The 113,186-nt window shown below is 70.3% G+C and carries 99 protein-coding genes and 2 pseudogenes (2 of these 101 running past the window's edge); 48 read left to right on the plus strand and 53 right to left on the minus strand.

The window, feature by feature from the left end:
* The 5 genes in view from ACZ5VQ_RS25240 to ACZ5VQ_RS25260 are tightly spaced (at most 56 nt apart) and all read left to right on the plus strand, a layout consistent with a single transcriptional unit that may run on beyond the window.
* Positions 1–926: the 3' portion of a carbohydrate ABC transporter permease gene (locus ACZ5VQ_RS25240; protein ID WP_469106843.1), read on the plus strand. 70 nt of this gene lie to the left of the window's left edge; only the last 926 of its 996 coding nucleotides appear in the window; the start codon falls outside the window, past its left edge; the stop codon is at positions 924–926.
* A 56-nt stretch (positions 927–982) separates the two neighbouring features.
* A complete protein-coding gene (locus ACZ5VQ_RS25245; protein ID WP_469106955.1) occupies positions 983–1,807 on the plus strand; it encodes a carbohydrate ABC transporter permease in 825 nt (274 codons plus the stop codon).
* A 49-nt stretch (positions 1,808–1,856) separates the two neighbouring features.
* Positions 1,857–3,374, plus strand: a complete 1,518-nt coding sequence (locus ACZ5VQ_RS25250; protein WP_469106844.1) for a glycosyl hydrolase family 28 protein — start codon at positions 1,857–1,859, stop codon at positions 3,372–3,374.
* Positions 3,371–6,724: an alginate lyase family protein gene (locus tag ACZ5VQ_RS25255; protein ID WP_469106845.1), complete on the plus strand. Its 3,354-nt coding sequence runs from the start codon at positions 3,371–3,373 to the stop codon at positions 6,722–6,724. Before ACZ5VQ_RS25250 ends, ACZ5VQ_RS25255 begins: the two co-directional genes overlap by 4 nt.
* Positions 6,725–6,752: 28 nt before the next feature.
* Complete coding sequence (locus tag ACZ5VQ_RS25260; protein WP_469106846.1) at positions 6,753–8,000, plus strand: alginate lyase family protein; 1,248 nt, start codon at positions 6,753–6,755, stop codon at positions 7,998–8,000.
* Between the two features lie 73 nt (positions 8,001–8,073).
* Here ACZ5VQ_RS25260 and ACZ5VQ_RS25265 read toward each other — a convergent pair whose 3' ends face one another.
* On the minus strand, positions 8,074–12,636 hold the full coding sequence (locus ACZ5VQ_RS25265; protein ID WP_469106847.1) for a Tat pathway signal protein: 4,563 nt from the start codon (positions 12,634–12,636) through the stop codon (positions 8,074–8,076).
* 265 nt (positions 12,637–12,901) lie between these two features.
* On the opposite strand from ACZ5VQ_RS25265, the gene ACZ5VQ_RS25270 reads away from it, so the two are divergent.
* On the plus strand, positions 12,902–14,389 hold the full coding sequence (locus ACZ5VQ_RS25270) for an alginate lyase family protein (protein WP_469106848.1): 1,488 nt from the start codon (positions 12,902–12,904) through the stop codon (positions 14,387–14,389).
* On the opposite strand, the gene ACZ5VQ_RS25275 is transcribed toward ACZ5VQ_RS25270, so the two are convergent.
* From ACZ5VQ_RS25275 to ACZ5VQ_RS25285, 3 genes are all read right to left on the minus strand, one after another.
* Positions 14,346–14,675 carry a UTRA domain-containing protein gene (locus ACZ5VQ_RS25275; protein WP_469106849.1) on the minus strand — a complete coding sequence of 110 codons (330 nt, stop codon included), beginning with the start codon at positions 14,673–14,675 and terminating at the stop codon, positions 14,346–14,348. The genes ACZ5VQ_RS25270 and ACZ5VQ_RS25275 overlap by 44 nt on opposite strands.
* A gap of 150 nt (positions 14,676–14,825) precedes the next feature.
* Complete coding sequence (locus tag ACZ5VQ_RS25280; protein ID WP_469106850.1) at positions 14,826–15,425, minus strand: TetR family transcriptional regulator; 600 nt, start codon at positions 15,423–15,425, stop codon at positions 14,826–14,828.
* Between the two features lie 386 nt (positions 15,426–15,811).
* The gene (locus tag ACZ5VQ_RS25285; protein ID WP_469106851.1) at positions 15,812–16,498 is read right to left on the minus strand and encodes a TetR/AcrR family transcriptional regulator; all 687 of its coding nucleotides are present in this window, start codon (positions 16,496–16,498) and stop codon (positions 15,812–15,814) included.
* Positions 16,499–16,683: 185 nt separating this feature from the next.
* Here ACZ5VQ_RS25285 and ACZ5VQ_RS25290 point away from each other — a divergent pair, with 185 nt between their 5' ends.
* Both ACZ5VQ_RS25290 and ACZ5VQ_RS25295 read left to right on the plus strand, forming a co-directional pair.
* The gene (locus tag ACZ5VQ_RS25290) at positions 16,684–17,355 is read left to right on the plus strand and encodes an SDR family NAD(P)-dependent oxidoreductase (protein WP_469106852.1); all 672 of its coding nucleotides are present in this window, start codon (positions 16,684–16,686) and stop codon (positions 17,353–17,355) included.
* The gene (locus ACZ5VQ_RS25295) at positions 17,352–17,849 is read left to right on the plus strand and encodes a PNPOx family protein (protein ID WP_469106853.1); all 498 of its coding nucleotides are present in this window, start codon (positions 17,352–17,354) and stop codon (positions 17,847–17,849) included. Before ACZ5VQ_RS25290 ends, ACZ5VQ_RS25295 begins: the two co-directional genes overlap by 4 nt.
* A 239-nt stretch (positions 17,850–18,088) precedes the next feature.
* On the opposite strand, the gene ACZ5VQ_RS25300 is transcribed toward ACZ5VQ_RS25295, so the two are convergent.
* The 8 genes from ACZ5VQ_RS25300 to ACZ5VQ_RS25335 all read right to left on the minus strand — a co-directional run bounded on the left by ACZ5VQ_RS25300 (position 18,089) and on the right by ACZ5VQ_RS25335 (position 27,964).
* On the minus strand, positions 18,089–19,087 hold the full coding sequence (locus ACZ5VQ_RS25300; RefSeq protein ID WP_469106854.1) for a sugar phosphate isomerase/epimerase family protein: 999 nt from the start codon (positions 19,085–19,087) through the stop codon (positions 18,089–18,091).
* A gap of 34 nt (positions 19,088–19,121) precedes the next feature.
* A complete protein-coding gene (locus tag ACZ5VQ_RS25305) occupies positions 19,122–20,318 on the minus strand; it encodes a Gfo/Idh/MocA family protein (RefSeq protein ID WP_469106855.1) in 1,197 nt (398 codons plus the stop codon).
* 408 nt (positions 20,319–20,726) lie between these two features.
* A complete protein-coding gene (locus ACZ5VQ_RS25310; protein ID WP_469106856.1) occupies positions 20,727–22,223 on the minus strand; it encodes a CoA-acylating methylmalonate-semialdehyde dehydrogenase in 1,497 nt (498 codons plus the stop codon).
* A 30-nt stretch (positions 22,224–22,253) separates the two neighbouring features.
* On the minus strand, positions 22,254–24,131 hold the full coding sequence (gene iolD / locus ACZ5VQ_RS25315) for a 3D-(3,5/4)-trihydroxycyclohexane-1,2-dione acylhydrolase (decyclizing) (RefSeq protein WP_469106857.1): 1,878 nt from the start codon (positions 24,129–24,131) through the stop codon (positions 22,254–22,256).
* Complete coding sequence (iolB, locus tag ACZ5VQ_RS25320) at positions 24,128–25,009, minus strand: 5-deoxy-glucuronate isomerase (RefSeq protein WP_469106858.1); 882 nt, start codon at positions 25,007–25,009, stop codon at positions 24,128–24,130. The genes iolD and iolB overlap by 4 nt, the downstream gene beginning before the upstream one ends.
* Positions 25,006–25,878, minus strand: coding sequence for a Cgl0159 family (beta/alpha)8-fold protein (locus ACZ5VQ_RS25325; RefSeq protein ID WP_469106859.1), 873 nt, complete (start codon positions 25,876–25,878; stop codon positions 25,006–25,008). Before ACZ5VQ_RS25325 ends, iolB begins: the two co-directional genes overlap by 4 nt.
* Positions 25,868–26,845 carry a 5-dehydro-2-deoxygluconokinase gene (iolC, locus tag ACZ5VQ_RS25330; protein ID WP_469106860.1) on the minus strand — a complete coding sequence of 326 codons (978 nt, stop codon included), beginning with the start codon at positions 26,843–26,845 and terminating at the stop codon, positions 25,868–25,870. The genes ACZ5VQ_RS25325 and iolC overlap by 11 nt, the downstream gene beginning before the upstream one ends.
* A 261-nt stretch (positions 26,846–27,106) precedes the next feature.
* Positions 27,107–27,964, minus strand: a complete 858-nt coding sequence (locus tag ACZ5VQ_RS25335) for a sugar phosphate isomerase/epimerase family protein (RefSeq protein WP_469106861.1) — start codon at positions 27,962–27,964, stop codon at positions 27,107–27,109.
* Between the two features lie 466 nt (positions 27,965–28,430).
* Between ACZ5VQ_RS25335 and ACZ5VQ_RS25340 the strand changes: the two genes are divergently transcribed.
* From ACZ5VQ_RS25340 to ACZ5VQ_RS25355, 4 genes are all read left to right on the plus strand, one after another.
* Positions 28,431–29,468, plus strand: a complete 1,038-nt coding sequence (locus ACZ5VQ_RS25340) for a LacI family DNA-binding transcriptional regulator (RefSeq protein ID WP_469106862.1) — start codon at positions 28,431–28,433, stop codon at positions 29,466–29,468.
* Positions 29,469–30,059: 591 nt separating this feature from the next.
* Positions 30,060–31,154, plus strand: coding sequence for a sugar ABC transporter substrate-binding protein (locus tag ACZ5VQ_RS25345; RefSeq protein WP_469106863.1), 1,095 nt, complete (start codon positions 30,060–30,062; stop codon positions 31,152–31,154).
* 99 nt (positions 31,155–31,253) lie between these two features.
* The gene (locus ACZ5VQ_RS25350) at positions 31,254–32,318 is read left to right on the plus strand and encodes an ABC transporter permease (RefSeq protein WP_469106864.1); all 1,065 of its coding nucleotides are present in this window, start codon (positions 31,254–31,256) and stop codon (positions 32,316–32,318) included.
* 3 nt (positions 32,319–32,321) lie between these two features.
* Positions 32,322–33,113 (plus strand): ATP-binding cassette domain-containing protein, encoded by a 792-nt coding sequence (locus ACZ5VQ_RS25355; protein WP_469106865.1) that lies wholly within the window; start codon positions 32,322–32,324, stop codon positions 33,111–33,113.
* Between the two features lie 364 nt (positions 33,114–33,477).
* Here the strand turns inward: ACZ5VQ_RS25355 and ACZ5VQ_RS25360 are convergent, their stop codons facing one another.
* Positions 33,478–33,714 (minus strand): hypothetical protein, encoded by a 237-nt coding sequence (locus tag ACZ5VQ_RS25360; protein ID WP_469106866.1) that lies wholly within the window; start codon positions 33,712–33,714, stop codon positions 33,478–33,480.
* A 333-nt stretch (positions 33,715–34,047) separates the two neighbouring features.
* Positions 34,048–34,281 carry an SDR family NAD(P)-dependent oxidoreductase gene (locus ACZ5VQ_RS25365; RefSeq protein ID WP_469106867.1) on the minus strand — a complete coding sequence of 78 codons (234 nt, stop codon included), beginning with the start codon at positions 34,279–34,281 and terminating at the stop codon, positions 34,048–34,050.
* On the opposite strand from ACZ5VQ_RS25365, the pseudogene ACZ5VQ_RS25370 reads away from it, so the two are divergent.
* A pseudogene (locus ACZ5VQ_RS25370) lies at positions 34,265–34,649 on the plus strand (MmyB family transcriptional regulator); the annotation flags it as partial. The gene ACZ5VQ_RS25365 and the pseudogene ACZ5VQ_RS25370 sit on opposite strands and share 17 nt — an antisense overlap.
* Before the next feature lie 13 nt (positions 34,650–34,662).
* On the opposite strand, the gene ACZ5VQ_RS25375 reads toward ACZ5VQ_RS25370, so the two are convergent.
* Together ACZ5VQ_RS25375 and ACZ5VQ_RS25380 are read right to left on the minus strand one after the other, a co-directional pair.
* On the minus strand, positions 34,663–35,679 hold the full coding sequence (locus ACZ5VQ_RS25375) for a Gfo/Idh/MocA family protein (protein ID WP_469106868.1): 1,017 nt from the start codon (positions 35,677–35,679) through the stop codon (positions 34,663–34,665).
* 58 nt (positions 35,680–35,737) lie between these two features.
* Positions 35,738–37,270 (minus strand): sugar porter family MFS transporter, encoded by a 1,533-nt coding sequence (locus ACZ5VQ_RS25380; RefSeq protein WP_469106956.1) that lies wholly within the window; start codon positions 37,268–37,270, stop codon positions 35,738–35,740.
* Between the two features lie 362 nt (positions 37,271–37,632).
* Between ACZ5VQ_RS25380 and ACZ5VQ_RS25385 the strand changes: the two genes are divergently transcribed.
* The gene (locus ACZ5VQ_RS25385) at positions 37,633–38,004 is read left to right on the plus strand and encodes a hypothetical protein (protein WP_469106869.1); all 372 of its coding nucleotides are present in this window, start codon (positions 37,633–37,635) and stop codon (positions 38,002–38,004) included.
* Between the two features lie 82 nt (positions 38,005–38,086).
* On the opposite strand, the gene ACZ5VQ_RS25390 is transcribed toward ACZ5VQ_RS25385, so the two are convergent.
* From ACZ5VQ_RS25390 to ACZ5VQ_RS25410, 5 genes and pseudogenes are all read right to left on the minus strand, one after another.
* Complete coding sequence (locus tag ACZ5VQ_RS25390; protein WP_469106870.1) at positions 38,087–38,311, minus strand: hypothetical protein; 225 nt, start codon at positions 38,309–38,311, stop codon at positions 38,087–38,089.
* Between the two features lie 591 nt (positions 38,312–38,902).
* Positions 38,903–39,754, minus strand: a pseudogene (locus ACZ5VQ_RS25395) (cell division protein FtsK); the annotation flags it as partial.
* Positions 39,755–40,072 carry a hypothetical protein gene (locus tag ACZ5VQ_RS25400; RefSeq protein WP_469106871.1) on the minus strand — a complete coding sequence of 106 codons (318 nt, stop codon included), beginning with the start codon at positions 40,070–40,072 and terminating at the stop codon, positions 39,755–39,757.
* A 127-nt stretch (positions 40,073–40,199) separates the two neighbouring features.
* On the minus strand, positions 40,200–40,736 hold the full coding sequence (locus tag ACZ5VQ_RS25405; protein ID WP_469106872.1) for a hypothetical protein: 537 nt from the start codon (positions 40,734–40,736) through the stop codon (positions 40,200–40,202).
* Positions 40,737–40,777: 41 nt separating this feature from the next.
* On the minus strand, positions 40,778–41,167 hold the full coding sequence (locus ACZ5VQ_RS25410; RefSeq protein WP_469106873.1) for a hypothetical protein: 390 nt from the start codon (positions 41,165–41,167) through the stop codon (positions 40,778–40,780).
* Positions 41,168–41,363: 196 nt separating this feature from the next.
* Between ACZ5VQ_RS25410 and ACZ5VQ_RS25415 the strand changes: the two genes are divergently transcribed.
* A complete protein-coding gene (locus ACZ5VQ_RS25415; RefSeq protein ID WP_469106874.1) occupies positions 41,364–41,654 on the plus strand; it encodes a type II toxin-antitoxin system Phd/YefM family antitoxin in 291 nt (96 codons plus the stop codon).
* 148 nt (positions 41,655–41,802) lie between these two features.
* Here the strand turns inward: ACZ5VQ_RS25415 and ACZ5VQ_RS25420 are convergent, their stop codons facing one another.
* The gene (locus ACZ5VQ_RS25420; protein ID WP_469106875.1) at positions 41,803–42,879 is read right to left on the minus strand and encodes an ABC transporter permease; all 1,077 of its coding nucleotides are present in this window, start codon (positions 42,877–42,879) and stop codon (positions 41,803–41,805) included.
* A gap of 155 nt (positions 42,880–43,034) precedes the next feature.
* On the opposite strand from ACZ5VQ_RS25420, the gene ACZ5VQ_RS25425 reads away from it, so the two are divergent.
* The 8 genes from ACZ5VQ_RS25425 (at position 43,035) to ACZ5VQ_RS25460 (ending at position 50,412) form a co-directional block, all read left to right on the plus strand.
* On the plus strand, positions 43,035–43,667 hold the full coding sequence (locus ACZ5VQ_RS25425) for a TetR/AcrR family transcriptional regulator (protein ID WP_469106876.1): 633 nt from the start codon (positions 43,035–43,037) through the stop codon (positions 43,665–43,667).
* A gap of 291 nt (positions 43,668–43,958) precedes the next feature.
* The gene (locus tag ACZ5VQ_RS25430; protein WP_468662587.1) at positions 43,959–44,261 is read left to right on the plus strand and encodes an urease subunit gamma; all 303 of its coding nucleotides are present in this window, start codon (positions 43,959–43,961) and stop codon (positions 44,259–44,261) included.
* A 16-nt stretch (positions 44,262–44,277) separates the two neighbouring features.
* Positions 44,278–44,589, plus strand: coding sequence for an urease subunit beta (locus ACZ5VQ_RS25435; protein ID WP_143642976.1), 312 nt, complete (start codon positions 44,278–44,280; stop codon positions 44,587–44,589).
* On the plus strand, positions 44,582–46,303 hold the full coding sequence (locus ACZ5VQ_RS25440) for an urease subunit alpha (protein WP_469106877.1): 1,722 nt from the start codon (positions 44,582–44,584) through the stop codon (positions 46,301–46,303). The genes ACZ5VQ_RS25435 and ACZ5VQ_RS25440 overlap by 8 nt, the downstream gene beginning before the upstream one ends.
* A gap of 84 nt (positions 46,304–46,387) precedes the next feature.
* Entirely contained in the window at positions 46,388–47,062 is a 675-nt protein-coding gene (locus ACZ5VQ_RS25445; RefSeq protein ID WP_469106878.1) for an urease accessory protein UreF, read from the plus strand.
* Between the two features lie 170 nt (positions 47,063–47,232).
* Positions 47,233–47,910, plus strand: coding sequence for an urease accessory protein UreG (ureG, locus tag ACZ5VQ_RS25450; RefSeq protein ID WP_200399758.1), 678 nt, complete (start codon positions 47,233–47,235; stop codon positions 47,908–47,910).
* Positions 47,907–48,680: an urease accessory protein UreD gene (locus ACZ5VQ_RS25455; protein WP_469106879.1), complete on the plus strand. Its 774-nt coding sequence runs from the start codon at positions 47,907–47,909 to the stop codon at positions 48,678–48,680. The genes ureG and ACZ5VQ_RS25455 overlap by 4 nt, the downstream gene beginning before the upstream one ends.
* 145 nt (positions 48,681–48,825) lie before the next feature.
* Entirely contained in the window at positions 48,826–50,412 is a 1,587-nt protein-coding gene (locus ACZ5VQ_RS25460; RefSeq protein ID WP_469106880.1) for an alpha/beta hydrolase, read from the plus strand.
* Between the two features lie 80 nt (positions 50,413–50,492).
* Here ACZ5VQ_RS25460 and ACZ5VQ_RS25465 read toward each other — a convergent pair whose 3' ends face one another.
* From ACZ5VQ_RS25465 to ACZ5VQ_RS25475, 3 genes are all read right to left on the minus strand, one after another.
* Positions 50,493–51,518, minus strand: a complete 1,026-nt coding sequence (locus ACZ5VQ_RS25465; RefSeq protein WP_469106881.1) for an NAD-dependent epimerase/dehydratase family protein — start codon at positions 51,516–51,518, stop codon at positions 50,493–50,495.
* A gap of 90 nt (positions 51,519–51,608) precedes the next feature.
* Positions 51,609–52,337 (minus strand): lysophospholipid acyltransferase family protein, encoded by a 729-nt coding sequence (locus ACZ5VQ_RS25470; protein ID WP_469106882.1) that lies wholly within the window; start codon positions 52,335–52,337, stop codon positions 51,609–51,611.
* A 155-nt stretch (positions 52,338–52,492) separates the two neighbouring features.
* A complete protein-coding gene (locus ACZ5VQ_RS25475) occupies positions 52,493–53,701 on the minus strand; it encodes a CdaR family transcriptional regulator (protein WP_469106883.1) in 1,209 nt (402 codons plus the stop codon).
* Between the two features lie 279 nt (positions 53,702–53,980).
* Between ACZ5VQ_RS25475 and ACZ5VQ_RS25480 the strand changes: the two genes are divergently transcribed.
* The 4 genes from ACZ5VQ_RS25480 to ACZ5VQ_RS25495 are packed head-to-tail and all read left to right on the plus strand — an operon-like array spanning position 53,981 to position 57,791.
* Positions 53,981–54,913 carry a substrate-binding periplasmic protein gene (locus ACZ5VQ_RS25480; RefSeq protein WP_469106884.1) on the plus strand — a complete coding sequence of 311 codons (933 nt, stop codon included), beginning with the start codon at positions 53,981–53,983 and terminating at the stop codon, positions 54,911–54,913.
* Between the two features lie 12 nt (positions 54,914–54,925).
* Positions 54,926–55,696, plus strand: coding sequence for an amino acid ABC transporter permease (locus tag ACZ5VQ_RS25485; RefSeq protein WP_469106885.1), 771 nt, complete (start codon positions 54,926–54,928; stop codon positions 55,694–55,696).
* On the plus strand, positions 55,693–56,487 hold the full coding sequence (locus ACZ5VQ_RS25490; protein WP_469106886.1) for an amino acid ABC transporter ATP-binding protein: 795 nt from the start codon (positions 55,693–55,695) through the stop codon (positions 56,485–56,487). The genes ACZ5VQ_RS25485 and ACZ5VQ_RS25490 overlap by 4 nt, the downstream gene beginning before the upstream one ends.
* Complete coding sequence (locus tag ACZ5VQ_RS25495) at positions 56,484–57,791, plus strand: NAD(P)/FAD-dependent oxidoreductase (protein WP_469106887.1); 1,308 nt, start codon at positions 56,484–56,486, stop codon at positions 57,789–57,791. Before ACZ5VQ_RS25490 ends, ACZ5VQ_RS25495 begins: the two co-directional genes overlap by 4 nt.
* Before the next feature lie 143 nt (positions 57,792–57,934).
* Here ACZ5VQ_RS25495 and rocD read toward each other — a convergent pair whose 3' ends face one another.
* From rocD to ACZ5VQ_RS25510, 3 genes are all read right to left on the minus strand, one after another.
* Positions 57,935–59,167: an ornithine--oxo-acid transaminase gene (gene rocD / locus ACZ5VQ_RS25500; RefSeq protein WP_469106888.1), complete on the minus strand. Its 1,233-nt coding sequence runs from the start codon at positions 59,165–59,167 to the stop codon at positions 57,935–57,937.
* A complete protein-coding gene (gene ddaH, locus ACZ5VQ_RS25505; RefSeq protein WP_469106889.1) occupies positions 59,164–59,985 on the minus strand; it encodes a dimethylargininase in 822 nt (273 codons plus the stop codon). The genes rocD and ddaH overlap by 4 nt, the downstream gene beginning before the upstream one ends.
* Positions 59,986–60,175: 190 nt before the next feature.
* Positions 60,176–60,670: an Lrp/AsnC family transcriptional regulator gene (locus tag ACZ5VQ_RS25510; RefSeq protein ID WP_469106890.1), complete on the minus strand. Its 495-nt coding sequence runs from the start codon at positions 60,668–60,670 to the stop codon at positions 60,176–60,178.
* A gap of 77 nt (positions 60,671–60,747) precedes the next feature.
* On the opposite strand from ACZ5VQ_RS25510, the gene ACZ5VQ_RS25515 reads away from it, so the two are divergent.
* The 4 genes from ACZ5VQ_RS25515 (at position 60,748) to ACZ5VQ_RS25530 (ending at position 64,944) form a co-directional block, all read left to right on the plus strand.
* Positions 60,748–61,503: a LytR/AlgR family response regulator transcription factor gene (locus tag ACZ5VQ_RS25515; RefSeq protein WP_200399765.1), complete on the plus strand. Its 756-nt coding sequence runs from the start codon at positions 60,748–60,750 to the stop codon at positions 61,501–61,503.
* 10 nt (positions 61,504–61,513) lie between these two features.
* A complete protein-coding gene (locus ACZ5VQ_RS25520) occupies positions 61,514–61,870 on the plus strand; it encodes a hypothetical protein (protein WP_055617080.1) in 357 nt (118 codons plus the stop codon).
* Between the two features lie 135 nt (positions 61,871–62,005).
* Positions 62,006–63,733, plus strand: coding sequence for a sodium/solute symporter (locus ACZ5VQ_RS25525; RefSeq protein ID WP_469106891.1), 1,728 nt, complete (start codon positions 62,006–62,008; stop codon positions 63,731–63,733).
* On the plus strand, positions 63,730–64,944 hold the full coding sequence (locus ACZ5VQ_RS25530; protein WP_469106892.1) for a sensor histidine kinase: 1,215 nt from the start codon (positions 63,730–63,732) through the stop codon (positions 64,942–64,944). Before ACZ5VQ_RS25525 ends, ACZ5VQ_RS25530 begins: the two co-directional genes overlap by 4 nt.
* Before the next feature lie 55 nt (positions 64,945–64,999).
* Here ACZ5VQ_RS25530 and ACZ5VQ_RS25535 read toward each other — a convergent pair whose 3' ends face one another.
* The 7 genes from ACZ5VQ_RS25535 to ACZ5VQ_RS25565 form a co-directional block, all read right to left on the minus strand.
* Positions 65,000–65,158, minus strand: coding sequence for a hypothetical protein (locus ACZ5VQ_RS25535; RefSeq protein WP_469106893.1), 159 nt, complete (start codon positions 65,156–65,158; stop codon positions 65,000–65,002).
* A 13-nt stretch (positions 65,159–65,171) separates the two neighbouring features.
* Entirely contained in the window at positions 65,172–67,124 is a 1,953-nt protein-coding gene (locus ACZ5VQ_RS25540) for a serine/threonine-protein kinase (RefSeq protein WP_469106894.1), read from the minus strand.
* A 33-nt stretch (positions 67,125–67,157) separates the two neighbouring features.
* Positions 67,158–68,591, minus strand: coding sequence for a DUF6777 domain-containing protein (locus ACZ5VQ_RS25545; protein ID WP_469106895.1), 1,434 nt, complete (start codon positions 68,589–68,591; stop codon positions 67,158–67,160).
* Between the two features lie 138 nt (positions 68,592–68,729).
* Positions 68,730–69,680, minus strand: coding sequence for a cytochrome c oxidase assembly protein (locus ACZ5VQ_RS25550; RefSeq protein ID WP_469106896.1), 951 nt, complete (start codon positions 69,678–69,680; stop codon positions 68,730–68,732).
* 173 nt (positions 69,681–69,853) lie between these two features.
* On the minus strand, positions 69,854–70,879 hold the full coding sequence (locus ACZ5VQ_RS25555) for a 6-phosphofructokinase (RefSeq protein WP_362068081.1): 1,026 nt from the start codon (positions 70,877–70,879) through the stop codon (positions 69,854–69,856).
* A 165-nt stretch (positions 70,880–71,044) separates the two neighbouring features.
* A complete protein-coding gene (locus ACZ5VQ_RS25560) occupies positions 71,045–71,773 on the minus strand; it encodes a type 1 glutamine amidotransferase (protein ID WP_200399773.1) in 729 nt (242 codons plus the stop codon).
* 19 nt (positions 71,774–71,792) lie between these two features.
* The gene (locus ACZ5VQ_RS25565) at positions 71,793–73,031 is read right to left on the minus strand and encodes a MurT ligase domain-containing protein (RefSeq protein WP_055617072.1); all 1,239 of its coding nucleotides are present in this window, start codon (positions 73,029–73,031) and stop codon (positions 71,793–71,795) included.
* Between the two features lie 143 nt (positions 73,032–73,174).
* Between ACZ5VQ_RS25565 and def the strand changes: the two genes are divergently transcribed.
* Complete coding sequence (gene def / locus ACZ5VQ_RS25570; protein ID WP_269650823.1) at positions 73,175–73,714, plus strand: peptide deformylase; 540 nt, start codon at positions 73,175–73,177, stop codon at positions 73,712–73,714.
* 172 nt (positions 73,715–73,886) lie between these two features.
* Here def and ACZ5VQ_RS25575 read toward each other — a convergent pair whose 3' ends face one another.
* Positions 73,887–74,531 carry a TetR/AcrR family transcriptional regulator gene (locus ACZ5VQ_RS25575; RefSeq protein ID WP_143642952.1) on the minus strand — a complete coding sequence of 215 codons (645 nt, stop codon included), beginning with the start codon at positions 74,529–74,531 and terminating at the stop codon, positions 73,887–73,889.
* 169 nt (positions 74,532–74,700) lie between these two features.
* On the opposite strand from ACZ5VQ_RS25575, the gene ACZ5VQ_RS25580 reads away from it, so the two are divergent.
* Entirely contained in the window at positions 74,701–75,930 is a 1,230-nt protein-coding gene (locus ACZ5VQ_RS25580; protein ID WP_469106897.1) for an acyl-CoA dehydrogenase family protein, read from the plus strand.
* 2 nt (positions 75,931–75,932) lie between these two features.
* Here the strand turns inward: ACZ5VQ_RS25580 and ACZ5VQ_RS25585 are convergent, their stop codons facing one another.
* Genes ACZ5VQ_RS25585 through ACZ5VQ_RS25595 form a run of 3 tightly spaced genes read right to left on the minus strand, consistent with a single transcriptional unit; the run spans position 75,933 to position 78,743 of the window.
* On the minus strand, positions 75,933–76,466 hold the full coding sequence (locus ACZ5VQ_RS25585; RefSeq protein WP_361056622.1) for a cupin domain-containing protein: 534 nt from the start codon (positions 76,464–76,466) through the stop codon (positions 75,933–75,935).
* Entirely contained in the window at positions 76,463–77,671 is a 1,209-nt protein-coding gene (locus ACZ5VQ_RS25590; protein WP_469106957.1) for a cytochrome P450, read from the minus strand. Before ACZ5VQ_RS25590 ends, ACZ5VQ_RS25585 begins: the two co-directional genes overlap by 4 nt.
* Positions 77,672–77,678: 7 nt before the next feature.
* The gene (locus tag ACZ5VQ_RS25595; RefSeq protein WP_469106898.1) at positions 77,679–78,743 is read right to left on the minus strand and encodes a type III polyketide synthase; all 1,065 of its coding nucleotides are present in this window, start codon (positions 78,741–78,743) and stop codon (positions 77,679–77,681) included.
* Positions 78,744–78,923: 180 nt separating this feature from the next.
* Between ACZ5VQ_RS25595 and ACZ5VQ_RS25600 the strand changes: the two genes are divergently transcribed.
* A complete protein-coding gene (locus ACZ5VQ_RS25600) occupies positions 78,924–79,616 on the plus strand; it encodes a transcriptional regulator (protein WP_469106899.1) in 693 nt (230 codons plus the stop codon).
* A gap of 9 nt (positions 79,617–79,625) precedes the next feature.
* Here ACZ5VQ_RS25600 and ACZ5VQ_RS25605 read toward each other — a convergent pair whose 3' ends face one another.
* The 5 genes from ACZ5VQ_RS25605 to ACZ5VQ_RS25625 form a co-directional block, all read right to left on the minus strand.
* Positions 79,626–79,865, minus strand: coding sequence for a DUF6213 family protein (locus tag ACZ5VQ_RS25605; protein WP_055617065.1), 240 nt, complete (start codon positions 79,863–79,865; stop codon positions 79,626–79,628).
* A 25-nt stretch (positions 79,866–79,890) separates the two neighbouring features.
* A complete protein-coding gene (locus ACZ5VQ_RS25610) occupies positions 79,891–81,276 on the minus strand; it encodes an NADP-dependent succinic semialdehyde dehydrogenase (RefSeq protein WP_469106900.1) in 1,386 nt (461 codons plus the stop codon).
* Positions 81,277–81,469: 193 nt separating this feature from the next.
* Positions 81,470–81,940, minus strand: a complete 471-nt coding sequence (locus ACZ5VQ_RS25615; protein WP_469106901.1) for an NUDIX hydrolase — start codon at positions 81,938–81,940, stop codon at positions 81,470–81,472.
* A complete protein-coding gene (locus ACZ5VQ_RS25620) occupies positions 81,937–83,484 on the minus strand; it encodes an ATP-dependent DNA ligase (RefSeq protein WP_469106902.1) in 1,548 nt (515 codons plus the stop codon). Before ACZ5VQ_RS25620 ends, ACZ5VQ_RS25615 begins: the two co-directional genes overlap by 4 nt.
* Before the next feature lie 306 nt (positions 83,485–83,790).
* A complete protein-coding gene (locus ACZ5VQ_RS25625) occupies positions 83,791–84,726 on the minus strand; it encodes an NAD(P)/FAD-dependent oxidoreductase (RefSeq protein WP_469106903.1) in 936 nt (311 codons plus the stop codon).
* A 77-nt stretch (positions 84,727–84,803) separates the two neighbouring features.
* On the opposite strand from ACZ5VQ_RS25625, the gene ACZ5VQ_RS25630 reads away from it, so the two are divergent.
* The 11 genes from ACZ5VQ_RS25630 to ACZ5VQ_RS25680 all read left to right on the plus strand — a co-directional run bounded on the left by ACZ5VQ_RS25630 (position 84,804) and on the right by ACZ5VQ_RS25680 (position 95,484).
* Positions 84,804–85,457: a helix-turn-helix domain-containing protein gene (locus ACZ5VQ_RS25630; protein WP_469106904.1), complete on the plus strand. Its 654-nt coding sequence runs from the start codon at positions 84,804–84,806 to the stop codon at positions 85,455–85,457.
* A gap of 93 nt (positions 85,458–85,550) precedes the next feature.
* Complete coding sequence (locus ACZ5VQ_RS25635) at positions 85,551–86,531, plus strand: NADPH:quinone oxidoreductase family protein (protein WP_469106905.1); 981 nt, start codon at positions 85,551–85,553, stop codon at positions 86,529–86,531.
* Complete coding sequence (locus ACZ5VQ_RS25640) at positions 86,528–87,736, plus strand: acyl-CoA dehydrogenase family protein (RefSeq protein ID WP_469106906.1); 1,209 nt, start codon at positions 86,528–86,530, stop codon at positions 87,734–87,736. The genes ACZ5VQ_RS25635 and ACZ5VQ_RS25640 overlap by 4 nt, the downstream gene beginning before the upstream one ends.
* A complete protein-coding gene (locus ACZ5VQ_RS25645; protein WP_469106907.1) occupies positions 87,733–88,833 on the plus strand; it encodes an acyl-CoA dehydrogenase family protein in 1,101 nt (366 codons plus the stop codon). Before ACZ5VQ_RS25640 ends, ACZ5VQ_RS25645 begins: the two co-directional genes overlap by 4 nt.
* A gap of 149 nt (positions 88,834–88,982) precedes the next feature.
* A complete protein-coding gene (locus ACZ5VQ_RS25650) occupies positions 88,983–90,566 on the plus strand; it encodes an ABC transporter substrate-binding protein (RefSeq protein WP_469106908.1) in 1,584 nt (527 codons plus the stop codon).
* Positions 90,567–90,586: 20 nt separating this feature from the next.
* The gene (locus tag ACZ5VQ_RS25655; protein WP_469106958.1) at positions 90,587–91,552 is read left to right on the plus strand and encodes an ABC transporter permease; all 966 of its coding nucleotides are present in this window, start codon (positions 90,587–90,589) and stop codon (positions 91,550–91,552) included.
* Positions 91,545–92,471 (plus strand): ABC transporter permease, encoded by a 927-nt coding sequence (locus ACZ5VQ_RS25660; protein ID WP_469106909.1) that lies wholly within the window; start codon positions 91,545–91,547, stop codon positions 92,469–92,471. The genes ACZ5VQ_RS25655 and ACZ5VQ_RS25660 overlap by 8 nt, the downstream gene beginning before the upstream one ends.
* Before the next feature lie 17 nt (positions 92,472–92,488).
* Complete coding sequence (locus tag ACZ5VQ_RS25665) at positions 92,489–93,439, plus strand: ABC transporter ATP-binding protein (protein WP_469106910.1); 951 nt, start codon at positions 92,489–92,491, stop codon at positions 93,437–93,439.
* A 35-nt stretch (positions 93,440–93,474) separates the two neighbouring features.
* Positions 93,475–94,125, plus strand: a complete 651-nt coding sequence (locus tag ACZ5VQ_RS25670) for an ABC transporter ATP-binding protein (protein WP_469106911.1) — start codon at positions 93,475–93,477, stop codon at positions 94,123–94,125.
* 134 nt (positions 94,126–94,259) lie between these two features.
* Positions 94,260–95,120: a phosphatidylinositol-specific phospholipase C/glycerophosphodiester phosphodiesterase family protein gene (locus ACZ5VQ_RS25675; protein ID WP_469106912.1), complete on the plus strand. Its 861-nt coding sequence runs from the start codon at positions 94,260–94,262 to the stop codon at positions 95,118–95,120.
* Between the two features lie 169 nt (positions 95,121–95,289).
* Positions 95,290–95,484 carry a hypothetical protein gene (locus ACZ5VQ_RS25680; protein ID WP_055611237.1) on the plus strand — a complete coding sequence of 65 codons (195 nt, stop codon included), beginning with the start codon at positions 95,290–95,292 and terminating at the stop codon, positions 95,482–95,484.
* Between the two features lie 27 nt (positions 95,485–95,511).
* Here the strand turns inward: ACZ5VQ_RS25680 and ACZ5VQ_RS25685 are convergent, their stop codons facing one another.
* Both ACZ5VQ_RS25685 and ACZ5VQ_RS25690 read right to left on the minus strand, forming a co-directional pair.
* Positions 95,512–96,756, minus strand: coding sequence for a phosphodiester glycosidase family protein (locus tag ACZ5VQ_RS25685; RefSeq protein WP_469106913.1), 1,245 nt, complete (start codon positions 96,754–96,756; stop codon positions 95,512–95,514).
* Between the two features lie 82 nt (positions 96,757–96,838).
* Positions 96,839–97,195 (minus strand): DUF779 domain-containing protein, encoded by a 357-nt coding sequence (locus ACZ5VQ_RS25690; protein ID WP_362069436.1) that lies wholly within the window; start codon positions 97,193–97,195, stop codon positions 96,839–96,841.
* A 240-nt stretch (positions 97,196–97,435) separates the two neighbouring features.
* Between ACZ5VQ_RS25690 and ACZ5VQ_RS25695 the strand changes: the two genes are divergently transcribed.
* On the plus strand, positions 97,436–98,929 hold the full coding sequence (locus ACZ5VQ_RS25695; RefSeq protein ID WP_469106914.1) for a glycoside hydrolase family 3 N-terminal domain-containing protein: 1,494 nt from the start codon (positions 97,436–97,438) through the stop codon (positions 98,927–98,929).
* Positions 98,930–99,054: 125 nt separating this feature from the next.
* Here ACZ5VQ_RS25695 and ACZ5VQ_RS25700 read toward each other — a convergent pair whose 3' ends face one another.
* A complete protein-coding gene (locus tag ACZ5VQ_RS25700; RefSeq protein WP_469106915.1) occupies positions 99,055–100,260 on the minus strand; it encodes a glycoside hydrolase 5 family protein in 1,206 nt (401 codons plus the stop codon).
* 180 nt (positions 100,261–100,440) lie between these two features.
* Between ACZ5VQ_RS25700 and ACZ5VQ_RS25705 the strand changes: the two genes are divergently transcribed.
* Together ACZ5VQ_RS25705 and ACZ5VQ_RS25710 are read left to right on the plus strand one after the other, a co-directional pair.
* Positions 100,441–101,562 (plus strand): BadF/BadG/BcrA/BcrD ATPase family protein, encoded by a 1,122-nt coding sequence (locus tag ACZ5VQ_RS25705; protein WP_469106916.1) that lies wholly within the window; start codon positions 100,441–100,443, stop codon positions 101,560–101,562.
* Between the two features lie 188 nt (positions 101,563–101,750).
* Complete coding sequence (locus ACZ5VQ_RS25710; protein WP_469106959.1) at positions 101,751–103,955, plus strand: glycoside hydrolase family 3 N-terminal domain-containing protein; 2,205 nt, start codon at positions 101,751–101,753, stop codon at positions 103,953–103,955.
* Positions 103,956–103,985: 30 nt separating this feature from the next.
* Here ACZ5VQ_RS25710 and ACZ5VQ_RS25715 read toward each other — a convergent pair whose 3' ends face one another.
* From ACZ5VQ_RS25715 to ACZ5VQ_RS25740, 6 genes are all read right to left on the minus strand, one after another.
* Positions 103,986–104,897, minus strand: a complete 912-nt coding sequence (locus ACZ5VQ_RS25715; protein WP_469106917.1) for a carbohydrate ABC transporter permease — start codon at positions 104,895–104,897, stop codon at positions 103,986–103,988.
* A complete protein-coding gene (locus tag ACZ5VQ_RS25720) occupies positions 104,894–105,916 on the minus strand; it encodes a carbohydrate ABC transporter permease (protein ID WP_469106960.1) in 1,023 nt (340 codons plus the stop codon). Before ACZ5VQ_RS25720 ends, ACZ5VQ_RS25715 begins: the two co-directional genes overlap by 4 nt.
* Positions 105,916–107,286 (minus strand): extracellular solute-binding protein, encoded by a 1,371-nt coding sequence (locus tag ACZ5VQ_RS25725; protein WP_469106918.1) that lies wholly within the window; start codon positions 107,284–107,286, stop codon positions 105,916–105,918. The genes ACZ5VQ_RS25720 and ACZ5VQ_RS25725 overlap by 1 nt, the downstream gene beginning before the upstream one ends.
* A 185-nt stretch (positions 107,287–107,471) precedes the next feature.
* The gene (locus tag ACZ5VQ_RS25730) at positions 107,472–108,158 is read right to left on the minus strand and encodes a peptidyl-prolyl cis-trans isomerase (protein ID WP_469106919.1); all 687 of its coding nucleotides are present in this window, start codon (positions 108,156–108,158) and stop codon (positions 107,472–107,474) included.
* A complete protein-coding gene (locus ACZ5VQ_RS25735; protein ID WP_469106920.1) occupies positions 108,155–112,471 on the minus strand; it encodes a glycoside hydrolase family 38 N-terminal domain-containing protein in 4,317 nt (1,438 codons plus the stop codon). Before ACZ5VQ_RS25735 ends, ACZ5VQ_RS25730 begins: the two co-directional genes overlap by 4 nt.
* A gap of 139 nt (positions 112,472–112,610) precedes the next feature.
* Positions 112,611–113,186, minus strand: partial view of a MurR/RpiR family transcriptional regulator gene (locus ACZ5VQ_RS25740; protein ID WP_469106961.1) — the 3' portion only. 309 nt of this gene lie beyond the right edge of the window; the window shows 576 of its 885 coding nt (coding positions 310–885); the start codon falls outside the window, past its right edge; it ends in the stop codon at positions 112,611–112,613.

Here is a 113,186-nt window from a genome sequence, read left to right on the forward strand (position 1 = left end):
CGGCGCCGAGGCGGACTTCCGCCACCGCGCGCAGGCACCGGGCGTTCTATCTGTTCGTCTCGCCCTGGGTCCTCGGGTTCCTGCTCCTGACCGCCGTCCCCATGGTCTACGCGCTGTGGCTGAGCTTCACCAACTTCGACGGCATCTCGCCCAACTGGCACATGATCGGCTTGGCCAACTACCGCGAGCTGTTCGCCGATCAGATGGTGCGCGACTCGCTGTGGCCCACCCTCGTCTTCGTCGTGGTATCGGTGCCCATGTCGATCGCCGCGGGGCTCGCGCTCGCGGTCCTCGTCAACCGCCCGCTCAAGGCCCGCGGGCTGTTCCGGACGCTTCTGTATCTCCCCGCCGTGGTGCCCCCGGTGGGCACGGGGCTCATCTTCAAGCAGCTCTTCGACACGAACTCCGGCGCCGCCAACGGCGTTCTCGGCCTGTTCGACATCACGGCAGTCGGCTGGCTCGCCGACCCCTATGCCCGCTACGTGATCCTGATGACCGTCCTGTGGGCGTCCGGAAACGTCATGATCATCTCGCTGGCGGGGCTCCAGGACGTCCCGCGCGAACTCCACGAGGCGGCCCGCGTCGACGGGGCGAGCGCCTGGCGGACCTTCCGCAGCATCACCGTGCCGTTGCTTTCGCCGGTCCTGCTCTTCCAGGCCGTGACCGGAGTCATCGCAGCGGTGCAGACCATCATCCCGCTGCTGCTCTCCTCGATGCCCCCTCCGGGGGGTGTCACCGCAATCCCCAAGTCCAACTACATGTACATGATGAACGTATTCGCGCAGTACTTCGCGTACGGCCGCTTCGGCTACGCCTCGGCGCTGCTGTGGGCCCTGTTCGCGCTGATCCTCATCGCGACCGGGTTCATCTTCAAGGCCACCAAAGGTGCGGTGTTCTACAACGTCGACCCGGAGGCGAAGAAGTGACTCTCCCCGTTTCTCAGCAGCCGGCTTCCCGGCAGTCGTCCTCCTCGCAGTCGGCGGTGCGGGTCCGCATCCCCCGGCTCGTCCTGTACACCGTCCTCGTCGCGGTCACCGGACTGCTCCTCGGTCCCTTCGGCTGGCTGGCCATCACCGCGCTCAAGTCACCGGACGAACTGGCCGCGTCCCCCGTGCACTGGCTGCCGGACGACGTCAAGTGGGGCAATTTCTCCGAGGCGTTCAACCTCATCGACTTTCTCGGCTACGCCCGCAACTCCCTCATCATCGCCACGATCTACGCCACCCTGATCACCCTCAGCTCGGCCTGGGTCGGCTTCGGATTCGCCCGCCTCACCGCACCCGGCAAGAAGCAGCTGTTCGGGGTGATGCTCGGCACGATGATGCTGCCGCAGATCATCACCCTCTTCCCGACCTATCTGATCTTCGCGAAGCTCGGCATGGTCGACACGTACTGGCCGTGGGTCCTGTGGGGCCTGGCCGGCGCCCCGTATCTGATCTTCCTGTTCCGGCAGTTCTTCGCCGGCATGCCGCGTGAGCTGGAGGAGGCGGCGATCGTCGACGGCTGCGGATACGTCAGCATCTTCTGGCGGATCTTCATGCCGCAGTCCTGGCCGGTGCTCACCGCGAGCTTCGTGATCGCCTTCACCTGGAGCTGGGGCGACTTCCTCGCCCCGACGCTGCTCCTGTCCACCGACCGCACGACGCTCGCCGTCGCCGTCAGCAGCATGTACAACACCCCGGCCGGTCAGCCGCTCAACAACCTCATGGCGGCGGGTGCCGTGATGTACGTCGTCCCCATCCTGCTGGTCTTCCTGGTCGCCCAGCGCGGCTTCGTCGCAGGCATGTCCACCACCGGCCTCAAGTGACCCTCCGCACCGCTTCTTTCCCGCTCTTTCTTGTACAAGGAGTTATGGCATGAGCATGCCTATATCGCGGCGTACGACCCTCCAGGCCGCCGGTGCCACCGCCCTGACCGGCTACCTGACAGGCACTACGGCCACAGCCGCCCAGGCCGACACCGCCGACGCCGCCCCCAAACTCGTGACGTACCCCATCCCTGACGGCGTCCCGGTCAAGACCGACAGCTACACCGTCAAGGTCCGTACCTTCGGCGGCAGATGGCAGAAGCTGGGCACCTACCTGGCCACCCTCAACCTCATCGACACCGCCACCGGCGCGGGGCTGATCCAGAACTCCTCCCTCGCCTTCTTCGACTTCGCGGGCACCGTCGAGGTCGAGGTCACCTACGTCAAGGGCGGCGTGAAGAAGGCCCGGATACGACCTGACTCGTACGGCATCGACTTCGAGCGGCGCGCGGACACGCTGCGGTTCAAGCTCACCGAGCCGCGCAACATCGTCGTTCAGGTCAACGACGAGGTCTTCGACGCGCTGCACCTGTTCGCCCGGCCGATCGACACCGACCGCCCGGCCGCCGACGACCCGGACGTCATCTACTTCGGCCCCGGCCTGCACACCACCGACGACGGTCTGGTGACCGTCCCCTCCGGCAAGACTGTCTACCTGGACGGCGGAGCGGTCCTGAAGTCCCGGGTGTTCTTCAAGGACGTGGAGAACGCCGGCCTCGCCGGACGCGGAGTCATCTGGGCCGCCCCGGGCGGCGGCACCACCGTCGAGGGCTCCAAGAACATCTCCATCGGTTCTGTCACGATGCTCAACCCCGACGGCTACGCCGCCACGATCGGCGAGTCGTCCGACGTGTCCATCACCGGCATGTGCGCCTTCAGCTCCAAGGGCTGGGGCGACGGCATCGACGTTTTCTCCAGCAGCGACGTCACCATCGACGGCGTCTTCATGCGCAACGCCGACGACTGCATCGCCATCTACACCCACCGCTGGGAGTACTACGGCGACACCCGCAACATCACCGTCAAGAACTCCACCCTCTGGGCGGACGTCGCCCACCCCATCAACGTGGGCACCCACGGCAACACCGACGCGCCCGAGGTCCTGGAGAACCTGACCTTCCAGAACATCGACATCTGCGACCACCGTGAACCGCAGATGGGCTATCAGGGCTGCATCGCCCTCAACGCTGGCGACAGCAATCTGATCAAGAACGTGAAGGTCGACGGTGTCCGCGTCGAGGACTTCCGCCGGGGCCAGCTCATCCACATGCGGGTCATGTTCAACAAGTCGTACAACACCTCGGTCGGACGCGGCATCGAGGACGTCTACGTCAAGGACCTCTCCTACACGGGCAAGCCTCTCGAAACCGTGCTGCTCCTCGGCTACGACGCCGACCACGGCATCAAGAACGTGACCTTCGAGAACCTCGTCGTCAACGGCACCGTGATCGCCGACTCGATGAAGAAGCCGAGCTGGTTCGTCACCACGGACTACGTGCCGATGTTCGCCAACGAGCACGTGACCAACCTGAAGTTCCTCACCACGGCCGAGGGGTCCGCCCAGTGACCGATCCGTCCCACGGGCCCAGCCGGCGCGGCTTTCTCGGGGTGACGTCGCTGCTGTTCGCCGCGGGCGCGACCGGACTGGTCGCGCCGGCGCTGGCCCGGGCCCAGAGCGCCGTGGTGACCGGGGACTTTGCCTTCGCCCACCCCGGTCTGCTGCACAGCGCCGCCGACCTCGCCCGTATGAAGGCGGCGGTCGCCGCGCAGGAATCCCCTGTGTACGACGGCTACCTGGCGCTCGCGGCCCACGACCGGTCGAAGTCCACGTACGCGATTCAGAACACCGGCCAGATCACCTCCTGGGGCCGAGGCCCCGCCAACTACCAGGGCCAGGCCGTCGCCGACTCGGCCGCCGCCTACCAGAACGCGCTGATGTGGTGCGTGACCGGCGACCGCGCCCACGCCGACAAGGCCCGCGACATCCTCAACGCCTGGTCGGCCTCGCTCACCGCCATCACCGGCGCGGACGGTCAACTCGGTTCAGGACTGCAGGGGTTCAAGTTCGTCAACGCGGCCGAGCTGCTGCGGCACACCGGTTACGACGGCTGGACGGCTCAGGACATCGCGCGCTGCGAGCGCTCCTTCCTCACCGTCTGGTATCCGTCCGTCTCCGGCTACATGCTCTACGCCAACGGCAACTGGGATCTGACGGCGATTCAGACCATCCTGGCCATCGGGGTGTTCTGCGAGGACCGCACCCTCTTCGAGAACGCGCTGCGCTTCGCCGCGTCCGGCGCGGGCGACGGCAGCGTGCCGCACCGCATCGTCACCGACGCGGGCCAGGGCCAGGAGAGCGGCCGCGACCAGGGCCACGAACAGCTCGCCGCCGGCCTACTCGCGGATTCGGCGCAGGTCGCCTGGAACCAGGGCGTCGACCTCTACGGCTACCTGGACAACCGGATCCTCGCCAACTTCGAGTACGCCGCCCGCTACAACCTCGGCGGCGACGTCCCCTTCGTCCCCGACCTCGACCGCACGGGCAAGTACATCAAGACGTCCGTGTCGGCCATCTCGCGCGGCGGTATACCGCCGATCTACGAAATGGCATACGCGCACTACGCCGGAGTCCGCGGCCTCGACGCCCCGTACACCAAGCAGGTCCTCTTCCGCGGCGACGGAGGGACCCAGGCCGTGGAGGGCGGCAACGACGACCTGCCGTCCTGGGGCACCCTGGCCTACGCCGGGGCGCAGGCCTCGCCCGGGGCTCCGACGGCGCCCGCCGGGCTGTTCGCCACCGGCGACGACAACGCTGTCACCGTCTCCTGGCTGCCGTCCGCCTGGGCGAGCACGTACACGGTACGACGGTCCACCAGCCCCGAGGGGCCGTACGAGATCATCGAGTCAGACGTGAAGTCACCCACGTACACGGACCGTTCGGTGCGCGCGGGACGCACGTACTACTACACGGTCTCGGCCGCCGGCTCGGACTCGGAGAGCGCGAGTTCGGCGGAGATCGGCGCCACAGCCGGCCTGCTGGGGGCCTGGGACGCACAGGACGTGGGTGACGTACGACGCAACGGAGCCACCCTCTGTGACGGCGAGCGGTTCCTCCTGGAGGCGGGAGGCGCCGACATCGGCGGCACGGCGGATGCCTTCCGGTTCGCGTGGCTGCCGCTGCGCGGGGACGGTGTCATCACGGCACGGGTCGTGTGGCCGCTCAGCTCCCAGTACTCCAAGGTGGGCGTGATGCTGCGCGGCTCCCTGACGGCGGACGCGGCCCACACGTCCATGCTGATCCAGGGACTGCCGCTGCACACCTGGAGCGGCGTGTGGACGACTCGGTCCGCGCCGGGCGGAAAGACGACCGGCACCGGCAGTACCCCCGTGCCGCCGTCCCAGCAGCAGGCGATCACGACGAACGCCTCGTTCCCCATTTCTGATCTCGGCACCCTGCCCGAGTCGGCAACTCCGCTTGAGGCCCCGTACGTCGAGGGCGCCGGCGACGGCTACCGGCTGCGCAAGCCCTACTGGGTGCGGGTGACCCGCAAGGGCCGCCGCTGCACCGGGGCGATCTCGCCCGACGGCACCAACTGGACCGAAGTCGGCTCCAGTGAGGTCGAGTTGGGGCGCACGGTGTACGCGGGCCTGGCGTTCGCCTCGTGCCTGGGCGTCAACGCCACGTACGCCGAGACAGGGACCGCCGCGTTCGACAACGTCAGCCTGGTCGCGTTCTCCGGGACGGTCTGGGGCGTACCGCGCCCCGCCCGCACCGCGACCGACCTGCGGGCCTTGGCCGGAGCGAATGCCGTCGAGCTGGCCTGGACCGACCCCGACCTCTCCGCCCGGTACACGGTGCTGCGGGCCGCGGACGCCGACGGCCCGTACCAGACGATCGCCACGGAAGTGGGCCCGGTCGCCTTCGGCGCCCGCATCCGGTACGCCGACGCCACGGGAACGCCGGGCAGGAGGTACCACTACGCCGTCGCCAAGACCAACTCGACGGGGCGGGGCCCGCGTTCGGCGCCCGCCGACGCGATGATGCCGGCCTCCGCCGCCGCACCGGAACTCGTCTCCCCGTCCCTCGCCTTCGCCAACAGGGGAGTTCCCTTCCAGCACCTGATCCGGGGCACGCACGAGCCGGTGCGCTTCTCCGCGTCGGGCCTGCCCAAGGGGCTGCACGTCGACCGACGCACCGGGCTGATCTCCGGAACTCCCGGTGAGACGGGCAGGTTCACCGCAACCGTCAGAGCCGCCAACGCCACCGGAACGGCTACCGGTTCGCTCGCCCTCATCGTGACGACGGCCCCGCCCGAGCCCTGGGCGTACGGCGATCTCGGCGACTTCGTGCTGGACGAGCGCGAGTTGGGGACGTACGGCGTGGTCTCCGTGCGGACCCGCGGCAGCACGTCGTATGACAACGGGACGTTCACCGTGCGCGGTGCCGGCACAGATCTCAACGCCAACGGCCAAGGAATGACAGGGCAGTTCGCATGGCGTCCGGTGACCGGCGACTGCGAGTTCACCGCACGGCTCGTCTCCCGCACCGGCGCCGCGGCCGACCGGGTCGGCCTGCTCATGGCCAAGTCCCTGTCGCCGTTCGACCAGGCGGCCGGAGCGATCGTCACGTCCGGCACCACCGCGCAGCTCATGCTGCGCACCAAGGTCGCGGGCGCGTCCGCCTTCACCGGCAACGCGGCCGTCCAACTCCCCATCCTGCTGCGGATGAAGCGCGCTGGGACCGCCTTCGCCGCAGCCGTCTCCACCGATGACGGCGCCACCTGGACGACCCTCGCCTCCGGCGAGATCTCCGGCTTCGGTGACGCCCCCTACTACGTGGGTTTCGTGGTCTGTTCTCGCGACCCCCTGACCCGCTGCACCTCGCAGTTCGACGAGGTGAGCATCACCCCCACCTAGATCCTCCACTCGATTGGAGTGCACCATCATGAGCCGCACCAACCCCCACACCAGCTCTCTGGACGGAGAGCTGAGCCGCCGCGGTCTGCTGAAGGCCGCCGGCGGTGTCACCGCCGCTCTCGCCGTCGGCGCCTCGGCCGTAGCCGTCAACGGCGGCACGGCGAACGCCGCTCCCGCGACGTTCATCCACCCAGGCGCCCTGCACGCCTACGGCGAACTCAACCGCGCCAAGGTGCGGGTCGCCGCGGGCAACGACCCGTGGCTGTCCGGCTGGAACCGCCTGACCGCCAATGGCCACTCGGCCAGCACCTGGAACCCCAACCCGCAGACCACGATCATCCGCGGTGGGACCGGCGAGAACTACGGCATCCTGTACAACGACATCCACGCCGCCTACCAGAACGCCCTGCGCTGGAAGATCGCGGGGACGACCGCGAACGGCGACGCGGCGGTCCGGATCCTCAACGCCTGGTCGGCCAGGTTCACCACGCTCACCGGCAACGCCGACCGCTTCCTGGCGTCCGGGATCTACGGCTACCAGTTCGCGAACGCCGCCGAACTCATGCGTGACTACAGCGGCTTCGACCTCGCGCGGTTCAGGACGATGATGCTCAACGTCTTCTACCCGCTCAACAACCAGTTCCTCAACGGGCACAACGACGCCTGCATCACGAACTACTGGGCGAACTGGGACCTGTGCAACATGAACTCGATCCTCGCCATCGCCATCCTGTGCGACGACGGGGCCAAGTACGACCAGGCCGTGAACTACTTCAAGAACGGCGCGGGCAACGGCTCCATCAACCACGCCATCCCGTTCGTGTACGACAGCGAGGGTCTCGCCCAGTGGCAGGAGTCGGGCCGCGACCAGGGGCACACCATGATGGGCATGGGCCAGATGGGTGCCTTCTGCGAGATGGCCTGGAACCAGGGCGAGGACCTGTACGGCTACGGCAGCAACCGGTTCATGAAGGCCGCCCAGTACGTCGCCAAGTACAACCTCGGGCAGAGCGTGCCCTTCACCACCTACACCTGGGGCACGGGCCAGAACTGCGCCCAGCAGTCGCACACCGCGATCTCCGACGCGAGCCGCGGCCAGCTCCGTCCGGTGTGGGACATCCTGTACTACCACTACGCGAAGCGCCGCGGCCTGTCCGTCCCGTACATCCAGGCGATGGCCGAGAAGGTCCGCCCCGAGGGCGGGGGAGGTGACTACGGCTCCACGAGCGGCGGCTTCGACCAGCTCGGCTTCGGCACCCTGATGTACGCCAAGTAGGAGCTCAGCAGGCCGAGATCAGCAGGACGAAAGACGAGGGGCCGGGCCGCGGTGGCCCGGCCCCTCACTCATGTCACGCTTCGTCGGGACCGTAGTACAGGAACTCGATCTCGGACACGTTGCAGCGTCCGTCGTGGTTGTCGTACACGCGGATCAGCGGATACGAGGCCGTCTTGGTGAGCTTCACCTCGTACCACTGCTCGGCGCTCACCCCGCTGACGGTGTGCAGGTCCGTCCAGGTCGTGCCGCCGTCGGCGGAGCCGCGGAAGACCGTGCCGTTGGCCCGGCTCGCGTATCCGGTGCGGGGGCGGAAGCGAATCTTGTCGATGGTGACGGGGCCGGCGTCGCCCGCGTCGACGTCGATCCAGCTCTCCGAGGCGAGAGTGTCCGGGTACGTCGCCGTGTTGCCGTCGAAGGCCTTCCAACCGTTGGAGGCCTTGGTGCCGGTGCCGGGCCACTCGATGGTCGAGGCGGCCACCATGGCGGCCGTGACCTGGAACTTCACCAAGAGCGCGTCCCGCGACTCCAGCAGGTCGTAGGCGGCGTAGACCTCGTCGATCAGCGCGTCCTGGTCCGCGCCCGACTCGGCACCCGCCTTCTCGATGCGGTCGAGCTCGGCGGTGAAGGCCGCGTAGCTCTTCTTGGTCCAGTCGGAGGCGTCGGTCTTCCTGGCGCGGGCGAGCAGTTGCGCGAGGGTCTGGGCGACGGCGACGGCCGCGTCCTCGCTGACAGCGCTGCCGCCGCTCGCCAGGGAGGCGGCCACCTTGAACCAGCGCTTGCCGTGCCGCAGTTCCTTCTCCGTCCAGCCGCGCAGCCGGGTGTCGGTGAGGACCTTGTCCCAACCCGACGCGCTCTTCAGGGGGTTGGTGGCGGCCGTGTCGGCGTCCGCGGTCCGGAAGAGGGTGAATCCGGTCGCGTCCTCGGGCTTGTTCCAGGCGACGACGGCCGTGTCCTCCTCGCGTTTCGCCACGTAGGGCAGCAGTACGCCGGAGGCGGTGTCGCGCACCCTCACCGTGGCGAGGACGGCGTCGCCGGAGGCGGCGACACCTGCGTGCACGGCGTACGGCAGCGGCATGAGCATGGAGCCCGTGTACGTCCAGGACATGCCGTCGGGGGAGGCGAAGGCCAGGACCTGATGGGTCTCGTAGTCGCGGATCAGCCGCAGGTAGGGGTAGTCGGCGACGGTGAATCCGGCGATGCCCGCGGCACGCGGGGAACGCACCTCGTCCTGCCAGTCGTGGCGGCTGTCGCGGTCGCGGTTGCTCAGGACGAGCTTGCCGTCGTCATCGGCACCGAAGTAGAGGTAACGGGTGTTGGCGTCGATCCTGTCGCGCAGCATCAGCCCTGTCACCGCTCCCCTGTGGTCGTCGATGCGCGCGGTGACCGTGCCGGTGCCGGCCAGGACACGGCTGACGAAGAGGAGAGAGTCCTCGATGTCGCGGGTGGCGACCTTGTAGTCGTCGCCCTTGCCGAGCCCTGTGCCGTCGCCGCCCGCGACGGTGATTCTCGCGCCGCTGGCCGAGGCCCGGCCGCTCTTCTGCGAGCCCAGCCGGTCGTCACGCCAACCGGTTCCCGTCAGACCCCGCGAGACCGGCGCGGCGAGCTCGGCCGCGGCCCGCCAGGACGACAGGCCGCTGCCCACGCTGCTCACTGCGGTGACCGTGTAGAAGTAGCGGCGGCCCTGCTTGACCTTCTCGTCGCGCCAGTACAGGCCCTTGAGCCCCGCCGCGACGGTCTCGTACTCCCCGTCCTCCCGGGTCGCCCGCCGGACGGTGTACGACGAGGCGCCCGCGGTCGGGGTCCACGTCACTCCGATGTACGTATCGCCGACCAGGGCGGCCGCGTACCGCACGATGGACGGCGACAGGACCTCGTCCGCGCCCTCCGACAGCTTCAGCACCACGGCGGTGAACGGCGGGACCGTCACCTTCCCGCCGGCGATCGGCAGCCGCTTCCCGGAGACCAGGTCCAGGACGGTGGAGCCGCGGTGACCGGCGGGGACGGCGATGCGATGCGTGCGCTTGTTGCCGTAGACCTGGCGGGTGGTGTTGATGCCGAAGACGTACGGGCCGTAGCGGGCGGTGAGGAAGTCGATGTATCCCGCGTAGGGAGTGTCCGCCTCGAAGTTCTCGCGGCGGACCTTGCCGACGCCCGGCTGGTAGGCGATCGGGCAGATCTCACCGGTCAGCGCCTGCGGCGCCCAGTTGTCGCCGGTGGTGATGTCCTCCATGAAGTCGGCGTCGATGTTGTCGGTGCGGGCCCAGTAGTCCCGGAACTGGAACGGGCCGTCGGTGCGCAGCTGGATGGTGTGTTCGTAGGCAGGGGCCATGACGTGCAGACGGCCGCTGCCCGAGACTCCTCGGTTCAGGACGAAGAGCGAGCCGAAGATTCGCGTGCCACCGTCGCGCAGCGAAACGAACATGTTGTCGATGTCGATCCAGGCGAACTGCTCGTAGTCGGCGGGGTCGACGCCCAGTTCGGCGAGCTCCGCGGCGCTGTAGGAGCGGAAGTCGGTCTGTGGCAGCACCCTCTTCGCCTTGACGGTGCCGAAGCGGTCGTACTCTGCCCGGCCTCCGGTGAGATAGGCCCAGGTCTCGACGAGCCGCAGATCGACCTTGAGCCACTGGGTGACGACGTCGAACTGGTTGAAGTACTGCCGGTCGGCGAGCTGTTGCTGCGTGAAGCCGACGGCCTCGCGAGCGTACTCCCAGTACGGTTTCCAGCCGCTGCCCGTGTACCGGTCGGCGTGTGCGGCCATGTGCGCCTCGACGGCGGCGAGGAAGAGCGACTGTCCCTGGTTGGTGCGGGTGCTGTACCCGGGGATGCCGGGGACGTAGACGTTGCGCTCGTCGACGACACCCTCGGTGCGCATCAGACGGTTGTCGCCGCCGTCGTCCGCCGCGGGGTAGCGGGTGTGGCCGCGGGCGTGGGAGTTACGCAGGGTCAGCTTGAGGATCTCGTCGTTGAGGTCCTCGTCGCCCTTGTGGCCCCACGTCTTGAAGAAGTACTCGCCGAGGTAACGGGACGCCTCTTCACCGTAGTTGCCGACATACGTGTTCTCACGGGTGAGGCCGGCCGCGGTGATGCCGGTGTAGTGCCTGCCGTAGGGCAGCCGTCGCACGATCTCGCCGGCGGCGTCGAGCTTGCTCTTCGCCAGGCCCTTGGCGACGATCTGGACGTAGTCGTCGGTGAAGCGGGCCGAACCGTCGTGGTAGAAGAGCGAGTGGTACAGGTTGAGTTCGGTACCGTCCGGTCCCGCCAGGACCTCCTCGCCGAGGAACGGCACTAGTCCCAGGGTCTCGCCGAGGACCGCGTGGCTGCGCTTCTTCCCCTCGTAGAAGGGGGATCCGATCACCCGAAGACCCTCGTGGGCCTCCCACGCGCCCTCGTACGTGAAGAGCACCTGGTTGTAGATGTACGACAGCCGGGAGCGCGCGAAGTCGAAGTTGGCCTTGAGGCAACGGCCCCAGGCGGCACGGCGGGTGAGCCTGCCGCCGTCGAAGTCGATGTCCTTGAGGGACGTTTCACTGTCCGACGTGCCGGTGGTGAACTCCTCGTCGAGGAAGGCATTGAAGGCGTCCGCGCCGTAGATGCCGTCGTCGCCGATGAGGTTCTCGGCGATGTACAGGGCCTCTCCGAGCGCACTGTAGTAGCCGCCCCAGTCGCCCTGATGGCCGCCGCGCAGCAGCAACCTGGTGTTGCCGTAGTAGTCCTTGACGTGGTTGTCGACGCACTTGAAGAGGCGGAGCAGAGCGGTCTTCTTGTCGGCGGGCGTCGTGGCGGGCGACCAGTCGGTCGTCAGGACCCCCGCGTAGAAGCGCAGGTCGTCGGTGTAGCGGACGATCGAGAGGGTGCCCGAGGCAGAGGCGTCGACCTGGGCGGAGAGCCTGCCGAAGAGAGCGGTCTGCGCAGTACGCAGACCGTCGATCAGGTCCTGCTTCTGCCCGTCGGTGAGATCGTCGGGAGTGCCGGTGGGCGGCTGATAGCCGGGGAGGTTCTCGCCGAAGACGTCGAGGAGCGCGGCGGTGTGGGTGTACACGCCGTAGTAGCTACGGGAGTTGGCGGTGACGGTCCCCTTGAAGCTGCCCTCGTACGTCCGCAGGGTGATCTCCACCTGCTCGCGACCGGCGGTCATCTCCAGCGGGAGCATGGTCGTCTGGTAAATGAAGCGGCCCGGGGCGGGCTTGGAGAAACCGAAACTCAGCGGCTCGTAGTCGGAGTTGCGCCGGAAACCGATCTGCTCGCCGTTGAGGTAGGCGAGAGTGACATACGGCGAGGAGTCGCCGCCCCAGAGCTTGAGCGTGAGGTAGTTCTGTGCGACCGGGTCGGTCCTTGCGGTGAACCGGAGCTCGCCGCCTCTGACGCCGACCGGGTCCAGGGGAGTGGCCACTCTGGCTCTGACATCGTTGCCGTCCGTGACGACCTTGCTTCCGTCGCTCGTGAAGGCGTGCGCGGCCTCGGAATCCTCTTCCCCGAGGATGAGTTGGTCGAGCAGGCCGGCTTTCCCGATCTGTGCGGACTCTCCCGCGTACGCGGGAGACGTTGCCTGCTGAAGCCAGGTACTCCCGGCGACCGCGGTGGTGGCGGCGCCGGCCAGCTGGACGAAATGACGGCGACTCAGGGGCGATGCGGGCATGGCTGAGTCTCCTCCTCCGTGTGAGGGGTTCGGTCTGGGGGACGGATGTAGAAACCGGTTGCTACGGTATGGGGCACCAGAGAGCAGGGTCAACGGTCGTGCAGAGGGCGGTAACCGTTACCAGCAGGGAACTTGTGCAACGGGAGATGGCACGGCTCGCCACACGGAATCAGTGATCGGTTACCTGCCAGACGGAAATTTCTGTTATCCCCGCGCGGCTCGCCCGTCTCCTGTGCGTACGGACCGAACTTCAAGGAGCCAGCCAGTGATTCAGGACAACAGTGGACGCTCGATCAGCCGGCGCGGAGCCCTCCGCTTGGCGGGTGCCGTGGCCGTGGCAGGGGCCGGTGCGGCCGCGCTGAGCTCCGCCTCCACCGCGGCCGCCGCCGAGGCGTTCGCACACCCGGGCATGCTGCACACCCAGGCCGACCTGGACCGGATGGCGGCCAAGGTGAAGGCGGGCGCCGGCCGTTGGAAGGAGGGCTACGCCAAGCTGGCCGCCAACTCCCACGCTCAGAGCGGCTGGAACCCCAACCCGCAGGCCACGGTGTACCGCGGCGGCGGCACTCCGGAGAACTACGGCACGCTCTACAACGACATCCACGCCGCGTACCAGAACGCCCTGCGCTGGCACGTCACCGGCGACACCGCCCACGCGAACACCGCCCGCGACATCCTCAACGCCTGGTCGGCCAAGCTGACCAAGCTCGACGGCACCGGCGACGTGTTCATCGCGGCGGGTGTCTACGGCTACGAGTTCGCGAACGCCGCCGAGTTGATGCGCGGTTACACCGGCTTCGACCTCGCCCGGTTCCAGAAGATGATGCTCAACGTCTTCTACCCGAAGAACCACGACTTCCTCGTCAACCACAACGGCGCCTTCGTCACCAACTACTGGGGCAGCTGGGACCTGCTGACGGTCGCCTCCGTGCTGGCCATCGGCATCCTCTGCGACGACAAGGCCAAGGTCGACGAGGCCGTCGCCTACTTCAAGGACGGCAAGGGCAACGGCTCCATCAAGAACGCCATCAACGTCATCCACCCCGGCGGCCTCGGACAGGTCGTGGAGGTCGGCCGCGACCAGGGCCACGCCCTGCTGAGCATCGGCCTGATGGCCAGCATCTGCGAGATGGCCTGGAACCAGGGCATCGACCTGTACGGCTACGACGACAACCGGTTCCTCAAGGGTGCCGAGTACACGGCCAAGTGGAACCTCGGCCAGGACGTTCCGTACACCCCGTACACCTGGAAGAAGGGTGCTCCCGGCGTCTGGGCGGGCCAGGAGACCCTCACCGCCGCCTCCGAGAACAGCCGGGGTCAGGCGCGCCCGATCTGGGAGGGCATCTACAACCACTACGTGAACCGTCGCGGTCTCGACGCCCCGTTCGTCACCGCCATCGCTGCCAAGGTCCGTCCAGAGGGCGGCGGCGGTGACTACGGCAGCGGCGGTGGCTTCGACCACCTGGGCTTCGGCACCCTGACCTTCACCCGGGAGGCGGGGGACATTACGACGGCGACGAAGGCGCCGTCGTCCACGGCCACGGGGGCGGCCTCCTCCGCCTCTTCGTCCGGTGCCGCCGCGTCCGCGTCCCCCTCGGCGGCCGACGGCGGAGTCCAGGCACAGGGCGGCAGCGGCGACCTGGCCGTCACCGGCGCCGGGGACGTCGCGGCCATCGCGGGCACCGGTGTCCTGGCCATCGTGGGCGGCCTCATCGCCCTGCGCCGCCGTGCCGGCACACGGCAGCAGCCGTAACGTCGACCGGGCGGGGTGGCGAGGACGGGGTCTCGCCACCTGTACCCGGGGACCGGCGCGGCGGCCCAGGGAGGTCGCTCTGGTCGGAGATGACGGGGCCGTCCACATCGAGGCGACTGGCGGTGAAGCTGACCCGGTCGGCACGCCAGTGCGAGTACGCGAACTCCTGCGGGACCCCGTCGGCGTCGGGGACCACCTGCTCCTTGACCAACCCGGGCGTGCCCTCGGGGGCGTCCAGCGGTCGGGGCGTGCGCGCATCCAGTACGAGCGCGTGCAACCGGTGCAATTATCGAGCTGCTCCCGCCCCCTCTCCCGTCGGAGCCGTGTGGCGGCGTGCCGACAGTGGGCGCAAGCGAGGCGCAAAAGGCTTGCCGTGCGCGCGGGTTCCTGGCCGGGGTGTGTCGAAGCGGGTGTGAAGGAGGTGCCTGTCGGCGAGTTACGGTGCCATCTCCAACTGCACCGTCTCGAATGCCTCGTTCACGTGGTCGCTCAGTGGGCCACGATGTTCCTCGGCGCTCCAGGATTCGATGGCGAGGCGCAGCGCGCCGACCCCGACCATGGCGGTCAGCCGGAGTGCGTGCTGCCGGTCCGGGCTCGGCCAGCGTTCGGCCAGAGCGTCTACGATTGTCTGCTCCTGGCGCTCGTAGTTGGCCTTCTTGCGCGCAAGGAGAGTCTCCGTCGACCGCATCAACCGATCGATCGCCAGGGCTTCGTCCGTCTCGTAGCGAGTGGCCAGCCGGGCCAGGGCCCGGCGTACCACGGCCAGCGGCGTGGGCAGGGGCGGCTGTTCGGTGACGGCGGTGCGCAGTGCGTCCTCCAGGCCGGCTTCCCAGGTTTCGAGAACGCCGTCCTTGGAGTCGAAGTAGGAGAAGAACGTCCGGCGGGAGACGTTCGCGGCGGCTGCGATCATGTCCAGGGTCGTGGCGTCGAAGCCGTTGGTCAGGAACAGCCGCATGCCGACATCGGCGATGCGCTGGCGTGTCTCCCGCCGCTTCCGCTCGCGCAGGCCCTCGCGGGCCACCTCCCTGCCTGTCATGTATGTGATCATACAGCCCGTTGCACTCACTGCTATATTGCACTTGGTGCAGAATTCCCGGTCGCCGCAGTCGCTCCCGGCCGGTGCGGGATGCAACGGCAGGGAGTCCGTTGGGGTGAGGCGGTCGGGCTGGGCGAGCTGGCCGGGGGCGTGATCGGCCGCGGGCGGGTTCGACACGGCGATGCGAACCGAGCGCCGTACGAACGCGGCAGGGCAGGGCATCGCGGTGGCGAAGTGGTGGTCGTGGAGGACGACGTGCGCTCGCGCCGGTTCGTCGCCGTCTGGCGCACGGGCGGCCGGCTTGTGGCGCGGAAGCCGTCGGGCGGCGGCATGGTGGCGGCCTGACGCCGCAGGCCGGCCGTAGGTCTCGCACTGGCTGGCGGCGGTCAGTCCGAAAGGGTTCCGCTTCCCCCGAGACGCGTCATGGCCCGGTACAGCTGGTCCGGGGTGAGGGGCGGCTCGGGGAGCGGGCGGGCGCGGTCGGCGCGGAAGCCGTCGAGGATCAGGTGGAGGTGACGGCGCCAGACGCCCGGGGCGATGTCGTGGGTGGCCTCGGTGATGCGGCTGTGCGACCAGATCACGAAGGCGAGGTCCTCCGGAGTGAGGTCGGGGCGCAGGCTGCCCTGCTCCTGGGCGCGTTCGACGATGCGCACACCGAGTTCGTGGATGCGGGTCTGGGTGCCGGCCAGGCAGGCGGTCTCCGGCAGCCGTATGGAGGCCAGGTCGTTGAACCCCCGGTCCGCCGCCTGGAGTTCGCACATCGTCTCCAGGAAGTGACACAGCCCCGCCCAGGCGTCGTCCATGGTGACAGCCTTCTCGCCGGCCGCCCGCCAGACAGCCGTCTTCTCGGCGAAGACCGCCTGTACCAGGTCGAGCCGGGTGGGGAAGTGGCGGTAGAGCGTGCCGATGGCCAGCCCGGTGCGCTTGGCCACCTGCTCCAGGGGAGCCTCCAGGCCGTGTTCGGCGAAGCAGGCGCGGGCCGAGGCGAGCAGGGCTTCACGGTTGCGCTGCGCGTCCCGCCGCAGGGGACGGGCGGGGGCCGGGCTCTCGGTGGACGGACTGTCCATGGTCATGCCGCCCAGGGTATCAACCTGAGGGGATCCTCATCTTAGCTGCTACGATCGCCTAACATGAGGTACCCCTCGACTTCGTGGGAGGCGGGAGCCCCGAGCCGCCGACCACCACCGGCACCACGGCCGCGCCCCTCATGCCTGGCAGTGGCACTGCCTCCCATCCGCACGACCAAGGAGCGCATTCCATGTCCGTCATCGCCATCGTCGGGGCAGGCCCCGGCCTGGGCCTGTCCATCGCTCGCCGCTTCGGGGCGGAAGGCTTCCGGGTCGCCCTGATCTCGCGGACCCGGGAGAAGGTCGACACGCTCGCCGCCACCCTCGTCGAGGAGGGCATCGAGGCGGCGGGCTTCAGCGCGGACGTGGCCCGGCCGGAGTCGCTGCAGACCGCCCTCGCCGCGGTCGCCGACCGGCTCGGCCCCGTCGACGTGCTGGAGTACTCGCCCGCCGACCATGCCCTCGCCGGCGCCGCCGCCGCGGATGCGACAGCCGAGGACATACAGCGGCAGATCGACTTCTACCTGTACGGAGCCGTTGCCGCGGTCCGGCAGGTACTGCCCGCCATGCTCGAACGCGCCAGCGGCACCCTGCTGTTCTCCACCGGCGCCTCCTCGGTCCGGCCGCTGGGCGGGGCCTTCGGCGCCACCGGCATCGCCGCGGCCGCCCTGCGCAACTACGCCATGGCGCTCAACATCGACCTCGCCGAGCGCGGGGTGCACTCCGCCCATGTGGCGATCGGGGTCTTCATCGGCAGCGGTCCTGGCACCGAGCCCGAGACCATCGCCGAGCACTACTGGGACGCGCACACCAAGCGCGACCGGCCCGAGATCGTCCACACGGTCCCCGGCGGCATCTGGTGAGCGCCTCCGACAGGCCGACGCCCACGGCGCGGCCCAAGCCGCCGTCGGTGAAGTTCTTCCGCGCGGCCAACAAGGTCGTACGTCCCCTGCTCGGTTCCCGCCTCCACCGACCGCTCAGCGCACGGCTGATGCTGCTCACCTACAACGGGCACAGGACGGGACGCGAGTTCACCGTTCCCATCGGCTACTTCGACTGGGATCCCGGCACGGTGCTCGCCATGTCCTCCCAGCTCGGCTGGATCCCCAGCCTGCGGGGCGGCTCCCCGGTCCGGTTGCGCATCCGGGGCGAGGTCCACGAGGCCGTGCCCACGGTCATCGAGGACACCCCCGAAGTGGCCGCCCTGCTGGGTGAGTTCGTCGACCGCAAGGGGGCGAAGGCGGCCAAGGGACTGATGCTCGGTCTCCCCGGCGACCGGCGGCCCACCGACGACGAACTGCGTACGGCCGCGGCCAGGACCCGGCTCGTACGCTTCCGGCTGGAGACCCCCTCATAAGGCCGGTGGCCCACTGCGAAGACGCCTCCGCCGCGGCCGTGTCGGCTACCTCGGTCCAGCCCAAAGGCGCTGAGGTAGCCGACATGGCCGTCGGCTGTCCGCGGGTGACCATGAACTTGCTTCCGTGAAGCGCGCGGTGTCCTCATGGCACAGGTCCGGGCACCCGCTCTTTGAACGGGTGCCCGGACCTGCGGCAGTCGTATGGGCGCCCAGTTGCGAGAGGGCGTCAGGTGTGGTTCTTACAGGGCGGCTGCGGCGCTGTGGAGGTTCTTGGCGGCCAGGGCGAGTCCTTCGGTCTGGGAATAGGCGGCGTCCTCGTGCTCGATGTTGACGGCCATGGCGGGGTCGATGTCGGCGAGGGCACGCAGGAACTCGGTCCAGAAGGGGACGTCGTTGCCGTTGCCGACGGCGACGAACTTCCACGCCGGGTTCTCCGGCCAGGCGTTGCACCAGAACCCGTAGCCGGTGGGCACCTTGCCGGGAGCGTCGGCGGGCACGCGGGTGAAGGAGGTGTCCAGGACGCCACGGATGTCGGCGCCGGCGCAGAGCGTCGCGTCCTTCGCGGCCGCGTGGAACACCAGCGGGCCCAGCCACTTGATGGAGGCGATGACGTCCATGCCCTGCCACATCAGGTGGGACGGGTCCATCTCGGCACCGATGTTCGTCGTGCCGGCCTCGTCGACGAGCCGCTTCAGGGTGACCGGGGAGAACACCAGGTTGTGCGGGTGCATCTCGATGGCGACCCGGACGTCGTTCTCCCGGGCCAGCGCGTCGATCTCCTTCCAGAACTCGACGGCCACGCCCCACTGGTAGTCCAGGACGTCCATGTAGACGCCGTCCCACGGGTTCACGACCCAGGAGGGATACTTGGCGTCGGGGTCCGAGCCCGGGGTGCCGGACATGGTCACGACGTGCTTCACACCGAGCAGACCCGCGAGGCGGATCGTGCGACGTAGGTCGTCCGCGTGCTTCGGTCCGACACCCGGCAGCGGGTTGAGCGGGTTGCCGTTGCAGTTGAGCCCGGTCAGCTCCATCCCGCGGTCGGCGAAGGTCGCCAGGTACTCCTCGCGCGCGGCGGCCGACGACAGCAGCAGGTCGACCGGGCAGTGCGGGGAGGGGATGAAGCCGCCGGTGTTGACCTCCACGGAGGTCAGGCCGTTCTCCTTGAGGATGTCGAGGGCCTCGGGGAGGGTGCGGTCGTGCAGACAGGCGGTGTAGGCGCCGAGCTTGAGGGCCATGTGTCTTTTCCTTCTTTACGGGCTCTGTGGGAGGTCAGGCGGTGGGCGGGACCGTGACGGCGGCGCCGCCGTTGTGGGAGGACTCGACGACGGCCCGGATGATCTCCATGGTCCGGAGCGCGTCGGCGAAGGTGGCGCAGGCCGGCAGCGGCTCGGCGACGCCCGCGACCTGGTCGAGGAAGGCCCGGGCCTGGTAGGTGAAGTTGTCGGCGTTGCTGGCGCCCACACCCGGCGCCTCCATCGGGACCCCGCCCGCGAAGTACGGCATCTGCGGACCGGCGATGATCTGCCGGGCACCGCGGGTACGGGCCTGGGGCTGGGCGTCGTCGAAGAGGTACTCGGCGGGCCGGTGCTGGTCGAACGCGGCCCGGCCGCCGAGGCCCAGGACGTCGAAGGCGAGCCCGTTGGGAAGGCCGAAGCCGGTGCGTGTCACCGAGAAGGTGCCGACGAGGCCGGACTCGAAGCGGGCGGTGAAGGAGGCGGTGTCCTCGTTCTCGACCTCGCCCACCTCGTCCGAGACGGGGGCCGCGTTGTGCCCGACGACCGCGCCGAGCGGCAGCGGCCGCTTGGTGATCTGCGTCGACAGCGCGGCACCGGACACCGACACGATGGGCCCGGCGACATACTCCGCGGCATCGATGACGTGCGAGCCGACGTCCCCGAGCGCACCGGAACCGGCACCGCCCTTGAACCGCCAGCTCAACGGCCCGCTCGGGTCGGTCGCGTAGTCACACCAGTAGCGACCGCTGAAGAGCGTCAGGTCCCCCAGCTCGCCCCGCTGCACATGCCCACGAATGGCGGCGATGCCGGGCGAACGACGGAAGGTGTACCCGACCGCGGTCACCACCTCGGCGGAGCGCTCCAACTCGGCCATCGCACGGGCGTCTTCGAGCGACCCGGCCAGCGGCTTCTCACACAGCACATGCTTGCCGGCGGCGACCAGCGCTTCCGCGATCGGACGGTGCAGAGCATTTCCTACGACGATGCTGACGGCGTCGATCGACGGGTCCTCGGCGACCGCCTCCCAACTCGGCAGCGCCTTCTCGAAGCCATAACGCCGGGCGGCGTCCTCACCGAGCGCGACATTGGCGTCGGCTACCGCGGCCAGCCGGACCGGCGGGAGACCGGCCCCGAAGACCGTGTTGACATTGCGGTACCCGGCCGCGTGGCTGCGGCCGGCCATACCGGCTCCGATCACCGCGACGGAGAGGGGTTTTGCGGACGTGGTCATGGCGGTGCCTTTCAGAAGTCAGGAGGGACCAGGCGGCGAACTGCCGACGGAAATGGGAGTCGATGGCCTCCCTCGATCCGAGGACCGTCCGTCTGCGTCCGCGGCGGTCGGAGAGGCGCCCGCCGTACAGAGCGCCGAAGAACGAGGCGATGACCTCCTCGGTCAGTGGGGTGAGCCCGAGTCCGCCTGCCTCGGGGGAGAGGGCCATGAAGGGGCGCGCGCCGCAGACGGCGCTGTTGTCGTAGCCGAAGGGGAACCCGCAGAAGGCGGCGATCCCGTGATGATCCGCAGCCGCGGAGAGGCCTCCGGTGAGGAGTTGTCCGTGCGGGAGTTGCTCGGTGTGAGGGCCTTGGGCATGTCGTCCCTGAGGTCCATGGCCGTCTCCTACCGCTTGCTGTGGGGGGATCCTCAGTTGGAGGTGGGGAAGTTGAAGCCGGCGGCGACCTGCTGGGTCTGCTGGGGCCAGCGGGTGGTGACGACCTTGGGGCGGGTGTAGAAGCGGATGCCGTCGGGGCCGTGGATGGGGGAGTCGCCGATGAGGGAGTCCTTCCAGCCGCCGAAGGAGTAGTACGACATCGGCACGGGCACCGGCACGTTGACGCCGATCATGCCGACCTTGACGTTGCGCTGGAAGCGGCGGGCGGCTTCGCCGGAGGCGGTGAACAGGGCGGTTCCGTTGCCGTACGGGTTGGCGTTGATGAGATCGATCGCCTCGTCGAGGGAGTCGGCACGGACGATGGCGAGGACCGGGCCGAACAGCTCCTCCTTGTAGGCGTCCATCTCGGTGGTGACGTGGTCCAGGAGGGAGGGGCCGGTGAAGTAGCCCTCCTCGTGGCCGTCGACCTTCAGCCCGCGGCCGTCGACGACGACGGTGGCGCCCTGCGTGGCGGCGGTGCCGACGGCGTTCTCGACGCGTTCCTGGGCGGCCTTGGTGACCAGTGGTCCCATCTCGGTGCCGGGGACGTCGCCGGGGCCGACCTTGACCTCGCGGGCCTTGCGCTCCAGGATCTCGGCCAGGCCGTCGGCCGCGTCGCCGACGGCGACGGCCACCGAGACGGCCATGCAGCGTTCGCCTGCGGAGCCGTAGGCGCCGGCGGTGATGTGGTTGGCGGCGAACTCCAGGTCGGCGTCCGGGAGTACGACGGCGTGGTTCTTGGCGCCGCCGAGGGCCTGGACCCGCTTGCCGTGCGAAGTGGCCTGCTCGTGCACGTACTTGGCGATGGGTGTCGACCCGACGAAGGAGACGGCCTCGATGCCGGGGTGGGTGAGGATGGCGTCGACGGCGTCCTTGCCGCCGTGCACGACGTTGAAGACGCCGTCCGGCAGCCCGGCCCGCTGGTACAGCTCGGCGACGAAGTTGGCGGCGGAGGGGTCGCGCTCACTCGGCTTGAGGATGAAGGTGTTGCCGGTGGCGATGGCGATGGGGTGCATCCAAAGGGGCACCATGGCGGGGAAGTTGAAGGGCGTGATGCCCGCGACGACGCCGAGGGGCTGGCGGAAGTTGTGGACGTCGATGCCGCGGGAGACCTGGTCGGAGAAGGACCCCTTCAGTACGTCGCCGAGGCCGCAGGCGAACTCCACGACCTCCCGGCCGCGGGTGATCTCGCCGCGCGCGTCGTCGACGGTCTTGCCGTGCTCGGCGGAGATGATCCGGCCGAGTTCTTCCTCGTGGTCGACGAGGAGCTGGCGGAAGGCGAACATGACCTGGGTGCGCTGGGTGAGTGAGGACTCCGACCAGGTCTCGAAGGCGCGGGAGGCTGCCTGGACCGCCGTGTCGACGTCGGCGGTGCCGCCGAGGACTACCTGGGCCTGCTCCTGTCCGGTGGCCGGGTTGAATACCGGCTGGGTGTCGGAGGCGGAGCCCGGGGAGGGGGAACCGTTGATCCAGTGCTGGATGGTCTTCACGGTGAGGGTTTCCTTTGCGGGGACGGGGTCTTACAGGTAGTGCCGCTGGGTCTGCTTGTGGGCGGCGTAGGTGTCGTAGGCCGCCTGGGTGGTGTCGAGGGCGGAGGTCTGGCTGACGGGGACGTCCCACCAGCCGTGGCCGGGCGGGTTCGGGCCGTAGAGGTCGGTCTCGACGTGCACGACGGTGGTGCGAGTGGACGCCTTGGCCTTCTCCATCGCGGTGCGGAACTCGTCGACGGTGGTGGCGTGCAGGACATCGGCGCCCAGGGAGGAGGCGTTGGCGGCGAGGTCGACGGGGAGGATGTCGCCGTCGAGTTGCCCGGAATCGCCGTCCCGGTAGCGGTATTTGGTGCCGAAGCGCTGCGATCCCAGCGACTCCGAGAGGGCGCCGATGGAGGCGAAGCCGTGGTTCTGGATCAGGACGATGATGACCTTCAGTCCTTCGGAGACCATGGTCACGATCTCCTGAGCCATCATCAGATACGAGCCGTCGCCGACCAGGACGACGACCTCGCGGGTGGGGTCGGCCATCTTGGCGCCGACGCCGGCGGCGACCTCGTAGCCCATGCAGGAGTACGCGTATTCGACGTGGTAGGCCTTCGGATCCCTTGCCCGCCACAGCTGTTGCAGGTCCCCGGGCATGGAACCGGCCGCGTTGATGACGACGTCACGGTCGCTCAGCGCCTCGTTGAGCGCGCCGAGGATCTCGGTCTGGGCGGGCAGTGGACCGTGGCCGACGTTGAAGCACTTGTCCTCGATCTCCCGTGTCCGGGCGATGAGTTGGCGTGTGCGGTCGCGGTACTCCGGCTCGACCTCCCAGTCCGTCAGCGCTCCCGCGAGGGCCTGGACGCCGAGCCGGGCGTCGGCCACCAGCGGCTCGGCTGAGTGCTTGACGGCGTCCAGGCGGGCCACGTTGAGGTTGACGAACGTGACGTCAGGGTTGCCGAAGACGGTGTGGCTGGCGGTGGTGAAGTCGCTGTAGCGGGTGCCGATGCCGAGTACGACATCGGCCTCGCGGGCCAGCGCGTTGGCCGCGTACGAGCCGGTGGAGCCGATGCCGCCGACCGCGTACGGGTGGTCCCAGGGCACCGCGCCCTTGCCTGCGTGGGTGTCGGCGACCGGGATGCCGGTGGCCTCGGCGAAGGCACGCAGGGCGGTCTCGGCACCGGAGTACACGGCGCCGCCACCGGCCACGATCAGCGGCTTCCGTGCCCCGCGCAGCAGCCGCGCGGCCCGCTCGACGGCGGCCGGCTCCGGGACCGGGCGACCCACGTGCCACACCCGCCGCCGGAAGAAGGAGACCGGCCAGTCGTACGCCTCGGCCTGCACGTCCTGCGGCAGCGCCAACGTCACCGCGCCGGTCTCCACCGGGTCGGTCAGCACCCGCATCGCCGCGAGAGCGGCGGGGATGAGCTGTTCGGGGCGCGAGATGCGGTCGAAGTACTTCGATACCGCGCGGAAGGTGTCGTTGACGGTGATGTCCCCGCCCCGGGTGTCCTCCAGCTGCTGCAGGACGGGGTCGGCGGCGCGGGTGGCGAACATGTCGCTGGGCAGCAGGAGCACCGGCAGACGGTTGGTGGTGGCCAGCGCCGCACCCGTGATCATGTTCGTCGAGCCGGGCCCGGTGGACGCCGTGCAGGCGAAGGTCGCCAGCCGGTCGCGCATCTTCGCGTAGGCCACTGAGGCGTGCACCATGCCCTGCTCGTTGCGGGCCAGGTAGTAGGGCAGGTCGGCCTCTTGGGTGACGGCGGCCTGCAGCAGAGCCTGGCCGATGCCGGCCACATTGCCGTGCCCGAAGATCCCCCACATGCCCGGGATGAGGCGCTGCTCCTGGCCGTCGCGTTCGCTGTACTGGCCGGCCAGGAAGCGGACCAGGGCCTGGGCGGTGGTGAGTCGGACGGTGCTCATCGCTCGTTGAGTCCTTCGAAGGGAAGCCGGTCGTCGACGTCCTGGGACGCCCAGGTGCCGCGGACCCAGCCGTGGGCGGGGTCGTCGCAGATCAGCCAGGCGCGGTCCTGGCCGGGGCCGGCCATGACGTTGAGGTAGTAGAGGTCGTAGCCGGGCGCGGCGATCGAGGGGCCGTGCCAGCCGTGCGGTATCAGGACGGTGTCACCGGAGCGGATCTCGGCGAGCACGTCGATGGGGCGCTCGGGAGTGCCGTAGACCCGCTGGTAGCCGAAGCCGTTCCCGTCTCCCGCGACCTCGAAGTAGTAGATCTCCTCCAACTCCGACTCGACGCCGGGCCGGGCCGTATCGTGCTTGTGCGGCGGATACGACGACCAGTTGCCGCCCGGCGTCAGTACCTCGCACACCAGTAGCTGCTCGGCTTCGAAGGTGCCGGGCAGGCAGTAGTTGTTGACCTGCCGCGAGCACGCCCCGGCGCCGCGCAGTTCCACGGGCACGCCCTCCTTGGGCCCGTACCGAGCCGAGTGACCTCCCTGCTCGGTACGGGCGGAGGGCAGCGCGAACAGACCTCCCTGCGCGCTGCTGATCAGGGCCTCCGACTCGGGAGGCAGGTAGGCGAAGTCGGTGACCGAGGCGAACACGCCCGTCCGACCGGCGAGTTCGAAGGCCCTGCCGTCCGTGGTGACGGTGCAGGAGCCCGCCAGCGGCAGGACCAGGAACTCGGAATCCCCGGTGGACAGGGCGTGTGCCTCGCCCGGCTTGAGGGTCAGGATCCTCAGGCCGGAGTATCCCCAGCCCGCCGATTCGGGCGTGACCAGGAGGTCGTACGGTCCGTCGGCCGAAGTCCCTTTGGGCAGGTGGTACTTGCTCGTGTCGGTCACAGCAGGCTCACCGCCTTGTCCACCGCACCGGCGACGTCGCCGTTGGACGGATAGAGCAGGGAGCGGCCCACGACCAGGCCCTGCGCGGTGGGCTGCTTGAGAGCCTTGCCCCAGGACGCGAACGCCGCCTCCGGGTCGGTCACCTCACCACCCAGCAGCAGTGCCGGGAGGGTCGAGGAGGCCAGGACGCGCTCCATGTCGGCGACGACCGGGAGCTTGAGCCAGGTGTAGGCGGTACGTCGGCCGAGCCCGGACGCGATCGTGACGGACTTGACGACGGCGTCCGTCGACAGGTCGTTGCGGATCCTGCCGTCCTGCCATGCCGACATGAACGGCTCGACCATGGCTATGAGTCGACGGTCGTTCAGCTCGTCGACGGCACGCGCGGTCTCGGACAGGGCTGCCGGGGTGGCCGGGTCGTCGAGGGCGATGCGGGTGAGCATCTTGCCGCCGTCGAAGCCCATCGCGGCGATGGTCTCGGCGTCGTAGCCGGTGAAACGGTCGTCGATCTCGAACACCGAACCGGCCAGTCCGGCCCGGTTCATCGAGCCGAAGACGCTCTTGCCGTCCAGGACGCCGAGCAGCAGGAGGTCTTCCAGGATGTCGGCCGTGCCCAGCACACCCGTCACGCCGGGCCGCTCCAGAGCGGTGCACAGGCGGTCCAGCAGTTCGAAGCGGTCGGCCATGGCGGTCGGGTCGCTCCCGACGCCGTTGGCACCGCGGGCCGGATGGTCGGCGGCGATGATCATCGCCTTGCCGTGCTCGCCGCGCAGTGAGGTTGCCCTGACGCGGCGTGCGGCTGCCGCCGTGATGGCGCCGGGGGCGTTGACGCGGGCGTCCACGATGCGGGAGATCTTGTCAGACGGCATGGCTTACCTCGCGGAGCTTGGCGTCGACCTCGGCCTCGGTCGGCATCGCGTCGGAGCAGGACAGGCGGCCGGCGACGATGGCCCCGGCGGCGTTGGCGAAGGCGATGGTGCGGGGGGTGTCCCAGCCGGACAGCAAGCCGTGGCACAGTGCCCCGCCGAAGGCGTCCCCGGCGCCTAGCCCGTTGACCACGTCCACCGGAACCGGTGGGATCTCGGTGACCGAGCCGTCCCGGTCCATCGCCAGGACACCCTTGGGGCCCTGCTTGACCACAGCGAGCTCAACCCCGGCCGCGAGCAGGGCCTTGGCGGCGGCGTACGGCTCGCGCTCGCCGGTGGCGACCTCGCACTCGTCGAGGTTGCCGACGGCGACGGTGGTGTGGCGCAGGGCTTCGGCGTAGTACGCACGTGCCTCGGCCGGCCCGAGACGGTAGCCGCTGACGTCTTCGGACCAGAACATCGGCCGCCAGTCCAGGTCGAAGACCGTCGGCCCTGACTTCGCCCGGTGCGCGAGCGCGGCGAGGGTCGCCGAACGGCTCGGCTCCTCGCTCAGCCCGGTGCCGGTGATCCAGAGGATCCGCGCGTCACCCACCGCCGTGAGGTCGAGCTCATCCGGCCGGATGTCCAGGTCGGGTGCCTTCGGAAGGCGGTAGAAGTACAACGGGAAGTCGTCCGGCGGGAAGATCTCGCAGAACGTCACCGGGGTCGGCGCGATGTCCGACGTACCCACGAAGCGGTTGTCGACGCCGTAACCGTCAAGCGCGGTGCGGACGAAGTCGCCGAACGGGTCCTGGCCCGTCTTGGTGATCACGGCGGAGGTCCGGCCGTAGCGGGCGGCGGCCACGGCGACGTTGGTCGGGCTGCCGCCCAGGTACTTGCCGAACGAGGTGACCTCGGCCAGTCCCGCACCGGTCTGGAGCGGATATACGTCCACTCCCACGCGGCCCATGGTCAGCACTTCGAACGGCATCACGCTGGTGTTCCCTTCGGTCCGGAGTCCCGGAATGAGGCAGGAGTGGATTTAAAGCGCTTTAATAACGCCTCGGTTGAGTACGATGCCGCCCATCTAAATGTCATGTCAATAGGTTGTTGCTACGAGGTTTCGTGAGCTGTCAGCGCCATGGGCATGGCGATGCGCACGGCGCTGCCCTCAACGGCGCGGCGTCACCGTCCGGTGGGCTGTGAGGATGCGCCAACGTGGGTGAGGTGCGGGCCGGGTGGCCGCAGCTTCTCAGGACGAGGCGGCCAGGTACTCGTCGATCTTCTTCCGCATGAAGACCGAGGACTCCTTGGCGCGTTCCTCCCAGGCGAAGACGCAGGCGGTCAGCGTGCCGTCGAAGCCGTTCGCGCGCAGCGCGCGGAAGAGTTCCTCGAAGTCGACCTCGCCCTGACCGATGTCGAGGTGCTGGTGGATGCGGGCCGCGGTGCCGGGCGGGTTGAGGATGTAGCGGTTGCCGGAGGACGCGGTGTGGTCGAGGGCGTCGGCCAGATGGACGTGAGTGAGCAGGTCGCCCGCGTACTCGATGATGCCGGGGGCGTCGTTGCCGATGTGGAAGGTGTGCGGGGCGCAGTAGAGGAAGCTGACGTTGGGGTGGTTGATGCCCCGGATCAGGTTGATCGCGTCATAGCCGTTCTCGATGAAGTCGTCGGGGTGCGGCTCGAGGGCGAGGTGGACGCCCTCCCGTTCGAACACCGGGAGCAGTTCGTCCAGGGACTTCCAGAACTGGGCCTCGCTGCGGTCCGGGTCCTCGGGACGCCCGTTGAGCTCGGAGATCATGCTGGTGACGCCGAGGTCGGCGGCGATCTGGATCGAACGCTTCCAGTACCGTACGGCGGCCTGCCGGGCATCCTCGTCGGGGCCGGACCAGCGGAACAGGGGCAGGAGGGAGGAGATGCCGACACCGGCGGACTCCAGAGCCTTGCGGAACTTCGCGACGGTGCCGTCGTCGACGCGCGGGTGCCGGAAGAACGGGATGAAGTCCTCCCGGGGGGATAGCTCGATCCATTCGTAGCCCAACTCGGCTACCACGGAGGGAAGTTCGAGCAGGGGAACGTGACGGATCATGTAGGGGTCGAGGGCGATCTTCACGAGCATCTCCGGGTGGGGGTGGCAGTGATCGGTGTGTACGGTGTCGGCGGTCGGCGGTTGGCGGTCGGCGGGCTCCCAAGGGCGCCGGGCTCGGCGCCCTCGCGGATGTCCCGGAACCTGTCGCCGGATGGCGCGTGGTGGCCATGACGGCTGTCATGCGGGACGTGTCGGCCTTGCCGGTAGCGGCATTGGCCCGTCCTGCTCGGCCTTCTTGCCGACGGGGCTGCTGGAACATCCGCCGACAAGCAGGACGGTGGCGGTGGTAGGGATCCGGGTCGTCCTGCGGGAGCGGGGAACGGTTGTGCGGTTCATGATGTGTGCACCTTGCGGTGCGACAGGGGAGTCGCTGCCTCACATGGGTGGCTCAGGCAGTCGATTTCCTTGATTAAAGCGCTTTAATCTCTGGTACTATCGGTGGCATCACGGGCGTATGTCAAGAGTGTTGCAGCCATCGACGGGAGGCCATGTGGACGAGCTGAACCCCGCTGCCCCCGTAGTCGGCAATGGCGGGGTGTCGCGCCCCCGGCTGGAGGACGTCGCCGCGCGCGTTGGCCTGTCCACGGCTTCCGTGTCGCTGGTGCTGCGCAACGTGCCCGGCCCCAGCGAGCGCACCCGCCAGCGCGTCCTGAAGGCCGCCGCCGAGCTGGGTTACCGCGCCGACCGTACCGCCAGCGCGCTGGCCAGCAGGCGCAGTCGGCTGCTCGGCGTCATGGTCGACATTCACAGTCCCTTCCATGCCGAGCTGGTCGAACACCTGCACACGGCCGCCGAGGAGGTCGGCTACGACCTCGTCCTGAGCACCCTGACCCGCACCCGCGGCGAGCAGACGGCCATCGAGACACTCCTGGCCTTCCGCTGTGAGGCGCTGATCCTCCTTGGGCCGGTGGCCCCCGCCGCCGTGCTGGCCGACCTTGACCGCGGGGCGCCCGTGATCTCGGTGGGCCGCCGGATCGCCGACGCGGCTCTTGACGTCGTACGCACCGCCGACGACGACGGAGTCGGCCAGATCGTCGACCACCTGGTGGAACTCGGTCACCGAGCGATCGTCTACGTCGACGGCGGCAAGGGTGTCATCGCCACCGACCGGCGCCGCGGCTACCGGGCCGCCATGCGCCGCCATGGGCTCGACGGGTACATCGGGATCCTCCACGGGGACCTCACAGAGAAGGCCGGTGAGAAGGCCGCCCGAAACCTGCTCGACGGCGGCGACCTGCCGACGGCCGTCGTGGCGTACAACGACCAGAGCGCCATCGGGCTGCTCACCGCCTTCCGGCGGGCGGGTGTCGACGTTCCCGGCAAAGTGTCCGTCGCCGGCTATGACGACGACACCCTTTCCCGGCTGGACGCCTTCAACCTGACCACCGTGAGCCAGAACGCCGAGGAACAGGCCCGGCAGGCCGTGACGGCCGCCGTCGAACGCCTCGACCAGGGCCGCACCGAGTCCCGCGAGATCGTCCTCGCTCCCTGCCTGGTCACGCGTGGGACCACGGCGGAGCCGCGCTGACCACGCCGTGGCGCTCGACGCGGGGGCGTCATGCGGGTATCCCCCTGGTCGGCCCGTGAGTCGGTGAACCGACGGGGAGCCGTCGGACGGTCCGCTGGTCGAAGCGATCGTGGGATGCCCGCACGTGTGCGCCATCGGGATCTGCGGGGCTCGCTGATTGCCGCGGACCGTCGTCGGCGGGACGCCTCAGGTAAGTATGTCGGAACAAACTCTTGACACCTCCCTGAAACAGAAGCATGCTCTGCGGCACCGACTTAAAGCGATTTAAAAGATCGTCGAGCTAAGGCACTGTCATACGGCGCAATGGTTGCCCACCTGCGACCTCCGCGAACGAAAACATCCGAAGCCCACTTCTCCAACAGTCGTTGTCGTGATCACGCTGGGACGCACAGCTCACCGACGCCTGCATCCGTCCGAGGGTGTCTCCGGCCTCTCGTGACGAGCCCGCTCCCCTGCATACCTGCCGGCGCCCGGTTCCCCGGGGCCGCGCACGGCAGGCGTACTCCACGGGCCCAGCGGTACTGCATCCCGCCCCACTTCTCGCCTCGCCCCAGGTCCCATGCCTGGAATTGCACGAAGGAGACCCCGCACATGGAACGCATCATGACCCGTTCCCGGCGACCGCTCGGTCGCCCGCTTTCCCGGAGAGCCCTCACCATGGTGAGCGTGCTCGCCGCGGCGGCCACCACGCTGACCGGGTGCGTCAGCGGCAAGGCCACCGGCGACACTGCGGGGCAGTCGACGGCGACGGCCGGGGGTGGATCGACGACCGCTGCGAAGAGCGGCAAGGTCTCCATCTACGTCATCGGCGGCAAGTCCGACGACCCCTTCTTCTCCGCGGTCAAGCGCGGTGTCGAGGACGCCACGAAGCTGGTGAAGTCGGGCGGCGGCAAGGTCACCTACCTCGGTCCGCAGAACTACGACAACCTCGGCCCGGACGTCGCCAAGCTGACGCTCACCGCCATATCGCAGAACCCGTCGGCCATCCTCGTGCCGGACTGGGTGCCCGAGAACCAGGACTCCGCGATCAAGCAGGCCATTGCCAAGGGCATCCCGGTGTTCATCTACAACTCGGGTGGCATCGAGGCGGCCAAGAAGGTCGGCGCCGTGAAGTACATCGGGTCGGACGACTACGAGGCGGGCAAGGCCGGCGGCGTCAAGTTCGCCGAGGAGGGCGCCAAGAACGTCCTGTGCGTGAACACCGTGCCCGGTTCGGCCAACCAGGAGGCACGCTGCAAGGGCATCAAGGACGGCGCCGAGAGCAAGGGCGCCAAGTCCAAGCAGCTCCCGCTGCCCTCCTCCAACTTCGGTAACCCGTCCGCCGTCACGCAGGCGATCAAGGGCGCGCTGCTGAAGGACAGCAGCATCGACGCCGTGGTCACGATCGCCACCGGTGATGCGGACAGCGCCGCCGCCGCGATCAAGCAGGCCAAGGCCGGAGACAAGGTCAAGATGGGCACCTTCGACCTCTCGCAGAGCCAGCTCACCCGGATCAAGGCCGGCGACCAGCTGTTCGCCATCGACCAGCAGCCGTACCTGCAGGGCTTCTACGTCGTGTCGATCGCCAACCAGTACCTGTCCTACGGCGTGCTCCCGCCCCAGAACCCGATCCTGACCGGCCCGCTCCTGGTCACCAAGGACAACGTCGACGCGGCGATCGCGGGCACCAAGGCCGGCGTCCGCTGATCCCTCTCCTGGTGCTGGGCCCGTCCCGGGCCCAGCACCCCTTCCGGGCGTACCGCGCCGGGCACCACATCCGAGATTCACGAAGGTGACACCAGACCGATGACAACCTCACTTCCCGACACGACGGCCGAGAAAGTGACCGCCGTCGCCCCACCGAAGCAGACCGAGAGTCCGCTGGCGCAGCTGCGCCACCGTCCCGAGGCCGGCGCGCTCATCGGGACGCTCAGCGTCTTCGTGTTCTTCGCGATCTTCGGCGGTGAGAAGTTCCTGGCACCCGCGGGCGCGGCGAGCTGGCTGAACATCGCCGCCGAGCTGGGCATCATCGCCATCCCGGTGGGGCTGCTGATGATCGCCGGCGAACTCGACGTGTCCGTGGGCTCGGTGCTGGCCGGCAGTTCGATGACGCTGGCCATCGTGTCCGGGCACTGGGGCGCCCCGATGATCGTCGGAATCGTGTGTGCGCTAGGCCTCGGTCTGCTGACCGGCCTCCTCAACGGGATCATCGTCACGCGGACCAACGTCCCCTCCCTGGTGGTCACCCTGGCCACCCTGTCCGGCATGGCCGGTCTCACCCTCGGCCTGTCCCGCGTCACGACCGGCACCACGAGCGTCCCCATCAACCCGGACTCTCTGTCCAAGGCGGTCTTCGGCCAGCTCATCGGGGGCCAGTTCGAGGTCGCGATCTTCTGGTGGATCGGCCTGGCGGCGGCGGTCGCGGTGATGCTGCAGATGATGAAGTACGGCAACTGGATCTTCGCTATCGGAGGCGACAAGGAGAGCGCCCGCGCCACCGGCATCCCCGTCAACCGGGTGAAGATCGCCCTGTACATGGCCAGCGGCTTCGGGGCAGCCCTGGTCGGCGTGATCCAGACCATCCTCTACAACGGCGCCCAGGTCGCCAACGGCCAGTCCTTCGTCTTCAACTCCATCATCGCCGTGGTCATCGGCGGTGTCCTGCTCACCGGCGGGTACGGCTCCGTCTTCGGCGTCGTCCTGGGAACTCTGACGTTCGCCATCGTCAACCAGGGCATCTACTACACCGGTTGGAACTCCGACTGGGCCAGCCTGATCCTCGGCATCCTCATCCTCACGGCGGTCCTGATGAACAACACCTTCCGCCGACTCGCCCTGTCCTACAAGCCCCGATCCGCGAAGAAGGCCTGACCAATGACCGCACCCCTTCTGCGCCTGACAGACATCAGCAAGTCGTTCCTCGGCACCAACGCGCTGCAGGACATCTCTCTTGAAGTGGACGCCGGGAAGGTGCTCTGCCTGCTCGGTGACAACGGCGCCGGCAAGTCGACCCTCATCAAGATCCTCTCCGGGTTCCACAGGCCCACCACCGGCACCATCGAGGTCAACGGCGAGCCGGTCGACTTCGACAGCCCCCGCGACGCATCAGCCCGGGGCATTGCCACGGTGCACCAGTTCGGCGGGACGTTCCCGCTGATGGGCGTCGGACGCTGCTTCTTCGTAGGCGCCGAACCCACCAAGGGCTTCGGGCCGTTCAGGCTGTTCGACAAGAAACTGGCCGGCGAGATCGCCGTACGAGAAATGCAGTCCCTCGGCATCACCCGCGTCACCGACGGCAACCGCCTCGTGGGCAGCCTGTCCGGCGGTGAGCGCCAGGCCCTGGCGATCGCGCGTGCCGTCTACTTCGGCGCCAACGTCCTCATCCTCGACGAGCCCACGGCGGCGCTCGGTGTCAAGGAGGCCGCGCACGTCCTGCGGATCATCATGCAGGCCCGTGCCAAGGGCGTCGCGGTCATCCTCGTCACCCACAACGTCCGGCACGCGATGATGGTCGGCGACCACTTCGCCGTCCTCATCCGCGGCCAGAAGGCCGACGACTTCCGCAAGGGCGAGCGCACCCGGGAGGAGATCACCGACCTCATGGCCGGCGGCGAGGCCATGGCCGACCTCGAGGCCGAGCTCGCGAAGTTGCAGGCCGGGGCCTGAGAGCGCGCGAGTGCGGTGCGTAACCGCACCTCGCTGAGGAGGGGTAGCCGCTGGCCGCGCTGCGGGCCAGCGGCACTGCGATGCAAGCTGTCGGACGGCCGGTTCAGGTGCGGGTGCGCGGGCCGCTGTAGTGCTCGTCGGTGACGTGCTCGGCCCACACGGTTTCCGGGCTGCCGTCGCCGGTGCCCTCCCACAGGGTGAGGTGCTCCATGAAGCGGTCGTGGGCGTCTCCGTGCCAGCGCTCTTCGCCGGCGGGCAGGCGATGGTGTCGCCGGGAAGGGTTTCGAGGATCGTGCCGTCGCGGATGCCGATCAGGGCGATGCCGGAGGCGACGTGCAGAGACCTGTCCCAGAGCATGGGCGTGTCAGGCGGTGCATGAGCCGGGTGCGAAGCGGCGGACCACGTGGGCGCGCATACGGGAGGGCTCCTGGCGGGCGACGATGACGTAGAGCGAGACGTCGCCGGTGAAACGGTCGGCGGGAGCCTTGGCAGTGGGCAGTGGGCAGTGGGCTGCGGCTTCAGGGCTTCCACGGGTGTTTCTCCTGGCTGGGTGGTGGGAGCCGGGGGCAGGCGACGGCGCGTCATCGTGGGCCAGGTCCATGCCCAGCTCACGCGAGGCTTCCGCCTGGGCCGGCGGTTCCCTGGCCTTGGCCTCGGCGGGCGAGACCGCTTCCCCGCCGGAGACGAAGCGCAGCGGCGGCTGCTCATGCTGGGTGAGCTTCAGGAGGGCGAGGAATCCACCAGCAGCTCGGTGGTGCAGAAGTCCAGCTCGACGATCGCCGTACGGATGCCGAAGGGCTCGACGCCGTAGCGGAGGGACTCCATCCAGCCCTCGACGCCGAACTCGGCGGCGGCGCAGACGAACAGAACTCCTGGCCGACCAGACCGGCGATGGAGGAGATAGTGAGGACATGGCCGGCGCGCTGCTTCCGCATCATGGGAAGGACCGCGCGGGTGATGTCATCGGGCCGAGCAGGGTGATCTCGATCTGCTGCCGCAGCTGCGCGGGCGACAGCTCCTCGAAGTAATCGTCGTAGAAGCTGGCGGCGTTGTTGACCAGGACGTCGATGCGGCCGAAGCGGCCGACTGCCTCCCGTACGGCGGTGTGGGCGCTGTCGAGGCGGGTGATGCCCAGCGCGGTGACCAGCAGTGTGCGGCTGCTTTTCACTCATCCCGCGATGAAACGCCTCTACGCGGACTGGGACAACGTCGCCGTACCGCCGTGGCCCAGCTGCGGAGGGAAGCCGCGGAATGCCCCCAGGATCCACGGCTGATGACGGTGGTGGGCGAGCTGTCCCTACAGGACGAGAACTTCCGCCCCTGGTGGGTCGGGCACCACGTGGCGGCCCTGGGGGTGGGCACCAAGACGCTGCACCACCCCGTCGCCGGGGACACCCTGACCGCCGGCATGGACCCCGACCGACAGCTCATCGTCTGGACGGCGGAACCTCCGGCATCCCGTCGCACGACGGCCTTCGGCTCCTGGCCTCCTGGGCGGCCACCGCCGGTCTTTCCGCGACGGAGGCTCCTCGCTGACAGAAGGCGCCCCTCAGACAGTGCCTCCATAGAAGGCGGGGCGGGGCTTCATGTCCGTACCGATGATGCGGCCCGACTGTCGTGCCTGCACAGTCGCGTTGGAGATGACGGTCGCGGCATAGCCGTCCCAGGCAGAGGGGCCGGTGGGCTCGGTGCCCGCCGCGAGGTTCGCGATCCACTCGCGGAACTCGGTGTCGAAGGCATCCACGAAACGGCCCACCCAGTCCGTCAGGACTTCGGTGCTGTGTTGGCCCGTGGTGCGCACGCCGACGGCGGCCGGGTCGGGCAGCCGGACCAGGCCGTCCTCGCCGACAGCTTCGCACTGGATGTCGTAGCCGTACTGGCAGTTGACGAAGACCTCAAGGTCGATCCGGACGCCCTTGGCGGTCTCGAAGAGCATGATCTGCGGGTCTTTGAGGTGCGCGAACCGCTTGCTCGTGGAGCGCGGAATCACGACCTGGACGGAGACGATCTCGTCGTCCAGCAGCCAGCGCAGTACGTCGATCTCGTGCACGGCTGAGTCGAGCGCGGCCATGTCGGTGGTGTACGACTCGGGGACGGTCGGGTTGCGGTGGGCGCAGTGCACGATCAACGGTTCGCCGATGCGGCCGGAGTCGATGACCTGCTTCATCTGCCGGTAGCCGGCGTCGTAGCGGCGCATGAAACCGACCTGTACGAGACGGCGGCCGTGCGCCATCTCGGCCTCGACGATCCTGAGACCGTCCTCGGCGGTGGTGGCCAGGGGCTTCTCGCAGAAGACCGGCTTTCCGGCGGCGATGGCGTTCAGCACATGCTCCGCGTGGGTGGGCCCCCAGGAGGTGACGAGCACCGCGTCGACATCCTCCGCCGTGACCAACTCGGCACCGTCGGCGAACACCCGGGCACCGGCCCGCACCGCTGCCTCCTCGGCGCGTGCGGCGTCGATGTCGCTGACTGCCGTGACCTCGGCGCCGGTCACGGTCTCGGTGAGTCGTCGGATGTGTTCCTGACCGATCCAGCCGGCACCGATCACACCTACGCGTACAGTCATGAGGTTTCCTTTCGATGCCCTCGGCCCATGGGGCATGGGCCGAGGACAGGGAGCGGGTTCAGGAGAAGCGGGCCTTGAGCTCGTGCTCGAGGTCCTCGAGCGTGCGACCGCGGGTCTCGGGCACGTACTGCTTCACGAAGGTGACCGCGACGATGCCCAGGGCCACGAAGACGAAGAATGTGCTGGACACGCCGACCGCGTCGACCAGGACAGGGAAGACCAGCCCGATGGTGAAGTTGGTGATCCACAGGGCGAAGGCCGCGATGCCGAGCCCGAAGCCGCGCATCTTGAGCGGGAAGATCTCCGACAGCATCAGCCAGGTCACCGGGGAGATCGCGCCCTGCTGGAAGGCGAGGAAGGTGACGGTCATGCCGAGGACCGCGAACGCGCGGCCGTCACCGGCGGGCAGGACGAGGGAGAACACGGCGATCAGCAACTGGGCGACGATGGTGCCCAGCTGACCGATCATCAGCATCGGGCGGCGGTTGACGCGGCCCAGCAGCCAGATGCCGACGAAGGTGGCCAGCACGGAGATCACGCCGTTGGCGATGTTGGCCGTCAGGGCGCTGTCCGCGGCGAAACCGGCGTCCGTGAGGATCTGCGTGCCGTAGTACATGATCGTGTTCACGCCGGTGATCTGCATGACGATCGCGATGCCGGTCCCCACCAGGACCAGCTTGCGCACCCACGGCACCCTCAGATCGTTCCAGCCGCCGAGCTTCGCCTTCTCGTCCTCGACGGCCATCGCGGTGACCTCGCTGAGCTCGGCCTCGGCCCGCTGCTCGGAGCGGACCTGCTTGAGCACGGCGAGGGCTTCCCCGTACCGGCCCTTGGAGGCGAGCCAGCGCGGGCTCTCCGGCATGACCAGCATGCCGAACCAGAGCGCCACCGCGGGCAGGGTCGCGACGACCAGCATCCAGCGCCAGATGCCGGCGGACTCCCCGCCGACCTGGGCGATGACCGCGTTGAAGGTGAACGCGGCCAGCTGACCGGAGACGATCATCAGCTCGTTCCGGGTGACCAGACGGCCGCGGCGCTCGGCCGGAGAGATCTCCGCCAGGTAGACGGGAACGGTCACGGAGGCACCGCCGACCGCGAGGCCGAGCACGAACCGTGCCACGATCATCAGTTCTGTGTTCGGGGCCAGCGTGCAGCCGAGCGCTCCCACGAAGAACACCACGGCGAGGAGCAGGATGTTGCGGCGCCGGCCGCGGGCGTCGGACAGCCTGCCGCCGAAGAGCGAGCCGAGGGCCGCACCGAGCAGCAGCGAGCTGGTGACCATGCCCTCGGTGACCGCGGTCAGACCGAGGTCTTCGGTCATGTAGGGCAGGGCGCCGTTGATGACGCCGGTGTCGTAGCCGAAGAGGAGTCCGCCGAAGGTGGCGATGACCGTGATGACCCGCAGCCGCCGGGAGACCGCCGGAGGGGCGGGGGCCGTGATGGCGGTGCTGGGTGCGGGGGCCTGGGTCGTGTCGTCTCTGACGTCCATGGCCGCCTCCTTACCGGTTGATGTGAGGGTGTCGGATCCCGGCGAGGCGGTGCTTGCCCTGGAGGACTGGTGTGCGGCGCCCGCAGTGGGCGGAGGCCGCAGCGACGGCTCCGACGCGGCCCATAGGCAGCACTTCGAACGGCATCACGCTGGTTTCCCTTCGCTCCGGAGACCCGGGACGGGGCGGTGAGAGAGCAGTGGCGTTAAAGCGCTTTAACTGGCGCGCTCTAGCCGAGTACGATGCCGCTAGTCCAAATGTCATGTCAATGGGTTGTTGCTACTAGGTTTCGGATTGTCGTGGCTGAGACCCTGTCGACATGGGCGGACAGGGTCGGCGCGTGGCCTGGGGTAACCACTGAGCGTGAGCCGAGAAGCCCGGGTGCAGGTGCTGCGGATCACTGACGGGATCAGCTGCCGGTCCGAAAGTAGGCTCAGGCCACGGACCAGCGGCCTACCGGAGAGCAATGCTCAAAGACCTAAGACTGATCGGCTATAGCTTCGGCAGCGAGTCCGCACCCTTGGACATCAACATCACCGAGCGCGCCGTCAAAGCCATGCCCGACTGGTTGCCGGCGCCGTATCGCCTGACCTCGGGGGCGGCGCACAACCGGCCATGGATGATCGGCCGGGCCAAGGAGTTGGCGGGCGGCGACGGCCTCGCCGGGGAGGCGGCCACGGTGATGGCCGCCGTGATGGTGACGCTCGGCGCCGTCGAAGTGGTCGTCAGCGTCTTCGGGGAGTACTTCGGGGTGGACCTGAGCGAGGAGATGGAGCAGATGGAGGAGAAGCGAACCGCGTTCATGTACCGGGCGATCGGCATCGCGCACGCGGAGTAGGAGAGGGGCCCGGGCTGCTGTCGCCAGGCCCCTCGCCTTGGTCGTACGACGATCGGCGGGTTTCCTCGTACGTGCGGCGCGGTCAGAGCCCGCGCGGTACCTCGCGGTTGAGGTATGCGGCGATCGGCGCCCATCCGCCTTCCGGTGTCATGCCGAGCTCGGCGAACTCCGCGCCGAATGCGTCGATGACTGTCTCGTGCGTGATCCGGCCGACGCCTCCGGGTACCAGCTTGCCGCGGAGGACGGCACAGACCGTGCCGATCAGGTTGGTGGCCTCGTCGCGGTGCCCGTTCTCCCACAGCCACACGACCGCCTCGCACACCTTGGTGCTGGGGCGTAACCCGTCCCCCTCTGCTCGATCGCGGCAGCCTCGTACTGGCCGAGCCCGTACAGGGCGGTGGCCAGGATGTCTGCGGGCACGGCTAAGTGGCCGTGGGGGACAGCCGCCTTGCTGCTCATGCGCATACTCCTTCGTGTCGGACGATCTGTCGGACGCTGCCCTTCGGCAGTACTGTCGACGCGTCAGCGCGCGCCCGCCTCATGCATACGACGCCACGCGTTGTGCGCCCGTCGTCCGATGCGCAGCCGGACCTTCTTCCCGTGGCAGCGCGGGCAAGTCCGCACCTTCCGGAACTGCTCGAACCCTCCCGTCCCCGCGCACTTCCGGCACGGCGCGAACGGCTTGACCGCGCACAGCACGGCGTACCCGCCAAACCACAGAACAGCGGCGGCCATAGCAACCAGCATGGGGTCTCTCCCTCGCTACTCCGGGCGTTTCCCGGGGTTTCAGCGGCGCCCCTGCTAGACGCTAGTTGCCTGCTCAGGGGGTTGATCGTGTGCTAGCGGGGCCGCTAGACCTAGCAGCGCGGGGTGATAGATCTAGCGGCCGTGATCGGTACTACTTGGCGAGTCGGTCGGCGTCCCGTCGGGTGATGGCGGCGACGACGTCGGCCCGCTTGATGCCGCGCCGGTTCTTCCCCTCGCCGTCGTCGGTGGTGCCCCACACCTGGTCTGTCTTCACGCCCCAGGGCTCGAGTGCGGCGGTGACGTTCTCGCCCTTCCACTCGCCGTAGACGTCCGGCCGGAGCTCAGCGAGACGCGTGGCGACGCGCTCGCACCACACGGCTTTCTCGTCGGCGCTCACGGACTTCAGGACGTCGGCGAGGATGTCGAGGCTGGCCGTCTCCGCGGGCCGCTCGCCGATGGCATGGCCAGTGATGTTGCCGTATTCCTCGCGCATCTTCCGGGCCCGGGTGACGATCAGGTCGGCGCCGGTCGCGTCGATGAACGCGGAGGACACGAGGCGCGGGTCGTCGCCCTCGCCGGACATCCAGCAGATACCGCGGTCGGAGCGGCTGAACATGGTGGCCTTGATACCGGACTTGTAGGCGCCGGTGCCGAGGACCATGTCGTTGGCCTGGTGGTTCATCACCTTCAGGCAGAACCGGAGCACGGCGTTCGCGGAGATGCCGGGCGGCAGAGACTTTGCGTCGGGTCGCTGGGTGGCGAAGATACCGACGATGCCAAGGGCGGGGCCGCGCTTGGTGATGTCGGTGCAGATGGACTCCAGCTCGGCGCCGTACTTCTCGTGCTCGAACGGAACCTGGCATTCGTCGGCGCCGACCACGATCGGGTGCAGGCCGAGGCTCTTGTCGTTGGCCAGCTCAGGCGTCACCTTCGACTCGGGGCAGCGGAAGCGCGGCAGGGACCGGATGACCCTTGCCCGGCGCCGCAACTCTTCCTTGATCTGTTAGTTGCCCTTCTGGAAGTCGCGCCACATCGAGCGCAGGACGAGCAGGCAGATGATGAGCGAGACGACGGCGATGGCCAGCGCCACCAGAGCGATGGACAGGCTGATGAGGATCGCCACCAGGACGAAGCCGACGACGATCAGGGCCACCAGGGCGAGGCAGCCACCGGCGAGGTACGCGCCGACGGGATGCGCCTTGAGCGGCACCTGCGCGACCGGTGCGGACTGCACCGGCCACGGGTAGATCGGCTGGCCGTCGGCGGTCACCCCGATGGGCTGCACGTGGTCACGGGGCGGCGTGACGGCGGGGGTGTTCATGACCACTTCCCCTCGACGATCTCGCGGCGTACTTCGGTCGCGTCGCGGCGGGACAGATTCAGCTCCGTCCGGAGTCGCTCGATGGGCACCGGCCGTCCGGTCTCGGTGACCACCTCCCGGATCAGTCTTAGCGCCCTTTTCCGCAGTTCAGCGGGGTGAGTGTGACCACCTCGGTGACCACCTGACGGGTGATGGCGGCGGGCAGGGACGCGGTCACCTTGGCGGTCACTCCGGTCGTCACGTAGTCGTCCCGGACGAACGGCGCCGGAGACGGGCGGGTGACCGCCCAGATGACCACCGGCGCGGAGGTGCTCGACGACCGGGGAGCGGTCGCTGTCTCCTCACCCCGGGCGAGGGCATGGGTCCTCCATAGCGCCACCGGTACGAGCAGCGAGACGACCACGACCAACTCGAAGGTGACCGCGATGACGTCGGTGTCCAGGGCGTGTGCGGCCACCTGCGCGGCGCTCATGAAGGCGAGCGACAGGGTGATGTCCAGCGCCCGGAACCAGCGCAGGGCGGCCATCACGTACGCGTCGATGGACACGGGCAGCATGGCTGCAATGAAGGGGTCCGCTCCCAGGGTGCGGGCAAGGTCGTACTCGGCGTGCGCGGTGAACGCGATACCGGCGGCGAGGGACAGCCGCGTCAGCCACGTCCGCATCGGATCGGCGGCGAGGGTACGGCCCTCGGGGATGGCGCTAATCAGGCGGCCACCTCTAGGCCGAGGCGGCCGAACGCAGCGGCGGCCGTGGCGCCCTTGGGCCGGTAGGCGGCCAGGCGCGCGACGAACGTGGCGGTGTCGTACAACTTCACGGCCACGGTCTTGCGCACGCGCCCCTTGAGCTTGACCGCCGTCTCGGCGGTGGCGGTGGGCTGGATACCGCGTGAGAAGGCTCCGGCGAACCGTTTGGCGGTGGCGGGGTCGAGACCGCGGCCGATGAGATGGGTCTTGGCGGTCTGAGGGGTGCCGGTGGCCAGGGTGCGGCGGGCCTTGCTGGCAGCGCGCTGGGTGTTGGCCCGACGGCGGATGGTGGCGCGAAGCGCACGACGCTGGGCGCGGCGCTCACGGCGCATGAGGGTACGGTCCTGCATAGGTCTGGCTCCTTGATCGGAAGGTGCTGGATCAAGGCCTCGTGCCGGTGTTGAAGCCATCGGTCCGGGGGCGCCGCCGTCTCACACATGTCTCACGGACTGTGCGTGAGACGGCGGACTCGGAGCCTCTGACCTGCTGCTTCTTGGTGCTTCCTGGACCTCACGGACGTCACGGACGCCACGTAAGCTGGGGAGCATGGCCTACGAGATTCCGGTGACGCAAGCCAGGGCTGAGCTCGCCGACCTGATCAACCGGGTGGTGTACGGCGGAGAGCGCGTCGTCGTGACGCGGCACGGGAAGCCGCTCGTCGCTCTCGTGTCCGCGGCTGACCTGGAGCGACTCGAGAAACTCGACGCGGCGATCGAGGCGGGGGTGGAGGAGTCGGTGATCAGTGCGGTGTCGAGTGTTCGGGAGGTGGGTTCCGCTCCTCACGAACGGCAGCGGTTCGGGATCGCGGCGGAGCATCGGGGGACCGGGGCGTCCTAGGCCGGCTTGGGGGTGGGTGCGCAAGGCCGAGCCGTGTGCGCACATGGCCGGGCACCCCTGACACATGCAGGACCCGGCGCCCCTGAAACGCGTAGGACCGTGCACCCCTGTCCGCTACTTCGGGGGTGCACGGTCGGTTCTGTGGGGGTCAGTTCGCCAGGGCGGGCTCGCGCTCTGCGGGAGACGGCTCGCCGGCCTCCCTGCGGCGCTTGAGCGCGCTGCCGAGGAGGACTGCGCCGAGTCCCAGTGCGGCCCACCAGGTCAGGGTGAGGGCCGGGCCGGACGCGGCGGCTCCGTCGAAGAACGAGATCGAGCGGAGCAGTGAGACGCCGGCGCCCGGCGGCAGCCACTGGCCGATCGTCCCGACCGGGTCGGGCAGCATCTCGGGAGCCGTGGCGGCGCCGGAGAACGGGTTGCCGAGCATCATCACCACGAACGCGCCCAGTCCGATGCCCGGAGTGCCCAGCAGGGCCGCGAGGCCCGCGACGGCGGCGCCGACCGCCAGCGTGGCCAGGCCCAGGGCACCCGCCTGGGCCCACCAGTTCCCGGTGAGTGCGCCGAGCCAGCTGCCTGCGAGAGAGGCCGCCACCAGGCCGACGAGCGCGGACGCACCGACCAGGGCGGCGATCGCGCGCCGCCCGCGCAGCCCGAGCAGGGTCACGACGGCTCCCGCGGCGATGCCCGCCAGCGTCAGCGGCAGCACGCTCGACGTCAGGGCCGAGCCGCGCGGGTCGTCCTCGGCGGCCGGTACGACGTCGACGGTACGCACCTGGGCGCCGCCCGCCTGCTGGGTCACCGACTGCTGGAGCAGCTGCGCCACGAGCGGGCTCGCGGCCGAGGCGGTCAGCAGCTTCGGCCCCTGGCCGGTGACGACGACCGCGCCGTATACGGTCCGGTCCTCGATGGCGTCCCGGGCGGCGGCCTCGTCGGCGTAACGGTGGATCTCGAAGGCGCCCTCGTGCTCTTCGAGCTGGTTCTGTACCTGGGTGGCCGCCGTCGCCGGACCCGCCACGCCGAGCGGCAGATCGCGCGGCGCGGTACGGGCCGCGGGCCAGGCGAAGGCCCACAGGGCGAGGGCCACCAGCATGGGCACCAGTACGACGACGGCAACGACATGGCGGCCGTGCGACGACGAGGTCGGCTGCTGCGGCGACTGTGACGGCTGTGACGACTGCGGTGAGCGTGGTGGTGCGGTCCCGGTGTGCGTAGCGGATTTGGCGGACATGGTCTCTTCCCTTGATGTGTGGTCGTGGGTGCTTGACGTGGGAGTCTGGGTGAGCGGTCCCGCTAAAAAGAAGGATCGTTCGTTTTGCTTGTTCCGTCACTGTCCTGCGGGTGCCGCGACTTGTCAAGAAGGAATGTTCGTTTTAACTTTCAGTCATGGCCCGCGTATCCCAGGAACACCTCGACGCCCGTCGCCGCCAGATCCTCGACGGCGCGGCCCGCTGCTTCGCCCGCAACGGGTTCCATGCCACGTCGATGCAGGACGTGCTGAAGGAGGTGGACCTCTCGGCGGGCGCGGTCTACCGCTACTTCAGCGGCAAGGACGAGCTGATCGCGGCCATCGTCACCGAGGTCCTCGGAGGTCTTCGCGCGGCCTTCGAAGAGGCCGCCCGGCAGACTCCGCCCCCGCCGCCCGACGTGCTCGTGGGCCAGGTCATGACCCAGGTGCTAGGGCTGGGGGGAGCGGGAAAGCTCGGGCTGAGCTGGGACGGAGAGGCCTCCTTCCCTCGGCTGATGGTCCAGGTCTGGACGGAGACGCTCCGTGACAGCGAGCTGTCGCAGATCCTGCGCGAGGGCTTCGGCACTGTGCGAGCTGCCTGGGTGAAGGTCGTCGAGGGCTACCAGGAGGCCGGGGTGATGCGGGCGGACATCCCTGCCGACCACGTCGCCAGGACCATGATCGCCACCGCGCAGGGGTTCGCCGCCCAGCAGGCGCTCTTCGGCTCGGCGCCCGTCGACGTGATCCAGGACGGTCTGCGGGGGTTGATGAGCATGGAGCCGCCGCGCTGACGTGGCCTGGCTCGTCGACGTCGGAGTGCGGGGCGCATGCCGACGATCAGGCCGGCCGGTCGGCTTGTCGTCCGTGATCCCCGTGTGAATCCACGCGCGGCGGTTAACGTCCCTGAAATCCCGCGCAACTAGCCTGCACCACCACGTCACCAGGGGTTTTCGCAGCCCGGGACGCGCAAAGTCGCGCATCCCGGCCGCGTACCGCAGTCGTGTACTGCATCCGAATCCTTCGTGGTGGCTGCGGCAACCGGACCCCGCACGGTCCGGAGCGAGGACTGTGAGGTGGACGCCGTGCAACTGACGCCGCACGAGCAGGAGAGGCTGCTCATCCATGTGGCCGCCGATGTGGCCGAGAAGCGCAGGGCCCGGGGACTGAGGCTCAACCACCCCGAGGCCGTCGCCCTGATCACCTCGCACATCCTCGAAGGGGCCCGGGACGGCCGTACCGTGGCCGAGCTGATGGCCTCCGGGCGCAGGATCCTCACCCGCGAGGACGTCATGGAGGGCATCCCCGAGATGATCCACGACGTCCAGGTGGAGGCCACCTTCCCGGACGGCACCAAGCTCGTCACCGTCCACGACCCGATCGTCTGACGGGGGAGCAGCAGCCATGATTCCCGGAGAGATCCTGTTCGCCGACGGACCCGTCGCCTTCAACGAAGGCCTTGAGGTCACCCGGCTCACCGTCCTCAACGCCGCCGACCGGCCCGTCCAGGTCGGCTCCCACTACCACTTCGCCGAGGCCAACCCCGGTCTGGACTTCGACCGCGCCGCCGCGCGCGGGAAGCGGCTCAACGTCGCCGCCGGCACCGCCGTGCGCTTCGAGCCCGGGATCCCCGTCGACGTCGAACTCGTCCCGCTCACCGGCGCCCGTGTCGTGCCCGGCCTGCGCGGCGAGACCGGAGGTGCCCTCGATGCCTGAGATCTCGCGTGCCGCGTACGCCGACCTGTTCGGCCCCACCACCGGCGACCGCATCCGGCTCGCCGACACCGATCTGCTGATCGAGATCGAGGAGGATCGTTCCGGCGGCCCGGGACGCGCCGGTGACGAGGCCGTGTTCGGCGGCGGCAAGGTCATCCGCGAGTCGATGGGCCAGTCGCGTGCTACGCGCGCAGACGGCACCCCGGACACCGTCATCACCGGTGCGGTGATCATCGACCACTGGGGGATCATCAAGGCCGACGTGGGTATCCGCGACGGCCGGATCACCGGCATCGGCAAGGCGGGCAACCCGGACACCATGGACGGGGTGCACCCGGACCTGGTGATCGGCCCGGAGACCGAGATCATCGCGGGGAACGGGCGGATCCTGACCGCCGGGGCGATCGACGCCCACGTGCACCTGATCTGTCCGCAGATCGCCGACGAGGCGCTCGCCTCCGGAGTCACGACGCTCATCGGCGGCGGCACCGGTCCGGCCGAGGGCTCCAAGGCGACCACCGTCACGCCCGGGCCCTGGCACCTGGCCCGGATGCTGGAGGCGATGGAGGAGTACCCGCTCAACTTCGGGCTCCTCGGCAAGGGCAACACCGTCTCCCACGAGGCGATGCTCTCCCAGCTGCGCGGCGGGGCGCTCGGCCTCAAGCTGCACGAGGACTGGGGCTCCACGCCCGCCGTCATCGACGCGGCGCTCACGGTGGCGGACCGGACCGGCGCGCAGATCGCCATCCACACGGACACCCTCAACGAGGCCGGGTTCGTGGCCGACACGCTCGCCGCGATCGCGGGGCGCACCATCCACGCGTACCACACGGAGGGTGCCGGCGGCGGGCACGCGCCGGACATCATGACCGTGGTCTCCGAGGGGCATGTGCTCCCCAGCTCGACCAACCCGACCCGGCCCTACACCGTCAACACCGCCGAGGAACACCTCGACATGCTGATGGTCTGCCACCACCTCAACGCGGCCGTGCCCGAGGACCTGGCCTTCGCCGAGTCCCGGATCCGGCCCACCACCATCGGGGCCGAGGACATCCTGCACGACCTCGGCGCGATCTCGATCATCTCCTCCGACGCGCAGGCCATGGGGCGCGTGGGCGAGGTCATCATGCGGACCTGGCAGACGGCCCACGTCATGAAGCGGCGGCGGGGCGCGCTGCCCGGGGACGGACGCGCGGACAACCGTCGTGTACGTCGCTATGTCGCCAAGTACACAATCAACCCTGCCCTCGCCCAGGGGCTCGCCCGCGAGGTCGGCTCGATCGAGACCGGGAAGCTCGCCGACCTCGTGCTGTGGGAGCCCGCGTTCTTCGGCGTCAAGCCGCATCTCGTCGTCAAGGGCGGGCAGATCGCGTATGCGCAGATGGGCGACGCCAACGCGTCCATTCCCACGCCGCAGCCGATTCTGCCCCGGCCGATGTTCGGGGCGATCGGACGGGCGCCCGCCGCCAACTCGTTCAACTTCGTCGCGCCGATCGCGATCGAGGACGGGCTGCCGGAGCGGCTCGGGCTCGGCAAGCGGTTCGTGTCGATCGAGTCGACGCGTGGTGTGACCAAGGCGGACATGCGGGAGAACGACGCGCGTCCGCGGGTGCAGGTCGATCCCGACAGCTTCGCCGTCACGATCGACGGGGAGCTGGTGGAGGCCACGCCGGCTGCCGAACTGCCCATGGCTCAGCGGTATTTCCTGTTCTGACCGGTACTTCCTGTTCTGGCCTTCCGGCTTCGACTTCGACTTCGACTTCGATTCCGACCCCGACTCTGCGTTCTGAGGCTCGTCATGTCGCGTGCTGCGTTGCTTGTGCTGGCCGACGGTCGGTTTCCCGCCGGGGGGCATGCCCACTCCGGTGGGGCCGAGGCGGCGGTCAAGGCCGGGCGGATCACCGGTGCGGAGAGTCTGGAGGAGTTCTGCCGGGGGCGGTTGCACACGGCGGGGCTGGTGTCCGCCTCGCTCGCCGCGGCCGCCGCCCTCGGGCTCGATCCGGTGGAACTGGACGCTGCCGCGGACGCGCGTACACCGTCCCTCGCCCTGCGGGTCGCCGCCCGGAAGCTCGGGCGGCAGTTGATGCGGGCCGCTCGGGCGACGTGGCCGTCCGCCGAACTCGACGCGCTGGCGCGGGAGTTCCCCAAGGGCGCCCATCAGCCGGTCGTTCTCGGGCTGGCTGCCCGGGCCGCGGGGCTCGGGGCGGAGGATGCCGCGTACTGCGCCGTGTACGAGAGTGTCAGTGGGCCGGCGAGTGCGACGGTGCGGTTGCTGAGTCTTGATCCGTTCGATGCGACCGGGGTGTTGGCCCGGTTGGCGCCCGAGCTTGATCTGGTGGCGGAGCAGGCGAGTGCGGCGGCGCGGTGTGCGTTGGAGGGCGGGGTCGGGGTGTTGCCTGCGGCTTCCGCGCCGGTGTTGGAGATCAGTGCGGAGGTGCATGCTGCTTGGGCTGTGCGGCTGTTTGCCTCCTAGGGGTTTCTTTCGCCCCCGCCGCCCCTACCCGTTCCCGTCCCTTTCTGGGGGCTGCGCCCCCAGACCCCCGCATCGGCCTGAACGGCCTCGTCCTCAAACGCCGGACGGGCTGGAAGCAGCCCGACGGGCTGAGATGTGCCAGAGCCAGTTGAAGAAGTGGAGCCGTATCCATGCATCTTGACCACTCCCACGATGGGGCCTCCGCCGTGAGTGCCGACGCCCACCGGCCCGACGGGCGGCGGCGGGCCCTGCGGATCGGGCTCGGGGGGCCCGTCGGGTCCGGGAAGACCGCTACCGTGGCGGCGCTCTGTCGGGTTCTGCGGGATGAGCTGGCGTTGGCCGTTGTCACCAATGACATCTATACGCGTGAGGACGCCGAGTTCCTGTTGCGGGAGGCCGTGTTGCCGCCCGAGCGGATCACTGCCGTGGAGACCGGGGCCTGTCCGCACACGGCGATTCGGGACGACATCTCCGCGAATCTCGAAGCCGTCGAGGATCTGGAGGACGAGGTCGGGCCGTTGGATCTCGTCCTGGTCGAGTCGGGGGGCGACAACCTCACCGCGACCTTCAGCAAGGGGCTGGTCGACGCTCAGATCTTCGTGATCGATGTCGCGGGCGGGGACGACATTCCGAGGAAGGGCGGGCCCGGGGTCACCACCGCCGACCTGCTCGTCGTCAACAAGACCGACCTCGCCCCGTACGTCGGTTCCGACCTCGGGCGGATGGCCGCCGACGCCAAGGCGCAGCGGGCCGAACTGCCGGTGGTGTTCCAGTCGTTGCGGGGCGAGGACGGGGTGAAGGACGTCGCCGCCTGGGTGCGGGCCCAGCTCGCCGCGTGGACGGCATGACGGCCGACGAGGTCGAAGTGGCCGGAATGCGGGCCCTTGCGCGGATCGGGGCGCGGGACGACGGGCGGGGCGGGACTGCCCTGCCCACGCTGGAGGGGCAGGGGCCGCTCGCCCTGCGGCGTACCCGGGCCAGTGGTTCCGAGGCGCGGGTCATGCTGGTCGGCGCGATGAGCGGGCCCCTGGGCGGTGATCACTTCACCGTCGAGGCGGAGGTCGGGGACGGTGCGCGGCTGCACGTGGGGTCGGCCGCCGCCACCATCGCGCTGCCCGGGCAGGCCAAGGGCGAGGCGCGCTACGACGTACGGCTCACGGTGGCCGAGGGCGGCGAACTGCGCTGGCTTCCCGAGCAGTTGATCTCCGCCAATGGCAGTGAGCTGTGCGTGAGCACGTGTGTGGACCTTGCCGCCGGTGCTCGGCTGGTACTGCGCGAGGAGCAGGTGCTCGGGCGGGCCAACGAGGAGCCCGGGCGGCTTGCCAGTCGGCTCACCGTGCGGCTCGACGGGCGTCCGCTGCTCGATCAGGAGCTCTCCTGCGGACCCGGGGCGCCGGGCGGGTGGGACGGTCCCGCCGTGCTCGCCGGACATCGGGCGCTCGGGCAACTCATCGTCGTAGGACCGGAGTTCGGTAGGAAGCCGGTCGAGGCGCGGTTGCTGGGGGAGTACGCCGTGCTCACTCCGCTCGCCGGTCCCGGGGCCCTCGTGACCGCGCTCGCACCGGATGCGCTGCGTCTGCGGCGCATCCTCGACGAGGCGCTCGGCGCACTCGCCTGAAACAAACCGCACCGCTCAACGGGCAGTGATGTTCCGGTTATCGGATTGGCAAAGAAGCCACTTCACCCCTGTTCTCAGGGACCTCACAGCCGGAAGGATCCCCCTACTGACCACAACGACAGTAGACAGCAGGGGGAGGACTCACTTGAGGGGTTTGAGAAGGGCGACGGCGTTCGGCTCGGCCGGAGCGCTCGTCACAGCGACGCTGATAGCCGGCGCCGTCGCGGCCCCGACGGCCAGCGCGGAAAGCCGCCACGGCCAGGACAGCCAGACGCGCGGCGCCGCGATCGCCGCCGCTCGCGCGGCCAAGGCAGGCATCGACTGGGCGGACTGTCCGGCCGACTGGGGAATCGCGAAGCCCGTCCAGTGCGGCTGGGTCACGGTGCCGCTCGACTACGCGAAGCCCAACGGCAAGAAGATCAAGCTCGCCGTGGACCGTATCGGCAACACGGGTACGAAGGCGGAGCGCCAGGGCGCACTCGTCTACAACCCGGGCGGCCCCGGCGGCTCCGGACTGCGTTTCCCGCTCCGGGTCACCACCAAGAACCCGCTGTGGGTGAAGGCGTCGAAGGCGTACGACTTCGTGGGCTTCGACCCGCGCGGCGTCGGCCACTCGGCGCCCATCTCCTGCGCGGACCCGCAGGAGTTCGTGAAGGCGCCGAAGATGGACCCGGTGCCGGACTCCGAGGCCGACAAGCGCGCCCAGCGCAAGCTCGCCGCCGAGTACGCGGCCGGCTGTGCCGAGCGCAGCGGCGAGATGCTGCCGCACATGACGACGCCCAACACCGTCCGTGACCTGGATGTCATCCGGGCCGCGCTCGGCGAGAAGAAGCTCAACTTCCTGGGCGTCTCGTACGGCACGTACATCGCCGCCGTGTACGGCACGATGTACCCGACCCACGTCCGCCGCATGATCGCGGACAGTGTCGTCAACCCGTCGCGCGAGAAGATCTGGTACGAGGCCAACCTCGACCAGGACGTCGCCTTCGAGATGCGCTGGAAGGACTGGCAGGACTGGGTCGCCAAGAACGACGCGGCCTTCCACCTCGGCGACACCCGGGCCAAGGTCCAGGAGCAGTGGCTGAAGCTGCGTGCCACCGCCAAGAAGAACCCCATCGGTGGTGTCGTCGGTCCGGCCGAGCTCATCGGCTTCTTCCAGAGCGCCCCGTACTACGACTCGTCGTGGGTGCCGGTAGCGACCGTGTTCAGCAAGTACGTCGCCGGTGACACCCAGGCACTCGTCGACGCCGCGGCACCCGACCCGTCGGACACCGCGGGCAACATCGCCTCGGAGAACGGCAACGCCGTCTACACGGCCGTCGAGTGCACCGACGCCAAGTGGCCCACCAGCTGGAAGAAGTGGGACCGCGACAACACCGAACTGCACAAGAACTACCCGTTCATGACGTGGGCCAACGCCTGGCTGAACCTGCCGTGCGCGACCTGGCCCGCCAAGCAGCAGACCCCGGTCAACGTGAAGTCCGGCAAGGGTCTGCCGCCCGTCCTGATCGTGCAGGCCACGCGTGACGCCGCCACTCCCTACGAGGGTGGCGTCGAGCTGCACAAGCGGTTCAAGGGCTCCCGCCTGATCACCGAGAAGGACGCGGGCTCGCACGGCGTGACCGGTCTGACCAACCCCTGCATCAACGAGCGGGTGGACACCTACCTGCTCACCGGCAAGGTCGACTCGGCCGACGTGACGTGCACCCCGCACGCCACGCCCAAGCCGTAGCCGTAGCCGTAGCGGTAGCAGGGGCACGAGCAGTAGCAGTACGCGGATGAGGGGCGGCCGGGATTCCGGCCGCCCCTCGTTCATGCCCGCAGCCAGGCGTCCTCCGCCGCGTAGTCGAAGAGGTCGCCGTAGTTCTGGAACATCTTCGGGTACGCCTCCCGCCAGTCCCGGCCGACCAGTTGACGCTCGATCCAGGCGATGGTGTCCGGCAGCGTCTCCGCGTACCGCGCCACAGCCTGGTACCCCAACTCCCGTTCGGCGGCCGTCATGTCGCAGACCACCGGGTGCGGAACCGACCACGGAGTATCGCCCACGGTCTCGGCGGGCGGGGGTCCGTCGACCAGGACGCTCTCGGTCTCGACGCCCATCACCGCGTCGACGGCGACGGCGATCTCCGCCACCGTGGGCGCGTCGGGGTCGACGGCGTTCAGCGCACGGGCGCCGGGCTTCCGCGCGGCCAGGCGCACGAGTTCCGCGATGTTGTGGACGCTCGCCGGATGGAACCGGCTCTCCCCGCCGTACGCGAGTACGCGCCGCCGCCGGCCGTCCAGGTTGCGCTTGACGAAGTACAGCTCGCGCGGGGTACGGCAGTGCGGCCCGTGGATCGCACCCGCGCGCAGCAGCGTGGTCGGCAACTGGTCGGCCGCGGCAAGGAGTTCACGCTCCAGACCGGCCTTGCGGGTGCTGTACGAGGCTTCGCCGGGCGGGATGGTCCGCTGGGCCTCCCGCAGGGGCACCGGATACTCCGGGAACCCGTCGGGCTGCTCCTGCGTATCGAAGTTGCGGCCCTTGTCGTCCTCGTACACCGACACGCTGGAGACCACCACGGCCGATCCGACGCGACTGGCGAGATTCGTCAACTGCCGTGCGTGCTCCGGCCCGTAGGCCACCACGTCCACCAGTACGTCGCAGCCCTCGCCGACCGCGGCGGCCAGGGCGGAGTCGTCCGCGCGGTCCGCCCGTGCCGTCCGGACCCCGTCGGGCCAGGACCCGTCCCGTCCGCCGCCCCGCGAGACGGCCGTCACCTCCCAGCCGTCCGTGGCGAGCGCCCCCACGGCCACCCGCCCGATCTGCCCCGTCGCTCCGATCACCACAGCTCGTCCCATGGGGCGACCGTAGGGCCCCGGCCACCGGGATCCCAGTGCATTAGCTGTGGGCAGATCGTCCCGGCCCGGCGGACGCCGGGCCGGTGATGGTCACCTCAGCGGCATACGGGGAAACCTGCGCTTCGCCAGCGCCGCCTTCTCGGCGGCCTCCTCCGCCTTGACGACGGCCGCGTACCGGTCGACGTACTCCTGCTCGGAGAGGGTGAGGATCGCGTACATGATCTCGTCGGTGATGGCGCGCAGGATCGCCTTCTCGTTCTCCATGCCGGCGTAGCGGGAGAATTCGAGGGGCTCGCCGAAGCGGATCGACACGGGGTGGATCTTGGGGATCTTGCGGCCCGGGGGCTGGGCCTCGAAGGTGCCGATCATCGCGCACGGGATGACCGGGACCCCGGCTCTGAGCGCCATCACCGCGACGCCGACCTTGCCCTTGTAGAGGCGGCCGTCGTGCGAGCGGGTGCCCTCCGGGTAGATGCCGAGCAGTTCGTCCTTGCTCAGTACGCCGAGGCCCTCGCGGATGGCAGCCTGGCCCGCGTCCTTGCCGGAGCGGTCCACCGGGATCTGCCCGGCGCTGCGGAAGAAGGCCGCCGTCAGCCGGCCTCTGACGCCCGGGCCCGTGAAGTACTCGGCCTTGGCGAGGAACGTGATGCGCCGCTTGAGGATCGCGGGCATCAGGAAGTGGTCCGAGAACGACAGGTGATTGCCCGCGACGATGGCCGCACCCGTCGCCGGTACGTGCTCCAGACCCTCGATCCGAGGGCGGAAGACCAGCCGCAACAGCGGTCCCAGAATCACGTACTTGAGAACGTAATAGAACAAGGGGTCGCTCCTCACTTCACAGGATCGGCTCAACCGCCGCGTTCTGGCTGGTCAACAGGTGTGCTGCGGGACGCCAGTGTATGTGCAGGGGCGGATCTCCGTAACCGTCCCCGAACGCACTCATGCTGCCCCGCTGTCCTCGTCCGGACCACCCGTCAGGGCAGTACCTGGCTCGATCCTGACGCGTCGCCGCTGCCCAACTGGTCGGCCAGGCAGGCGAGATACAACGCCATGGTGGTCCGGTGCTCCCGCAGGGGGCGGCCGGTGATCTGCTCGATCTTGTTCATGCGGTAGACCACGGTGTTGCGGTGGACGTGCAGCACCGCGGACGCCCGTACGAGGTTGAAGCCGTTCTCGCACCACGCGGTGATCGTGTCGCGGAGCACCGGCCAGTCCGGCTGGGTGCGCAGGTCCGTGGCGGTCAGGTCGAGCAGGCGGTTGCGCGCGGGCTGGCCGACCGCGGCCAGGACCTGGTGGACCCGTAGATCGGTGATCACGTGTACGGGGGTGCGGCCCGCCGTCCGGGCGCCGAGGCGCAGCGCGTCGCACGCGTCCTGGTACGAGTCGTGCAGGGCGCCGACCGAGGCGGCCGGTTCGCCGATCCCCGCGCGGGCCGTGAGGCCGCCCTGCGCGGCGATCAGGTCGGTGACGCGCCGGCAGCCGACGGACAGGGCGTCCTCGGGCTGGTCGGGCTGGAGCCGGTGCAGTACACCGATCCAGCCGGGAGCCGTCGTGGCGATGATGTCCTGCGGGTCGGCGAACACCTCGCGGACCGTGCGGAGCAGTTCCGAGCGGACCAGCGCCATGTCCCGCGTCGGGGTGCCGTGCCGACGGCCGCCCGTGTCCGGCACGGTCACCTCGAAGGCCACCGCGACCCGCCGCAACCGCAGGTCGAAGCCCAGCTCGGCGGCCCGGAAGACGAGGAAGTCGCCCTCCACCACCTGCGGGTCGTACGAGGCGAGGTCGGCCAGCAGCTTCTCCGCCGCCCGTTCGGCGAGCAGCCGGGAGCGGAGCATCACCGACTCCCGGAGCAGGATCTCCGTCTGCCGCTTCACCAGCAGGCCGAACCGGCGCACCTGGGCGGGCGTACCGGTGATCCCGACCGTACCCACCGCCTGCCCGTCGGTGACCAACGGCAGGGTGACACCCGGGCGTACGCCCTGGAGCCGATGGGCCTGCGACGCGTTGTGCGTGGCCGGTTCCTGTGTACGGATCACCTCGACGGACGCCTCGTGGAACGTGCCGACCCGGTGGGTGTCACCGCTGCCGATGACCATCCCGTCCGCGTCTGTGATCAGCACGTTGAAGCCGATGACCGCGGAGGTGTCCCCGGCGATCTCCTGGGCGAGCGACGGACTCAGCACGGGGGTTCCTCCCGTCGAGGGGACGGACCGGGGACGGACTGGCGGGCGGACCGAGGGACGGACCAGGGGTGGATCGACGACGGATCCGAGGTGTCGAAGTGGACGCACCGTACAGCAGACCGCGCGATTTCGGCCGCAAGTTCATACGAAGTGAACGGTGACGCACGACCGGCCGGTCCCTAGCGTATGAGCCCATCACATCCCCGCCGGGGGCACAGCGCGGTGAACGGCGGGCCCCTTCAGTGCCGATACCCGTGCCGTTACGGAAGGCCCAAGCCGATGATCCGTGTGCGCTCACTCGTCGCTGTTTTCTCAGCGATTCTCCTGATACCGGCGGTCGCCGGCTGTGGTTCGGACGGCGACGACGAACCGAAGAACGTGTCCGCGAAGACCGCCGCGCTCGGCACGATCACGCCCGGCGTGATCAAGGTGGCCGTCCAGCCGTACGCGCCCTACACCAGCGTCCAGGGCGACAAAATCGTCGGCCTGGACGGCGACATCCTCGCCTACGCGGCCAAGAGGCTCGGCCTTGAGGTCAAGCCCCAGGTGACGGACTTCGCGGGCATGCTCGCCGGAGTGCAGTCCCGCCGCGTGGACATCACCATCGGCGGCGTCGCCTGGTCCGCCGACCGGCAGAAACAGGGCCTGTTCACCGACCCGCCCTACTACTCGCCCCCGGCGATGGCCGTACGGTCCGGCAAGACGTACAAGACGGTCGACGACCTGAAGGGCCTGCAGCTCGGCACGGTCGAGGGATACGTCTGGGTCAAGTCCATCCAGGCCGTGCCCGGTGCCAAGCTGCACGCCTACCCCGACGCCAACGGCGTGTTCGACGACCTCGGCGCGGGCCGCGTGGACGTCGGCTTCCTCGACCCGCTGATCATCATCGCGGCGCAGAAGGAACGCCCGGAGCTGAAGATCGACACCCAGTACATGACGCCGCCAACTGCCGCGCAGGTCAAGGCGAAGCCGGCGTACGAGTACTTCCAGCCGTACCAGACCGGCTTCTACCTGCCCAGGAAGGCCACCAAGCTGGAGAAGGCCATCTCCGCGCAGATCGACGCCATGTACGAGAACGGCGAGCTGGAGAAGCTCGTCGAGAAGTACGGCGGCGACCCCGAGCAGTTCCTCAAGCCCTCCGCCGACGTCGCGACCGCGCGCCGGGGAGTGGACCGGCCCCAGGACTGGACGCCCCCGTCCATCGCGCAGTGAGGGGATGAAACAGTGACGACCGACATCGCCTCCGGCCTCTTCCAGGTCCCCTGGTCCGACTACCGGCCCGACCTCCTCGACGCGCTCTGGCGCACCGTCTCCTACACGGCGGTGAGCTTCGTCGGCGCGGTCGCCCTCGGTCTCGCGGTGGCACTGCTGCGGCTGAGCAGGGCATGGCCCGCGCGGGCCGTCGCCGCCGTCTACACCGAGGTCTTCAAGAACGTCCCGCTGCTGGCCATCATCTTCCTGACCTACTTCGGCCTGGCCTCCGCCGGGCTCCGGCTGGACGTCTTCACGGCAGGCTGTGTGAGCCTCGTCGTCTTCTACGCCGCCTACCTGTCCGAGATCTTCCGTTCCGCGATCAGCGGTGTACACGGTGGACAGACCGAGGCGGGCGAGGCGCTCGGCCTCGGCAGGACCGGCATCTTCAGCCACATCGTCCTGCCGCAGGCCCTGCGGCAGGCGCTGCCCGGCACCAACACCATGCTGGTCGACCTGCTGAAGTCCACCTCGCTGCTCGTCACCGTCTCCGCCGCCGAGCTGATGTCCGAGGGACGGCTCATCACCTCGGCCACCTTCCGGGCACTGGAGGTCTACCTGGTCATCTCGGCCATCTACTTCGCCCTCTGCTACCCGCTCTCCCAGCTCCTCCTGCTGCTGGAGCGGAAGGTACGGGCGGGCGTCCCGCTGTCCCCGTGGCGCCGGCGCCGGATGCGGGCGGCCCGCGCCCTGCTCGCGAGCGACCTCGTCGTGGACGCCGACCGGAAGGAGGCGACGGTATGACCGAGCCCGTCACCACCACCAAGACCCCCGCACCTGTGACCCCCGAAGCGGTCGTACGGATCGACGGACTGAGCAAGTCCTTCGACGGCCGCCTCGTGCTCGACGACGTCCGCCTGGAGGTCGGCCGCGGCCGCATCGTGAGCGTCATCGGCCAGAGCGGCGGCGGCAAGACGACCCTGATGCGCTGCGTCAACCTCCTCGAACGGCCCGACAAGGGCACGGTCGAGGTCGCCGGAGAGGTCGTGCACCAGGGCGGCCGTACGGTCTGCCGCGACCTGGCCCGGCTGCGTCGCACCGTCGGCATGGTCTTCCAGCGGTTCCATCTGTTCCCGCACCTCACGGCCGTCGAGAACGTCGTCCTCGCCCAGCGCAAGGCGGGCATCCCCGAACAGGAGGCGCTGGAACGGGCCGTCGCCCTGCTGCGCAGGGTCAAGGTCGCCCACCGCGCCCTCGCCCACCCCGACCAGCTCTCCGGCGGCGAGCAGCAGCGCGTCGCCATCGCCCGCGCCCTCGCGCTCAAGCCCGAGGTGCTCCTCTTCGACGAACCCACGTCCTCCCTGGACCCGGAGGCCACCCGGGAGGTCCTGAGCGTGATGCGCGAACTCGCCGCGGACGGGATGACCATGCTGCTGGTCACCCACGAACTGCCCTTCGCCCGCGAGGTCGCCGACCACGTCGTCTTCGTCGACGGCGGCCGGATCGTGGAGGAGGGCAGGCCCGAGGACGTCCTCGACAGCCCCGCCCAGGCCCGTACCCGGGAGTTCCTCGCCTCGTACGGAACCGCGTCATGACCGCTGCGTCCACCGCGGCCGGTACGAGGGGACCGGTCGGCGACCACCCCGTCGTGGTCGTCGGAGGCGGGGTCGTCGGGCTGTGCGCGGCGTACTACCTGGCCGTGGCCGGTGTCTCCGTGGAGGTCGTCGAGCGGCGGGGCCTCGGCTCCGGGGTGTCCCGGGGCAACGCCGGATGGGTCTGTCTCAGTCATTCGACGCCGGTGCCCGCCCCGGGAGTCCTGCGCTATGCGATGCGTTCGCTGGGCCGGCCCGACTCGCCGCTCTATCTGCGGCCGCTGCCTGACCCGGCGTTCGTACGGTGGCTGTGGCGGTTCTGGCGCAGCAGCACTCCGGCCGCCTTCCGGCGCGGTTACGCGGCGATCGCCGAGCTCAACCAGGACACCTTCGACCTCTTCGACGGCCTGCGCGAGGCAGGCGTGGAGACGACGCTGTCCCGGCCCGGCATGGTGCACGCCTTTCTGTCGCCGACCGAGGCCCGGCACCATCTCGCGGTCCAGCGGGAGATGGCGGACGGCCGCTATCCGATGCCCGACGACGTGACCACGGGGCGCGAGGCGCGGCTGCTGGACGACGCGCTGTCGTCCCGGGTGCGGGCGGCCTATCTCGTCGAGGGGGAGGGGGTGGTCGACCCGGAGGCGTTCGCGCGTGCGCTCGGGGAGGCATTGGCGGCCCTGGGGGTGAAGGTCCATGAGAACGCGGAGGCCACCGGGTTCCGGTCCTCGGGCGGCCGGGTCACCGCGCTGCGCACCGCCCAGGGCGAGATTCCCTGTTCAGCCGTCGTGGTCGCGGCCGGTATGCGTTCGCCGGGCCTGCTGCGCGCGCTGGGGAGTCCGCTGCCCCTCCAGGCGGGCAAGGGCTACAGCTTCTCGGTGGACCTGGATCCGGCGCCCCGGCACACGCTGTACTTCGGCGAGCGCAGGGCCGTCGCATCGCCGATTGGTGGGACCACGCGGATCGGCGGCACGATGGAGTTGAGCGGGAACAACAACCGCCTCGACTGGCGGCGCATTGTGGCTGTCGCGCTTGCCAGTCGGCACTATCTGGGGCGCTGGTTCGACGATCCGGACGACCTGGTCAGCCTGATCCGGGATCCCTGGGTCGGGGGACGGCCCTTCCTCCCCGACGGGCTTCCGGTGATCGACCGTGTGCCGGGCCACGAGAACGCCTTCGCGGCCACCGGGCACGGGATGCTCGGGGTCACGCTCGGGCCGGTCACGGGGCATCGGCTCGCCGAGTACATCCGCTCGGGACGAAGGCCCGAAGCCCTCGCGCCGTTCCGGTTCGATCGGCTTCTCCGCTGAGCCGTCGTATCCCGGACCGGGTGGTTTGTCGGCCGCGGGCCGGTGGGGGCCGGCCGCGCAGCTCCCCACCGGCCCATGAGGGCGACCCCCGCCCAACGCGTGAAGGGGCGCCCCTCAAGTCGTCCGAGGGGCGCCCCGAGCTGTCAGGAGCCTTCCGTCAGGACCTTCTCCAGGGAACCCAGGGCTGTCCGGAGTTCCTCGCCCGTGATGGTCAGCGGGGGAGCGAGGCGGATCGTCGAGCCGTGGGTGTCCTTCACCAGGACCCCTTCTCGCATGAGGCGTTCGCTGATGTCGCGGCCGGTGCCGATGGCGGGGTCGATGTCCACGCCCGCCCACAGGCCGCGTGCCCGGAAGCCCTGGACGCCCTTGCCGACGAGGGAGGTCAGACCGCCGCGCAGCACAACGCCCAACTCCGCCGCCCTGCGCTGGTATTCGCCGGTCTCCAGCAGTTCCACGACGGCCGAGCCGACCGCCGCGGACAGCGGGTTGCCGCCGAACGTCGAGCCGTGCTCGCCCGGCCGCAGTACCTGGAGCACGTCGCGCCGCGCGACCACCGCGGAGACCGGCACGATGCCGCCGCCGAGCGCCTTGCCGAGCAGCAGCATGTCCGGCACGACGTCCTCGTGCTCGACGGCGAGCGTGCGGCCCGTACGGCCGAGGCCCGACTGGATCTCGTCCGCGATGAACAGGCATCCGGTGCGCCGGGTCAGTTCGCGGACACCGCGCAGATAGCCGTCGTCGGGGATGACGACACCCGCCTCGCCCTGGATCGGCTCGATCAGGACGGCCGCGGTCGTCTCGTCGATCGCCGCTTCGAGCGCGGCGAGATCGTTGTACGGGACCACACGGAAGCCCGGCGTGAAGGGACCGAAGCCCGCGCGGGCCGTCTCGTCGGTGGAGAAGCTGACGATCGTCGTTGTACGGCCGTGGAAGTTGTCGGCGGCCACCACGACGGTCGCTCGGTCCGGAGCGACGCCCTTCACCTCGTACGCCCACTTGCGGGCCACCTTGATGGCGCTCTCCACAGCCTCGGCGCCCGTGTTCATCGGCAGCACCATGTCCAGGCCCGTCAACTCGGCCAGGGACTCCGCGAACCGGGCCAGCCGGTCGTTGTGGAACGCGCGCGAGGTGAGCGTCAGCTGGTCGAGCTGCCGGTGGGCCGCCTCGATCAGCGCCGGATGGCGGTGCCCGAAGTTGAGGGCCGAGTAGCCGGCCAGCATGTCGAGGTAGCGGCGGCCCTCGACGTCCTCGACCCAGGCGCCCTCGGCGCGCGCGACGACCACGGGCAGCGGGTGGTAGTTGTGCGCGAGGACGGGCTCCTCGGCGCGGATCAGCTCGGCGGACGAACGCACGGAACGGCTGGGAGCGACGGTCATGAGCGGATCTCCTGAGTGCAGCACTTGATGCCCCCGCCTGCCTTCTGGAACTCCGACAGGTCGACGGGGACGGGAACGTAGCCGTGGCGGGCGAGCTCGCCCGCGAGCGCCTCGGCGCGCGGCGCGATGAAGACATGACGGCCGTCCGAGACGGAGTTCAGACCGAACGCCATCGCGTCCTCGTGCGTGGCGATCACCGCGTCCGGGAACAGCAGGCGCAGCACCTCACGGCTGCCCGCGGAGAAGGCCTCCGGGTAGTACGCGATGTTCGCCTCGGGGCCGTCGTCGAGCACGAACAGTGCGGTGTCGAGGTGGTAGAAGCGCGGGTCCACCAAAGTGAGGCTGATCGTCGGGACGCCGAAGAACTCCTGCACCTCGTGATGGGCAGCCCGCTCCGTACGGAATCCCGTGCCGGCCAGGAGAACGCGGCCGGCGAAGACCAGATCGCCCTCGCCCTCGCACACCGCCTCGGGCCGGTAGACGTCGAAGCCCGCGTTCTTGAACCACGTGTCGTACGCGGTCGACTCCGGGCGGCGCTGCGGCGCGTGGAAGAGCGAGCCGAAGACCCGGCCGGCCACGACCAGCGCCGAGTTCGCGGCGAAGACCATGTCCGGCAGACCGGCGACCGGTTCCACACTGTCGACGGTGTGGCCGTGGGCACGGTAGGCGCGGATCAGCTCCGCCCACTGTCCTCGGGCCAGATCGACGTCGACCTGTGTGTCCTCATGCATCCAGGGATTGATGGCGTACTGCACGGCGAAGTGTCTGGGTTCGCAGACAAGGAAGCGCCTCGATCGCGGCACACGGCTCATGGGCACAGAGGGGTTCCTCCGCTTTCCTGCGGTGTTGGGTGGGATACCTCAACGGTAGGAAGCGGAGGCCGGTCTCGACAAGAATCGGGGATTGCGCGTCACCGCAGGGATGCTGCGTGTTCGCGCGGGTCGACGCACGATTGCTGCGTGGGTGGTTCGGGTGGGGCCCACTACCGCTGTCCGCCGAGGGAAAGGCTCACGCCTCCGGTTCCGGGGCGGGCTGGCTCGCCCCCGCCTCCGGGCTCTCCGGCAGGAGATGGGACAGCACCATGTAGCTGATCGTCTTGCGGATGAACGGCTCCACCCGGATCCGCTCCAGCACCTCCTCGAAGTGCTCCACGTCCCGGGCCCGCACATGCAGCAGCGCGTCCGCGCCGCCGGTCACCGTCATGGCGGCGGTGATCTCGGGGTGGTTGCGCATCACCTCCGCGAGCCGCCGCGGCGGGGCGGCGCCCTCGCAGTACACCTCCACGTACGCCTCCGTACGCCAGCCCAGCGCGGCCGGCTCCACCGTCGCCGAGAACCCGGTGATCACGCCGGTCTCGCGCATCCGGTCGACCCGGCGCTTGACCGCGGTGGCGGACAGACCGACCGCCGCGCCGATCTCGGCGAAGCTCGTGCGGGCGTTCGCCATCAGAGCCGTCACGATCTTGCGGTCCAGATCGTCGAAGGGGGCGGACATGGGTGTCATGCGGGCACTGTATCCAGCGGCGACGACCTGGCCGACCGCATGTGCAGGCGTGCGAATTGCTCCTACACTCCGGATTCATGCTGCGCGCCCTCGCCGTCGACGACGAACCGCCCTCCCTCGAAGAGCTGCTCTATCTGCTGGACGCCGATCCACGGGTGAGCAGCGTCGAGGGCGCGAGCGATGCCACGGCGGCCCTGCGCCGGATCAACCGCGCCCTGGAGAGCGGCCCCGACGGCGACGAGGGCATCGACGTCGTCTTCCTCGACATCCACATGCCAGGGCTCGACGGGCTCGACATGGCCCGGCTGCTCGCCGGGTTCGCCAAACCGCCGCTCGTCGTCTTCGTCACCGCCCACGAGGGCTTCGCGGTGCAGGCCTTCGACCTCAAGGCCGTCGACTACGTCCTGAAGCCCGTACGCAGGGAACGCCTGGCCGAGGCCGTCCGCCGGGCCGTCGAGCAGATGGACGCGGCCCCCCTGATACCCGTGCACGAACCCGATCCGGACCACATATCCGTCGAGCTCGGGGGAGTCACCCGCTTCGTCGCCGTGGAGGACATCACCCACGTCGAGGCCCAGGGGGACTACGCACGGCTGCACACCGCCCAGGGCAGTCACCTCGTCCGCATCCCGCTCTCCACCCTCGAGGAACGCTGGCGCTCTCGCGGCTTCGTCCGCATCCACCGCCGCCATCTCGTCGCCCTCGGCCACATCAGCGAACTCCGCCTGGACGCGGGTACCGTCAGCGTCCTGGTCGACTCGGTCGAACTGCAGGTCAGCCGCCGTCACGCACGCGAACTGCGCGACCTGCTGATGCGCCGGACCGCGAGCTGAGGAGACCCAGGTGCCCCAGGACCCCACCGACCGCCGTGTCGTCGTCACCGGCCCCCCGCGCCGTACGCGCCCGCTGAGCCGCTCCCGGCCGCGCACCGAGATCGACGAGCAGACCACGCTCGGGCACACCTACGTCCGCTCGCTGATGCGCTCCCAACTGCGCGCCGCGCTCACCGTGTTCGCCGTGCTCGTCCTCCTCGTGGGCCCGCTGCCGCTGGTGTTCGCGTCGATGGGCGACAGTTCGAGCCTGGAGTGGATCGTGCTCGGCTTCTGCGTCTACCCGCCGCTGGTGCTGCTCGCCCGCTGGTACGTGCGCCGCGCCGACCGCAACGAGAAGGACTTCGTCCGCCTCGTCGAGGACCGCTAGCCCGAAACGGAGACCGAGACCGAGACCGGGTCGGGGACCGCGACCGTGATGGAGACCGAGCCCGACACCGAGAACCGCTGAGCCCAGGACGAGAGCACCGTGTGAGCGAGAACAGCCTGTGATCGAGAGCAAGCCGTGAACGAGAACTACGCCGTCCCCGCGGTCGCGCTCGTGGTCGTCGCGACCGTCTTCGTCGGCGCCTTCGGCCTGCGCATCTCCCGCACCACCTCGGACTTCTACGTGGCCTCGCGCACGGTCGGCCCCCGGCTGAACGCGGCCGCCATCAGCGGCGAGTACCTCTCCGCCGCCTCCTTCCTCGGCATCGCGGGCCTCGTCCTCGTCCAGGGCCCCGACATGCTCTGGTACCCGGTCGGCTACACCGCCGGCTATCTCGTCCTGCTGCTCTTCGTCGCGGCCCCGCTGCGCCGCTCCGGCGCCTACACGCTGCCGGACTTCGCCGAGGCGCGGCTCGCCTCGCAGGCCGTACGGCGGCTGGCCGGAGCCTTCGTCGTCGGCGTCGGGTGGCTCTACCTCCTGCCCCAACTCCAGGGCGCGGGGCTGACGTTGAACGTCCTGACCGGAGCGTCCAAGCCGCTCGGCGGGATCATCGTCGCCGTCGTCGTGGTCGCCACCGTCGCCGCCGGCGGCATGCGCAGCATCACCTTCGTCCAGGCCTTCCAGTACTGGCTCAAGCTCACCGCCCTGCTCGTCCCCGCGCTCTTCCTCGTCCTCGCCTGGCAGGGCGACGGGGCCCCGGACCGCCCCTTCGACGAACCGGCCACGTTCCGCGAGCACCGGGTCGTCCGCATCGACGCCGGACTCGACCTCAAGCTCGGCGAACCACTGAGCGTCACCGCGACGGGAACGGTCGACGGCGAGCGCTACGAGGACGAACGGGTCCGGCTCCCGGCCGGCGTCCACCGCATCGAACAGGGCACCCGGCTGACCTTCACCAAGGGAGACCCCGTCCCCGTCGCGGACCGCGGCAGCAACGGCGGCATGTCCACCTCCCTCGCCGCCGGCCGCGAGGAACGCCCGCTGTACGCCACGTACGGACTGATCCTCGCCACCTTCCTCGGCACCATGGGGCTGCCGCACGTCGTCGTCCGCTTCTACACCAGCCCGCACGGCGTCGCCGCCCGCCGCACCACCGTCGCCGTGCTCGGCCTGATCGGCGCCTTCTACCTGCTGCCCCCGGTCTACGGAGCGCTGGGCCGCCTGTACGCGCCCGAGCTGACCCTCACCGGGGACGCGGACGCCGCCGTACTGCTGCTGCCCGACCGGGTGATCGGCGGGCTGGGCGGGGACCTGCTGGGCGCGCTGGTGGCGGGCGGGGCCTTCGCCGCGTTCCTGTCCACGGCGTCGGGCCTGACCATGGCGGTGGCGGGCGTCCTCACCCAGGACGTGCTGCCCTCGCGCGGCGTACGGCACTTCCGGCTCGGCACTGTCCTCGCGATGATCGTGCCGCTCGCGGCCAGTTCGATCGTCGGCGGACTGCCGGTCGCGGACGCCGTGGGGCTCGCCTTCGCGGTGTCCGCGTCGTCCTTCTGCCCGCTGCTCGTCCTCGGCATCTGGTGGCATCGGCTCACCCCGCCCGGCGCCGCGGCCGGGATGATCGTCGGCGGCGGCTCGGCGCTGCTCGCGGTCGCCGCCACCATGGCGGGCTTTCCGGGCACGGGCTCGCTGCACGCGCTCCTCGCCTGGCCCGCGCTCTGGTCGGTGCCCCTTGGCTTCCTCACCATGGTGCTGGTGTCCCTCGCGACACCCGGGCGGGTGCCGGTCGGAACGGCCGCGATCCTGGCCCGCTTCCATCTGCCGGAGGAACTGGCCGGGGGACAGGTGCGCGCGGAGGTGAAGGCATGAGCGGTTTCCTGGCCGGGCTCTGCGTGGCCGTACTCCCGCTGCTGGCCGCCGGGTTCTGGCTCGGCCGGCGCACCTCCCGCCCGTCGAGGCTCGGCGGCCTCGGCACCCCCGTCGAGCACGCCACCTTCGAGACCCTGCACACCGCGTCGCTCGCCGCCCCGCCGCTGCGGGCCGGCCTGACCGGGGAGACGGCCCGCAAATCGGCCCGGCGGCTGCGCACCCTGCTCGGCACCGACGCACTCTGCCTGACCGACCAGGACACGGTCCTCGCCTGGGAGGGCGTCGGCGAACACCACCGGGACCAGATCATGGAGCGGCTGGGCGGCCCGCTGGAGACCGGGCGCGGCGAGGCCTTCCGACTCGACTGCGACGAGCCGTACTGCCCGCTGCGCTGGGCCGTCGTCGCCCCGCTCACCGTCGACGACCGGGTGCACGGGGCGCTCGTCGCCTGCGCGCCCCGCGAGTCGGCCGTCCTTGTCCGGGCCACCGGCGAGGTCGCCCGCTGGGTGTCGGTCCAGCTGGAACTCGCGGACCTCGACCAGTCCCGCACCCGGCTGATCGAGGCCGAGATCAAGGCGCTGCGGGCCCAGATATCCCCGCACTTCATCTTCAACTCGCTCGCGGTGATCGCCTCGTTCGTCCGCACGGACCCCGAGCGCGCTCGCGAACTCCTCCTGGAATTCGCCGACTTCACCCGTTACTCGTTCCGCAGGCACGGCGACTTCACCACGCTCGCCGACGAACTGCACGCCATCGACCACTACTTGGCGCTGGTCAGGGCCCGCTTCGGCGACCGGCTCTCGGTCACCCTGCAGATCGCCCCCGAGGTACTCCCGGTGACCCTGCCCTTCCTCTGCCTCCAGCCGCTCGTCGAGAACGCCGTGAAGCACGGCCTCGAAGGCGGCACCGGGAAGGTCGACAAGAGCCGCATCACCATCACGGCCCAGGACGCGGGCGCCGAGGCGCTCGTCGTCATCGAGGACGACGGCCCCGGCATGGACCCCGACCGGTTGCGTCGCATCCTGTCCGGCGAGGTCAGCCCCTCGGGCGGCATCGGTCTGTCGAACGTCGACGACCGGCTGCGGCAGGTGTACGGCGACGACTACGGCCTCGTCATCGAGACCGCGCTCGGCGCGGGCATGAAAATCACCGCCCGGCTGCCGAAATACCAGCCGGGCGTGCACTCGGCGGGGCGGCTGGCCCGCGAATGAGTCCCCCGGGCGCGAAGAACCGCCGAAGCCCCCGGGGGACCAAACGCAGAGTGCGTCAGGTGGGGTGCGACACCACCATGGCCAGTGTGATCAGACCGAGCACCACCCAGCCGAACCACAGCCAGCCACTGCTCCCGAGCGCCACCGTGTAGGCCGTGACCACCACCAGTCCACCTACGGTGAGCACTCCCATGGTCTTCGTAGAACCGGGCATCGCAACACCCTCCTCATGGTTCGTCCCTCTCCATGGTGCCCCGGTCTTGGCGAATTGCAGTGCACACTACGAAACGCGTTCCCGAGTTCCACCCGCTGTTGCCCACCCAGGCGGCGGCCTCGTAGACGCTGGGGTCGTAGCCGTAGTCCTGTGGCGGGATCTCCTTCTGGCAGGTTTCGGGTGCTTCGTCCTGTGCGTCGTCGAGGCTGGTTCCCGGAGCCATCCGGAAGAAGTCGAGCACCTGCTGCTCATGGGGGCCGTCGCAGGAGACCAGCTTGGCGCGGTTGCCGGAAACCTTGTCGAGGCAGTCCCGTTTCTGCATGGTGGCGGTGTCCTTGAAGAGCGTGCCCGGTTTGCGGTGGTCCCCGAGCGGGCCGTACACGGGATAGCCGCGTGCGTCCAGCAGCAGACAGGCGACGCGACGGTCGGCGGCATCGAAGCCGTCGGCGGTGGGGACAGCGGCAAAGGAGCGTATGTCCGCCAGCTTCTTGCGGGTCTCCCCGGTGCGCTGCTCGCACTGGGCGGCGGCTCCCGTGCGGGCCTCCTCGGCGGAGGCGGTCTCGAACACCGCCAGGACCTGCCCCTCGGTGTTCCTGCTGTCGCAGCCCACGACCTTGAGCGCGGGGTCGCCCGAGAAGGGCGTGCCAGGCCATTCGGCGTCGACGCAGTCGCCGTCCTGGAGTGGCGTGGTGAGCCCGACGGCCTGTCCGTACGGTTTCCCCGCGCCCTTGCCCGGCAGGTACGCCATCGCGTACCAGGTCCCGCCGCCCGCCAGGGCCAGCCCCAGCGCGGTCGCGAGTACGGCCTTCAGGACGCGGTGGCGCGGGCGGCGCCTGCTGGTGGTGGCCGGGGGAGGCCCGTATCCCTGCCCGGTCGGCCACGGGCTGGGCCCCTGCCCGGGCGGCGGCCAGGTGGCGGGGTTCTCCTGGCCGGGCGCCGCCGAGGACTCCTGCGCGGCCGACGGCGCGTACCACTGCGAGCCGTTCGCGTGGCTCTGCGAGGCCCCGGGTGTCTCGGGAACACGGGGTGCGGCCGTATGGGTGGGCCCGCCCGCCCAGGGCGGCTCCGAGCCGGGGTCGAACTGGGTCCGGGGATGCGGCTGCGGGGTCAGAATCGCGGACAGCGCGCCCTCGGCCTCCTCCGCGGTGATCCGGTGGACGGGGTTCTTGGTGAGCATGGCCGCCAGGAGCGACTCCAGCGCGCCCGCACGCAGCGTGGGACGCGGCTCCTCCAGTACGACGGCGGTGAGCGCCGCGAGCCCCGAATCACGGTCGAAGGGACCGTAGCCCTCGACGGCGTAGTAGAGCGTGCAGCCCAGCGAGAACAGGTCGGCCGCGGCGGTGGGCGGCCCGCCCTGGGCCCGCTCGGGCGCCAGATACCCGGCGGTGCCCACCAGCACGGAGGTCTGCGTGTACCGGGTCTCGCCGCCGTCGGGCTGTACCGAGATGCCGTAGTCCGTGAGCAGCACCCGGGCGTACGGCGACCCGGCGCGGTCCGGGGCCAGCAGGATGTTCGCGGGCTTCACGTCCCGGTGCATGACGCCCCGCTCGTGCCCGGCGGTCAGCGCGTCGAGCACGGCGAGTCCGACGCGGGCGCACTCGGCGGGGGCCAGCGGCCCGCGCTGGGTGACCAGTGCGTGCAGGTCGAGCGCGCCGGGCACGTACTCCATGACGATCCAGGGCAGGCCCTCGTGCTCCAGGACGTCGTGCACGGTCACCACGTGCGGGTGGCCGCGCAGCCCCGCGGCGTGCCGGGCCTCGGCACGGGCCCGGGCGACCCTGGCCGAGCGGTCGCCCTCCTCGCCAGGGTTGCGGAACACGATCTCCTTGAGCGCGACCTCGCAGGCCAGCCGCTGGTCGTGGGCGAGCCAGACATGTCCCATGCCGCCGCTGCCCAGCTGGTTCAGCAGAAGGTACCGGCCGGCGATGACCCGGCCGACTCCCGACTGCGGTGATCCTGATGCCATCCGGTCACTCCCCGGGTTCGGCTCTGGGTGGGCTTATGCCGGACCGACAGCGGGCTCGCCCGGGGCCGGCGCACTGGACGAGCCGGGTTCGCCCGACGCGGGTTCACTGGTCACCGGCTCGCTCCGCGTGGGTTCGGCGGATGTGGGCTCCGCGGATGTGGGCTCCGCGGAGGTCGGCTCCACGGTGGGCGGGGTGCTCGACGCCGTGGGGGTGGTCGGGGCCGGGGTGGCCGTCGTGGGTTCGATCGTGGTGGGTTCATCGGTGGTGGGCCGGTCGGTGGTGGGTTCGCTCGATGTCGGGCCGCCCGTGTCCGGATCTTCCGTGTCCGGATCATCCGTGGTGGGGCCGCTCGATGTCGGGTCGTCCGTGGTCGGGTCGTCCGTTGTGGGCCCGTCCGTGGTCGGTCCCTCGGTGGTCGGCCCGCCTGACGTCGGGTCGTCCGACTTCGGATCGTCCGTCGTCGGCCCGTCGGACGGGTCCGACTCCAGAGGCGTACCCGGCTCCTCGCCCTCGTCGGCGACGCTCAGGGCCACCGCCTCGCCGAACCGCAACTCGGTCCCTGGCCCCGGATCGGAGCCCGTCACCGCCGCGTCCCCCGGCGGGAGTCCGTCGGAGAAGGTCGCCGCGAGGCCGAGCTCGGACAGCCGCTGACTGGCCTGGTCGAAGGTCATCCCGGCCACGCGCGGCACCGCGTGCTGCTTCGTCGCGTCGAACGGCTCGTCGTTCTCGCCCGAGCTGCCGACGGGGCGGTTGATGCCCTGGTCCGGGTTGTCCACGTCGATCAGTGCGATCTGCTCCAGCGGCTGGGGCGAGGGCTTGACGGTCACCACCTCGGACTTCTCGTAGCCGTCCCACTTTTTGTTGCCGTCCTCGAACGTGACCGAGATCTTCTCGGGATCCTTGTCGAAGGACTGCAACGGATTTCCGCACGAGCACTTCACGGCGGGAAGTCCCTGGTCGTTCACCAATACCGCGATCCCGGCCTCCAGCAATGCGTCGAAGGCGACAGCCTTGCCCTTTTTGTAGTCGTGGTTCTTCACGAGGGTGTCGTGACGCAGCAGAACGGGTGTGAGGTCGTCGATGTACCCCTCGATCCGATCAGGCGTAATGCCCACGATGCGGGCCCATTCCCGGGCTTTTTGACGGTTCCTGGGATCGGTGAGGAAATCCTTGAGACGGTCGACGTCACAGACCTTGGGCTTCTGCGTACCCCCGTACAGACCAGGGGTGTTGCCCTGCTGCAGGCCGCTGTGCGGTTGCTCCGGCCTGAGCTTCGTCTCGTCGGTGCCGAGTGAGCCGTCCTCTTCGAAAAAAGGTGCGAGTGACGGCACTCCGGCAGCGACGGCCTTCACCGCGAACAGGCGTTGTTCCGTGCATCCGCTGAGGATCACCGCAGCGGCGAGCAGAACGGCAAGCCTTCGGACCACGGTTTTTCCGGTCCTCAGCATGCATGCGTGAATTGTCATGACCGCTCCCCCCAGCGGATCCCCCGTAACCCTGCAGAGCGGAAGCAGGGCGTCACGCATCATGCTACTGAATGGAAAAGCCTTTCAGTCAAGGGGAATTCCCAGTGTGTACGGAGTGACCGAAAGGGGAAAAGGGGCTCAGTTACCGCGTGCGTTGAGTGAGGCCAGATAGGCGTTGTATGCCTCGAGTTCCTTGTCGCCGTCACGGTCGGCGGCCCGGTCCGCGCGCCGCGCCTGCCGCTCCTCGGAGCGGTGCCACTGGAAGAGCAGCGCGAGGAGCACGAGCACGGACGGGATCTCGCTGAACGCCCAGGCGATACCGCCGGCCGCGGTCTGGTCGGCGAGCGCGTCGATGCCCAGCGAGGCGGGCGGGTTCTTGTACGTCCCGACCATCGGCTCGGACGCCATCATCAGCGCGATACCGAAGAACGCGTGGAACGGCATGCCCGCGAACAGTTCCAGCATCCGCATCAGATAGCCGGGCCGGTGCGGGCCGGGATCGACGCCCATGATCGGCCAGAAGAACACCAGGCCGACGGCGAGGAAGTGGCACATCATCGCGATGTGGCCGGTCTTGGAGTCCATCAGGAAGTCGAAGATCGGGGTGAAGTACAGCGCGTACAGGCTCGCGATGAACAGCGGGATCGTGAACGCCGGATGCGTGACGACCCTCATGAGGCGGCTGTGCAGGAACATCAGGAGCAGTTCGCGCGGCCCCTTGCGGTCGCGGCCGGCCGTCGGCAGCGCGCGCAGGGCGAGCGTGACGGGCGCGCCGAGCAGGATGAGGATCGGCGACAGCATGCTGATCACCATGTGCTGCACCATGTGCACGCTGAACATGACCATGCCGTAGTCGTTGAGCCCGGTGCACAGCACGAGCATGACGCTCAGGACGCCGACGACGAACGCCACGGTCCGCCCGACCGGCCAGGCGTCACCGCGCCGGACCAGCCGCACCACACCCCACCCGTACAGCGCGAGCCCCAGGAGGCAGGCCACGAGGAAGAACGGGTCCGGCGACCACGCGAGCCCCCGTCCCAGCGTGAACGGCGGCAGATCCATGGTCATGCCGTGCCCGCTGTGATCCATCCGCCGGCTCCTGTTTCGTACGGGTTGCGCTGTCTGTCCGCACCCAGACTAGAACCGACCCCGGTCAATGTTATGACCGGGGTCAGTGCAGCGTCCTCAGGGGCGCGGGGAACTGCGCGATCAGCCACGCACGCCCCGCAGACGACCGTACGGGCCGAGCTCTTTCCCGTACGTCAGAGAACGCACTCCGCCTCGGCGTACCGCTCGTCCGGGACGGTCTTCAACGTCTCCACGGCCTCCGCCAGGGACACCATCACGATGTCCGTCCCCCGAAGCGCTGTCATCTTCCCGAACTCCCCCCGATGCACGGCCTCCACCGCATGCCACCCGAACCGGGTCGCGAGCACCCGGTCGTACGCGGTGGGCGTACCCCCGCGCTGCACATGCCCGAGGATCACCGGCCGGGCCTCCTTGCCGAGGCGTTCCTCCAGCTCGATGGAGAGCTGCCGGGCGATGCCCGCGAAGCGCTCGTGGCCGTAGGCGTCCTTGCGGCCCTCGTCGTAACTCATCGTGCCCTCGCGGGGCTTCGCACCCTCCGCGGCCACGACGATCGCGAACCTCTTCCCGGCCGAGAACCGCTCGCCGACCTTCTCGGCCAACTCCTCGATGTCGAAGGGCCGTTCCGGCACGACGATCGCGTGCGCGCCCGCGGCCATGCCCGAGTGCAGGGCGATCCACCCGGTGTGGCGGCCCATGACCTCGACGATGAGAACGCGCTGGTGGGACTCGGCGGTGGTCTTCAGCCGGTCCAGGGCCTCGGTCGCGACACCGACGGCCGTGTCGAAGCCGAAGGTGACGTCCGTGACCGCGATGTCGTTGTCGATGGTCTTCGGCACACCGACGATCGGCAGGCCGCCGTCCGACAGGAGACGCGCCGCCTTGAGCGTGCCCTCGCCACCGATCGGGATGATCGCGTCGAGCCCGAGCTCCTCGACATGCCCCTTGGCCCGCTCCACACCGTCACGCAGATGCGCCGGCTGGACACGGGAGGAACCGAGGATGGTGCCGCCGCGAGCAAGGATGCCGCTCACCGCGTCGAGGTCGAGCTTGAGGTAGTCGCACTCCAGGAGGCCTTTCCAGCCGTCGCGGAAGCCGATGACCTCGTCGCCGTGGTCGACGACGGCACGGTGTACGACGGACCGGATGACGGCGTTCAGGCCGGGGCAGTCGCCGCCGGACGTGAGGACACCAATGCGCATAGCCCGAAATACCTTCTCAACGTGGGCCGGGAACCGGACCACGCTGTCCGGCGGGACGCCGCCACCCTACCGGCGGCAGGGGGCGGGTCCGCATCGTGCGTCCGCCTGCTGGACGTCCCCGCACAGGTGAGCGGACGCCCCGCCAGACGGGCCCTGCCCGTGAGGTCAGGCGGGCTGCTGAGCAGCCGCGATGCGCTCCGAGCGCAGCGCCTCGTACCAGCGGTCGTCGATCGGAGGCAGCGCGTTGACGTCGAGGGCCAGCTTCAGCAGCAGGTCCGCGATCAGCGGGTTGCGGGCGAGCACGGGCCCGTGCATGTACGTGCCGAAGACCGTGTCGTTGTACGCGCCCTCCGTGCCGTCGCCCGTGCCGTTGCCCTTGCCGAGCCGCACGTTCGCGAACGGGCGGGCCGTGGGGCCGAGGTGCGTGATGCCCTGGTGGTTCTCGAAACCGGTGAGCGGGGGCAGCCCCAGCCGGGCGTCGATGTCGCCCAGTACGTCACCGACGCACCGCTCGCCCTCGCCGCGGGTGGAGTGCACGTCGAGCAGTCCGAGACCCGGCTCGCGCTGACCGAGGTCGTTGATGAACTCGTGGCCGAGGATCTGGTAGCCGGCGCAGACCGAGAAGACGATCGCGCCGTTGCCGACCGCGCGGTGCAGTCCGCCGTCGCGGCGCAGCCGCTCGGCCGCGAGCCGCTGCGGCCGGTCCTCGCCGCCGCCGATGAGGTAGATGTCACCGGAGGTGGGGATCGCCTGGTCGCTGCGAACGTCGAGACGGGCCACGTCCAGACCGCGCTGCCGGGCCCGGCGCTCGACGACGAGGGCGTTGCCCTGGTCGCCGTACGTGCTCAGCAGGTCCGGGTAGATCCACACCAGCCGCAGGCTGTTGTCACTCATTCTCTTGGTCCTCCGGGGTTCAGTTGCCGACACGACGCCGCAGGTCCTGGAAAGCGGTGTAGTTCGCGACGACCTCGATGCGTCCGGGCGGTGCCATCTGCACGGCCTGGTCGAGGTTCTCGCAGACCTGGAACTGCTGGCCCGCGACCTCAAGACGGACGGCCAGGTCCAGCTTCCGGTCGCCGAGCACGAAGATCGGGTGGCCGGTCAGCTGCGTGTAGTCGACGTCCCACAGCCAGGAGGTGTCGGTGCCGTCGGCGCCCCGCGCGTTCACGGAAAGGATCACCGGCGTCGGCGGCGGGTCGATCAGGGAGAACGTCTCCAGCCAGCCCGCCGGGTTCTTGGCGAGCAGCAGGCGCAGGTCGCGCTGCATGAACTGGACGACGTCGTAGCGGCCGGCCACCGCCTGCACCTGGTACATGCGTTCCAGGGCGACCTGCGGAGGCACGCCGAAGACGGCGGCGACGGCGGCCGACGACGCGGCGTTCGCCTTGTTGGCGCGGCCCGGCAGCTGGAGGTGGATCGGCCAGGCCGAACCGTGCGGGTCGAGGACGTGGTCGCCGGAGAGCGCCCAACTCGGCGTGGGACGGCGGAAACCGCAGTCGCCGCAGAACCAGTCGTCACCGGGGCGCTGCATCACACCACCGCAGGACGGGCAGGACCAGGCGTCGTCCTTCCACATCTGACCGGCGGCCACCCACACCACGTTCGGCGAGGAGGACGCGGCCCACACGACCAGCGGGTCGTCCGCGTTGGCCACGACGACGGCCTTCGAGCCCGCCAGGCCCTCACGCCAGTGCTCGGCCATCATGCGGGTCTCGGCCGCGCGGTCGAGCTGGTCGCGGGAGAGGTTGAGCAGGGCGATGCACTTGGGATCCGTGTCCCGCGCCACACCGGAGAGGTACTTCTCGTCCACCTCGATGACCGCGTACCGCGATTCCGAGCCGCCGGCCAGCGCGGACGTGATGCCGGCGGGCATGTTCGCCCCCAGCGCGTTCGAGACGACGGGGCCCGCCGCGCGCAGCGCCTCCGCGATCAGACGTGTCGTGGTGGTCTTGCCGTTGGTGGCCGACACCAGGATGACGTCCAGGTGCTGGGCCAGACTGGCCAGCAGGTCGGGGTCGAGTTTGAGCGCCACCCGGCCGCCGATCACCGATCCGCTGCCACGGCCCGCGGCGCGTGACGCCGCTGCGACCGCCTTGCCCGCCGTCACGGCCAGCTTGGCCCGCGGCGACAGCGGGTCCGAGTTGCCTGCCATCAGTTCCCGATCCTCCTTGCGTACGGCGCCGCGCCCTGCTCCCGGCAACGTGTGGCCCTCAGCCTATCGAGATCCACTCACCGGCCCGAATCGCGGCACCTCCGCGGCGCCCGCGCGACATTGAGGACCGTACCCTTGCCGCCATGCGACACGGCTCGATCCCGGGCGCCCGAGGGCGCGTCCTTCCTCTGTCTTTGCTCGGCGACCCCGTGTTGCACACACGGTGTGAAGAAGTCACGGAGTTCGGGCCCCAACTGGCGCGGCTGGTCGAGAACATGTTCTCGACGATGTATGCGGCGCAGGGCGTCGGTCTTGCCGCGAATCAGGTCGGTGAATCGTTGCGGGTCTTCGTATACGACTGCCCCGACGACGAGGAGCGGCGGCATGTGGGGCATGTGGTGAACCCGCGGCTCGTCGAGGCGGACGGGCTGGTGCTGCGGGGGCCCGAGGGGTGTCTGTCGTTGCCTGGGCTGGAGGCGGGGACCGAGCGGTACGACCACGCCGTGGTGGAGGGGTTCACCGTGGACGGTGAACCCGTGCGGATTCACGGCACCGGATGGTTCGCCCGGTGCCTTCAGCACGAGTGCGATCACCTTGACGGCGGGCTGTACGTGGATCGGGTTCGCGGGTGGCGCCGCCGGAGGGTGATGTGGCAGGCGGGGCGGGCCTCTTGGGGTCGGTGAGGGCCGGTGGGGGCTGGTCGGGAAGCCCGCGCCCCTTCGGGGGCACGGGGAACGGCGCAATCTTTTCGGGGGGCGCGGGAAACCGCGCAGTCCTTTGTTTTCAGGGGCGCGGGGAACTGCACGACCAGCCCCCACCGGCCCGCAGCATGCGAACCGCACATCCAGCGGAACGCTAGAACGCCGGGCCACCCAGCTTGTCGCCCGCCGCTGCCAGGCGACCCCACAGCAGGTCGGCGAGGGCGCGGACCAACTCCGCACGGGCGCAGGGGCGTTCGCCGAGCCACCAGTCGCCCGCCGCGTGCATCATGCCGACGATCCCGTGGCCCCAGACACGGGCGAGCTGCTGGCTGTCTGGGCCGAGGTCGACGCGCTCCTCGATGACCTCGGCGAGCTCCTCGCCCATGCGGCGCAGCAGGGGAGCGGAATGCTGCCCGGCGTCGAAGCCCTGGTCGCTCTGCGGGCCACCCTCCGACGGATGCATCAGGAAGCGGTACACCTGAGGACGTGCCTCGATCGCCGCGAGGTAGGTGTCGAGCGTGGCCTCGACCCGCTCCCGGCGCTCGGCGGGTGCGTCCAGGGCCGCGCGCAGCGCTCCCAGGAGGGCGTCCGTGTGCCGCTTGGCGAGGGCCGCGTACAGTCCACTCTTGTCGCCGAAGTGGCGGTACAGAATCGGCTTGGTGATGCCCGCCTCCGCCGCGATGGCGTTCATCGACGCACTGGGGCCGTCGCGGAGCACCACCCGGTCGGCGGCCTCCAACAGCTCGCGCCGTCGGCGGTCGGCGGACCTTTGTTGATCGGTCCGCTGTGTGGTGTCCATGTGCTCTCCCCACCCGTGCTTATTCGGTGACGCCTGCGCAACGTAACACCCGCACACGATTCTGCCTCGAACGGGCTGCCGAGCGGGAACGGGGAGTTGACTTTTCCTACCCGCCGGTAACAGGCTACTGTTACCGCAAGTAACATGTGAGTGCAGCGCTGGAGGGGACATGGCCGAGTTCACCATGGAGCTCAACGACGAACAGAAGGAGGTCCGGGACTGGATCCACGGGTTCGCCGCCGACGTCATCCGCCCCGCGGCCGCCGAATGGGACGAGCGCGAAGAGACTCCCTGGCCGGTCATCCAGGAGGCCGCGAAGGTCGGCATCTACTCCCTGGACTTCTACGCCCAGCAGTACTTCGACCCCACCGGCCTCGGCATACCCATGGCGATGGAGGAGCTGTTCTGGGGTGACGCGGGCATAGCCCTGTCGATCGTCGGCACCGGCCTCGCCGCGGTGGGCGTCCTCGCCAACGGCACCGAGGAGCAGATCGGCACCTGGATCCCCCAGATGTACGGCGATGCCAACGATGTCAAGGTCGCCGCCTTCTGCTCCTCCGAGCCCGACGCCGGGTCCGACGTCGCCTCGATGCGTACACGTGCCGTGTACGACGAGGCCAAGGACGAGTGGGTGCTCAACGGCACGAAGACCTGGGCGACCAACGGCGGCATCGCCAACGTCCATGTCGTGGTCGCGGTGATCGACTCCGAGCTGGGGTCCAAGGGCCACGCGTCCTTCATCATCCCGCCGAACACCCCCGGTCTGTCCCAGGGCCAGAAGTTCAAGAAGCACGGCATCCGCGCCTCGCACACCGCCGAGGTCGTCCTGGAGGACGTACGCGTCCCCGGCTCCTGCCTGCTCGGCGGCAAGGAGAAGCTCGACGAGCGCCTCGCCCGCGCACGTGAGCGGGCCAGGGCCGGTGGCGGCGAGCGGCTGAAGAACGCGGCGATGGCCACGTTCGAGGCGTCCCGCCCGGCCGTCGGTGCCATGGCGGTCGGCACCGCCCGGGCCGCCTACGAGGTCGCCCTCGACTACGCCAAGACGCGTTCGCAGTTCGGCCGCCCGATCATCGACAACCAGGGTGTGGCCTTCCAGCTGGCCGATATGCGTACGTCCATCGACGCGGCGCGGCTGCTCGTGTGGCGGGCCTCCTGGATGGCCGTGAACGGGAAGCAGTTCACCTCTGCCGAGGGCTCGATGTCGAAGCTCTTCGCCAGCGAGACGGCGAAGCAGGTCACCGGGCAGGCGATTCAGATCCTGGGCGGCAACGGGTACACCCGGGAGTACCCGGTCGAGCGGATGCACCGCGATGCGGCCATCTACACGATCTTCGAGGGCACGAGCGAGATTCAGCGGTTGGTGATCGCGCGCACGTTGTCAGGAATGCCGATTCGGTAGCGTCACCGGTGTTTCAAAGGCGTGAGTTGCTCGATGTCGTACCTCGAACGCAGCTCCTCGATCGCGGCGTGGTCCGGCGGGCCACCCCCGTCGAGGATCTCCAACAGCTCCTCGAAATAGCGTTCGTGATCCGGTGGCGGGGACGCCTGGAAGAACATCTTGGCCGGATTTCCCGTGGGATTGGCGAACGCGTGCGGGCAACCGGGCGGTACGACGATCACCGTGCCCGGCGTCGCCCGTACCACCTGGTTGCCCGAACCCGACTGCCAGCGCTGCCAGTTGTCGGGTGTGCGGACGAGGGGCTCGAAGGCGAGCACGTCCAGCTCGCCTTCGAGTACGTAGAACAGCTCCTCGCTGCGCGAGTGGACGTGCGCGCCGACGTCGAAGCCCGGCGGGACGACCACCTCGAAGCTGGAAGCCGTCCGGGAGTGCGTGCCGGTCACCTTGAAGGTCACGTGCTGGGCCGGGGTACGGACCGTACGACCGTGACCGGGTGGGACCAGCAGGCCCTCGGGTGGCGGCGTGAGGGCGGTCACCAGGTGACGGGCAGGGCCTCGGGCCCGCGGATCAGCGCGCCGCGCCGCCACGGCACCTCGTCCTCCGAGACCGACAGACGCAGCGTCGGGATCCGGTCGAGGAGCGTGTTCACGATCAGCTCCTGCTCCATGCGGGCCAGCATGCCGCCCACGCAGTAGTGCGGGCCGTGCCCGAACGCCAGATGCGGGTTGGAGCCGCGCTCGAAGTCGATCCGGTCGGGGTCCGGGAAGACGTCCGGGTCACGGTTGGCGGCCAGGTACGACACGTAGACCGGGTCGCCCTTGCTGATCCGTACTCCTCTGAGCACCACGTCCTCCGTGGCGATGCGGGAGAGACCGACGGCGTTGCGGTGCGGGATGTACCGGTGCAGTTCGTCGATCGCCTGCGGGCGCAGCTCCGGCTCGTCGCGCAGCCGGTCGAAGAGGGCGGGCCGGGTGAGGAGGATGTAGAGCATCTGGCCCGTGTTGTTCGTGACGGCCTCGCCGCCGATCTGGATCGGGCCCGCGAGCGCCATCGCCTCCTCCTCCGTGATGTCGCCCCGGCCCACCGCCGCGCCCAGCAGCGAGGTGACGTCCTCGCCGGTCGCGCCGCGCCGCTCGGCGATCAGCTTGGCGAAGTACGTCTCCATGTCCCGCTTGGCCTGCTCGCTGACCTTCGCCCCCTGGGAGGAGGAGAGGATCGCCTGCGTCCACGTGTGGAGCGTGTGCCGGTCGGTGGCCGGGACGCCCATGAGCTCGCAGATGACGGTGATCGGGAACGGGGCCAGGACACGGTCGATGAGGTCGGCGGGTGGTCCGTCCCGCAGCATCTCGTCCACCATCCCCTCCAGCGTCCGCTGGGCGTTGGCGCGCAGCCGCTCGATGCCGCGCGTGGTGAACGCGCTGTTCACCGCTCTGCGCAGCCGGGAATGGTCGGGCTTGTCGACGAAGTTCATCGCACTCGCCTGCGGGATGAAGTGCGGCGCCAGCCGGGTGACTTCGCGGCCGATCACCTCCGCGCGGCTGAACCGGGGGTCGTTCGTGACCAGCCGTACGTCCTCGTAGCGCGTGACCAGCCAGGCCCAGCCCTCGCCGTTGGGCAGCTGGATCCGGTTGATGGGCCCCTCGCGCATCAGCTCGGACAGGACGGGGTCGAAGTCGACCCCCGTCAGGTCCAGGGCCGGCCAGTGCCGTACCGGGGGTGCCGCCGTCGTCTCTTCGCTCATGGTCATGTCATGCCGTTTCTTCGTCTGAACGGTGCCAGCGGCCCAGCGCCATCTCGGCCGTGATCCCCGGCCCGAAGCCGGCGAGCAGTCCGCGTGCCTGGTGGTGGGAGCCGCCCTCGTCGAACAGCCGGCGCAGCGCGTCCAGGACGACGGCGCTGGCGATGTTCCCGTACTCGGTGAGCGTCGCCCGGCTGAACCGGAAGGCCTCCGGTGCCACTTGGAGGAACGTGCTGAGGTCGTCGAGGATCCGCGGACCCCCGGCGTGGATGATGTAGAAGTCCAGGTCGGAGGCGTCCCAGCCGTGCAGGCCCGCCAGGTCCTGCAGAGCGGGGGCGAGCGGTTCCATCGTGGTCGGCACCCGCTTGTCCAGCAGGAAGTGGAAGCCGGTGGCCCGGACGTCGTACATGATCCAGTCCTCGGTCTTGGGGATCAGGTACGAGCCGTTGCGCTCCAGGCGGATGCCCTCGCCGCCGTTTCCGCGGACGACGGCCGCGGCTATGCCGTCCCCGAAGAGGCCGTTGCACAGCAGCGAGCCGACTCCCAGGTCGGTCGGCTGGTAGCACAGCGAGCAGAACTCGCAGGCCACGATGAGGGCGTTGGCCTCGGGATAGGCCGTGCAGAAGTCGTGCGCCCGGTTGATCGCCGCGCCCCCGGCGGCACAACCGAGCTGCGCTATCGGCAGCTGGCGCGTGTCGCTGGAGAACTCCATCGAGTTGATCAGCCATGCCGTCAGCGAGGGCATCATGAAGCCCGTGCACGAGACGTAGATGATCACGTCTATGTCGGCGGCCAGGACGCCCGCATCGTCGAGCGCCCGCTGGACGACCGCCGGCACCCGGGCCTTCGCCTCGGCCTCGTAGGCCTTGTTGCGCTCCTCGAAGCCCGGGTGCTTCAGGGTTTCCTCGATGGGCCGCACGATGTGCCGCGTGCGTACGCCGGTGTTCTCGATCAGCCGGAGCGCGAGCGGCAGCTGGGGGTGATCGGAATGGCGGGAGCGCGCCAGCTCCAGCGTCTCCTCCATCGTGATCACGTATTCCGGAACGGACACCGCGGGTCTGCACAAAGTCGCCATGTGCCTGCGCCTTCTCTCGCCCGCCGGGAACTCCCTCTCCACGGCGGAAGGGTGGTTCCACCACGATCACCCGGTGGGGCGGGGATATCGCGCCGGATTACTCCAGATCGGGGACCCCGGGGCCGGCGTGGCACTCTGGTCGCAGGGGTCAGCGAGTCAGCCGAACCGAAGGAGTACGCGATGACGCGGACGGCCAGGGAACTGCTGGAGAGCACCACCGGAAAGCTCGCCCCCGACCCCCACGCCAACCGCCTCCTCCCGCTGATCGCCCGGGGCGCGGCCCGCCGCGACACACTCGCCGCCCTCGCCCTCGAACAGCGTCATGTCATCGCCGCGGACCGCCGAGCCTTCCTCCACCTGGCCGAACGCTCGGCCGCGGAGGGGACGACCGCCGGTCCCGAGTGCGCGGCCTTCTTCGGCGTGCTCGCGGAGGGCGAGACGCTGGCCCAGGGCCGGCTCGGGGCGTACGCCACGGCCTGCGGTGTGGACACGGCACGGGAGGCGGCGTACGAGCCCCTCGCCGACTGCCAGGCCTATCCCGCGTACGTCGCCTGGCTGGCCCTGAACGGCTCACCGGCCGCGGTGGTCCTCGCCCTCAGCGCCAACTTCGCGGCCTGGGGCGGCTATTGCGCCACGATCGCCGACTCCCTGCGCCGCCACTACGGTTTCGACGACGAGCCCTGCGGCTTCTTCGACTTCTTCGCCGAGCCCGCACCCGAGCTGGAGCAGAGGGCCTCGGCGGCCGTGCAGGCAGGACTCGACGCAGGAGGGCTGGACGAGAACGAGGTCCATCACTACGGCCGCCTGCTGCAGACCTACGAGACGAAGTTCTGGCACGCACTGTGGGAACTGGACCAGCGGGTCGCACCCTGAGGGGCACCCCTAGCCGGACGCACTCCCACTGCTGTGCGCGATGCACGCCACGTCAATACGGTCGGCAAGCTTCGCGAGCTCGATCGTGAGCGCGGCGACGGTGTCCTCGTCGAGGCCGTCCTGCCCCGCCTCCACCAGATGCAGCCACCGACCACCCATCGTTCGCAGGAGCTTGCTCACGTCGGCCGCGGAAACCTGCAAGGTACCGCGGTCGTCGACGATCAGAGGCAGGGTCACTTCGCGGTTCACAGAGGGGATCGTAGCTGCGGAACGCTCACGCTCCGTGCCATACGGTGGTGATGTTGCAGAACTCTCGGATTCCGTGTCCCGACAGCTCACGCCCGTAACCGGACCGCTTCACCCCGCCGAACGGGAACGCCGGGTGGGACGCCGTCATCCCGTTGACGTACACGCCGCCCGCCTCCAGATCACGAACGAAACGGTCGATCTCGGCCTCGTCCCGGGTCCACACGTTGGAACTCAACCCGAACGGCGTGTCGTTGGCGATGGCCACGGCCTCGTCGAGATCGGCGGCGCGGTAGAGCGTCGCCACCGGTCCGAAGGCCTCCTCCAGGTGGATGCGCATCTCGGGGGTGATGTCGGCGAGGACGGTCGGCGGGTAGTACCAGCCGGACCCGTCGGGGCGCTCCCCGCCGCACAGGACGGTGGCGCCGCTCTCGACGGCGTCGTCGACGAGCTCCTCCAGGTCGCCGCGGCCCTGTTCGGTGGAGAGCGGGCCGACGTCCGTGTTCTCGTCCAGGGGGTCGCCCACCGTCAGGGCCCTCATGCCCGCCGTGAAGCGCTCGGCGAAGGCGTCGAAGACGTCCGTGTGCACGATGAAGCGCTTGGCGGCGATGCACGACTGTCCGTTGTTCTGCACCCGGGCCGTCACGGCGATCTGCGCCGCCCGTTCGACGTCCGCCGACGGCATCACCACGTACGGGTCGCTGCCGCCGAGCTCCAGGACCGTCTTCTTGACCTCGTCCCCGGCGACCGAGGCGACCGCGCGGCCCGCCGGTTCGCTGCCGGTCAGGGTGGCCGCCTTGACCCGCGGGTCGCGCAGGATGTCCTCGACCGCGCCCGAGCCGATGAGCAGTGTCTGGAAACAGCCCTCCGGGTAGCCCGCCCGGCGGAACAGGTCCTCCAGATAGAGGGCGGTCTGCGGGACGTTCGAGGCGTGCTTGAGCAGGCCGACGTTGCCCGCCATCAGCGCGGGCGCCGCGAAGCGGATCACCTGCCAGAGCGGGAAGTTCCACGGCATGACCGCAAGCACCGGGCCGAGCGGGCGGTAGCGCACGAGGACGCGGGAGGCGCCGGAGTCCTTGGCGTCGGACGGGTCGCCCTCCTCGTCGGCGAGGAGTTCCTCGGCGTGGTCGGCGTACCAGCGCATCGCCTTCGCGCACTTGGCGGCCTCCGCGCGGGCCTGCTTGACCGGTTTGCCCATCTCGGTCGTCATCACGCGGGCGATGTCCTGCGCGTCGCCTTCCAGGAGGTCGGCGGCTCGGTGCAGTAGCTGTGCGCGCTCGGCGAACGAGGTTGTGCGGTGGGTGTGGAACGCCGCCTCTGCGGTTGCGAGGCGGTGTTCGATCTCCTCGGGGCTCAGGGCGTCATAGGTCTTGAGCGTTTCGCCGTTCGCCGGGTTCACCGTTGCGATGGGCATGGCTTTGACCTCCTGGTACGGGCTGTGACTTCGACAATCTCGCTCCGCGGGACGGGGCGCAACGCGGACGGGGGCCGCGTACCCGTGCGGGGGCCCGGCATGTGTGGCGTCCCGGGGGCGGTATTCGACGTGCGGGTCCGCCGTGGCTGGTCGCGCAGTTCCCCGCACCCCTGAAAGACAGGGGCGCGTCTCCTCAGCTCGTCTGTTCCGCGAGGCGGTCCAGGAACGTTGCCTGGGCCTTGACCAGCAGAGCCCGTGCCCGGTCAAGGTCCAGCCATTCCACTCTGTCCAGTTCGGGGAACTCCTGGACTCGGCCCGAGCCCCGCGGCCACTCCATCGTGAAGGTGCCGGGGACCGTCGTCGTCACGTCCAGGTCCGCCTCGACGGCCCAGACCGTGACGACCTTGCCGTTCGTCTGGGTGACCTCGCCGAGGGGGATGGGGTCGCCGTCGGGAGGCGGGAGCCCCAGTTCCTCCTCGAACTCTCGGCGTGCCGCGTCCCAGGCCGGTTCGTCGGGCTCGTACTCGCCCTTGGGCACGGTCCAGGCGCCGGCGTCGCGACGGGCGAAGAACGGGCCGCCCATGTGGCCCAGGAGCACCTCGACGCCGTGGTCGGTGCGGCGGAACAGGAGCAGGCCCGCGCTACGTTTCGCGGTGGCGGTCACGGGATGACCTCCGGGTGCGCGGCGAGCAGGGTCTCCACGGTGTCGGCCTGTGCCGGGGTCTTGTCCTCGCGGTAGCGGACGACCCGGGCGAAGCGGAGGGTGACGCCCGCCGGGTAGCGCGTCGAGCGCTGCAGACCGTCGTACGCGATCTCGACGACCAGTTCGGGACGGACGGTCACGACCCAGCCGTTGTCCTCGACGGCGAGTTCCTGGAGCCGCTCGGTCTGCCAGGCCAGCAGCGCGTCCGTCAGACCCTTGAAGGTCTTGCCCAGCATGGCGAAGGAACCGTCCGGATTGCGGGCGCCCAGATGCAGGTTGGAGAGCTTGCCGGTGCGCCGCCCGTGGCCCCACTCGGCGGCCAGCACGACCAGGTCCAGGGTGTGTACGGGTTTGACCTTCAGCCAGGAGGCACCGCGGCGGCCGGCGCTGTAGGGGGCGTCGAGGCCCTTGAGCACGACACCCTCGTGGCCGCGCTTCAGCGTGTCGGCGAGGAACTGTTCGGCGGCGCCCCGTGCCCGCGCGTCCGCCGGGTCGGCCACGAGGGTGCGGCGTACGCGCATCGGCTCGGGGACCAGACGGGCCAGCTCGGTGTGGCGGTCGGCGAACGGCAGGTCGAGCAGGTCGCGGCCGTCCACGGAGAGCGCGTCGAAGAAGACGGGGGAGACGGGGACGGCCTCGGCGGCCGTGGCGACGTCCACGCGGGAGCCCACGCGGCCCGCGATGTCCTGGAACGATCGCGGCCGCCCGCCCTCGTCGAACGCGATGACCTCACCGTCGAGGATGAAGTGCTCACCCTTCAACTCCCGTGCGGCCGAGGCAAGTTCGGGCAGTCGGTCCGTGATGTCGTCCAGTGTGCGGGTGTAGAGGCGTACGTCGTCGCCGTCGCGGTGGACCTGGACGCGGATGCCGTCCAGCTTCTCCTCGACCGCGCAGACGCCGAGCTTGTCGATCGCCTCGGCGACCGACGAGGCGCTGTGCGCGAGCATCGGCTGGACCGGGCGGCCGACGGTGAGCCGGAACTCGGCGAGAGACTCCGGCCCGTCGGCGAGCAGCCGCTCCGCCACGGTCTGGAGCGAACCCGCCAGCATCACCGCCCGCCGTACGTCGGCGGAGGGCGCGCCCGTCGCCTGGGCGAGGCCCTCCACGGCGACGGCGTCCAGGGCGCCCTGGCGCACCTCACCGCCGATCAGCCCGAGCAGGAACCGCTGCTCGGGCTCGGTGGACGCACCCATCAACTCACCGACCAGCCGCGCCCGTTCCGCCTGGGAGCCGGTACCGGAGACCTTGCCGAGGTCCGTGAGACGGGAGTCCACCTCCCGCACGGTCAGCGTGGGCTCCGCGGCGGGCGGGACCGGTGTGCCGAGGATCTTCCAGCCGATGCCGAGCCGCCCCTGGGGGAGGCGGCCCGCCAGATACGGGATGACGATCGGCACGTCGTCCGCCTCGGCGTCCCGGAACAGCTCCGCGAGCAGAGCCGTCTTCCGGGACCGCGCCGAGGTGGCGGCGACCTCCTGGGACACACGGGCGAGCCGGTGCAGCAGCATGCAGCCATGGTGCAACGGAGGCGCCCGATCCACACCCGCACGGCGGACACCCGCACGGCGGGGTCTTCGGGCTGTGGATCAAGGCTCGGGGCTTGGGGCTCACGGTCTCGGGCCAGCGGCGGCGCCCGCACGGCCGTGTCCCGGCTCCACCTCCGCGTGGCTACGGCTCGGGCCTGCGCCTACGCCCGCGCCCGCCCGGCTGCTTCTTCGGGCCGCGCCCACCCGGCCCACGCCTTCGGTCGGCGCCCGCACGGCCGGCGTCCGCGGGTCTGCTTCCGTCTACCGCCTACTGCCGTCTGCTTCGAGCTACGCCCGCACGGCCGCGTCGAGGTCCGTGAAGAGCAGTTCGCCGTTGATCGTGGCTCCCGCCCGGTAGCCGCCGCTCGCCGCGTTCACCACCTGTTCGCCGAAACCGATCGCGTTGCCCGCCGCCCAGACGCCGGGCACGCTGGTCAGACCCGTCGGGTCGACCACGGCGTACGTGCCGAACGGTGTCTCCTGCAGTTCGGCGCCGAGCCGTTCCAGAAGGCCGGTGCGCGGGACCGCCCGGGGTGCGACGAACAGGACCGAGCGCTCGTGCGTCGTGCCGTCCGCGAGCCGGATCCCGGTGAGCCGGTCGTCGTCGACGACCAGCCCGGCGACCTCGCCCGGCACCACGTCGACTCCGGCGGCGGCGAGCCTGCGCAGATCCTCGTCCGCGAGTTCGTCCTCGGCGACCGTGTGCAGGAAGAGGGTCACGTCCTTCGACCACTGGGAGACCATCAGCGCCTGGTGGACGCCCATCGGGGTCGTGGCGAGCACGCCGAAGGCCTGGTCCCGTACCTCCCAGCCGTGGCAGTAGGGGCAGTGCAGCACGTCCCGGCCGAAACGCTCGGCGACCCCCGGCACCTTCGGCAGTTCGTCCGCGAGGCCGGTGGCGACGACCAGCCGGCGTCCGTGCACCGTGCGCCCGCCTTCGAGCGTCACGTCGAACTCCCCGTCCGCGTCCTTGGCCACGTCGACCGCCCGGTCCCGGACGAGTTCGACGCCGTAGCGCGCGATCTCCTCGCGTCCCACGGCGAGGAACTCCGCCGGAGACATGCCGTCCCGCGACAGATAGCCCTGCATGTGTGCGGCGGGCGCGTTGCGCGGCTCGCCCGTGTCGATCACGAGCACACTCCGCCGTGCGCGTCCCAGGACGAGCGCGGCGGACAGTCCGGCCGCGCCGCCTCCGACGACGACCACTTCGTACCTCTCGGTCATGGTGACCACCTCCACTGAGAAGGTCGCCCACCTCCTGCCGTATTGACAAACATCTTTGCCGAAACTGCAATGAAGAGATGAGCGAGCGCGATGAGCACCAGAAGCACGGGGAGACCGCCGCGGACACCGGGCCCGACGCCGATACCGACACCGACGACGTCCTCGCGGAGGTCGGACCGCGGCTGCGCCGCATCCGCAAGGAGCGGGGCGCCACCCTCGCGGGTCTGTCCTCCGCCACCGGAATCTCCGTGAGCACCCTGTCCCGCCTGGAGTCCGGGCTGCGCAAACCCAGCCTGGAACTCCTGCTGCCCATCGCCCGCGCCCACCAGGTGCCCCTCGACGAGCTCGTCGGGGCCCCGGAGGTGGGCGACCCCCGCATCCGCGCGGCGAAGCCCATCGTCATGCACGGCCGTACGCACTGGCCGCTCACCCGCCAGCCCGGCGGTCTCCAGGCCTACAAGGTGCTCGAACCGCGGCGGAAGCAGGAGCCGGACCCGCGGACGCACGAGGGCTATGAGTGGCTGTACGTCCTCTCCGGGCGGCTGCGCCTGGTGCTCGGCGAGCACGACGTCGTACTCGGCCCGGGGGAGGCCGCCGAGTTCGACACGCGTGTGCCCCACTGGTTCGGGTCGACGGGGGAGGGGCCGGTGGAGTTCCTGAGCCTCTTCGGGCGGCAGGGGGAGCGGATGCATGTACGGGCGCGCCCGAAGCGGCGTGGCGAAGACGACTGACAACGGCCTACGCGGAGTGTTCCCAGGGTGGCAAGCGACCGCTTAGTATGCAATCGACCCCGGTCAGACAAAGCAGTCCCGTGGAGGCTCCGCATGCAGGCATGGCAAGTGCACGAGATCGGCGAGCCGAGCGAGGTGATGCGGCTTGAGGACGTGGAGCGGCCCACGCCCGGTGACGGCCAGGTCCTGCTCAAGGTGCGCGCCGCGAACATCAACTTCCCGGACGCCCTGATGTGCCGCGGGCAGTACCAGGTCAGGCCGCCCCTGCCGTTCACGCCGGGCGTGGAGATCTGCGGCGAGACCGAGGACGGGCGGCGCGTCATCGCCAACCCGGCGCTGCCGTACGGCGGCTTCGCCGAGTACGCCGTCGCGGACGCCGCCGCTCTCCTGCCCGCGCCCGACGCTCTGGACGACGCCGAGGCGGCCGCGCTGCACATCGGCTACCAGACGGGCTGGTTCGGACTGCACCGGCGGGCTCGCCTGGAGGCCGGGGAGACGCTGCTCGTCCACGCTGCCGCCGGAGGGGTCGGCAGCGCGGCCGTGCAGCTCGGGAAGGCCGCGGGCGCCAAGGTCATCGGCGTCGTGGGCGGCGCCGACAAGGCGGCCGTCGCCCGTGAGCTGGGCTGCGACGTCGTCGTGGACCGGCGTGCCGAGGACGTCGTCGCCGCGGTGAAGGAGGCCACCGGAGGCCGCGGCGCCGACGTGATCTACGACCCCGTCGGTGGTGACGCCTACACGCAGTCCACCAAGGTCGTGGCCTTCGAGGGCCGCATCGTGGTCGTGGGCTTCGCGAGCGGCAGCATCCCGAGCCCGGGCCTCAACCACGCGCTGGTGAAGAACTACTCGATCCTGGGCCTGCACTGGGGCCTCTACAACACCAAGGACCCGAAGCTGGTCCTGCGCTGCCACGAGGAGCTGACCGAGCTGGCAGCCAGGGGCGGGATCAAGCCGCTCGTCAGCGAGCGCGTGCCGCTGGGCGGGGCCGCCGCCGCGGTGCAGCGGGTCGCCGACGGCGTCACCACCGGTCGGGTCGCCGTGGTGCCCTCCCTCGACGAGAACGGAGCCGTCGCATGACCGACGCCGCGAGCAGGAGCGGGGCGATCGACGCCGCCGGACTGCGCCGCCGCACCCAGGAGTTGCTGGCCGCGCATCCGGTGGCCGGCACCGGCCGGGTGGACTTCCTCAAGGCCCGATTCGACGCCGGACTCGCCTGGGTGCACTACCCGCAGGGCCTCGGCGGACTCGGTGCGCCGCGTTCCCTCCAGGCCGTCGTGGACGCCGAGTTGGAGGCCGCGGGCGCGCCCGACAACGACCCGCGGCGCATCGGCATCGGCCTCGGCATGGCCGCGCCGACGATCCTCGGCTTCGGCACCGAGGAGCAGAAGAGCCGCTTCCTCAGGCCTCTCTGGGTCGGCGAGGAGGTCTGGTGCCAGCTGTTCAGCGAGCCGGGCGCGGGGTCGGACCTCGCCGCGCTCGGTACCAGGGCAGTGCGTGACGGCGACGACTGGGTGGTCAACGGCCAGAAGGTGTGGACGTCCAGCGCCCACCTCGCCCGCTGGGCCATCCTCATCGCCCGTACCGACCCGGACGCGCCCAAGCACCGCGGCATCACGTACTTCATCTGCGACATGACCGACCCCGGTGTCGAGGTGCGGCCGCTGCGCCAGATCACCGGTGAGGCCGAGTTCAACGAGGTGTTCCTCACCGACGTCCGCATCCCCGACGCGCACCGCCTCGGTGAGGTCGGCGACGGCTGGCGGGTCGCGCAGACCACGCTCATGAACGAGCGCGTCTCCATCGGCGGCATGCGCATCCCGCGCGAGGGCGGCATGATCGGCCCGGTCTCCAAGACCTGGCGCGAGCGCCCCGATCTGCGCACCCACGACCTGCACCAGCGGCTGCTCACGCTGTGGGTGGAGGCCGAGGTCGCACGGCTCACCGGCGAGCGCCTGCGCCAGCAGCTCGTCGCGGGCCAGCCGGGTCCCGAGGGCTCCGGCATGAAGCTGGCGTTCGCCCGCCTCAACCAGGAGATCAGCGGCCTGGAGGTCGAACTCCTCGGTGAGGAGGGCCTGTTGTACGAGGACTGGACGATGCGCCGTCCCGAACTCGTCGACTTCACCGGCCGTGACGCCGGCTACCGCTACCTCCGCTCGAAGGGCAACAGCATCGAGGGCGGGACCAGCGAGGTCCTGCTGAACATCGTCGCCGAACGCGTGCTGGGCCTGCCCTCCGAGCCGCGCACCGACAAGGACGTCGCCTGGAAGGACCTCGCCCGATGAGCGCCCCCGACCTGCTGTACTCGGAAGAGGAAGAGGCGCTGCGCGCCGCCGTCCGCGACCTCCTCGCGGACCACTGCGACGCGCCGGGCGTCATCGCCCGCACGGAGTCGGACCGGCCGCACGACCCCGAGTTGTGGAAGGCCCTCTCGGACGGCATGGGCCTCGCGGGCCTCCTCGTCCCGGAGGCGCAGGGCGGCCAGGGTGCCACGCACCGTGAAGTCGCCGTCGTCCTGGAGGAGTTGGGCCGCGCGGTCGCTCCCGTCCCGTATCTGACGAGTGCCGTCGTCGCGACCGAGGCGCTGCTCGCGTGCGGGTCCGACGAGGCCGCCGAGCTGCTCACCGCCCTCGCGTCCGGCCGCACGATCGGCGCACTCGCGGTGGCGCTGTCCGCCGGGCCCGGGGCGCCCCACAAGTCCGTAAGCCACGAAGGCGGCGCTCTGCACGGGGAGTTGACCGGCATCGCGGACGCGGTCGCCGCGGACGTGCTGCTCGTGCCGGCGGAGGACGGTGGGCTGTACGCCGTGGAGGCCGGTGCCGAAGGCGTCACGGTCACCCCGCAGGTCTCCCTCGACCTGACCCGGCCGGTCGCCACGGTCACGCTCGACGGGGCCCCGGCGCGCCTCCTCACCCCGGATTCCGCACCGGCCGTACGGCGTGCTCTGCGCGCCGGAGCCGGACTGCTCGTCTCCGAGCAACTCGGCCTCGCCGACTGGTGCTTGACGGAGACGGTCCGCTATCTGAAGGAGCGCAAGCAGTTCAACCGCCCGGTCGGCGGCTTCCAGGCGCTCAAGCACCGGCTCGCCGCGCTGTGGCAGGAGGTCGTGGGCACGCGCGCCGCGGCCCGCAACGCCGCCGACGCGCTGGCCGCCGGGAGCCCGGACGCCGATGTGGCGGTCGCCGTGGCCCAGGCCTACGCGTCGCCCGTCGCGGTGCACGCGGCCGAGGAGGCGGTCCAGCTGCACGGCGGTATCGGTATGACCTGGGAGCACCCGGTCCACCTCTACCTGAAACGCGCCAAGGCCGACTCGATCGCGTACGGCACCGGGGGCGCCCACCGCGAGGCACTGGCCGGTCTGGTGGACCTCCAGGCCCCCTGACCTCGCCCTGATCCACTCCCGCCGATGGCACGAAGGCCCGCTCCGACCCCCCGGACAGGAGCGGGCCTTCGCTTTACCCACCTCCCCCATCATGCATAATTGCGAACTGTTCGCAATAACTGTTGATGTTCATTAGAGGTGGGGGCGGCATGAGGGCCCGATCGATACGAGGCATGGGCACCCTGGCGACGGCCGCCGCTCTGGCGACCGTCGCCTCCGCGTGTTCGGCGCCCGGCGAGGGCGACAGCGGGGCTGCGGCGACCTCGGCCGTCGTCGGCATCGCCTACGAACCGGAGACCCTGAGCCCCCTCCTCGGCTTCGGCAAGGACGGCAACTCCAAGATCTTCGACGGGCTGCTCACCCACGACGCCGACCTGAAGCTGAAGCCCGCGCTCGCCGCCGCACTGCCGAAGGTGAGCGACGACGGACGCACGTACACCTACGCGCTGCGCGAGGGCGTGAAGTTCAGCGACGGGGAGCCGTTCACCGCGAAGGACGTGGTCTTCACCTACGAGACCATCCTCGACGAGAGGACCAACAACGCCTCCAAGGGCGAGCTCGACGCGATAGAGAGCGTCGAGGCGAAGGGCGACGACACGGTCGTCTTCCGGCTCAAGTACCCCTACGCCCCCTTCGCGGAGCGCACGGTGCTGCCCATTGCGCCCGAGCACATAGCCGGCGGCCAGGACGTCAACACGGGGGCGTTCGGATCGAAGCCCGTCGGTACCGGCCCCTACAAGCTGGCCAAGTGGTCCAAGGGCGAACAGCTCGTCCTGGAGGCCAACTCCGGCTACTGGGGCGGCACTCCGAAGATCGAGCGCTTCACCATGGCGATCATCAAGGACGACGACGTACGCGCCACCCGGCTGCAATCCGGCGACCTCGACGGCGCGATCCTGCCGCCCAACCTCGCCAAGGCCTTCCAGGGGTCGGGGCAGAAGACGTACGCGGCCAAGAGCTTCGACTACCGCACGGTCACCCTGCCCACCGGCAACAAGGTCACCGGGAACACCGCCGTGCGCCGCGCCCTCGACATCGCCGTCGACCGGAAGGCCATGGTCGACGGCATCCTCGAAGGCGCCGGCAAGGTGGCCTACGGACCCGTCCCGACGGACAGCGAGTGGTTCACCGAGGGCACCGAGCGGACGTACGACCCGAAGAAGGCGCGGACGGTCCTCGACGCGGCCGGCTGGAAGCCGGGCAAGGACGGGATCCGCGTGAAGGACGGCGTCCGCGCGAGCTTCCCGCTCTGGTACGTCTCCGGCGACAAGCTCCGTCAGGACCACGCCCTCGCGTACGCCTCCGACGCCAAGAAGATCGGCGTCGAGGTCGAGGTGCAGGCGGGCACCTGGGAGGTCATCGAGCCGCGCATGCCCAAGGACGCGGTGCTCGCGGGCGGCGGCTCACCGGCCGACCCCGACTTCGACCAGTACCCGCTCCTCAGGTCGGACCTCGCGGGCGACGGCTTCAACAACATGGGCTGGTACGACAACGCCACCGTCGACCGCGCCCTGAAGGCCGGCCGCGAGAGCGGCGAGCCGGCAGAGCGCAAGACCGCCTACGACACCGTGCAGCGCGAGCTGGTGAAGAACCCCGGCTACACCTTCCTGACCCACATCGACCATCTGTACGTGGTCGACGACCGCTTCGGCGACCTGTCCACGCAGGTCGAACCGCACGACCACGGTCTCGCCGCGGGCCCGTGGTGGAACGTCGAGGACTGGCGGCCGTGAGCCGTCCGCCGTGGCGCCCCATGGCGCGGCTGGCGGGACGGCGGGCCCTGTTCGCCGCCCCCGTCCTCGGGATCGTCACGTTCGGGGTCTTCGCGATCGCCGCGGCCTCCCCGTTCGACCCCGTCAAGGCGTACGCGGGCACGGCCGGACTCAGCGCCTCGCAGGAGACGCTCGACCAGCTGCGCGCCAACCTCGGCGCCGATGAACCGCTCGTCACCCGGTGGTGGAACTGGCTGACGTCCGCCGTGCAGGGCGACCTCGGCGACTCCAGCGCCCTGCGGCAGCCGGTCGCCGACGTGATCGCCGAACGCGTCGGCTGGTCGGTGCTGCTGGCCTCCACCGCCTTCCTCGTGGCCGTCCTGCTGGGCGGGCTGCTCGGCGTCCTCGCCGCGCGCCGGCCGGGCGGCTGGACGGACAGGGCCGTCACCTCGCTCGCGTACACCCTGGAGGCCGCGCCGCCGTTCTGGCTGGGCCTGCTCGTGATGTGGTTCTTCGCCCTGAAACTGGGTGTACTGCCCGCCGGCGGCCTGACGGACACCGGCAGCACGGTCGTCACGGCCGACCAGGTCGCACGCCATCTCGTCCTGCCCGCAGGCGTGTTGGCCCTCTCGCAGCTGCCCTGGTTCGTGCTGTACGTCCGGCAGGGGGTCGGCGACGCACTCCAGGAGGACCCCGTACGCGGTGCACGCGCGCGTGGACTCGCCGAGCGCACCGTCCTGTTGGCGCACGCCCTGCGCTCCGGAATGCTGCCGGTCCTCACGCTCATCGGCTCGCGCGTGCCCGAACTCATCACCGGCGCACTGCTCGTGGAGACCGTCTTCAGCTGGCCCGGCATCGCCGCGGCGACCGTCGAGGCCGCCACCGCCGTCGACTTCCCGCTGCTCGCCGCACTGACCGTGCTCGCCACGATCGCCGTGCTGGTGGGGAACCTCCTCGCGGACGTGCTGTATGGGCTCGCGGACCCGAGGGTGGGTTTCGATGGCTGAGACGACCAAGACGACCAAGACGACGGGGGCTTCGGGGGCGACCGAGGCCGTCGAGACGGCTGAGGTATGGCGCACGCGTGCGGTCGTACGGAGTTCCACGCGCGCGTGGCGGGTGCGCGGCTCGGCGGCCGCCGTGGCCGTGATGGTGCTGGCCGTGCTGCTCGTGCCGCCGTTGGTCCAGCTCGACCAGCAGGCCGTGGACCTGGCAGCCAAGCTCCAACCGCCTTCCCTGGCCCACCCGTTCGGGACCGACGACGTGGGACGGGATCTGCTGCTGCGCTGTGTCTACGGGCTGCGGGTCTCGCTGCTGGTCGGTGTGGTCGCGGCCGTGGTGTCCACCGTGGTCGGCACTGCCGTGGGCGCGGTCGCGGGTGCGTTCGGGGGATGGGCCGACCGGCTGGTGATGCGGCTCGTGGACGTGTTCGCGTCCGTGCCGCACCTGCTCCTCGGCATCTTCATCGTCGCCATGTTCCGGCCCGGTGTGTGGCCGGTCGTCGTCTCGGTGGCGCTCACCCACTGGCTGTCGACGGCCCGGATCGTCCGCGCGGAGATCCTCTCCCTGCGCTCCCGGCCGTACGTCGACGCCGCGATCTCGGGCGGTGCCTCGCGCTACCGGGTGGTGGTACGGCACCTGCTGCCCGGCGTACTGCCCCAGGCCGGACTCGCCGCCGTCCTCATGGTGCCGCACGCCGTCTGGCACGAATCCGCCCTGTCCTTCCTCGGGTTGGGGCTGCCCACCCATCAGGCCAGCCTCGGCACGCTGGTGCAGAGCGCACGTGGATCGCTGCTCGCCGGCGACTGGTGGCCCACCCTCTTCCCCGGGCTGTGCGCCGTCGCCGCCACCCTCGCCATCGCCGGGCTCGCGGGCGCCTGGCGCGAACGGCTCAACCCGCGAAGCCGATCGGAGCTGATGCTGTGACACCGGAAGCCGATGGCATGAACGTCCTCTCGGTGCGTGGGCTCTCCGTGCGCTTCCGGATGCGCGACCGGGCGTACGTACGGGCCGTCACGGATGTCTCCTTCGATCTCGCGGCGGGGGAGTGCCTGGCCCTCGTCGGCGAGAGCGGCTGCGGCAAGTCGGTGCTCGCCTCCGCGCTGCTCGGCCTGCTCCCGGGCAACGCCTCGGTCGCGGGTTCGGCGTTGCTCGGCGGCGACGGACTCGACCTGCTGGCCGCGGACGAGCGGGTGCTCGCCCGAGAGGTACGCGGTCGGCGCGTCGGACTCGTACCGCAGAGTCCCGCGGCGCACCTCACCCCGGTTCGGACCGTACGGTCCCAGCTCGCCGAGGCTGTAAGGGAGTTGACGGGGACGTCCGGCGAAGGCGCGGTGGCCGCCGCGGAGCGGGCCGCGTTTCCCGTGGACCATCTCGACCGCTACCCGCACGAGTTGTCCGGCGGGCTCGCCCAACGGGCCGCCACCGCGCTCGCCCTCGTCGGAGACGCGCCCCTGCTGCTCGCCGACGAGCCGACCACCGGGCTCGACCGCGACCTCGTCGAGCACACCGTCGACGAACTCCGCCGCCACACCGGGGACCACCGTGCCCTGCTGCTGATCACCCACGACCTGGCGGCGGCCGAGCGGATCGCCGACCGGGTCGCCGTGATGTACGGGGGGCGCGTGGTGGAGATCGCCGGGGCGGCCGAGTTCTTCGGAGCGCCGGGGCCGCGGCACCCGTACGCACGCGGTCTGCTGAACGCACTCCCGGAGCGGGAGTTCACTCCGATCCCGGGCATGCCGCCGGAACTCGGCGCGCTCCCGGAGGGGTGCGCCTTCGCCGCGCGGTGCGGACGGGTGAGCGAGGCGTGCCGGGTCCTGCCGGAGTTCGTGGCGGGCGTGGCCTGCCATCACGTGGGTCACATGGATGAGGTGGAGGTGGCGCGTGCGTGACCAGGAGGGGCACATGCGTTGTCGGGAGGTGGCGCGTGCTTGAGCTGCGGTCCGTCACGGCCGGGTACGACCGGCGCGCCCCCGTCGTCCGCGAGGTCTCACTGACCGTGAACGCAGGGGAGGCCGTGGGGCTCCAGGGGCCCAGCGGCTGCGGCAAGTCCACGCTGGCCCGGGTCGCCGCGCTGCTGCACCGGCCCGACTCCGGCGAGGTCGTCATGGACGGCGAGCCGGCCCGCGGCTGGCGTCATCGGGCGCCGCGCGCCCAGCGCACCGCCTTCGGGGTCGTCTTCCAGCAGCCACGCCTCTCGGCGGACCCGCGCCTGCGGCTCGCGGACCTGATCGCCGAACCGCTCCGGGCCACCGGCCGACCGACCGACGGCGTACGGGAGTTGGCCGAAACCGTGGGGCTCGGAGCGGACCTGCTGGGCCGTCGGCCGCACGAGGTCAGCGACGGTCAGCTGCAGCGGGCCTGTCTCGCACGGGCGCTCGCGCTGCGGCCGCGCTGGCTCGTCTGCGACGAGATGACGGCGATGCTCGACGCCTCGACCACGGCCGCGCTGGTCGGCGTCGTGGAGACCTACCGGCGGGAGAGCGGGGCCGGACTGCTGGCCGTCGGGCACGACCGGGTGCTGCTGGAGCGGTGGTGCGACCGGACGGTCGGCTGGGCCGAGTTGACCTCGGTGTGAACGTCCGCCGGAGGAGGTCGGGCGAAGTGAACGCACAGCGGCAGTCCGGCCAACTCCCCGCACGGCCCTGCTCCTTGAACCCCCTGAGGACCGATACTCGCTGAGGCCCATACGGCACTCTCAGGGAGGCAGACATGGCCCTCACCACCCGTCGCAGAGCCCTCACCACCCTCGCCGCCGCGGTGGCGGGCAGCGTCGCCGTGCCCGCGTACGCGCAGGCGACCGAGGGCGGACACCGGCCGCGCCCGCTGTGGCGCGCCCACGCGCACAACGACTACCTCCACCCCCGGCCCCTCCTCGACGCGCTCGACCACCGCTTCGGGAGCGTCGAGTCGGACATCTTCCTCGTCGGGAACCAGCTCCTGGTCGCCCACGACCCGGTCGAGCTCGACCCGACCCGGACCCTGGAATCCCTCTACCTCGCCCCCCTCGCGGCCCGGGTGAAGGCCAACCGCGGCTCGGTGTACCGGGGGCAGCGCAAGCCGGTCCAGCTGCTCATCGACATCAAGACCGAGGGCGCGTCCACGTACCAGGAGCTCGATCGCCAACTGCGCCGCTACCGGCACCTGTTCACGACGTACGCCCACGGCCGGGTCTTCCCCGGCGCGGTGACGGCCGTGATCTCCGGTGACCGCGCGGCCCGTGTCCCGATGGAGGCCCAGACCGTGCGGCGGGCCTTCTACGACGGCCGCCTTCTCGACCTGCTGGCCCCCGTCCCGGCCCCGGCCTCCTTCATCCCGCTGATCAGCGACAACTGGACGCTCAACTTCACCTGGCAGGGCGTCGGCACGTTCCCCGAGGTGGAGCGCCAGAAGCTGCGCGGCATCATCGCGGCGGCGCACTCCCGAGGGCAGAAGGTCCGCTTCTGGGCCACCCCCGATCTGGCGGGCCCCGCCCGTGACGCGGTGTGGGGCGAACTCCTCGCCGCCGACGCCGACTACTTCAACACCGACGACCTCGCAGGTCTCGAAGCGTTCCTGGACGCCCACAAGTAGGTCCACGAGCGGGCGTAGGCCAGCGATCACCAACCGACGGGCGCAGCCCAGCGCTTTCACGCGCAGTCAACACACGTTCGGCGGACACGTCAGCGACCCGGACGAACCCCCCGCTACGCCACACTTGCGGCCGAAAGCCGCGGTGTGGACGTGGCGGAGGAGGTTGACGATGGCCATTTCCATCTCTGTGGTCCTGTTGCTCTTGATCCTTGCGGTGGTCTTCCTCCGCAACGGCGCGCTGAAGCTCTCGCACGCCGTGGTCTGTGTGCTGCTCGGCTTCTATCTCGCGAGCACGAGCATGGCGCCGACCATCCACAACGGGCTCACGGCGACCGCCGACGTCGTCAGCAGCCTCAGGCCGTGAGCCCGTGGCGGAGGTGGGGCACGCGGCTCACGACCGCGAGAACACGCCGATCCCGTTGGGCACCGGCCTCTCCGCCCCGCCGCTGGGATGGTTGCGCACGGTCGCCGTCGTCGAGCCCGGCTCCCGGGCGGCCAGCGTGCTGGAGCCGCCGCCGTCGAGGCTGAAGGCGTCCACGGAACCCAACCCCCGCATGGTGTCGGCGACTTCCGCGATGGTGAGTCCGGTGCGGAACTCGGGTGCCCCGTCCAGCGCGAGCAGCAGGAGCCGGCGGCCGCCGTCCGAGATGCCCGCGGCGGTCCGTACCGCCGCGGTCGTGGTGTCGAGCCCCGCGAGCGGTTGACCGCCCCTGAGGACCGGATAGCCGCCGATCACGAACCGGTACGGGATCCTCGACGCGGCCGCCACCAGCCGGTGCCGCACCACGACCCGCTCACCCAGGGTCAGCTTCCGCAGTTGCTGGGCGCCCGCCTCACGGCCGACCAGGACAGTGGTGCCGGAAGCGATGGGTCCGTTGCCGGGTGTGTCGGCCGATGACACGACCCGGCCCTCCCGGACGGTCACCTCATGGGTGTCCGTACTGCAGGGCGCGGCCCGGTCGGTGTCCGTCCCGCAGGTGGCCCGCACCCGAGAGGGGGTGCCCCAGTCCGAGGTGAACGCGCCGACGGAGCCGACCGGCAGCGCGTACTGGTTGAGCCCGCCGAGCGGGAGGCGCGCCTCGGCGGTGGTGACCGACCCGTCGAGGGCGAGGCTGTCGAGGCGGGCCCGATGGTCCGTGCCCACGCCGAGTACGTCCCGGGTGCTCGTGCCGGGCGGCAGGGCGGGGCCGAAGCGCTGGCCGTCGGGGACCGCCGCCTTGAGCGTGCGCCCGCCCGCGATCGCCGGACCGACGGACGCGCCGGTCGCCTCGACCCCTGGGTGCTGGGTCTCGGTGATGTTGAAGAAGTCGCCGTTGACGCCCGCGACGGCACCCTGTGTGTCGGCCAGCCGCGAAACGGGCGCCCGTGCCGCCACCGCGCCGGGGTGCAGCAGGTCGACACTCACCCGCGGATTGCGGAGATCGACGCTGAGCACATGTGCGTGCGCCACACCCTTGGAGGCCGGGATATCGAACTCGGTGTAGCGCACGCCGGGTGCGAGCCGGTGGAAACCCGGCGGGCCGCCGTCCGGCGCGCCACTGGCCGGTGCCGCCCCTGCCAGGGCGGCGCCGGCCAGTGCGCTCCATGCCGCTACAACCGTCAGTGCGGTTCTGAGTCGTCCGGTGCGTCGTCTCACGCTGCCCCTGCTCTCTCCGCTGTCTCCTCAAATGGCCCAGGACACAAGGGAGTTCACCACAGAGCAGGTGGCGTGACGACGACTACGTGCCGACGAGACGCGAACGGGTCAGGAAACGCACCCCTTCGGGTGCCTCCAGCGAGAAACCACTGCCCCTCCCCTCCACCACGTCGACGATCAGCCGGGTGTGACTCCACACCTCGTACTGGCTCCGCGACATCCAGAACGTCACCGGCTCCTCGACGCCGTCGACGGCCAGCGAGGCGAGCAGTACATCGGAGTCGCCCGTCCGGAACTCGCCCTCCGGGTAGCACATGGGCGCGCTGCCGTCGCAGCAACCGCCGGACTGATGGAACATCAGCGGACCGTGGGCGGCCCGCAGTCGGCGCAGCAGCTCGGCGGCGGCGGGCGTCAGCTCCACGCGCGGGGCGGATGGGATCACCGTGCATCACTCCTCATCGCTTCGAGGCGTACCGGACCAGGTCCTGACCGCTGTCGCGGACCCTACCGAGGGCGACGGACGGGCGTCAGGCCCGCGTCAGGAGATCGTTCCGGACCGCTGCCCTCCGTGGTGCGGCGCATGCGTTGCGTCAAGGGGGCTGGTTGATTGATTCACCTTGGGGTTATGTTTTGGTGGCTTGCATCATCCGATCCGTCATCCGACCGGAGGACAGTCGACGTGATCCACCCCCTGCCCGCCGCGTTCGACGGTCCCGGTCTGCCCGTCGATCTGGACGAGGCCGCCCACCGCTGCCTCGTCGCCGGTTTCGAGGGGACCGCGAGCGTCCCCGCCACACTGAAACGGCTCGTCGACCGGGGGCTCGGCGGTGTCATCCTGTTCACCCGCAACGTGCGCGACGCCGAACAGGTGCGCCGGCTCACCGACGAACTGCGGGCCATACGCCCCGACCTGATCGTCGGCATCGACAACGAGGGCGGCGGCATCGGCCACCTGGTGGGCGCGGGCGCACCCGACGTCCCCGGCAACCTCGCGCTCGGCGTCGTCGACGACACGGATCTCACCGCCCGCTGCGCCGACGCGCTCGCCGGACACCTCGCCACCCTCGGCATCACCGCCTCGTACGCGCCGGTCGCCGACCTCCAGCACCACCCGGACAACCCGATCGTGCGCACCCGCTCCTTCGGCGCCGACCCCGAGCTCGTCGGCCGCCACCTGCGCGCGTGGATCACCGCCACCGAGGCCCGCGGTGTCGCCTCCTGCGCCAAACACTTCCCCGGCCACGGCGGCACCGTGACCGACAGCCACCACGACACCGCCCTCGACCCGCGGCCGTACGACGAACTGCTCCCCGACCTCGAAGCGTTCCGCGCGGCCGTCGCGGCGGGCGTTCCGATGCTGATGAGCGCCCATGTCGTGTTCCCGGCGCTCGACCCGAACCGCCCGGCCACGCTGAGCCGCCGCATCCTGCGCGATCTGCTCCGCGACGACATCGGCTTCGACGGGGTGCTGGTCAGCGACGCGCTGGAGATGAAGGCGATCGCCGACCGCTACGGGGAGGCCGCCGGGGCCCGGATCGCCCTCACCGCGGGAGCCGACCAGGTCATCGTCGCCGTACCGGACCTGGAGACCACGCTGGCCTGCCGAGACGCGGTACTCGGCGCGCTGCGCACCGGAGCGCTGCCCGACGAGCGCGTGTGGGAGGCCGCCGGGCGGGTCCGCCTCCTCGCCGAGCGGTACGCGACGCCGGCCGCTCCGGGCACGGTCGCCGCATGGGACTCCGGGGCCGGAGCGGAGGCGGCCCGCCGGGCCGTACGCGGCCGGTCCGGCGGCCCCTCAGTGGTCGGTGCCCATGTCGTCGACCTCTTCCCGCCCCCGCACCCCGCGCTCAACTGGGGTGGCGAGGACCTGCTGACCGAGCTGCGCGCCGTCGACCCCACGGCCTCGGGAACCGCGGTCACCGGGGAGCCGGCCGACCCGGCGGCCCTCGTCACCGGGATCCTGCGGTGGGCCGAGGGCTCCCCCCTGATCGTCGCCACATACGACGCCGGGCTGCACCCCTGGCAGGCCCGCCTCCGTGACTCCCTGCTGGCCCGGCGCCCGGACGCCGTACGGGTCTCCACCGGGCTCCCCGAGGACGGGGACGACCTGTGCTCGTACGGGCGGGGCCGGGTCAACCTGCGGGCACTGGCGGAGGCGCTGGCTGGCGAGTAGCCGCTCACCGGCGCGCTCCGCCGCCTTCGACCTGCTTCCGCGTTCCGTCACCCTTGCCTGGACCGGCGTCCGTGTCCGCGTCCCGTCACGTTCACGGCTCCGGCGTCCGGCGTCCGGCCCGGTCGTCACGGATTCCGTACGAGATCCGTGATGCCCCGGGCCGAAAGGTGGTCGGCGTCGTCCGCGTGCGAGGCCAGGACCACCGTCGGGCGGACGCCCTGGCTCCGCAGCCACATCCACGCCTCGAAGTACGCGCCGCCCGGACCCGAGACGGAGCGGGTGGCGGGCGTGCAGTCCAGGACCAGGGCCAGGTCGCGCGGCTGTGCGGGCTGGGGCTTGGCGCGCACCTCGGCGACGGCGTCGGCGAACGCGGTGGCGATCGGCTTGGGGCGGCCGGAGGAGTCGAAGAGGCCCAGGGTGTACTCCAGTTCCGGGTAGTCGGCCAGGGAGCGGTCCACGTCGTGGGAGCACCACCAGGTCACGCCCCACAGCCCTGCGCACTCCGAGGCGTTGAGCACGGTGGTGCGGGCGAACTCGGGTGCGTCGGCCGCCGGGATGTGCGGCGCGGGCGCACCGGTCTCCTGCACCCAGACGGGCCGGGTCACGTCCTCGGCGTAGGCCTTGGCGAGCTCCACGCCGTACTCGGCGAGGTGCAGGACCTGCGGCGAGAGGGGGCCGTAACGGCGTGCGCAGTCGCCCGAGAAGACCCACGGGTGGACGGTGGTCAGGTCGCCCTTGCGGGCCGAGGCCTCCGGGGTGAACGGGTGGTCGTCGCCGTACCAGGCCGCGTCGTACGCGGAGTGTGTGACGAGGCGGCCGGGCGGGGCCGCGGACAGACCGTCCCGGGCGGCGGCGAGGAGCGTGTCGAGGTAGTGGTCCACCTCCGCGACGGTCACCGGGTTGTGCTCGACCAGGTTGTTGAGCTCGTTGCCGAGCTGGAGGCCGATGAGGTTGGGCCGGTCGGCGAGCGCGCGGCCGAGGACGCGCAGCAGCTCCGCCTGGGCCTCGATGGCCTCGGAGTCCGTGAACACGTTGCGGTGGTGCCAGCTGCGGGTCCACTCCGGATAGAAGTCGAAGCTCGACAGGTGGCCCTGCACTCCGTCCACGAGGACGTCGAGACCGGCCTCCGCCGCCAGGTCGACGAGCTGGACCAGCTGGTCGACGGCCGCGCCGCGGATCAGCGTGCGGTTGGGCTGCAGGAGCGGCCAGAGGTGGAAGACACGGATGTGGTCCAGACCGAGCCCGGCTATCTGGGCGAGGTCCTCACGGGCGTGGACCGGATCGAAGTCGTGCCAGGAGTGGAACCAGCCGCGGCGGGGCGTGTAGTTCACGCCGAAGCGGGGCGCGGGGGCGCTGGGTACGGGGGGAGTGCTGATGGGGTCCTCCTCGGAAACCTGTGCCGACGCGCGGCCGGGGCTTGTTCTCGGCGAATGTATCAACCACCATGGTCGCCAATGAACAATGATTTGAACCAGGATTCAGGGCGGGGGCGGGGTCGGGTGCAGGATCGCGTGCGGAACCGGGACCTCGTGGTGGGTCTGGACGCCGGCGGCACCCGTACGCGCGCCGTCCTGGCGTCCGCCGTGGACGGTCGCGTGCTCGGCCAGGGTGTCGCGGGACCCGGCAACGCCCTGACCGTCCCGGTGCCGCTGCTCACCGAACACCTGGCCGAGGCCGTCGCCCGGGCGGTGCCGGAGGCGGACCGCGCCAGGGTCGTCGCCGTGGCCGGCGGCTTCGCGGGCGCGGCGGAGACCGCCCCGGACGAGCCCGGCCGCCTCAATGCCCTGGCCGCGCTCACCGCCGCACTGCGACGCCTGGGCATCGCGGCGGACTCGGTCGACGTCAGCAGCGACATCGAGGCGGCCTTCGCCTCCGCCCCCGGCACCCCGGCCGACGGGCTGGCCCTGGTCGCCGGCACCGGTGTGGTCGCGATGCGTATCAGGGACCGCCGTTGCGCGGTGACCGTCGGCGGTGACGGCTGGCTGCTCGGGGACGACGGCGGAGGCTTCTGGATCGGCCGCAGCGCGGTACGGGCGGCGCTGCGCATGGCGGACGGCCGCGGCGGCCCCACGACGCTGGCCGACGCGGTCGGCCGGGCACTGGGGTTGCCGGCCGAGGCGCTGCCGTACGCCGAGGCGTGGCCGAATGGACACACCGGCGACCCGAACAGCCCCAACAGCCCGAACCACGCGGGCGGTCCCCTCAGCGCCGGCGCCGCCGCCTCCGCCCGCGAGCGGCACCCGGCGGAGCCGGAGTGGTCGCCCGACCGGCGCGCGGCCTACCGGATGCACCTGCTGCCCGCCGTCATGGCCGAGCCCCCGATCCACCTCGCCCGCCTCGCCCCGCTGGTCGCCGAGGCGGCCCGGCACAAGGACGCCGTCGCGCGGGCGATCCTCGACGAGGCGGCGGACCACCTGCTGGAGCCGGTCCGCACGCTGGAACCCCGCCAGGGCGAGCGGATCGTCGCCACCGGCGGGCTGCTCGGCCCCGAAGGACCCTTGACCGTTCCTCTGAACGAGCGCCTCAAGGCACTCGGCCTGACGCTGGACTGGGTGGCGGACGGCTGCGGCGGAGCAGTCGCCCTCGCCCGGCTCGGGCACGGCCGCTCGGCACCCTCCGCCCCGGCCACCTGACCGGTAGGCCCCCTCGAAGCTCCACGCGACAACAGCATGGAAGGACCGGTCGCATGCCGACTCCGGAACACGCGGCCGCCCGGCCCGAGCAGCCACCCGAGGTCTCCCGGGGCCACGACACGCGGGGCCCCCTCTACCTGGACCCGGACGCCGCCGTCGACGACCGGGTCGCCGACCTGCTCGCCCGCATGACCCTGCGGGAGAAGGCCGGCCAGCTCAACCAGCGGATGTACGGCTGGGACGCCTACCGCCGCACACCGGACGGCTTCGAACTCACCGAGGCGCTGTACGCCGAGACCGAGCGCTTCGCCGGCCTCGGCGCCCTGTACGGACTCCTGCGCGCAGACGCCTGGTCGGGCGTCGACCACTCCACCGGCGCGGGCGCGGCCGACGGAGCCACGCTCGCCGACCTGGTGCAGCGCCACGTCATGGAAAGCAGCCGCCTCGGCATCCCGGCGCTTCTGGTCGAGGAGGTCCCGCACGGCCTCATGGCCCTGGACGGCACGGTCCTGCCGGTCAACCTGGCCGTCGGAGCCACCTGGGATCCCGAGCTGTACGAGCAGGCCGCCGCCCATGCCGCAGCCGAACTGCGGGCCCGTGGCGGCCATGTCGCCCTCGTCTCCGCCCTCGACCTCGCGCGCGACCCCCGCTGGGGCCGTACCGAGGAGTGCTTCGGCGAGGACCCGTATCTGGCCGCCCGCCTCACCGAGGCACTGGTGCGCGGCATGCAGGGCCAATCCGGCTGCGCGGACGGGCAGTTCGCCGAGGACAAGGCCGCCGTGGTGCTCAAGCACTTCGCCGGACAGGGCGCCACCGTCGGCGGTCGCAACTCCGCGGAGTCCGAACTCGGACCCCGCGAGCTCCACGAGATCCATCTCCCCGCCGCACGGGCCGGAGTCCGGGCGGGAGCCGCTGCCGTCATGGCCGCCTACAACGAGGTCGACGGGCTTCCCTGCGCGGGCAACAGGGCCGTGCTCACAGGGTTGTTGCGCGAGCGCTGGTCCTTCGGCGGGCTGGTCATGGCGGACGGCCTGGCCGTCGACCGGCTGGCCCGGATCACCGGCGACACGGTCTCGGCGGGCGCCCTGGCGCTCAACTCGGGCGTCGACCTCAGTCTGTGGGACGACGGCTTCACGCACCTGGAAGAAGCAGTCGAGCGTGGACTCGTCCAGGAGGACGTGCTCGACGCCGCCGTCGCCCGGGTGCTGCGCCTCAAGTTCCGCCTCGGCCTGTTCGAACGGCCTTGTGCCGAAGACCGGTTGACCGCTCCGTCTCCGGACCGCGGCCGGGAACTGAGCACCGCCCTGGCCCGAGGCGCGGTCACTCTCCTCCACGACGACGGGGGAGTCCTGCCCGTCCGCTCGACGGTGTCCCGCATCGCGGTCCTGGGCCCGCACGCCGCCACCACCGCCCATCAACTCGGCGACTACACGGCCCCGCAGAGCCCAGGCGTCGGCACCAGCCTTCTCGACGGGCTGCGGCGGCTCGCCCCGCCCAGAGTGGACGTCCGCCACGCCCGCGGCTGTGCCCTCACCGGCGACGACCTCTCGGGGATCCCCGAGGCCATCGCCCAGGCCGGCGTCTCCGACCTGGCCGTGCTCGCGCTGGGCGGCAGCAGCGCCCGTACCCCCGAGACCGACTTCGCCGCCAACGGCGCGGCCCTCGGTGCCGTGTCCGAGATGACCTGCGGAGAGGGAGCCGACCTCGCGGGGCTGCGGCTCGGCAGGGCCCAACATGCCCTGCTGGACGCCGTCGTGGCGACCGGTACCCCCACGGTCGTGGTCCTGGTGCAGGGCCGACCGCATGCCGTCCCGGAGGCGGCGGAACGCGCGGCCGCGCTGCTCACCGCCTGGTACCCGGGCCCGTGGGGCGGCGACGCGATCGCCGAGGTGCTCCTCGGACACGCCGAGCCACTCGGGCGCCTGCCCGTCTCGGTCCCGCGCTCGGCCGCCCAACTCCCCGTGTACTACAACCACAAGGACACCGAGTACGGGGCCTACGTCGACGAGAGCGCCGAGCCGCTCTACTCCTTCGGGCACGGGCTGTCGTACACGAGCTTCGCCTACGGGCCGCCGCGCCTGTCCGGGCACACCGTCGCGGTCGACGTCACCAACACGGGGGAACGGGCCGGGCGTACCGTCGTCCAGCTCTACATCCGCCGGCTGATCACGCCCGTGTGGCCGCGCACGCTCGAACTGCGCGCCTTCAGGAACGTCGACCTCGCTCCCGGAGAGACCCGCACGATCGTCATCCCCCTAGGCGCCGACCAACTCGCGCAGGTCGGCGCCGACTTGGAGACGGACGTGCTGCCCGGCACCATGGAGATCCGGGTCGCGGAATCGGCGCGGGCCGCGCTGAACGCCGTACCGGCCGTGCTGCGCATCGGGGACTGACGGCCGGTCGCCGCGCGGTCGGCGAACTCGTCAGAGCTTCACCGCCCCCGACGAAACCCCCTTGTAGAACCACCGCTGCGTGATCACGAACAGCACCAGCACCGGGATGACGGAGATCACCGAGCCGGCCATGACCACCCGCTGGTCGTAGCCGAACGACGAGCTCTGCAGCCGCGAGAGACCCAGCGTCAGCGTCATGTGTTCCTCCGAGCGCAGCACGATCAGTGGCCAGAGGAAGTCGTCCCAGGCGCTGATGAAGGTGTTGATGGTGACCACCAGGATCGCCCCCCACGCGGACGGCAGGTACAGATACCGGAAGCGCTGCCACTCGCCGGCGCCGTCGAGCATCGCCGAGTCCTCGATCTCGCGCGGCACCGCCATGAACGCGGCGCGCATCAGCAGCACGTTGATGGCACCGACGAACCCGGGCAGCCAAACGCCCACCAGGTTGTCGACGAGACCCAGGTCGCGGATGCTCAGGAACAGCGACACCATGATCGACTCGAAGGGGAACATCATCGAGGCGATCAGCACGACCCAAACCGCTTTGCGGCCCTTCCAGTTGGGCTTGGAGAGCATGTAGCCGGCCGTGGTGGAGAACAGCAGCTGGCTGCCAACGGACAGGACGACCACGAACATGCTGTTCCTGATGTACGTGGCCACCGGCACCTGGTCGAAGACCGCCCGGTAGGCCCGCAGGGTCGGCTCGTGCGGAAACAGTGAGGCGTTGGCGCCGAAGACGTCCTCGCTGGTGCTCTTCAGCGAGGCCAGGAGCTGCCAGACCAGCGGTCCGACGGTGATGCCGAGCACGAAGAGCAGCAGCAGATAGCGGACGACCAGCTCCCGGGGGCGGCCGTAGTCCCGCCAGCGCGGCAGCAGTCTCCTGCGGCGCGGTGCGGTCTCTGCCGCGGTTGCGGTCGAGGCTGCGGTCGCGGTCGTCATGACTCGTCCTCCCTCGTCAGCCGCTGCGCCAGCAGGGTCAGTCCCAGCGTCAGCAGGAACAGCGCCACGCTGACCGCCGAGCCGTAACCGGCGTTGCCGGTGATCGGGTCGAGGCCGACGTCCTTGATGTAGAAGGGCAGCGTGCGGTCCGCGCCACCGGGGCCGCCGGTGGGACCGCCGAGCATGTAGAGCTCGGTGAACACGCGCAGCGAGCCGATGCCGGTGAGGGTGCCGACCAGCATCATGGCCTGCCGCACGCCCGGCACGGTGATGTGCCAGAAGCGGCGGACCGCGCCGGCGCCGTCCATGGACGCCGCCTCGTGCAGTTCCTTCGGCACGTTCCCCAGCGCGGCCAGGTAGAAGATCATGTACCAGCCGAGCCCCTTCCACAGCGTCAGGCCCATCGCGGAGAACAGGATCAGCCACGAGTCGGACAGGAACGGGATGGCGTCCCTGATCAGATGGGCCTTCTCCAGCCAGGTGTTGATCAGCCCGTCGTCGGCCAGCAGCCACTGCCAGCTCAGACCCACGACGACGCTGGAGGCGAGGACGGGGGTGTAGAAGGCGGAGCGGAAGAAGCCGATGCCGGGCAGGTTCTTCTCCACCAGGATGGCCAGCAGCAGAGGCAGCAGCACCATCAGCGGCACCACGATCAGCGCGTACAGGATGCTGTTGCGGGTCGCCAGCCAGAAGTCCGAGTCGTCCAGCATCCGGGTGTAGTTGTCGAGTCCGACGAAGCTCGCGGCGCCGCCGAGCGGCTTGGCGTTGGTGAATGACAGCAGGAGGGTGTTGAGGAACGGGAACACTCCGAAGACCACCGCGCAGACGATCGCGGGAGCGGTCCACAGCCAGGGCAGCCACCAACGGCGGTACAGCGCCGCGCCGTTGGCGCCGGGCGCGGGGCCGGGCAGCACTGCTCGGCTCAGTCGGCGTATGCGGGACGGGGCCACGCCCGGCACGGAGGCTGTGTGCTCCGCACCGGGCGTGGACACCGGCTTCGCGGTCTGCGTCGCCACGATCAGCCTGCCTGCTTCAACAGCTCGTCGGCCTTCTCCTGGGCGTCCTTCACGGCCTGCTCAGGGCTCTTCTTGCCCTGCATGGCCAGCTGGACCTGGGACACGATGGCCTTCTGCACGGCCGGGGAGATGTTGGTCTGGTAGGCGGTGGTGGTCTTGAGCTGCTCGGCGACGAGCTTGCGGGCCTGGGAGAAGGGATCGCTGCCGGTCGCGTTCTGGAAGAACGGGTCGTCCAGCGAGGTCGTGGTCGTCGGGAAGATCACGACGTTCGGATCCTTGCACCAGGCCGTCTGGTTCTCGGCGTTGGTGAGGAACTTGGCGAACGCGAGCGCCGTGGGGGCGTGCTTGCTGGTCGCGGCGACCGAGATGTACTGAGGGGCGGCCGTGGTGTGGCCGAGCGCGTCGAAGGGCTGCTGGCCGACGCCGGTCTTGGCGTACACCGACGGGCTGTTCTGCTTCACGAAGCGCACGAAGCTCGGGTTCGTCGAACCGTAGGCGACCTGGCCCTGGCTGTACGGCGTGGAGGGGTCGTTGCTGGAGGACAGCGAGTCCTTCGGCATGGCGCCTTCCTTGTACAGCTTCGCCATCCAGGCCACCCACTGGGCGGTCCTCGGATCGTCGGCGAAGGCGGTGGACCTGCCGTCGGCGGACAGCGTCTTGATGTTCATCTGGTCCCAGTCGGCCGGGATCCGCCAGATCGGGTTGGCCATCGTCGCGTAGTACTTGCCCTTGGCCGACTTGGCGATCTTCTCGTAGTCGGCGAACAGCCCGAACATGGTCTTCGGCGGCTTCGCCGGGTCGATGCCGGCCTTCTTCAGCATGTCGGTGTTGTACGTGAGGAGGACGCCGCCGGTGTACCAGGGCAGCACGGTGTGTGCCGCCTTCCCCGAGGCGTCCTTGTAGGTGCTGGACTTCCAGAACGCCGGGACGAACGGCTTGGCGGCGTCAGGGTCCTTGACGCCCAGGTCGAGGAGGTAGCCGGCCTTGGTGAGCGCGGTCGCGGTGGGGGCGTCGACGTTGACCACGTCCGGCATGGTGCAGCCCTGGGCGTCGGCGACGGTGCGCTGGGTGAAGGTGCTGTCGCCGGGGTCGTCGATCCACTTGACCGAGGTGCCGGGGTTGGCCTTCTCGAAGGCCTTGATGACCCCGTTGAAGAAGTCCCCGAAGTCCTTCTTCAGGTTGGTCGTCTGGAAAGTGATCTTTCCGTCGACGTCACCGGTGAGCTTGCCCGACCCGACGTTTCCCTTGTCGACCTTGCAACCGCCCGCGGTGGCGCCACCGTCGTCGGAGCCCCCGGAGAGGCCGCAGCCTGCGGCCGTCAACGTCAGTACGACGAGCCAGGCCAGGGATCCGGTCAGTCTTCTTGCGCGCATTGCTGCCCTCCTGAGACCCAGTCTGCTGCTGGTTCAATTCACCAACTTCGACTCCGATTGATGAAAAGGTGGACCAGAATTCATCGGAGGTCAATGGGTGCTGTGTTGCTTTTAGGTTCCGGACACGGTCGGTGCGCGGTCAGTACGCAGTCGGCGCGCGCGGCCCGGACGCCGTCGGCGTGCGGTCAGTGCCGGTGCTCGTGGTCCGGGTGCGACGGATCGCCGGGGTGCTCGTGCCCGGCGGCGTACACGACCCCGGCGCGCGCCCGGTCGAGCCAGGCGAAGAAGGCACGCCGGCCGGCGGACCGGCGCAACTCGTGGGCGACACCCTCACGTACGCCCTCGTACGGGAGGTGGTCCGAGGTGTCCGTCCCGCCGAAGGGGTCGACTCCGCGTCGCAGGGCGTCCGGGGTGAGGAAGCGGTCCGGGTTGCGGTCGTAGTAGTCCCGTACCGCCGACTCCGGCACGTCCTGTTCGCTCTCCAGCGCGGCGAGCAGGACGCGCGCGGCCGGGGAGTGGGCGAGCACCGCGGCGACGATGCTGCCGAGATCCGCGACGTCCTCCTCGGCCACGGCGAGCACCTGCGCCGGCCGGACCTCTTCGGGAGGCCTCAGACCGCGCTCGGCGCAGGCCCGGCGGGCCAGTTCGTCCACGACGACCACCTGGGTCGCCCAGCGCCGCCGCTGCCGTTCCGCGCGCGCCGACGCGTCGGGACGGGTCACGGGATCGCGCGGCGGTACGACCCTCAGCAACGCGTCCACGTGCGCCGCGGCGAGGGCGTCGCCGTCCACGAGCGCGGCCACGCCGTCGGGCAGGTGGGTGTGCGCGGGGCCGTCGGGCGGATGTGAACGCGTATGTACGTGATCGCTCATGGCAGTACCTCCAGCGGTACGGCCTCCGTGTAGGCGACGTTGCCGTGCCACGCGATCTTCGCCATCAGCCAGTACGACCCCGGCGGCACCGCGGAGCCGTCCACCTCGATCGCGCACTCCAGCCGCTCCCCGGCGGGCACGGTGAAGCCCTGGCAGCCCGGGCTCACCCCCGGCCAGGTGCCCCACGACGACACCGCCCACAGGGTGCCGTCGACCGGACCACGGGTGGTGTTGCGCACCGTCACCGGAACCCGTCCGAGCTCACCCGCGCGCACCCTGATCCGCTCAACTCCCAGGCAGGACACGAGAGTCGGGCCCGTGCGACCGTCCGGCTCGCCCTCCGGGACGGTGCCCGGCACGTCGAGGGCCACGACATCCTCGTACGTCTGACCGCCGTACGACAGCAGGGCGGCGAGCCAGTGGCGGCCGGGGGCGGCGTCGGGGGCGGGGGTGACGGTGACCTCGGAGAGGGTGAATCCGCCGGGGCCCAGCGCGTACGGCAGTTCGGCGGGTTCGGCGGACCAGCCGGGCGGTACGCGCAGGGCGACCTTGCCCGAGACCGGGGCGTCGGTGAGCTCCGAGCCGACGCGGACCGTCGCGGTCACCGGCTGCCCGGAGAGGGTGAGCGCGGTCGGTGAGACGTACACCGCGACGGGCATGTTGCCGCGCGGGGCGGGGCCGGAGTTGTGCAGCCAGTACCGGGTGTGGACGGGTTGCGCGGGCTCGTGCGCGGCGATGCCGGGGCCGTGCGGCATCCGTCCGTCCCCGGGAGTCGCCAGGACCGTCGCGACCTCGAACCCGGTCAGGTCGACGTCGAGAACCCCTTCCTGGTCCGGGGTCAGAGGTGCCCCGGGGTTCTCCAGGACATCGGCGCGGGTTCCGGTCGTCCACGCCAACGGGCCACGCACCCGGGCCCGGGCCGGACGACCGGACACCTCGTGCATCCGTACGACGACTCCGCGGCCCGGGTCCGCCGGGGCCACGCTGCCGCGGGCCAGCGGCGAGCCGACCGGTTTGAGCGCGTCGAGCAGGACCTCGCCCTCCGGTTCCAGCCCCAGCAGGGCCGCTCTCCTCGGCAGGACGGGGGCTTTTGGTGATGCGTCCGATACAGCAGACACATCCGATACGTCCGAGGCGTCGCCGTCGCGCAGCCGTGCCGTGAGCGGGTGGTTGTACGCGTGGCCGGTGCGCGGCAGTCCCAGCTTCCGCCAGTCGCCCTCGCCGCCCACCACGGCGTACTCGAAGGTGTGCGACCACCGCTGGAGCTGGAAGGCCGAGCCGTCGGGGGCGGTTCGGCGGGGCGGGTCGATCCAGATGCCCGAGGGCCAGCCCGTGCAGGAGCGCATCAGCGACATGTAGAGGTCGCCCGAGGAGGTGACCACGCAGCCGGGTGTGCCGCGGTTGAGGACGGCGAAGCTGCGGCCGTCCCAGGCGTCGCCCGGCGGCAGGGCCTCGCCGCCGCCCGCCGCCGTGGCCCGCAGGATCGCGTCGTCCAGGTCGGCCACCAGCGCGTCGACCGCCTTGGCGTCGTCCTGCGGGCGGGCGCCCGCCACGACGAGCAGCGGCAGCCGTTCGAGGTCACGGAGGTCGGCTCCGGGGACCCACTCCTCGCGCAGGCTCGCGCGAGGTGCGACCCAGACGGCCGCGACGCCGTGGGCGGTGAGCTGCCGGCGCAGTTCGCGTCCGGCGGCCGGGTCCCAGCCGAGTGCTTCCGCGACGACCGTGTTGCGTTCGGGGCCGCCGACGGCGATGCGGATGTCGGGCAGGTTGGAGTCGATCTCCAGGTCGCCGTAGCGCGGTCCGTCGGCGATCGTCGAAGTCGCGGTGACGCCCGCGCGGACCAGGGCCGCCGCGAGCGGGGTGCCGAGTTCACCGGCCTCGTCCCAGGAGGAGTAGACGAGTTCGGCCACGCCGATCGAGCGGTGGCCGAGGAGGGCGCCCGTGTCGTCGCGGATCTCCGCACGGGCCGTGGAGCCCAGGCCGAACCAGGTGTTGGCCGGGTTGTCCAGCGTCCAGGGGAACCGCTCGCTGTCGACCTCCACGAAGCCGAACCCGCGGCCGATGACGGCGTCGGCCACCTCGTGCACCGGCAGCCCACCCCGCACGTCGGAGGGCCAGCGGACCCGGATCAGCCGGTCGGCACCGTCGTATCCGTCGATGGTGGTGGACACGTCCAGGCGCGCGACACCCTTCCAGAGACACAGCCGCTGTGTGTAGCGGAAGAGGCCGAGGTCGGCGGTGACGGTGACGCGGGAACCGGCGGGGGAGTGCTCGACCCGGACGCCCGCGGTCACATCGCGGCTGCGGGCGGCCGTGGTCCCGGTCGGGGTGAGATGCCAGGGCCCCTCACCGAAGCGGGGGTGGCGCGGGTACTCCTCCTGCACGACCAGCTCGTTGCCGATGTCGCCGGCGCGCAGCAGATCCCGTCCGCCCTCCGTGAGCGCGCGCAGCCGGCTCACCCCGCCGCCGCGTCCCGGGTCCACGGTCAGCTCGTAGAACTCGTTGCGGATCGTGGTGCCTTCGCCCGGCACCCACTCGGGGACGGTGCCCCGCGCGAGCGGGAGCGCCTTGAGCCCCATACCGGGGACCTCCGGCACGATCACGCGGAGCTCGCCGTTCTCCCGCACGGCGGGCAGCGGGAGACCCGTGTCGTCGAGTGGTACGAGTCCGGGGTCGTCGACGGTCAGCACGTCCTGCCGCTGCCAGGTCGCGGAGTTGAACACCACCAGGTCGGGGCCGCCGCCCGGCAGCGGGGCCACGTGCCGGGCGAGGGCGTCGGTCGCGTCGGCGTGCACTGCCTCGGCGAGGTCCGCCAGTTCCCGCCACCCGGTGAGCAGGTCGATGTAGACCTGGTCGGACTCCGAGCCGGTGATGGCGTCGTGATGGGCGCCGTAGATCAGCTGCCGCCACGCCTTGTCGAGGGCCGCGTCCGGATAGGGGTGCCCGGTGACGAGCGAGGCGAGTGTCGCCCACGCCTCGGCGTCGGCGAGCAGCGTCTCCCCGTACCGCTGGGCCTGCTTGGTGTCGATGTAGGAGACGTCCTTGCCGGTGTAGACGGGGTTCATGTCCCGGGTCTGCGGCGACGCCGTGCGCCCCTCGGCGTCCAGCTCGGCCCGTACGGCGGCGAAGAAGTCGCGCGGCACGGCACTGACGAAGCGCGGCCAGACGTACCGGGCGTTCCAGTCGCGGTGGATGTCCATGACCCAGCGGCACGGCGGCGCGTAGTCCCCGCCGACCGGGAGCAGCACGTTACGGGTGAGCGCGACCTGCTTGAGCCCTTTGAAGAGCTTGAGCGCGGCGGCCTGGGCCTCGGGCAGTGTCGGCGCGTTGTCGATGGCCCAGCCCGCGCCGTAGTGGTTGACCATGTACGCGGTCAGCAGCCCGCGTCCCGAGGGGGCGATCCAGGAGAACTCGGCGGGGAACTGCATCCGGTTCGGGTCCCGGGGCTCCTCGCCGAAGACGGAGAGGGTGGGACCCCACTGGTGGAACGGGCCGCGCGCCCATGAGCTGGAGGACAGTCCCGCGTCGGCCATCAGCCCCGGGAACTGCGGGTCGTGGCCGAAGGCGTCCAGCTGCCAGGCCGTCTCCGGTGACGCCCCCATGACGGCCCGCTGGAAGCCGTCCCCGTAGACGGCGTTGCGGATGGTGGCCTCGGCGCCGGTGAGGTTGGTGTTCGGCTCGTTGTAGGTGCCGCCCATGATCTCGACCCGGCCGGTCCGCAGCAGCTCCCGCAGGAAGGCGCGCTCCTCGGGGAAAGCGTCCCAGTACGGCTTGAGGTAGTCGACCTCCGCGAGCACGAAGGTGTACGCCGGGTCGCGGCGCGCCAGGTCGCAGTGGGCCCGTACGAGACTCATTCCGGACTGGCCGCGGGAGTCGAAGGTGCGCGCGGGCAGCCCCGTCGACGCCGGGTCGTCGGCGACGTCCCAGGTCTCGGTGTACGCGCCCTGGGTGTTCCACCAGACGGGGTCGTAGTGGAAGTGGCTGACCATGAACATCGTCCAGCCGGGCTCCGCCGCCGTGAACTCGGCGGGGTGCACGGCCACTTGGGCCTCGTCGGTGGCGATCACGTCGGTCGCGGTCACCGAGATGTCGCGGCGCTCGCCCGGGGCGAGGCCGGTGCGCACGGGTATCTCGGCGCGCGCGGTGCCGTCGTCGGCCACCGTGACGAGGGCCTCCCCGGCGACACCGGAACCCTCGACTGTCAGACGGACGGTCCGGCCGGGGGTGTGGCTCAGCTCGACGGCCACGATCTGGCGCGGCTGCTCGGTGGTTCCGACGAAGAGCTCGGTCGACTCGACAGAGGTGACGCGCATGGGGCTCCTACGAGGATGCTCGGCGGAGCACCATCGTGGCACCGAGGGGATGGTTCAAACAACCATCTTCATGTTTTCTCGGTGGTTCATCCATACACTGCGGTCGAGTCGCCGGCGGTCGGGGCACCAGCGGTCGGGATCACCGGGTCCGGCGGCTCTTCACCGTGTGCTGCGGGGTGATGTGGTCGGTCAGTGCCAGTGAGGCGCTCGCGCGCTGGTAGGAGAGCTGGGCGACCCGGACGTAGAGGCAGTCGATGAGGACGAGTACGGAGTGCCGCCCGCCGATGCTCCCGGTACGGAAGCTGGTCTCCGAGGTGGCCGAGATCAGCCGGATGTCGGCGGCCCGGGCCAGCGGCGAACGCGGGTCGGAGGTGAGTGCCACGGTGGTGGCGCCGCGCTCCTTGGCGAGCTCGAAGGGCTCGATGGTCTCGCGGGTCGCCCCGGAGTGCGAGATGCCGATGGCGACGTCCGCCGGGGTGAGCAGCGCGGCGGAGGTGGCCGCCCCGTGCACCTCGTTCCAGCCCCGCACCGCGCAGCCGATGCGGAAGAGGCGGGTCTCGGTCTCCTGGGCGACGGCCCCGCTGCCGCCGACGCCGTAGACGTCGATGCGGCGGGCGCGGGCGACGGCCTGGGCCGCGCGCTCCAGCGCGTCCAGGTCCATCCGGTCGATCGTCTGCTGGACCGCGCGCAGGTCGGCGCTGCCGACGACGGTGAC

The organism is Streptomyces sp. NPDC033178 (assembly GCF_055577685.1).

Excerpts from the sequence above, each read along its gene's own strand:
- ACZ5VQ_RS25675 (WP_469106912.1), top strand. The coding sequence starts at position 94,260 with ATGGCCCTCACCACCCGTCGCAGAGCCCTCACCACCCTCGCCGCCGCG.
- ACZ5VQ_RS25545 (WP_469106895.1), bottom strand. The coding sequence starts at position 68,591 with ATGACAATTCACGCATGCATGCTGAGGACCGGAAAAACCGTGGTCCGA.
- ACZ5VQ_RS25510 (WP_469106890.1), bottom strand. The coding sequence starts at position 60,670 with ATGACACCCATGTCCGCCCCCTTCGACGATCTGGACCGCAAGATCGTG.
- ACZ5VQ_RS25415 (WP_469106874.1), top strand. The coding sequence starts at position 41,364 with ATGGCCTACGAGATTCCGGTGACGCAAGCCAGGGCTGAGCTCGCCGAC.
- ACZ5VQ_RS25355 (WP_469106865.1), top strand. The coding sequence starts at position 32,322 with ATGACCGCACCCCTTCTGCGCCTGACAGACATCAGCAAGTCGTTCCTC.
- ACZ5VQ_RS25345 (WP_469106863.1), top strand. The coding sequence starts at position 30,060 with ATGGAACGCATCATGACCCGTTCCCGGCGACCGCTCGGTCGCCCGCTT.
- ACZ5VQ_RS25495 (WP_469106887.1), top strand. The coding sequence starts at position 56,484 with ATGACCGCTGCGTCCACCGCGGCCGGTACGAGGGGACCGGTCGGCGAC.
- ACZ5VQ_RS25625 (WP_469106903.1), bottom strand. The coding sequence starts at position 84,726 with ATGACCGAGAGGTACGAAGTGGTCGTCGTCGGAGGCGGCGCGGCCGGA.
- ACZ5VQ_RS25590 (WP_469106957.1), bottom strand. The coding sequence starts at position 77,671 with ATGAGCGAAGAGACGACGGCGGCACCCCCGGTACGGCACTGGCCGGCC.
- ACZ5VQ_RS25480 (WP_469106884.1), top strand. The coding sequence starts at position 53,981 with ATGATCCGTGTGCGCTCACTCGTCGCTGTTTTCTCAGCGATTCTCCTG.
- ACZ5VQ_RS25515 (WP_200399765.1), top strand. The coding sequence starts at position 60,748 with ATGCTGCGCGCCCTCGCCGTCGACGACGAACCGCCCTCCCTCGAAGAG.
- ACZ5VQ_RS25665 (WP_469106910.1), top strand. The coding sequence starts at position 92,489 with ATGAACGTCCTCTCGGTGCGTGGGCTCTCCGTGCGCTTCCGGATGCGC.
- rocD (WP_469106888.1), bottom strand. The coding sequence starts at position 59,167 with ATGACCGTCGCTCCCAGCCGTTCCGTGCGTTCGTCCGCCGAGCTGATC.
- ACZ5VQ_RS25600 (WP_469106899.1), top strand. The coding sequence starts at position 78,924 with ATGACGCGGACGGCCAGGGAACTGCTGGAGAGCACCACCGGAAAGCTC.
- ACZ5VQ_RS25400 (WP_469106871.1), bottom strand. The coding sequence starts at position 40,072 with ATGAACACCCCCGCCGTCACGCCGCCCCGTGACCACGTGCAGCCCATC.
- ACZ5VQ_RS25565 (WP_055617072.1), bottom strand. The coding sequence starts at position 73,031 with ATGGCAGGCAACTCGGACCCGCTGTCGCCGCGGGCCAAGCTGGCCGTG.
- ACZ5VQ_RS25540 (WP_469106894.1), bottom strand. The coding sequence starts at position 67,124 with ATGGCATCAGGATCACCGCAGTCGGGAGTCGGCCGGGTCATCGCCGGC.
- iolD (WP_469106857.1), bottom strand. The coding sequence starts at position 24,131 with ATGAGCACCGTCCGACTCACCACCGCCCAGGCCCTGGTCCGCTTCCTG.
- ACZ5VQ_RS25735 (WP_469106920.1), bottom strand. The coding sequence starts at position 112,471 with ATGCGCGTCACCTCTGTCGAGTCGACCGAGCTCTTCGTCGGAACCACC.
- ACZ5VQ_RS25285 (WP_469106851.1), bottom strand. The coding sequence starts at position 16,498 with ATGACCATGGACAGTCCGTCCACCGAGAGCCCGGCCCCCGCCCGTCCC.
- ACZ5VQ_RS25375 (WP_469106868.1), bottom strand. The coding sequence starts at position 35,679 with ATGACTGTACGCGTAGGTGTGATCGGTGCCGGCTGGATCGGTCAGGAA.
- ACZ5VQ_RS25405 (WP_469106872.1), bottom strand. The coding sequence starts at position 40,736 with ATGCGGACGTGGCTGACGCGGCTGTCCCTCGCCGCCGGTATCGCGTTC.
- ACZ5VQ_RS25645 (WP_469106907.1), top strand. The coding sequence starts at position 87,733 with ATGAGCGCCCCCGACCTGCTGTACTCGGAAGAGGAAGAGGCGCTGCGC.
- ACZ5VQ_RS25580 (WP_469106897.1), top strand. The coding sequence starts at position 74,701 with ATGGCCGAGTTCACCATGGAGCTCAACGACGAACAGAAGGAGGTCCGG.
- ACZ5VQ_RS25680 (WP_055611237.1), top strand. The coding sequence starts at position 95,290 with ATGGCCATTTCCATCTCTGTGGTCCTGTTGCTCTTGATCCTTGCGGTG.
- ACZ5VQ_RS25610 (WP_469106900.1), bottom strand. The coding sequence starts at position 81,276 with ATGCCCATCGCAACGGTGAACCCGGCGAACGGCGAAACGCTCAAGACC.
- ACZ5VQ_RS25440 (WP_469106877.1), top strand. The coding sequence starts at position 44,582 with ATGCCTGAGATCTCGCGTGCCGCGTACGCCGACCTGTTCGGCCCCACC.
- ACZ5VQ_RS25550 (WP_469106896.1), bottom strand. The coding sequence starts at position 69,680 with ATGGATCACAGCGGGCACGGCATGACCATGGATCTGCCGCCGTTCACG.
- ACZ5VQ_RS25350 (WP_469106864.1), top strand. The coding sequence starts at position 31,254 with ATGACAACCTCACTTCCCGACACGACGGCCGAGAAAGTGACCGCCGTC.
- ACZ5VQ_RS25620 (WP_469106902.1), bottom strand. The coding sequence starts at position 83,484 with ATGCTGCTGCACCGGCTCGCCCGTGTGTCCCAGGAGGTCGCCGCCACC.
- ACZ5VQ_RS25730 (WP_469106919.1), bottom strand. The coding sequence starts at position 108,158 with ATGAGCGATCACGTACATACGCGTTCACATCCGCCCGACGGCCCCGCG.
- ACZ5VQ_RS25265 (WP_469106847.1), bottom strand. The coding sequence starts at position 12,636 with ATGCCCGCATCGCCCCTGAGTCGCCGTCATTTCGTCCAGCTGGCCGGC.
- ACZ5VQ_RS25535 (WP_469106893.1), bottom strand. The coding sequence starts at position 65,158 with ATGCCCGGTTCTACGAAGACCATGGGAGTGCTCACCGTAGGTGGACTG.
- ACZ5VQ_RS25465 (WP_469106881.1), bottom strand. The coding sequence starts at position 51,518 with ATGGGACGAGCTGTGGTGATCGGAGCGACGGGGCAGATCGGGCGGGTG.
- ACZ5VQ_RS25725 (WP_469106918.1), bottom strand. The coding sequence starts at position 107,286 with ATGCGCGCAAGAAGACTGACCGGATCCCTGGCCTGGCTCGTCGTACTG.
- ACZ5VQ_RS25435 (WP_143642976.1), top strand. The coding sequence starts at position 44,278 with ATGATTCCCGGAGAGATCCTGTTCGCCGACGGACCCGTCGCCTTCAAC.
- ACZ5VQ_RS25280 (WP_469106850.1), bottom strand. The coding sequence starts at position 15,425 with ATGACAGGCAGGGAGGTGGCCCGCGAGGGCCTGCGCGAGCGGAAGCGG.
- ACZ5VQ_RS25655 (WP_469106958.1), top strand. The coding sequence starts at position 90,587 with ATGGCGCGGCTGGCGGGACGGCGGGCCCTGTTCGCCGCCCCCGTCCTC.
- ACZ5VQ_RS25640 (WP_469106906.1), top strand. The coding sequence starts at position 86,528 with ATGACCGACGCCGCGAGCAGGAGCGGGGCGATCGACGCCGCCGGACTG.
- ACZ5VQ_RS25290 (WP_469106852.1), top strand. The coding sequence starts at position 16,684 with ATGTCCGTCATCGCCATCGTCGGGGCAGGCCCCGGCCTGGGCCTGTCC.
- ACZ5VQ_RS25710 (WP_469106959.1), top strand. The coding sequence starts at position 101,751 with ATGACCCTGCGGGAGAAGGCCGGCCAGCTCAACCAGCGGATGTACGGC.
- ACZ5VQ_RS25425 (WP_469106876.1), top strand. The coding sequence starts at position 43,035 with ATGGCCCGCGTATCCCAGGAACACCTCGACGCCCGTCGCCGCCAGATC.
- ACZ5VQ_RS25300 (WP_469106854.1), bottom strand. The coding sequence starts at position 19,087 with ATGGCCCTCAAGCTCGGCGCCTACACCGCCTGTCTGCACGACCGCACC.
- ACZ5VQ_RS25555 (WP_362068081.1), bottom strand. The coding sequence starts at position 70,879 with ATGCGCATTGGTGTCCTCACGTCCGGCGGCGACTGCCCCGGCCTGAAC.
- ACZ5VQ_RS25420 (WP_469106875.1), bottom strand. The coding sequence starts at position 42,879 with ATGTCCGCCAAATCCGCTACGCACACCGGGACCGCACCACCACGCTCA.
- ACZ5VQ_RS25635 (WP_469106905.1), top strand. The coding sequence starts at position 85,551 with ATGCAGGCATGGCAAGTGCACGAGATCGGCGAGCCGAGCGAGGTGATG.
- ACZ5VQ_RS25385 (WP_469106869.1), top strand. The coding sequence starts at position 37,633 with ATGCTCAAAGACCTAAGACTGATCGGCTATAGCTTCGGCAGCGAGTCC.
- ureG (WP_200399758.1), top strand. The coding sequence starts at position 47,233 with ATGCATCTTGACCACTCCCACGATGGGGCCTCCGCCGTGAGTGCCGAC.
- ACZ5VQ_RS25250 (WP_469106844.1), top strand. The coding sequence starts at position 1,857 with ATGAGCATGCCTATATCGCGGCGTACGACCCTCCAGGCCGCCGGTGCC.
- ACZ5VQ_RS25455 (WP_469106879.1), top strand. The coding sequence starts at position 47,907 with ATGACGGCCGACGAGGTCGAAGTGGCCGGAATGCGGGCCCTTGCGCGG.
- ACZ5VQ_RS25260 (WP_469106846.1), top strand. The coding sequence starts at position 6,753 with ATGAGCCGCACCAACCCCCACACCAGCTCTCTGGACGGAGAGCTGAGC.
- ACZ5VQ_RS25595 (WP_469106898.1), bottom strand. The coding sequence starts at position 78,743 with ATGGCGACTTTGTGCAGACCCGCGGTGTCCGTTCCGGAATACGTGATC.
- ACZ5VQ_RS25325 (WP_469106859.1), bottom strand. The coding sequence starts at position 25,878 with ATGCCGTCTGACAAGATCTCCCGCATCGTGGACGCCCGCGTCAACGCC.
- ACZ5VQ_RS25530 (WP_469106892.1), top strand. The coding sequence starts at position 63,730 with ATGAGCGGTTTCCTGGCCGGGCTCTGCGTGGCCGTACTCCCGCTGCTG.
- ACZ5VQ_RS25560 (WP_200399773.1), bottom strand. The coding sequence starts at position 71,773 with ATGAGTGACAACAGCCTGCGGCTGGTGTGGATCTACCCGGACCTGCTG.
- ACZ5VQ_RS25305 (WP_469106855.1), bottom strand. The coding sequence starts at position 20,318 with ATGACCACGTCCGCAAAACCCCTCTCCGTCGCGGTGATCGGAGCCGGT.
- ACZ5VQ_RS25575 (WP_143642952.1), bottom strand. The coding sequence starts at position 74,531 with ATGGACACCACACAGCGGACCGATCAACAAAGGTCCGCCGACCGCCGA.
- ACZ5VQ_RS25660 (WP_469106909.1), top strand. The coding sequence starts at position 91,545 with ATGGCTGAGACGACCAAGACGACCAAGACGACGGGGGCTTCGGGGGCG.
- ACZ5VQ_RS25630 (WP_469106904.1), top strand. The coding sequence starts at position 84,804 with ATGAGCGAGCGCGATGAGCACCAGAAGCACGGGGAGACCGCCGCGGAC.
- ACZ5VQ_RS25490 (WP_469106886.1), top strand. The coding sequence starts at position 55,693 with ATGACCGAGCCCGTCACCACCACCAAGACCCCCGCACCTGTGACCCCC.
- def (WP_269650823.1), top strand. The coding sequence starts at position 73,175 with ATGCGACACGGCTCGATCCCGGGCGCCCGAGGGCGCGTCCTTCCTCTG.
- ACZ5VQ_RS25445 (WP_469106878.1), top strand. The coding sequence starts at position 46,388 with ATGTCGCGTGCTGCGTTGCTTGTGCTGGCCGACGGTCGGTTTCCCGCC.
- ACZ5VQ_RS25650 (WP_469106908.1), top strand. The coding sequence starts at position 88,983 with ATGAGGGCCCGATCGATACGAGGCATGGGCACCCTGGCGACGGCCGCC.
- ACZ5VQ_RS25360 (WP_469106866.1), bottom strand. The coding sequence starts at position 33,714 with ATGGACCTGGCCCACGATGACGCGCCGTCGCCTGCCCCCGGCTCCCAC.
- ACZ5VQ_RS25715 (WP_469106917.1), bottom strand. The coding sequence starts at position 104,897 with ATGACGACCGCGACCGCAGCCTCGACCGCAACCGCGGCAGAGACCGCA.
- ACZ5VQ_RS25410 (WP_469106873.1), bottom strand. The coding sequence starts at position 41,167 with ATGCAGGACCGTACCCTCATGCGCCGTGAGCGCCGCGCCCAGCGTCGT.
- iolC (WP_469106860.1), bottom strand. The coding sequence starts at position 26,845 with ATGCCGTTCGAAGTGCTGACCATGGGCCGCGTGGGAGTGGACGTATAT.